This is a genomic window from Methanobacterium petrolearium (assembly GCF_017873625.1).
Classification (GTDB): domain Archaea; phylum Methanobacteriota; class Methanobacteria; order Methanobacteriales; family Methanobacteriaceae; genus Methanobacterium; species Methanobacterium petrolearium.
On record NZ_JAGGKL010000003.1, the window covers coordinates 57,672 to 173,014 of the forward strand.

The following is a 115,343-nucleotide window of genomic DNA, read 5'->3' on the forward strand; positions in this document are numbered from 1 at the left end:
TACACCACGGTGGTCAGAAATTGGGTTGCACTGTAATACCAATCAGTGCAGGGAACACTCAACGCCAAATTGAAGTGATCAAGGACTTTGAAAGTACCATCATCACCTGTACACCCAGTTACGCCATGTACATAGCCGAAGTACTGGAAAGGGAAGGAGTTCCTAAAGAAAACATTAAACTTAAAGCTGGGGTTTTAGGGGCTGAAATGTGGACTGAAGAGATGAGAAACGAAATTGAGCGAAGATTGGGAATAGATGCCCTGAATATTTATGGACTCACTGAGATCATTGGTCCTGGTGTAGCCAATGAGTGCATGGAAAAAGATGGACTGCACATATTTGATGACCATTTTTATCCTGAAATCATAGATCCCAAAAATCTGGAAACATTGCCTGAAGGCGAAAAAGGAGAGTTGGTACTGACTTCCCTTACCAGGGAGGGAATGCCAGTGCTGCGTTTCAGAACGAAGGATATTACTTCACTTAAACCTGACAAATGTGCCTGTGGAAGGACCCATGTTAAGATGGATCGTATAACCGGAAGATCTGATGATATGCTCAAGATCAGAGGAGTGATAGTGTTCCCATCCCAGATCGAACGGGCACTACTCAAAATACCTGGAATGGAACCACAATACCAGATCATTGCCAGCAGACCCCATCACATGGATGAACTGGAAGTGCAGGTCGAAGCTTCACCCAGCCTAGTTTCAGATGAAGTTAGACACATTGAAGAAGTAAAAAGATCCATAGAAAAACATATACATGATGAAATCGGCCTCAGAGTCACTGTGACGCTGGTAGAGCCGCAAAGTCTCCCCAGAAGTGAGGGGAAAGCTGTCAGAGTTATTGATAAACGAAAACTATGTTAAAAGTTTTTTACGGGATGAATGTGAATGAATGGAGATACAGGGGATAGGAAAATGAAGTTAAAACAAATATCTGTATTTTTGGAAAATAAAAAAGGAAGACTTTGGAAAGCTATGAATGTTTTATCCACTGCCGGTATTAATATCAGGGCTCTTTCCATAGCTGATACTTCTGAATTCGGTATTCTGCGAATGATTGTTCCGGATCCTCAACTGGCAAAAAAGAAACTCACTGAAGAAAACTTTGTAGTGAAAGTTAACGAAGTTATTGGTGTGGAAGTTGACGACGAACCTGGAGGATTGGACACCGTTCTTGGAATTTTAAACCAGGCTGATGTTAATGTAGAATACATTTACGCTTTTGTTGAGAAAAAAACTAACAAAGCCATTGTGGTGATCCGTACTGAGGATCTTGATGCAGGTATAAAAGTATTAGAAGATGCAGGGGTTGACATTCTCAATGCAAGGGATGTTGATCTTTTATAAAAATCTTCCATAAAAAAGAGGCTATAAAATAAAAAAAGGGATAATATGGGAATTCAATTTCCCATCTAATTATCTTCTTTAGATTTTTTAATTTAATTTTAGTATTAAATCTTTTTTAGATATTTGTTTTTGATTTTATCAAAATCTTCCTGGGTAATGGCACCTATATCCAGAAGATCTTTAGCTTTTTTGATTTTTTCCATTGGATCAACATCTTCATCAGCAGCCACATCGGATTCAGTTATCTGCTGGACCTTTGCAGACTCTGTTTTGACCGTGGCGTCTTCAACGTCGGTTTTTTCTTCGATTTTTTGGGTCTGTTGATTTTCTTCAGACTTTAATTGTTCAGGAACTTTGATTTCAGGTATCTCAGGAGTTCCCTTCACTTCCTCAGAAGGACTATTTTTTACCTCAGGAATTTCTTCTACAGTTCCTGCGGGTGTTGGCTGAACAGTTCCTTCATCAGTACCAGTGGTTTCCTTAGTTCCTTCATCAGTACCAGTGAATTCATTAATAGTTGCTGATTCTTCAAATTTATGACCGCAGACAATACAAAACTTGGCATCTGCTTTATTTTTCTGATTGCATGAAGGGCATATCTTATAATCCTCCATTTTTTGAGTTTCTGGTTGCGGTGACTCAACTTCTTCTTTAACCAGAGATGATCCGCAGCCAACACAGAATTTAGCACCAGTACTATTAGCTGTATTGCACTCCGGGCAGATAACACCTGCTTGTTCTGGTGTTTTTTCCGCATATGGATCTGAACCTCTCTTTCTAGCTTCTAATCTTCTTCTAATCTCATCGCTTGAAACCATTAACTACACCTCAATTACAAACATATTACAATTTAACTTGAATTGTTTTAACTTACTTGGATTAATGTAATTAACTACTATAAACCATTATGCTATCTGTTTCTTCACTATAATTAATTTTATCCTAATTCGAAAGATGTAGATCTATGTTAATATAGTGAATTACTCATCCCAGTACAAAGTATGTAATAAATAAATAGAATGATTACGTTGTGTTTGGGAGATTGAACGTTTTAAATTTAATGTGTATTGAATCTCCAGAATTGATTCAAAGTACCATATCTACCATGTTCAATGGCTTTTTTTGTAAAATAAGATGCCTTTCTAATAGACTCATCTAGGGAGTTTCCTTTCACCATGAAAGCCGTTACTGCTGCTGAATATGTGCATCCAGAACCATGGGTGTTGTTACTATTAAAAATTTCTCCTTCAATGATTTTAAGTGAGTCTTTATAAAAAATATCCCTCCCTTTTAAGTGCCCTCCTGTAATCACAGTTGGACAGATCTTTCCCAGGTTTTTTGCAACTTTGTAAGCATCCTTTTCGTTATTAATATCCATTTTGCTCAGTTGTTGAGCCTCATATATGTTGGGTGTGGTTAAAACTGCCCGAGGTAGAAGATATTTTTTGAATGAATCCACCAGATCTTCTTGGGATAGATTCCCTCCTGAACCAGCAACCATTACTGGATCAACCACTAGTTTTAGATCATGTTCTTTAACCTTCTCTGCAACTAATTTAACGATTTCTGGTGAATGAAGCATCCCTGTTTTGGCGTAATGGATTTTTTCTGCTTCAAGAATCATGTCTATTTGCTGTGCAACAAAATCAGGGTCAACTGGTTTGATTCTGCCGACACACTGGACATTCTGTGCAGTGAGTGCAGTGACCACAGCAGTGGGGTAAACATCCAGGGCATTGAATGTTTTAACATCTGCCAGGATCCCAGCTCCACCCGATGGATCGAGACCAGCAACAGAAAGTGCTATCATGTTCTTTCAACCCTTAAACGCTCGGTTCCATGGTTGGATTTGACCTGGAGACCTATGTTCTTGAGATATTTTTGTGTCTGGCTTCCAGAACCATGGATCATGATCTCCCCCAGATCTTCTGCAGTGTTCACATCCAGGGAAAGGTAGAATGAGTCATATATGTAACAATGCAATCCTGCCTTTTCAGCCTCTTTCAGGTGTTGGAAAAAACTGCAGTCCCCAAATTTCATTTGAATTCCCTGGGTAGGTATTAGAAGGGCATTGGTTCCACCACCCTTAGCAGGGGCGATGATCACTGGCCATTTATCTGACAGTTCAACCATTTCCTGGGTCTGGCTCTTGCGAATAAGTGGCACATCAGATGGTACAATTAACACCTGTTCTGCTTTATGGGAACACCAGTCAACTGCCTGCATCAGTGCACCGTTAAGATCGGTCTGGCCCTCCTCTTCCAGGCAAAGCACATTTAAACCATCCACAAAATCAAGAACATCCTTATCCGAACTTATAACAACAATTTCATCAACATTTCTCTTTAAAGTGTTAATAACATCTTTTAACATTGATTTAAGTAGGTTTTCTCTCTCCAGTGGTGTGAGGGTTGGGGAAAGTCTGGTTTTTGCCTGGGAAAACCTGGAAACTGGGATAATTGCATACGTTGTTTTCATGGTAATCTTTTATAATTAGTTAAGTTTCAATATCAAGGTATTAATTAAATTCAAATGGTGAGGTTTTGATTAGATTCCAATATTAGGGTTTTAATTAGATTCTAGTATTGGGGTTTTAATTAGATTCCAGTATTGGGTTTTAATTAGATTCCAATATTGAGGTTAATCCACTGTCTCAAGTCACTTAACCAAGTATCTGCACTAGTTGACTCTGCAGTGGTGGGAATGTTTTGTATGTCCTCCTCACTAGTCAGGTTAAATTGTTCCATGACTTCGTTTTTGGCTGTGGAAAGTTTTTCATTAAGCTGGTAATATTTTATCTGCTGATTTACAACCAGAGCACTGGCTTCACCAGTGTAAGGATCCACGTCACCTCCACTCTCAATAATCCATATCTGTAACTGAGAGTTGGTGGCGTTTTTAAGGTCAGATGGGTTAGAATTATCTATTATCTGCATTATTTGGTCAGAAACAACACCAGACGGGGCTAAATCTTTTCCAGGGACAGCTTGTTGTTCTGGCTCAATACAGTAACCTTGAACAGTTTCATTGGTATTGGAACTGATTTTTTTATCATCAATAATAACCAGATCCTGTGACTGTTTACTTTTGAGTATGGTTCCTTTATCCGCTACCAATGGTTGGGTGCCATTGTTGGTAATGGTTACATTATGTGGAACACTTCCAGCTGCAGTAGTTTGAACAATGTGGGTTTGGTTATTATCATAAGCCCGTTCAAGGGTTATTCCACCACCATAAAGGAAACTGAGAACTCCGCAACCCACAGAAAAAATTATTACTCCGGCTATTAATAAGACTAATCTTATGTTCATGACCTATCCTCTGCTATTATGAATTTAATACATCCTAAGGTGATGACCTTAAATAATTTCATTTTTCACTGGTTTATATATGTTTTTTTATAAATTGAATATTTCTGAATCCATGTTTTTTCGTTTTGAATCCATGTTTTTTCGAAAAATATTCTTAAATTTCCATGATCACTCTAAATATGTGATTTAAGTCTAATATGTTTTGGCAAGAAGAGCTCTGGATTTTGCTGGAGAACCACAATTAATGCATTTGCCTTCATGGACTTCTTCACTAACACCCAGAATATCAACTTTAACTATTTCCTCAATTTCCCTACCACAGGACTCATCACCACACCAGTCAAAGGAGACAATTCCTTTATCTTCCTTCAAAATGTCCAGTGCATCCTGTAATGAAGTGGCGGGTCTGATATCAGAATTAAACTTTTCCCAAGCCATGGTTTTAAGGTTTTGGGTGATTCCATTTAGGATTTTGTTCAAATCAGTGATGATCGTTTCTTCCTGGTAGTCAAAGGTTTCCTTATCCATTGTATCCCTACGCAGGAGGACGATTTTCTTATTTTCAATGTCTCGGAGCCCTATCTCCAGGCGGAGTGGTACTCCCCGCATTTCCCATTCATAGTATTTTTTCCCGGCTCTAAGGTCACGATCATCAAGATGAACACGGATCCCATTATCTTTAAGCATGTTCTTCAGGTGATTGCAAAAATCCAGAACTGTTTGAGCGCCCTTTTTGAATAGAACTGGAACGATCACCACTTGATAAGGTGCTACACTTGGAGGGAGAACTAATCCTGATGAATCTCCGTGGATACCAATGATAGATGCTATGACCCGGTCAGACAATCCATAACATGTTTGATAGACATGTTCATGTTCTCCTTCGGCTGTTTCATAGGTTATATCAAAGGTGTGGGCAAATGTCTGACCCAGATTGTGCACGGTACCTATCTGAAGGGTCTTACCATCAGGCATCAAGGTGTCGAAGGCCATGGTGTAATCGGCTCCAGGAAACTTATCCCAGTCAGGACGTCGGGTAACCACGAAAGGTATCCCTAAGTAGTCAAAAAAGTTGCTGTATAATTCTATTGCATTTTCAACCTGTTTTTGTGCACCTTCATAATCTACATGAATGGTGTGGGCCTCTTTAAATGTTGTGATCTCCCTTACACGTATAAGCGGCCGTGTGTGTTTGGTTTCGTAGCGGAAAGTGTTAACTATCTGGTATAATTTCATAGGAAGGTCTGTGTGGGACCGTACCCAGAGGTTGAACATAGGGTACATGGCAGTTTCACTGGTGGGTCTAAGGGCCAGTTTTTTATTTAGTGGGGTTAAACCTCCATGTGTTACCCAGTAAACTTCTTCTTCAAAACCTTTTACATGGATGGCCTCCTTGGCCAGTTCATCTTCAGGTATCAGTAGGGGAAAAAGCACTTCTTCATGATCTTCATCTAAAAGTTCTCTAAGTAATTTCAAGGCATATTTTCGTATTTTAAAACCCTGTGGCTGCCAGACATGCATCCCTTTAATTGGATAACGGGTGTCAATTATCTGTGCTTCCTCAAGGATGTTATGAAACCATTCGCTGAATTCTGACATTTCTTCACCAATATAATTTTAATAACAATGTGAATTCCATTTTTTTGATTTAATAATGAATCTTCTATTTACTATTGTTCCATTTTAAATATTAAATTAATTATTTATGCTATTAGATGTGTTGATAACATCTTATTAGTTTTCTTTTGATTTTATATGGCTTTAAACTTTTTATTTATAATTAATTTTTCGAGTTTAAAATTACAACAGCATTATAATTAAGTTTATTGGAGAAAGTTAAGGTTGGTTTTTTAATAAATTTTTGGGAATCTAATGTAATTTTTGGAACTTAATCTATGTTGAAAAACTTAATGTATGTTGAAAATACATATAAGGTCGTCATGAACATCATTATCCAAAAAAATCTATGTTAAATTATTGATCCTGTAAAAAATAATCAAAAACCGTGAATTAACATCATTAGATATTTATTTTCCTCACTTCACAATTATAAGATTTGTAAATTCATCCATCTGTTGTTTATCAACACTTGAATCTGGATTATTAAATCAAAAATTATTTTATCTTGCATCCTAAATATCATATGGATATTAAAAAAGGAGATATACATGGATTTTAATCGTGTTAAATTACCACGGGAAATTCACAGTGGCCCGGGAGTAATCAAGGAAACCGGATCCATTTGCAAGGATCTGAAAATCAAAAGCAAAGTATTAGTGGCTGGTGGACCCCATACCATGAAAATTGCCGGGGAAAAAGTAATAGATAGCCTTCATGAATGTGAATTCGATGTGGAGACTATAATTATTGATAAACCGTCACTGGACGCTGTTTCACAAGTTCAAAATTGTATGAGTGATGTTAATGCTGTTTTAGGAGTGGGTGGTGGAAAAGTAATCGATGTTGCTAAAATGGCATCAACTAAATCCGGAAAACACTGCATAAGCATTCCCACAGCAGCATCGCATGATGGTATTTCTTCTCCAAGGGCTTCAATTAAAAATCACGAAGGTAGTGTTTCTCTGGCGGTTGAACCACCAGTTGGAGTTATTGCCGATACCCAAATCATCAGCCAGGCACCATTTCGCTTATTAGCCTCTGGATGCGGAGATATAATTTCTAATTATACAGCAATCTTAGACTGGAAACTGGCTCACCGTTTGTTAAATGAAGATTTTAGCGATTCATCAGCAGCATTATCTCTCATAACTGCTGAAATGCTGATTAAATCCGCTGATGACATAAAAGAAGGTTTGATTGAAAGCGCAGCCATTGTGGTGAAGGCACTTATATCCAGTGGAATGGCTATCAGTATTGCCGGAAACAGCAGACCCGCCAGTGGAGCTGAACATAAATTCAGCCATGCACTAGACATTTTAGCACCTAAACCTGCCCTCCATGGCGAACAATGTGGAGTAGGGACTATTATGATGATGTATTTACATGGAGGGGATTGGAAATTCATCCGTGAAACTTTAAAAACTATTAAAGCACCTATTAATGCATCGCAACTTGGAATAGATCCTGAATATATCGTTGAAGCTTTAACTAAAGCTCATACAATTAGGAAAGAAAGGTACACCATATTAGGTGATAGGGGACTTACCGAAGAAGCTGCCGAGAAATTAGCACGTAAAACAGGAGTAATCGATTAAACATGGGAGTGGAATGTAATGATAACCCTCATTGGAACTGATTTAGCAGAGAAAGGACTTAAATTCATGCATTTTGGGGCTGCCAGCCAATGCGAAAAGTGTCGCTTTAAGGGAACCTGTATTGATTCTCTAGAAGAAGGAAGGTTGTACAGAATCAGAGAAGTAAAAAACACCGAACATCCCTGCCTGGTTCACGAGGGAGGTAAAGTAAAGGTAGTTGATGTCGAAAAAGCCACTTTTAAAACCGCTATCGACTCAAAACGTGCATTTGAAGGTTCCAATATTGTGTTTTTACCTCCGAACTGTGAAGAAAACTGTTCTATGCAAGAATTTTGTTTTCCTGAGGGCCTTTATCGAGAAGATAAGTGTAAAATAATGAAAAAAATGGGTAAACCCAAAGAAAAATGTCCTAAAGGGTTAAATCTAAGCGTTGTTCTTCTTAAACAGTTGTGAGAGGTTATGAATAAGAACTGCTTGGAATGAACTAAAAAAAAGATATAATCTTTAAAATAGTTACAAGATTTAAAAAAAAATTGCAGTATTAATTTAACAGGGAGAACACACATGCATCCGAAAAAAGAAATTGCCTGGGAAGCAGTTCAACTGGTAGATGAGGCGAAAAGGCAAGTTGCCAATGAAGCAGCGATGATGGTTAATGATGGACAGATTTTAGGATTAGGAACCGGTTCAACATCACACTACTTTATCCAAAAACTTGGAAACCGGATTATGGAAGAAGAACTGGATATTATGGGCATACCCACATCTTATCAGTCATTTTTCCTGGCAAGAGATTGTAAAATACCCATAACCACCCTAGATGAACATCTTCCTGATCTTGCTGTTGATGGTGCTGATGAAGTAGACCCTCAGTTGAATCTTATTAAAGGTGGTGGAGCTGCCCATACCCTTGAAAAAATCGTTGACTCAGCAGCTGATAAATTCTTAGTCATTGTAGATGAATCCAAAAAGGTTGAGAAACTTGGAGATTTCCCAGTCCCCCTGGAAGTCATACCATCAGCATACAGGCCAGTGACTGAACAAGTAAAAGCTGCGGGTGGTGTTCCTTCCCTTAGAATGGCTCAAATGAAAGACGGTCCTGTGATAACAGATAACAATAATTTTGTGGTGGATGTTCAGTTTAAAGAGATTCCAAATCCAAAGGAACTTGAAATAGAACTTAACAGTATTCCTGGTGTTGTGGAAAATGGTGTATTCGCAGGAATAGCTGACCAGGTTTTAATTGCCACTTCCAATGGAGTTGAATCCATTAAAAAACCATAAATTCTTAATTTTTCTTTAAAATAGAAATAAAAAAATAATAAATTTTTTCTTTTTAAAATAGTATTAATCCTTTTTAGAGTAGGCTATCCTTGCAGAAATTAGGCTTAATGCTAAAAATAATAAACCAACCTGACTTCCACTCTCTTGCATACTCACAATTCCCGCAAAAGCGGTTGTTGAGGCATCTGTAGGGTTAAATGTATTTGTAGGTTCTGTAACTGTTAATTAATCATTACAGCCGTATTATTGGAAATTAAATAAAATACTAAATAATAATCCTAAGATTCCTGTGGCAAGGTTTGCCACCAATGAGATCATAAAAGCCTTTGAATAATCAAACTTAAGCAACAATTTCAGGAAAATACCTTCTGCCAGAAAAACAACAGTTTCAGTTAAAAAAAAGTTAGGATATAAGTACAGATAACTGAATGTTGCCAGGGGTAGAGTGATAGAATTTATTAAAATAGAATAAACAAGAAGTTTTAAGGGTTCACTCTGGATAAACAACCAGATAACCAGAAATTCAACTATTACTGTTATGATCCAGTAGAAAATAAGGTTGTACATGGTCCTATTTTTCTATTCAATAAATTCAATAAATTTAATGTGCAATCTGTTTAGTTATTTGAATTATGTTAAGTGAAGTTAATTGGATCTTCTCCTAATAAGAATGAAAATTACAGCAGCCAGTGCCAGAATAGGGAGTATTATGAAATAAATGTAATCACCCCAGGATACAGGGTTGCTTGGTTCAGGGGTTTGATCTTGGTTAGTGAATGCTTTTTCCTCAGTTTGACCATTTTCATAGGAATAGATGATGCTGGTTTTTTCAATATTCAGGTCATTACCCTGAATCGAATTTATTTTAAGAGTTATCAAGGCGCTTTGGAGTGGATTACTGTCACTAACTGTTCCATAAATACCGTCCAATTGAAGGTTGGAACGTACTACTCTTGAATCGTTGTTAAGGAACTGTTCTACATGTGTTTCATTCATCTGATCTAATTTAACTGAATCAAAAACCGTTCTGGGCACAGCATATATAGAACAGGTACTTAGTTTATAAAAATTGAATTGAGATGAGTTTAAGACCTCCATGGAGGGATTGGGAGTTCCATGAAGGATGAAAACGTAATCAGGATAATCTTGGATGTTAGTAAGTTGATAGCTTAAGGAGATGGTTTTTTCACCAGGATTAACTACATCAGCTGATGATGTGCCTGTAAACGACGCTAAAATAAATAATAAAATAATGATATGGACATACTTAGATGATAACATAACATATATTTATATCTCTTTTATAATATGTTCCTTCCTTTTTAGTAGGACTAACTAATAACCATCTGATATAATGCTGATATAACCATGCTGGTAGAAAGGAAGACCTAATACTTAGATTCATTCCATGACTTTCTGAAGTAAAGATGAAATAAAAAAGCCTAAACCCAGTGTAAGTACGATGGTAGCTCCAGATGCAAGGTTGAATAAATAAGAAAGGTATAATCCTCCCGTGGTGAGTATCATTCCCAGAATCACTGCCAGTATCATCATTCTACCTATTTTATAGGTGTATTGTTTGGCAATGGCTGCAGGGATGGCTAAAAGGGCAATTACCAATATAACCCCAACTACTTTAATCATTACCACTACTGAAAGAGCCACCAAAGATAGAAGGAGAAGGTATATGGCTGTGGTGGGCATTCCAACCACGTGACTGAATTCTTCATCAAAGGAAATACCCTGAAATTCTCTCTGGAACACCACAACTGTTATTATGATTGCCACATCCAGGATGAGCATGATGAACAGATCGTTAAATGGGACAGTGAGTATGCTCCCGAAAAGATAGGTCATTAGATCTGGCACATAACCTGGTGTTAAATTGATAAATATGATACCAATGGCCATTCCTATACTCCAAAGTATTCCAATGGCAGTGTCGTCACTGATTTTAACTTTTTTGCTTGTGAACCCCATGATCAGGGCGGATACTATGCTGAATGGTATGGCTGCTAGTATGGGATTTATTCCCATGAAATATCCCAGACCTATGCCTCCGAAGGCTGCATGGGAAATTCCTCCGCTGATGAAAACTATCCTCTTTATCACCACATAAGTTCCCACTAATCCACATGCTACACTAACTAGAATGGCTGCCATGAATGCATTCTGCATGAAAGTGTATTCAAGAATTCCTGTCATGTTTTCTTTGTTCCTTCCATATTTTTCTATGATTTATCTGGAGATTAATGTTTCTTTAGGACTCTATGAGGAATCCCATGGCTCAGTAGATCAATGGGACATCTATACATTTTTTCCAGTGGTCCTGCTGCATTTTCTGCTGACCCATGATAGAAGAGTTTCTGATTCAGACAGGCTATGTTATCCACGTGGCTGGAAACTGCCCCCACATCATGACTTACCAGTACTATGGCCATTTTATCCCTTAGTCGTGACAACAGATTATAAAAGGAGTTCTGCATTTCAGGGTCTATGCTGGCCATTGGTTCATCAAGTAGTAATAATTTGGGTTCTCGTACAATTGCACGGGCAATGAATACTCTTTGCATTTGTCCTCCAGAAAGCCGGCTTATTTGACGATCCTTTTTATCCAGCATGCCCACTTCCCTCAAGGCTTTTGTAACCTTTTTTCGGTCATCATCCGAATAATTTTTTAAAAGACCGTGGTATCTTCCGGATAAAACTGTGTCAAAAACATTTATCGGGAAATCCGGGTCAAAAGAGACATGCTGTGGGAGATATCCAATGGGATTATCAGGATTACCTGGCTGGTTACCAAAAACTGTTATGTTACCATGATCCACTTTAATTAACCCTAATATTGTTTTGAGTAAGGTGCTTTTACCCCCACCATTGGGACCGATTATGGCTAAAAAATCGTTGATCTTGATGGAAAGATTTATATCCTCTAAAACGGGCTGTTCATGGAATGTTACAGATACTTCTTCAATTTCAACCGCATTTTCCATTATAATTCACCTTAGATTAGATTTAAATCTTATAATTATAGTTTCAATATTTTCAGTTGTTAAAAATAACTTTAAGTGTTGGCAAAGGCTTCTGCTACCTTCTTCATGTTGTCCAGGTAATTTTCACTGAGTGGATCCACTACTACTACCTTTCCTCCAATTTCATCGGCAATGACTTTTGCATTGCTGGAACTGAACTCTGGACTTACAAAGACAACACTGATGTTTTCCTGCTTAGCCTGGTCTATCAGGTTAGCTATACCCTGGGGAGTGGGTTCTTTTCCCTCATCCTCAATGGATATCTGGTAGAGATTGTAATCTCTGCAAAAATAGGCCCATGCTGGATGGTAAACCATTATTTTGGTATTGTTTTTTCCACTCAATATTTGTGTAATGTTTTTATCGAGTTCATCCAGTTGTTTTAGGTATTCATCCTTATTTTTGGTATAATAATCCTTATTTTGTGGGTCGATCTCAACCAGGCTTTCGTACATATTTTCCACCATGATCTTGGCGTTTCTGGGTGAAACCCATACATGTGGATCGCTGCCTTCCTCCTGCTCGGCTGTGTTGGGAATTAGTTCAATTCCCTGTGAAGTGTTTACTACTTTCATCTGGGGGTTCATTGCTGTGAGTTTATCCATCCAGGTTTGTTCGAATTCAATGTCTGATCCTACCTGAAAATATACATCAGCATCTTCAACTTCCTTCATCTGGTTGGGTAGGGGTTCATAGGTATGTGGATCAGCACCTGAGGGTACCATAACAGTAACATTAACCTTATCCCCACCGATACGTTTTGCGAACTCTTCCTGAGGTCCAATAGTAACCACCACCCCTATCTTCCCCCCGGAAAGTTTTGATTGATTATCTGCATTGGAGTAATTATTTTCTATGATGTATACAGCAGTTGCTATAAGCAGAATTAAAATTGAACATACTATAATAGCGTATAGAACTTTTCTTTCCATTGTGGCACCTGAAAAATGTATAAAACTGGAATTATATTGGTTTTATTAATATTTATAAATTTTCTTAATAAAAATTAGCAAGGTATTTATAGGGAGTTATTAAAACATCATGGCTATGACTATTATTAGTGTATCTCTTAGTGAAAAACTACTAAAAGAGATTGATGCTCTGAAAGAAGAAGCAGGTTTTTCTGGCCGTTCCGAAATAATTCGGGCCAGTACCCGTCTTTTGATCAGCGAAAATGAAGAAAAAAAAGATTTAGAAGGACATATCAATTCCATACTCATCTTAATCCATCCTCAAAGATTAGAAGATAAAGTAACCGAAGTCAAACACCATTTTGAAGACATAATTCGCACACAAATCCACAGCCACTTGCAGGATAACCAATGTCTTGAACTCTTCATCCTGGAAGGAGATGCAAGCAGGATAAGAGAGTTATCTCACCTTTTAAACCGAAATATCAAGACTGTTTACTCAAAACTTGTTTCACTACCTCATGAATGAGAAAAAAATTAAATTTTGAGTTTTAATCTTGTTTAACCAATTACCTTTTTTTGAGAATCTCAAACAACTCTTTTAGGCTATTTATGGGTGGATAACATGCTCCATCCCCACAAACATATAATGTAACCTGATTATTGACTATATTTTTATCTTCCAAATTTTCAATTAATTCATTTAAAATTTTGTTATCCAATTTTAATACAAAAACACAGTTAGGGAGGTACTTTTTCCTTAATGCATCTATGACTCCAGATACGTCTCTGTCATCTCCAACGATTATAATTTCAAATGAAGGCCCGAGTTTTAAGGTAAATCCAGAAAGGAACATGGTGAAAGCTGCTGGTGACCGCTCCATTAGAGGTGCAAAATACTTCTCCAGAACAAGAGATGCCTCTCTATTTTTGGAATTTCCAGTTAAAAGGTAGATCCTTTGAAGGTTTAACATTTGCACAGAATTTCCAGAGGGTAATGCAGAATCATAGGCATCTTTCTGCCTTACCAGCACTTCCGGAGTATAGTCTGGGGTGAAAAAAAAGGCTCCCTTTTCCTTGTCCCAGAAATGATCCATGAGTTTTTGGTTAAAGTTCATGGCCATGTTTAGATAGTCTGGTTGGAAGGTGGCCTGGTAAAGTTCCAGTAAACCCCAGATCAGGTAAGCATGGTCATCAAGATTACCATCCACAGCTGCCTGACCATCTCTCCATCGATGCATCAAGCGATCCTGAACTTGTAAATGGTTAGTTATGAAGTCCAAAGCTTCTATCGCTGCTACGATATAATTTTCCCTTTTGTAGGTCTTACCTGCCAGTGCGAGTGCAGCAATGATAAGACCATTCCAGTCAGTGAGTATTTTATCATCCTTGTGGGGGTGTATTCTCAGCTCGCGGGTATTGAATAATTTTTCCCTTGCACTCTCCATTTTCCACCAGAGTTCATCCTTTGATTTTCCTAATATTGATGAAAGTTCATCCCAAGTTTTACTCCGGTAAATTATGTTTTTACCCGTTTTTTGACCGGTTGCCTCTTCTTTGTAGTTTCCTTCTGGAGAAACATTGAACACTTGGCAAAAGATCTCTCCATCTTCTGGTCCCAGTAATTTTAAAATTTCATCCCGGGTCCACAGGTAGAACTTTCCTTCCTCCCCTTCACTGTCTGCATCTTCAGCTGAATAAAAACCCCCTTCAGGAGATTTCATGTTCCGTAAAACATATTCTAGGATTTCTTCAGCAGTTTCCCTGTATCTTGTTTTTCCAGTGGCTTGATATGCCTCGGTGTAAGCCATTACCAGAAGCGCCTGATCATATAACATCTTCTCGAAATGTGGTTGGATCCAGTGGCGATCTATGCTGTAACGATGAAAACCGAAACCCACTTGATCATACACCCCTCCCTTTACCATGGCATCTAAGGTTTTTTCCACCATGGTAAGAGCGTTCACATCATCAGTGAGTTTCCAGTAACGTAATAAGAATAATAAGTGATGTGGGGTGGGAAATTTCTGATATTCACCGAAACCTCCATATTCATCATCAAAGTTATCCAAAATGGATTGATATGCTTTTTTTAAGATGTTATCTCCATGTTCTTTACCAGTCTCAAATTGAGACAGTTGTTGCAGTGATGAAGTTAATTCTTCTGCAGATTTGACCAGATCAGTCCTACTATTCTCCCAGAGATCCTTAACATTTAAGATTAGATCCCTGAGGCCTGCACCTCTACTTCCACTCTCTTTGGGGAAATAAGTTCCTGCAAAGAAGGGTTTAAGATCCGGGGTCATGATTATGGTTAATGGCCAACCCCCGGTGCCGGTGATCATCTGACATGCAGTCATGTAAACCTTGTCAATGTCTGGCCTTTCTTCCCGATCCACTTTAACTGATACGAAGACCTGATTCATGAGTTCGCCTATTTCAGGGTCCTGAAAAGATTCTTTGGCCATAACATGGCACCAGTGACATGTTGAATAACCAATTGATAAAAAAATAGGTTTATCTTCTTTTTCAGCCTTTTGGAATGCTTCATCACCCCATGAGTACCAATCTACAGGATTATCGGCATGTTGCAGTAGATAAGGGCTTTTTTCAGTTTTCAAATGGTTTTTGTAGTTTTTAGATTTGAGGGAATCTTTTTCAGACATGTTACCGCCATGATTATTTTTTTTAGTTTAAGATAAATCTTTTTTTTCTTCAATCTTCTTTTATTATCTTAGATCTTCATTTATTATCACAGATCTTCATTTATTATCAATTTTTTAGATTTCTATTTGGTATGAGCTTTTCATTCATCCTGTTGGCGATCGCATAGTAGGATGTCGCCCACACCCACGTTTTCAGATTCAACTTCATTGATTATGATCACCATGGCGGTAACCGGAAGGTTGAACACTTCACTGGCTTTTTTGGCAAATGAACTGACAAGTTCTCTTTTCTGATCCTTGTTCATTGGTGGGGCATCTATGGTTATAACTGGCATGAAACTTCACCTCCATAATTTTTTTAAACTAACATGATTTCTCTTTGCAATACTATTATTAGTTCCATATCCATCATCTCCAAATCCATGATATCATAGATAACTAGAATACGATAACTGAATTTGGAATTTTTGAATTTGGAATTTTATCATATTTCTTTTGTTTTTGGTGATCAATAAATTTTTGGTGATCAATAAATTTATCCTTAAATTGGTAGATATGTCACTAGCAGGGTAGATTTATTTCCATAAAATTTTCCACATTTATCTTTCCAATCATTGGATATTTTTAAAATTTTGAGAAATCCATGTATCTACTAATTTTAGTATACATCTAACAGTTAATATTGAATGATTTTTAAAGTTTTTAAAAAAAGATAATTATCATTATATGGGAACAGGAATAATTGAATATAATATTTATCAAGATCTACTTGATTAAAAATGATTCTGTACTATCAATCCAACAATTATTTTGGTGTATCAATCTAACAGTGATCAAAGTCCATGAATTCATTCTATGAATAAACATTAATCAAATGAAATTCAAAAAATGAAATTCAAATTTTTTCATTCTAAAGTAGCCGCCAATTTTTAAATGATGATTGAATGATCATTCATTTATGAATCCTGTAGATTTTTAATAATATTTAATAATCAATTCCCCCCAATGACATTACAAAGGAATTCACCAAAAACCAGTAAGGCGACTTAAGTATGAAAGATAACTATACCCTAAAAAAATCGAAGGATGCAAGTTCTCCAGAGAACACCCAGTCTCATATTAAAAAGTTGGAGATGGAACTTGCCAAGAAAGAATCAGAAATTGAATTCCTTAAAGAAAAATTCAACAACAACCAGGAGATCCTTCTGGATGTTATTGAAGAGAAAAAACAATTAAAAAAACAGGTTCATGAGTTTGAAGTCAAACAGCTCGATGAAAAACTCAATAATTTTCAACAATTGCAACGAGAAAAGCATAAAATTGAGCATAGATTATTTATCACCAAAAAAAATCTCGATGAAGCACGCACTGAACTGGAATTCCGGAAAAAAATAATTGAAGACCTGGAAAATCGTGGGATAACGGATTATATCATGGGTAATTTTCCTGAAAGCCTAATCAAGTACAATAAACGATAGCCCCCGTAGATACATTTTAAACAAAAAAAAGTATGCAATCAATAAGTCATGTGCATGCCAATTTTAATTGGTGTCAACTGGTAGTTACACTCTTTTACACAACGCTGATTTAACCCAATTTTTTAAGACACTTGTTTTTAATCTCTTCAAATTGTTTTTCAGTGATGGCACCCATATCAAGTAGTTTTTTTGCCTTTTCAATTTCATCCAGAGGATCTGTTTCATGTTTAATCATAGATCCTTCAGTTGAGAGTGATTTAAGTTTCTCATGGAAAACTGTGCCCACTTTAAATAGTTTTTCCTGAACTACATCTTCGATGTATCTTCCATCTGTACTATCTACCTTGTTCATCTCAATTTCTGATTTATTTTTTAATTTAATTACCAGTTCTCCCCTTTGCACACCTTCATGGATGTTTAATAAACTTTCATGGAACTTGACACTTTCAATATCCTCATAATTAAAAAGCTGTGCATGTACACCGTTAGTATCTTCCCTATTTTTTATGGATATACCGTCACCAGAAATTGAAATTTCAACTTCGGATCGGGTTTTTCTATTATATCCCAGAAATTTAGAGGGTTTATCTGTCTTCAGGAGGGGTTTGGTTTGGGAAATTCTTTCCTGAACCCGGTCAACGAAACTGCGACCATCTCTGGACGAGAAACAGTTGATGATGAATTGAGCGCCTTCAGCATTTAACAGTATTTTCCCGGATAAAACACTCTTTTCAAATTCAATAGAGTCGATCTGGTTGTATCTGATGAAAAACAGGTCTTCTTTGATTTTGTCAAGGAAATCAACATCACAAAATCTTAATCCATTCATCTGACCGTATATCTTCACTATCCGATCTTTTAATCTTCCTTCAACTTCCAGATCAGTACTGGTAATATCGAACTGGTCTTTTAAAGGGAATATTCTTTTATAATCGTCGAATTTGTTAACACCATGTTTAAGTAGTGTTTTAAGGTTATTACGTGCGATTTCAAGTTCTCTTTCATATTCTGGTCCAGCGTTTTCCTGGAATATTTTAAAACTTTCAACTGCTTCTGTGTACTGTTTTAACTGTACCAGGGGGAATGCTTTTAGATAATAACCCATTACGTATTCCGGATCCATTCTAATAGCATGTTCTAAATCATCGAGAGAGTCTTCATAGTTTTCCAACTTGTAATTTGCCTTCCCTTTCTCCCCCCAAACTGTAACGTTATCTGGGTCATGTTTCAAAGCTTCATTGTAACATTCAATGGCTTCACTAAACTTATTTTGATTGTAATACTCCTGACCAGAAGCGATCCACTCATCAGTGGTTTTTTTCCCGCTTTCACCATCTTTCCCTTTATCACTAAACAATTTCATCCATTCCCCTCCCAAGAACAGATCCCCTAACCTCATAAGAATTTATTAATCTTCTCTATTCTGTTTGCTAGTTCTTAATATAATTCTCTTTAGTAGGATCCAGGTTAATTCAACTCAGATGTGTTCTAAAAATTAAAGTTTCCAAAAAGTAATTTAAATATAATTCCAACTACTAAAGCAACGGTGATACTAGCAAATGTCCCTAATAAATAATATTCAGCGAAATGTCTTGTATTGAGTTCCTTGAATCTTGCTATAGATTTTGCACCAAATACAATAGATATGGCTGCATATTGATTTGTCAAAACTAAAGTGAAAATAATTATCCTTTCGAATATTCCGATGTATTTACCTGCTTTATCAATACCAGAGTTTTCAACATTTGTACTGAAGGGTTTTAGGAACATTTGAATTGCAATTCCTAAAATTACCATTAATCCATATCCTAAAATTAAAATAAATAGTTCTAACAACATTCAATCACACTTTTTTCCTCAACTTTTGAACCTTATTTGGATCAATTTAGAATTTGAACCTTATTTGGATCAATTTAGAATTTGAACCTAAAGTGGATCATGGGGATCGTTTCTAGTTAACTCATTCTGTAAAACTTTTTCCCCATATTTTATCATGGAATATTTGCCAGCTTCTAAAGTCTTATAAATACTTCGATTTCCAATATTAAATTCAAAAGCGGCTTTCTCTATTGCAACTGTATTTTCATTATGGTTTCGATAAAATAATATAATTTCCTTTCTTCTATCAGTCCAACTCCACATTATATCAAATGTAAAATTGAAGATACATTCAATCAAATCATTATTCTTTAAATCACTTTTAAGAACGACCCACCTATTCTTCTTTTTGGCAGTATTCAAAGCTTTTGAAGAAAGATGAAAGGCTTCACCGTCGATTTCTTGAACATAGTTGCTTAATGGTGTAGAAATAGGCCCAGTTCCAACGCCTAAATAAAAAGGATGATTAATTGTTTGGAAAAGTGAGAAATAAATATCAATTATAATATTATATGTAGAGATCATCCCTTGAAAACCATCTCCACCAATAATTCTAAAGTCTGAAACAATATATTCATTGAAATTAGAATTAAGTTCATTAATTGCATTTTTCAGATTATCTTGGGAAAGAGATCTATTATTAATTTTTTTGGATGATTTTAAATCACCAGTGATAACTATATACATAATTTCACTTTTTGCATTACTTAACTTAACATGGCCATTTAATTTTCTTTAACGTTGTTAAAAATGCTTTTAAAAGTTTTATATTTGTTACAATGTCATATGCTTATTCCTAATCATAAATGTTTCTACTTAATATATTGGTCTTCATTATTGAATTATAGAACAACACCATGTTAATGATGTAAGCAGATTAACCCATAACCCCAACAAAATAAATAGGAAGTTTTTAGATGCGAAAATAATTTCATAATGAAAGTTAGATTACTTCGTTAAACGTTAATATTGTTAGCCACAAGTTCGTTTAAATTTTGATTCATAAAATTTAACAACCAATATTGAAAGGTCATATAACAATATATTTTAAAAAATTCCCATTGTTTTTTTCTTTAGATCTCGACCTATATCAAACCTAAATCTCGAGTAGTTAGTAAAAATTATTAACAGATAGATATTTCTGAATGGATTAAATTTATGAGGTATGATCAAACAAACATTTTTTTTAGACGTATACTGCTGAGTGTTATTATTCAATAGAAAAGAAGAAATTTGTTAAATAAAATTATGCTGTTGCTAAACCTAAACTAGCAGTTGTATTTGGTAAGTTGAGATCATTAGGAGCTTCTATTAAAATTGGCTTCTCAATGTTTTTTTGATGTACAGGTACAGTGAAAGTAAAGTCTACCAGAATAAAATCTTTATTTACCCCAATATTTCCTCTAAGCTTTTTAAGATTTTTAATTGAAAATTTATCTACACCGAGAATTTTGGATACGTCCAATATTTCAAAAGATACAATTTCTCCTTTTTTATCAAAATCTAATATGATATGATCATTAATCTCTATAGATTCCTTATACTCTATGTCACCACCTATAAACATGAATAAGGAATCATTAGGAGCATCATAATCTTTTAAAACCTTTAAATCGCTTACGTTTTTCATTTGCGTACCCTTCTATCCTTATTCTGTATATATGTAGTTATGACTTTTATATTTTTGTTTTGCTCAATACCAATCACTATAATAATATCATATTCTTTTATCTTAGGATGTTCATAAAACACTTTATATTTATTATTTTTCTTATGGTTATAACTTTGTTCTAACATCCCTTTAATTTCTAGATTTGTTAAACAATCAATGATCAGTTCTTTATCTAGAGATCTTTCTAATAATCTTTTTTTAGTATGATCAGTTATTATAATTTGATTTGCAGTAGTTTCTGATAAAATTTGCATTGCTTTTTGCTAAATTTATAGTACCACCACATTATTAGTTGAAATTTTAATAAAATGTAAAAAATACTTTATTCAAAATTATTATCTACTACATTTAAAGATTTGCTAATTGATTATAATCTTACTTTTGCTAATTGATTATAATCTTACTTCGTAATAGGCGCGTTTAACGAAGTAAATTTATTATAATTCTAATTGAATTTTAATAATAAAGCCATTACATATTACTAGAACATAACTATGGAAAAGATGAGTATTTTTATAAATTAGGGTAGATGTGAGGGTACTTTCATACTAAATTTTGAATTTTTAAGAATTTATAGAACTTATATTCTCTTAAAAAAAATATTTGAAATCGATTTGTAATTTTGAATTCTAAGCGGTTTAATGTAATACATTTATGGAAAAAAGGAAAAATAATTTTTTATTCTTCTAACCTCTAAAAAATAGATTATCCCCTATTCAATATTAATTTTCATTTGCATATTATGAGTGAGTACCCTGCCAATGTGCTTTATAAAACTTTCTATTTTCATCCAGTAGCAACTGATAACCCATAGTATGATCAATTGAAAATGGGGTTTCTAATGACTGATACTAGCATACTTCTTGCAATGGATGATTTTTCCCAGGCCAGTAAAATCAAAGAAATCCTATCTTCAGCGAATTTTAACACGATTTCTGTTTCTGAATTCGAAAAAAAAAATTGTTTATATCCTAAAGTTTATAATACCCATAATACTGAATTTAATTTTAACTATACTAACATTAATACTGTTGATCTTGTTTTAATGGATAAGTCATTCACAAAAAACCATTCGCTCCTGAATCAATTAAAAGAATTGCATAGGGAAACTTACATTCCCATTATTTATATTACTTCTAATTCAGATGAAACTCCTATTGGTAGTTTTGATTCTAATGTAATATACCTCAAGAAACCTTTTGAATCTCGAGAGCTTTTATTAACCCTGGAACTGGTTTCTATCAAGTACAAGATGGAAAATGCTCTTTATGAAAGCGAAGACAGGTATCGTCTACTAATTGAGAATGCTGATGATCCCATTGCCATCATCAACTACAATGGCGAGTTTATTATGGTAAATCCTAGTGCTGCCCGATTTTTTGGATGCAAAACAGAAAATTTCCAGGGAAAAACCATGTGGGATGTTTTCCCCAAAGAACACGCAGATTCCCAGATAGAAGACATAAGAAATGTTCTTGATAACAATGAAGGGCAGGTTTTTGAGGGGAAAACAATCATCAGAGGTAAAGAACATTATTTCCGTACAAATATCCAGCCCATGCCCATAAAAAATGGTGGAATGAAAATGGTGCAGCTTATTGCCCATGATGTAACCCCCTTAAAACAGACAGGAGAAGCCCTCCAAAAAAGTGAAGAAAAATTCCAAGAGGTTTTCAACAATGCCAATGATGGTGTCTCCCTACATAGCATTGAGGATGATGGTTTGCCTGGCAGATTTTATGAAGTGAATGATGTGGTGTGCAATAGGTTAGGTTACACCAGGGAAGAACTATTGGAAATGGGCCCTAAAGATGTTATAACTCAAGAAACATGGCAAAAAATGCCTAAATTAATGGAAAAACTAAATTCCAAGGGTAAAATAATTTTCGAAGCTGTACAGATCAGCAAGGACGGGAATGAGATAATAACCGAGATCACCAATCACCTTTTCAATTTTCAAGGGCAAAACATGATTACATCCATATCCAGGGATATTTCTGAGCGTAAAAAAGCTCAAACCAGGTTGTTACGTATTTTAGCAGGAATTGAATCTACAGAAGATGCCATAGGAATATTAAAACCCGATGGTTGTCATTTTTATCATAACCACTCTTTTAATGAACTATTTGGGTACTCAGTGGAGGAACTTAATGTACCATTAGGTCCGGTTAAGCTCTTCGTGGACAAGGATCTGGGAAATCATATTTTTCAGATAATAATGGATGGGGGAAGTTGGGACGGAGAATTGGAGATGATTAGTAAGTCTGGAAGAGTTTTTCCCGCTTTTATTAGAGCTAATGCTATTAAAAACAATGATGATCAGGTTATTGGTTTAATTGGGGTTTTGAATGATATCACAGAAAGAAAAAGAGTTGAATATGCTCTAAAAACTAGTGAAGAAAAGTTCAGGAACCTGGCTGAAACTGCAGTAGATGCCATTATAATCATTGACACCGATGAAAAGGTTGTATTTTGTAATCGTAGCCTGGAAAGAATCTTTGAGTATAGTGAAGAGGAAATATTGGGAGAATATTTTGATACTCTGATTCCTAAAAGCCATGTTGAAGATTTTCAATTGAAATTAGATTATCATCATCAGCATGATTCCGAGTCAGGAAATGTATTTGATTCCTTTGGTATGCGTAAAGATGGAAGTGAGTTTCCACTGGAGATGTCCTTAAACACATGGGAAACCGAGGGTGAAATATACACTACCTTCATTATTCGTGATATTACCCAAAGAAAATTAAATGAATTTAAAATGAAGATGCGAGAGGAAATATTCCAGTTAATGTCTGAGAACATCGATGAAGTTTTCTGGCTTATCGACCCTCTTACTGGGCAAATTCTCTACATGAGTCCATCATATCAGAAAATATGGGGTGATAGTATTGAAAATCTATATCAAAATCCCAGATCATGGATTGAGTCCATACACCCCCAAGATAAGGATGAATTCATTTCGTATATATTTGGAAAAAACGGAAGTTCACAGCACCGAGAGGGAATAGAATGTAGAGTTATTCGTCAGAATAACGATCAAATATTGATAAGGGTCAGAGCATTCCCTGTAATAAATCAGAATAAAGAGATATACCGCAGAATTGGCATAGCAACTGATATTACCGGTACAAAAAATATATAAAATAAATAAGAAAAAACAATAACTTGATGAGTTTTGTTACAATTAACTATCTTAGATTACCACATCGTTACATTCACACTGATTTAACTTTTTTTTTAATTATAGTAACCAGTATCCATCATCTCTACAATCATATGAGAAATTTATAATGCTTTTTGTGAAATTTATCACAATATGCAGTTTAAAAATATAATTGTTTGTGAATCAATTTAATAATTAGAGGTAACTATTCAGTTTCATAGACAACATTGCTCTGGACTTATACTGTGTTTCAAGCCATATCTTTAATTAATAACTGGATTTTTACCTTCACCGCCGAAATAACAAACCCCTGTCCTGATTAGGGATAATCCGCCGCCATTCCTCTTCAGGACACTCCTTATTTTAAGATTTCTCATTATTGAGTTTGTTTAATCTGGGATGATATTGGATTGCCTAAATTTTAAAATATCCAAATGATCTACTGTCTAAAATAATAATACAAATCTATTTTAATTAAAAATTACTCAGATTTTTTTAGATATAATTTTATTTAATTAAGATTAAAACATACATAAAAAAAAGTGATAACTATGATGTTTCCCGATGATAATCAGGAAATAGCAGACTTTGGTTTAATCTGCCCGGAATGTGGCACTGCAAATCCTGATAACACAGAATATTGCATATTCTGCGATAAAAATTTATCTGAAATCGTGTTATTTTTAGAAGATGATTCATTTGATTTAGAGATAACTAAAAACTGCTTAATAGAATACCGTAAAACATTCTGGGGTGACAGTAGAACTGGTAAGGTAATAAAATATCCTCTGAAGGAAATTAGCAATATTGAATTCGGATCACCCATCACCCGTTTAAAATTTGATTTTAATGGTAAAAGGCAGGTATTGCCCCTTAGGGAAGAGAATATGGAAAGTTTAAAAGCTCTACTTTCTAAAATCATAGATTGACATATTGTCTATGAAAAAGGGCGTGTTATATCTATTATAGATAATATTTATTAAAAGACAGTGCAATGTTAAAAAACAAGGGAAAATAATATTATGCTTAATAAATTAAAGTCGCATGGGCTTTCATTAATGATAATAGACGTAATTATTTTAAAATTGGGGTTTTTTAGATGAATAAAAAAATATTAATTTTAGCGTTAATTGGAATCTTTATTTTAGTGGTGGCCAGTTTCTCATTTTTACTTTTTACCTCTGAAACAAATTCCCGTGAAAGAATTAATATATTATTATTAGGCGCAGATGCTCGTACACCTCAAACACACGGATTTACCGATTCTATTGAGATTCTATCCATTGACAAAAACACTAAAGAAGTTTCCCTTCTTTCTATACCACGTGATACCCGGGTACAAATTGTGGGAAATGGTGTAAATAAAATTAACCATGCATATGCCTATGGAGATGTGAATACCACCATAAAGACTGTGGAGAATTTTTTGGATGTGAAGATTGATTATTACATACTGGTTGACTTTACTGATTTTAAAAAAATGGTGGATACCCTGGGTGGTATCACTATGAATGTAGAACCACATGTCTCTGCTGCAAGACCTGAATTACATGGAAAAACTGGAGAAAGTAGATTAACTGGTGCAGAAGCTTTAATTTATCTTCGTTTTAGGTCCGATAATGCTTCTGAGGGTGGACGAATGAAAAGACACCAGCAAGCAATAAAAGCTATTATCAATGAAGCATTAAAACCTTCTAACATACTGGAAGCTCCTACCATTTTTAATATGCTAAGAGAAAATGTGAAAACTGATATTCCTCCACTGGAAACAACGGTAATTGAGAAATTAATTACAGGTTTTGACATTGATAATGCTACAACCGGAGTTGTTACCGGAGAGTACACCCATATTAATGGAATAAATTATATGATTCCTGATATGAATAAGACTGAAGAAACAGTTATTAAATTGGGGCTAAGAAATTAATCCCATTGAAATGTACTTAAATACTAAAATAAAATTTCAATACATCAAATGAATGCAAAAGATTGATTAGATCTTTTCATGGGGACATATCAATGAGAGAAAAAAATATTTTTTTTTCCAAAACCAGAATCATAACCACAAACTTTATATAGGATTATAATACTAATAATCATTTGTGTGTGGACACTACACATCTAAACTTTCCAAGTAGAATCTTGGAACTAGATAACCCCAAAATGAGTCTATCACACATCAAACCCCTCTAGGTTTCAACCAGGATTTAACTCTATTTTTCGGTTGGAACTATACATGCTTCCAGAGAATTGAAGCCATTTTTTCCCCCTACAAACCCCCTTCTCTCTCTGGAAGCTGTATTAATATTTTCTGAATTAATCATATTATTTGGTGTGATTCATCTCCTTTTCTCATTTTCAACCTTTAATTTTAATTCAAAAATTAACGCCCATGCCTCCTCAACCTGGGGAGAAAAATTAGAGGATGACAGTTCAATAAACTTTTCTAAAGATTTGATTGCTCCTTCATAATCACCAAGGAAATTCTGAGCAGATCCTTTACCAGCCCAAGCTTGAGCATAATTCGGATTTAGATGAATAGCATGGTTAAAAGACTCTAAAGCTTCACCATATTTTCCTAAACTGAATAAAGCAGTCCCATGATTGTTCCAAACCTCATCATTATCTTTTTTAAGTTCAAGGGAATGATCAAAAGCTTTTATGGCCTCTTCGAATCGTTTTTGGGCTGCGTACAGCACTCCCAGATTAGACCAGGCCTGTGAGTTATCTGGTTCAAGATCAAGGGCCACTTCAAATGATTCAAGAGCTTCATCTTGAAGTCCCACACGAAACAAAGCCACACCACGATTATCCCATATTTTACTATTGTGTGGGTCAAGTTCCAGAGCTTCATCAAAATACAAAACAGCAGTCTTATATTTTCCTTCCTGAATGAATTTAATCCCTGTTTTAAATGAATGAATCATTTTTTCCTTTTTTTCATCTTGTTCCTGTTCATTTCTGGAATTTTCAATATCCAACTATTTCACCTGAATAGTTTATAACAATCAATGTGATTATTAATTATTGTTAAACAATAGTCTTAAAATTATATTGAGTATTTTAATTTAATCCTAAAGTTATATTGAATAATTAATAATTGATCTTAAAGTTAGAGTAAAATTCGCATTTTTAACCACCGCCTAGTACTGTCCATACTAACCATCGGCGTGGTAACATTTGGATGATCCTTTGTCGGCGTTTACAACGGAAAGAAAATCTAGCCCCTCTTTGAAGGTAAAATAATTATTAGGTGGATTAATATTAATTATGAATTGGGTTTATTAATTATGAATTGGGTTTAAAATGTTTCTGACACATTTAATTTGATCTGGTTAAATAAATTAAATTATGATAATCCCTGGAAGATTAAAATGGAAGATAAAGAAAAACTATTTAAATCTTTAAACAGGATTAATGGACGCGGATACAAGGCTTATCTTGATTTGAAAGGTAGTTATGATTTTGGATTCTTCACACTTTTCATTGACCATGTGCAGAGGGATCCCTTTGCCAGTCCCTCACTTTTCCGTGTGGAAGTCCCTGAAATTTCATTCCCTCACCATTTATATGAGAACATTGAAAGGAAGGTCGCGCTGGAAGATTATATCTCCAGGGCATTCCAGGGTGGTATTAGAAGGCATTCTGGTTACCGGACTGGTAGTGGAAAAAGTGGGATAATTCAGATTGATAGTGGCAGTCAAGAAATTCTCCAGCGTAGCTGTGTGAACATTGATAATAATTCACTTGAAATACGCTTTCAGGTTGGGTTACCAGCAAAAGGTAGGCGAATACTGGGTAAAGAAGCCCAGAAGATTATCTTGAAAGTTATACCTGAAATAGTGTCTTCCTGTTTATATGAAAATTTGGATTATGATATGATACTTCGGCATGTTAACGGCTTTGAAGATGCAGAATATATTAGAAATCAACTTAAAGAGGAGAAACTGGTTACTTTCATTGCTGATGGTTCCATTCTCCCTAGGATAAGTGGAGTTTCCGATAAACCACTCCTCAATGCTGTTGAACTCAGATCTCCCTCATCATTACAAATATCTTTAGAAACCCTCCACCAGGATACTGTAACCGGGATGGGACTTGATGAAGGTGTTAATCTTATTGTAGGTGGTGGGTATCATGGTAAATCCACCCTGCTTAGGGCAGTTGAACTGGGTGTTTACAATCACATCTTTTGGAGATGGGCGGGAGATGGTGATTACCAGGGAAGATGCAGTTAAGATACGGGCAGAGGATGGTAGGCCCATTGAAAAAGTGGATATAAGCAGTTTCATCCATGACCCTCCTGGTGTAGAGGATACTAGCTGTTTTTCAACACAAAATGCTTCAGGTTCCACTTCACAGGCATCTAATATCATCGAAGCCGTGGAGGCAGGGTCTAAACTTCTCTTATTTGATGAAGACACATCAGCAAGCAATTTCATGATAAGGGATGAAAGAATGCAACGACTTGTTCCCAAAGATAAAGAACCAATAACTCCATTCATTGACCGTGTTCAGGAACTTTACGAAGATCAAGGAGTTTCTACCATCTTAGTGATGGGAGGTTCTGGTGATTACTTCCAATTTGCTGATACTGTTATATTGATGGAAAATTACTTGCCTTACAATGTTACTGAAGATGCCAGGAAGGTTGCCAATGAAATGCCACTTAACAGGATAACAGAATCACCAGCTAAGTTCAGTTTCAAACCCCGAATAGTCCGTGGTGAATCTATTAAACCATTTAAAGGCAGGAGATTGAAACTTGACAGCCGTGGAGCTTCAACATTGCTGGTGGGTAAAGATACTGTTGATCTTTCACAGGTGGAACAATTAATTGATTCCAGTCAGACCCGAGCTATCAGCTACATTTTTTACCATTGTTCCAATAATTTCAGGGAATTTCCACAAAAAAGAAATTCTCCCGGAAAAAAAGTGTCTAACCCTTCTCAAATCACCATGAAAGATGTTCTGGACTTGGTGGATAATGTGATTTGCAAGGAAGGTCTTGATGTTCTGGCAGTTCCTGGTAGGAAAAATCCACCTAATCTTGCCAGACCACGAAGATTTGAGATTGCAGCGGCCATTAACAGGCTCAGGACAATCGTTGTTGACGATTGTGAGTAGTGAAGCATATTATGGGTTGTAAAAATTGATGTAAGCCAAATAATGAATTCAAAAATTATTCGAGTAAAGTATGATTAAGTAACCAAATTAACTATTTTTTTACTCTATTTTGAAGAAATTTTACTTTGTATTGGTATTACATCAAAATATTTAAATTAAGTAACAACCTACACAGTATTTAGTGGTTTAGTTGTAATACTCGGGGTGGGATTTTTTTTGAAAATAAAAATAGATATATGAAGGAGGTAGTTTACATTAAGTACGTCTCCTGATGAAACGGATTTTAAAATTTCTAGTTTAATCTGTCACAGAATCCCTGAAAGGACATTCAAAATTAAAGGACATTGTTTTCCAGTTTGTTCAAGATGTACAGGGTTTTACATTGGTTCTTTTTTCTATTACATCATAGCTTATTTTGTTTATGTGGAATATACAATCTTTTTAATTTTTTTGGCCATTTTAATGACTATGCCCTCATTATTAGATGGTTTCACCCAATTAATTGAGTTGAGGGAAAGTAACAATATATTAAGATTATTAACCGGTTTAATAGGGGGTGTTGGACTAGCAATATTAATTAAAGCTCTTAAATGGATGATAATAATGTTTTGAAGATTTTTTAATTATAAGTTCAAGATAGAATAAAAAAAGAGGAGATTAAATGACAAAAATTTGTCCTAAGTGTAACAAAGTAAATGCAGATTCATCACAATTCTGTGAAAACTGTGGTGAAGAATTATCAAACCCCGCCAAAAAACCAATTAAAAGCGGAGGATTCGGTGAGTGGTGGGGTAAACAAGGTTCCGGTGTTAAATCAGGTATAATAATAGCAGGAATTTGTTGTATAGGATTAATAGTAATAATTGGTCTGGTAGGAATGACCTCTCCTGATGCTTCAACAACAGATAACACAAGCACCGATACAAATACTGATACCAATAGCGATACAACAGATACAAATACTGATACAACAGCCACTGAAAACCCTACTGAAGTTACAATTAACCAATTATACGGGTCTAACATTAAAGAAGGAACACTTGTAAAGGTTACTGGAACTGTTCTACAATCAGATGGTTATAGTCTTAGGATGGAAAACACTGATGGTCAGGATATATTGGTTCAGGGATGGGATTTAAGTGCATATGAAGATCAGAGTGTTACTGTAGTTGGAACATTTATAGGTCCGACTTCATATGAAACAACAATTGGTAGTTCAAGAACCGTGCCCACTATAGACGATGCGGAAATAGCATAGATAATAAAATAATCCCATTATTTTATTTTTTTTCTAGACTATGACTAGTTTTCGATGCATATAAATTCTTTTTCTTCATCAAAGTTTCAATGAATTTTTAAGTTTTATAAGAATTAAATTCATATTTTAGATATTATAAATTGTATTGGAATATACTAATCCGATTGATTATGATAAGAATTAACTATCTTTATTGAAAATTTATCTCCTATGAGTTTGAATTAAAAAGTATTATAATCAAAAAAGACGAAAAATTCTAATATTTAAATTATCAAATAAAATAATGTAAAAGAGTTTGAATCTAATTCCAATAAAAAAAAGTCTAATATATAGGAGGTATTCTCATGGTTTACTGTCATAATTGCGGAACAAAAAATGATGATGATGCTGAGTTTTGCTCCAAATGTGGGGAGCCTTTAAAAGAGGTTAGTGACTATGGAGGACGACGCCGACCCCGACGTGATGACAGATATTATCGTGAAAGACATGAGTGTTTCGGACTTCCCCATGGTAATATTATTGGTCCGTTAATTGCAGGGGTCATTCTAATCTTATTAGGTTTGGCTTCATTCACCGGATTCAAAAACATTTGGACCTATATCTGGCCTGCAATAATCATTATTGTAGGGCTGTTAATAATAGTAGGTGCAATCTACGGTACCCAGAGAAGGAACTAAAAACTTCCTTTTTATACTTTTTAAGGTTCACTACCTTTCAAAAAAAATAGTTAGCTAAATCAGTGATATCTTTTTAATAGCTCAATTTATAACAATTTAATATCACCAAAATAGCAAATTAAATCATTCCATGATAAAAGAATAAATCTTATTTTATTAACTAAACAAAAAGTAATATCTGATTATTTTCCTATTTTAACCTTGTTTAACTTCCAATTTAGAAAACTAATCAATCTTTTCGCATCGCTTCTTTTTACATCATTTAATTCGATTTTGCCTTTATCAAGTTTAATTACCAGGGTTACTTTCCTTGGAGCAAATATATGATAACCAGTTTCTACTAAAACACCTATTCTGGATTTTTTTTGACCAGGTTCCTGTTTAACTATGACATCTTCCTTATCTTCTATATCAACAATATCTTCAAACTTAATGAACTGTCCTTCATCAGTTTCGATTCCCTTATCCATTATTTTAATGTGTTTAGTGTTTTTATCTGCTTTAATTATATATTCCCCTTTAGTTTCCAATATTTCCTGGAACTCTGTAGCCAGTTTAATTTGTTTCATTCGGGATTTATATTCCAATGTAACCTTATAATCTTCAAGGGTTTTTGATTGTTGTACTGGAAGTTCCTCTTCAGGAAGTTCCTCTTCATATAATGGAGGGTTATATTCATCATGTGAAGATTCATATTCATCGTATTGTAGGTTATTTTCATAATTTTCTTCAGTAAAATCAAGGCGTTCTGAATATATTAATTCTCCTCCACATTCACATTCATTGCTAAAATCTTCTGGTTTTTCTCCCGGTTGAAGTTCATAATAACCCCCACATTTAACACAGATCAAATAACCCATCAACAACACTCCTTTAATACAATTTATTGGATATTCATCTAAGAAGTATAATCTAAGAAGTATAATAATTTCTAATAATGCTTTCTAATATTAATTACGTTTTAATAATCCTATAATGATTATGAATTTCTATTGATTTTGAGTATGCAAGTCGCACACTAACTATTTGTACCCATATAACAGAATTAGTTTATTGTTAGAATATCACTAAAAAATTGTAAATAAGGGATTAGACACATGAAAATCAAACAATATGAATTCACGAAAAAATAACCAGTGACATTAAAATATTGTTTATTTATAGACACAAGTAGATCCATTCAAACAATCCTTGCATATCCTTTTGTGGCTGGATTCAGAAATCATCATCCTGGTTAAAATCCACAACATGATCAAAACCAGGAAATATAACTCAATAACCCAATTTGCCGTAACAATGTCCACTCCCACGAGAATCAGGAATGATCCCATAACCAGGGCCATGTTCAAAATGAATTTAAACGTTTTTCCCAGACTAAAGAATACGATAAGGAACAATGTTAAAAATACCATACATAATCCCATCCAGAATGAAATTTCCCCATAACTTGGAGGAAATCCATGAAAATAATATATCACTGTTCCTATGATGGTAATGAAAGCCCCTATCGAGAGCCCTAGACATCCTGGACAGTATTTGTTTCCTTTGATGTATAATGTGTGTGAAGTGAACTTACCGCAATCAGGATGGTGGCCTTCAAATTGTATATTGCTGTTTTTAGTAGTTTTTTCGGAATCTTCTTGAAATTTCATTAAGGTTTTACAGGTTGAAGGATAGGTAGCAGCTAAGATCCCCACTAAGCATATTATAATAAAAATGGATAGAATAGCTGTTTTCTGAAAAGAGTAGTATAACCTTGTTTGAGGAGCCCATAAATACAGTATCAGGAGAAAGAAGAGTCCCAAAAAGGAGATGGTAATAAGGAAGATGGATTGAAAGTCAGGATTGTTCTTTCTGAATCCAAAGATTAACTTCAATATAAACCCCTCAAAGCTTGCAGAAGACCTTGACCTGCCATGTAACGATAGGTTTGGCGTTTGAACTTGTTTCGTGATAGAACCCCACCGATCCTCCGCTTCATACTCCCATAAAAACTTCGGTAACACATGTACAGTTCTTCCTGCACTTCACTCCTCGTGAGGTGTTCTGTGGGCATTACTGCATGGACCATGTCATAGTTGGCCCAGTTATCATCCTCCAACCAATCATTTTTATGTGCGGTTTTGTAAAGGGCAGTTCCTGGGAAGGGAGTGAGTATCATGAAAATGGCAATATCAGGATCCACATAGTTGACATAGTCTCTTAGTTTCTGAAGGGATTCATGAGAATCTTGCCTATCTCCGGTGATGAGGGTTGCCTGGGAGAATATGTCATTTTTTTTAAGAATATCCATGGACAGTTTAGAATCAGATGCCCTGATCCCCTTGTTATAGTTATCCAGCACATTATCATCATGACGTTCCAATCCTGCCATTATCCAATAGTTACCGGCTTTCCTCATTTTAGGAAGGTTATCCTGGTGTTTAATTATATCATCACTTCTTGCCTGGAGGAACCATGTCACATCTTCAGAAATGCCCCTGTTAATTAATTCATCACAGACATTAGCAGTTCTTTTTCCCAGTCCAAAGTTATCATCAGTCAGCCATAGAAATGTGGTTCCATATTCGGAGTAAATATGTTCCATTTCATCGGCAATTCTTTTTGGAGATTTAGATCTCCATTTACCACTCCAATGTTCCCATTGGGAACAGAAAGTGCATTTATGGGGGCAACCACGAGATGCTTCAACCAGGGCATATCCTGCACCTTTATAGGCCATCATTTTGAAATTATATTTCTTCATATGTTCTTCCACAAAATGATAACCAGGGAAGGGTAGATCATCCAGGTTACTGATTAAAGGGCGAGGGGGGTTATTGATGATTTCGTCATTGTTCCGGAATGAAAGTCCCTTAACATCCAGGAGGGATGTTTCCTCATCAAGAGATTTTACCAGTTGGTATAAGGTGACTTCTCCCTCTCCTCGAACTACGAAGTCTATTTCAGGATAGTTTTTCAGGCTTTCATCAGCCAAAGCAGTGAAATGCTGACCACCTACAACAGTTTTAATATCCGGGTTCACTTTTTTGGCAATTTCAATTGTTCTGAGGATGGTGAAAGTGTTACAAGTGGCAAGTGCACTGGAAACAATTACATCAGGCATTGCTGATTCAATGTATCTTTGAAGTTTACTCCATCCAAAATTTTCTGCCTGTGAGTCCAGAACCTTTATATCCCATTCGGTATTCTTTGACTCTAAATAGGCTGCTAATTGAAGTATTCCCAGTGGTGGGGGCATATACTCTCCCATTACAAACCAAAATACCTTTGGGGGTTCTACAAATAAGATTTTCATTTACATCAACTGTTTTATCGTTAATCAATCCTTATTTACGATTTTTCGTAACTCATTTTATTTATGTTGATTTTTTTAGGAACCATAACAATGGATTCATCCATCGTTGATATATTTTTAGTACCTTAAATTTCCTTATATTTGTCTTTTAGTTATGTTTCAGAACTTTAACAGCTTAATATGGGTTACAATAGAAATTTGTGGAATAGTAAAATTGATATGTCTGTTTAAATCAATTAGTAATGTGGGTACATGGAATAAGTGAGATGTAATAATGACTTGGGTGACTTTAGCAACGTTACTGGTGATTTTGGTCGTGTTCCTGCTTTTATTTATAAGGTATTATCTCCTATATCGGAAAGGTGCACAATCATAGTTCCCATTGGCATAGATCAAATAAGTAGATTTTTATAGAGTTTAAGTTGCCTAATAGGTCCACACTGGTATTTCTTTCCATTTTGCTTTGAATGTTTTGAGGGTTTGAATTATTAAGGATGAATTGAAACGATCCACCATTAAAACTCCTTTACCTAATTTTTCGGCGTTAATTTTGCTGACAATACCTGGATATTCTTTTACTATGCGCTGCCCATTCTTTTTGTAAGTAGATATTCCACCATATAAAGCTCGGTTTAATTTATTTCTATGGTTTTGATCCATTTGAGTGGTATCATATGAGAGGATCACACGTGATTTCAAATTTAAACCTTCAGCAGATACAGTGAATGCTTTACCATGGAGAAGAACTCCTTCTCCACTCATTGCTGCCTTGAATTCCGGATTGTTTTCCAACTCATCAAGGGTGATTTGACAAATTCTAAACTTACCATCTACCAGGTTTTCTACCTCTTCTACGGAAGTTTTTGATTTATTAGAATAAATAACAATCAAGTCAACATCTTTTAATGTTTTTGAAGATGCAGCACCTGGAGAAATAATGGAAATAACACTTTTCACTTTTTTTATTTTTTTAGTAAGCTCAAAGGCTATTTTTAAGTCCATTTACTCCATCTCCTTTGAAAGAAATTAACAGATCAAATTATAAATTTGATAAAAAACTACAATCACATTTAACTGTTATATTGATACACGGAACATAAGTAGTTTTCATAAAAAATTGGTTTAAAAAAATTCAATAAAAATATTTAAAGTGAGTGAATAATGGATTTAGTCATTTTCCCTAAAAAGTGTTAAATGAAAATTGATAGAGTTTATGGACAGTCTATGTCCGCCACAAATGGTTTGATATCCAGAACTGGGCTTTCATCCAATGCATCTAATCCTTTAACAGTTAAAACATTTCCTTCTTTTTTTACCAGTTTAACTGTGCATAATGCCAGGGGATTGGGACGTATTGGTGCTCTAGTGGAAAATAAACCTGTTTTCTTTTTCTTTCCATATGGGACAACTCTCATGGATGCTGGTCCGGCACGATCCAACCAGTAAATTATTATAAGGTTTGACCAGTTTTCGATTCCATCTAAACCCTCTGAATATTCTTCAAAAATCGTTATATCGCTTATTTCTTCTGAAAATCGTCCTTGATGCGGGGAACCTTCCTTAACTTTAAAAGGAGAGTTAACTAAACCTATAGCTTTGAGTTTCATAATTCAACCACTTATTAATTATCTAGTTTCAGTTCAGTTAAATCTATGGGGACAATTTAAATTAATACAAGAAATTTAATTCAAAAACAACTCCCCATTCAGGAGTAAACAGTTCTTTAACTGAATGAAAATTTTTAGATCTAGAAAAAAAATAATTGAAAGACATATTGTATGCATGAAATATAGTTAATGGAATTATGAATATTTAACAAGAAAAAAAAGTTGTATATCAAATCAATGGAGAACCCGCAAGGGTTGTTTGAATGGGGAGTTTTGGTTGGGCCCTGCGGGTATGATTTTAGGGAGGCAATTAGTAGATATTGCTATTGCTTCTCCATTGATCGTGGTTTAATAAAGTATTTACAAATTAAACTTGGATAACATCCCTTATATAGATTGCGGAGCCCAGAAAAAAATTATATTGGAATATTAAGGAATTATAACAAAAAAATTCGTTTGAAATAATTTTTTCATCAGTTGAGATTTTTGATGAGTAATATCAAGTTAAGTGAAATTTACTTCCAATATCATGCAAAATTAATAAAATTTTGTTGTTGGGTTAAAATACTGATCAAGGTAATATTAAAGGCGTATTTCGAATTAATGGCTTGGTTCACTTTTTGATTTATCACCACTTAATATCTTTTTTATATTATGTAGTCTTTTTCCATTTTCAGAAGTTTTGGCTGATTTCCTGGGCGAATTTGTCCTAATTTTCCCAAAAATATTTTCACCCCCTTAGGCAATAATTTTTTTTCACAGAATCTTAAAGTTTAATGTGACAGCGTTCACAGAGGAAATAAACAATACTCCCAACCGATTCTCCCAGTACACTGGAGCATATAAAAACCAAAAATGTACCAGACCACTACCCTTAATTTAAACCTTCGCTGTAATGACTAGTAACAAAACAATTATCATCTTCCACTCAAACACGGTTATACCAGCTTTCATTATGGTATACTACCAATTAATATATTTTTTCAGAAATCATTGACGATTTATACAACTCAAAAATGATTTTAAATGAACGATTTTAAATAAAATCAATATGATGAATGTTAGTTATTTGTATTAATACAAATGTTTAAATACAATGCTGATATAAACTGTAATTAAATGAATTAGACTCACTATAAGGTTTGTCCAAGAGTCAATGAAACTCATGCCTTTATACCGTCTCCGAAAAAAACTTGGCATGGCAACGTCTCTGAGGCTTAAAAAACCTCAGGGACTAATTAATATGTAAACTTTTTTTTTAAAAAGCTTTTTTATAAAATCCTGAGCCCTATTATCTAATTAATACCATTACAAACATTTGACTATTTAAAGTGTATCATTACAAAATTTTTTTAAAGTGTATCATTACAAAATTTTCAAAAAATTTATCCATTACACTGTTATAAAATGAAATAGGTGATAAAATGGCAGATCCTAACAAATCAATATACACAAGTTCACTGGATGTTAAAGATAAAAATGGAGATATTCTGGGAGCGGTATGTGTTTCACCTTCAAAGGAGATTGGCAAAAGGGACATACTTTTAATGGATGAGAAAACTGGAACCCAATCTGTTAGAAGCACAACTGAACTGATTAATATGTTGTCCAAAAAGAATGTTTCTTTTGAAGATAGAAAAATTGTGTTAGATTTTCTAGCCGAAAGACTAAGAGTTTTAGAACAAGAATTGGCATTCAACACCTTGAAAACATTGAAAGAAGCTGAAAATAAGAAATAAAAACCCATTATAACGTAACATATAACCAGCTAAAATCTGAATCATTCAATATTAAAAATATCCTAAAATCATAAATATATTTTTTATCAAAAATTACAAACTCAATTTATACTGGAGATGATGATATGTCCATAATCGGTATAATCATCACAGATATGTTTGAAGATGTGGAATACACTGAACCTGCAGCTGCTTTCCAAAAAGCAGGCCATCAAATTGTTAGTATTGGGCTTGAAAAAGGGAAAACCGTTAGGGGTAAACGAAACCAAACACCAGTTAAGATAGATAAAAGTTTAGATGAAGTTACCCCCCTTGATTTTGATGCAATTTTAATACCTGGAGGCTATTCTCCTGACATCCTCCGTGGTGAAGAGAGAGCCGTCGAATTTATTAAAAATTTCTTTGAAACGGGTAAACCAATTTTTGCAATCTGTCATGGGCCACAACTCCTAATAACAGCTAAAGTTTTAAATGGTATGAAAGTTACAGGCTGGAAATCAATCATCCAGGATATAAAAAATGCCGGTGCTGAATATGTTAACCAGGAAGTAGTGGTTGATGACAACCTTATATCCAGTAGAGGGCCTGAAAACATCCCTGCATTTATAAAAACAAGTTTGGAAAGGTTGAAGTAAAAATTAGAGTAATATCCTTACCCCTAGTTTAACTTCACCATATCAATACAACTAACAGATGAAAAAAATAAACTCATTACATTAAACCATTACCCAATCAAAAGGAGGGGGTGGAGGTTACTAAAGACCATGAAGTTAATAAATTAACTAAAAAAATTAGTAATGCAGTAATTAGATGGGACTCTATTATTGATGGCTCTCCTTTCCCTCAATTTGTAATTGACAAGGATCATAATGTTATTTACTGGAACAAAGCCCTGGAAGAATACAGTAAAATCAAATCCGCAGACATAATTGATACCGAAGAGCACTGGAAAGTATTTTACAGTGAAAAAAGACCATGTCTGGTTGATTTATTAGTAGACGAAGATTTTGAAGGTATTGAGTACTGGTTTTCTGATAGTTATAAAAAATCTGAACTTGTAGATGGAGCCTACGAAGCTGAAAGTTCAGATACAATTAAAGGTAAAAAAAAATTCCTACGTTTCACTGCATCACCTATCAAAGATGATGAAGGTAATATAATAGGCGGTTTAGAATCTTTTGAAGATATTTCAAAGCGTAAAACAGCAGAAAAAAATCTTAAAAAGAGTGAAAAAAAGTTCAGAAGTCTAGTTGAAAACCTTAATGTAGGAGTGTGCCGTAACACCAATGATATAGATGGTCACTTTATTCAGGTGAATCCTGCTTTTGCCAGAATGTTCGGGTATGATTCTGTAAGTGAACTCATGCAGATTAAAGTTTCAGACCTTTATTACAATCCTCAGGAAAGAAAACAATTCGTAAAAGAGATAAATCAAAATGGTTTTGTCTTAAACAAAGAATTGCATTTAAAAAAGAAAAATAACAACACCATATATGTTTCGGTATCAGCACAAGCCCATTATAATAAAAATGGAGCTGTAGACTGGATCGATGGAATAATTGAAGACATTACCCAGCAAAAACAAGCAGAAGATGAACTTCGTCACACTAATGAATGGCTTGGATTTGCCCAAAAGGCTGCAAAAAGTGGTTTCTGGGATTGGAATATCACAAACAACACATTAACCTGGTCTTCAGAGTTTTATGAACTTTTTGGATTGGTTTCCACCGCCGAACCTTCATTTGATACTTGGTTAGAGTTATTACACCCTGATGACCGTGAAACAGCCATTGAAAAAATGAACCACGCCATAGAAAAATACGAATTCCTTGAAAATGAGTATCGTGTGATTAAACATGATGGAAATCAAATCTGGATAAGTGCATTAGGTTCTACACTTTATGATGAAAAGGGTAATGCAGAAAAAATGACTGGTATCTGTCTAGATATCACTCATCGTAAAGAAGTTGAAGATAGACTTAAAACTAAAGCGCAATTACTTAATTTAACCCATGATGCAATTTTCACCCGTGATCTAAATGATAGGATTACCTTCTGGAACTTAGCTGCCGAAAAAACATATGGCTGGACCCAAGAGGAAGCGTTAGGTGAAAAAATTCATGATCTGTTCCACACTCAATTCACAACCCCCTTAAATGAAATAAAAGCTGAAGTGTTAAAACACGGCCATTGGGATGGTGAACTAACTCACACCAAACGTGATGGATCTAAAATTATTGTTTCAAGTAGATGGTCCATCCAAAATGATGAAAATGGTAAACATATTGGGTTCATGGAAGTGAACAACGACATAACCCAACGCAAAAAAGCAGAAAATAAAATAAGTGCAGCCAAAGAGCGTTACTGTTCTATTGTCCAACATCTTAATGATGGATTTATTATTCATGATTTTAAAGGAAAAATCTTTGACTGCAATGAAAACGCAGCCCGCATGTTTGGTTCTACCAAAGAAGAAATGAAGACTTCTCATCTTAATGAATTTAGTACAGCAACCACTCCAAACTTCTCAGAACGTGTTGATCAATTAATAAAAACAGGAAATTTTGAATTTGATGGGAAATATAAGCGTGAAAATGGTAATGTATTGTATTATAATGTCAAAGCCAGCATTGTTTCTTTTGAAGATGATGGTCGGATTCAAAGCTTCATCCGGGATACAACAAAGCATACACTAGCTGAAAAAGCCTTAAAAGAAAGTGAAGAAATGGCTCAAAAACGACTTGCTGAGATTGAAGCAATTTACGATTCAGCACCTATTGGATTATGTGTATTTGATTCTGATTTATGCTATGTGCGTATAAATAATCGTCTGGCTGAGATAAATGGCATACCTATTGACGAACATATTGGAAAAACTGTGGGTGAAGTTGTACCAGATCTAGAAGACCAAGCTATTGCAGTAGCCCAAGAAATTTTTGAAACAGGAAATACTGTTCTAGGCAGGGAATTCAATGGAATAACCCCTGCCAAACCAGGTGTGATTAGAACGTGGATAGAGCAATGGTACCCTATTAAAAATTCCAATGGTCAGATTTTGGGTATCAATGTGGCAGTGCTTGAAATTACTGATATAAAAAAGGCAGAAAAAGCCCTAAGAGAGTCAGAAGAAAAATTACGTCTGGCTATTGCAGGAGCTGATGCTGGAATGTGGTTCTGGGATCTTAAAAATAATGAGTTAGAGTGTACTGATCGTTGCAATGCTATTTTTGGTATAGAAAAAGACCCCAAAATTTCATACGATCTGTTTTTAAATGCAATACATCCTAACGACAGGAAGATAGTTAATAATGCTTTTGAAAAGTCTTTAGACAATATTAACGAACTTAAATTGGAAATAAGGGTTTTATGGCCTGATGAATCACTTCACTGGGCATATTTAATTGGAAGAGTATATCCTGATAATAAAGGTAATCCTAAAGAGATGATGGGTATTGTGATTGATATCACTGACCGTAAAACCGTTGAATCAGAACTGCGAGAAACTTTAAAACAACTTAAAAGGTCTAATGCTGAATTAGAGCAGTTTGCCTATGTGGCTTCACATGACCTTCAGGAGCCCCTTAGAATGGTTATCAGTTTCTTACAACTTTTACAACGTCGTTATGACAACCAGCTCGATTCTGATGCAAATGAGTTCATACATTTCGCTGTAGACGGTGCAACTCGCATGCAGGAACTGATTAACGACCTTTTAACTTATTCTCGTTTGGGTCGTGACACAGTAAAAATTGAAGATGTGGATACTGAAGATATTATAAAACAGATCCTCATCGATTCTAAAGTTTTAATTGAAGAAACCCATACTCTCATAACTTACCAAGATCTTCCCATGATTAGAGCGGATTACACCCAGATGGTACAGGTTTTCCAGAACCTGATTGGTAATGCTATAAAATATCAAGATAACCAACAACCAAAGATCCACATATCTGCAAAAAGAAGTGGTAAAGACTGGATTTTCAAAGTAAATGATAATGGTATTGGTATTGATCCCAAACATGGAGATCGTGTATTTAGAATATTCCAACGTCTCCATGGAAGAGATGAATATGAAGGTACTGGTATTGGCCTGGCCATAGTCAAAAGGATAATTGAACAACATGGAGGTATGATCTGGTATGAATCCGCACAAGGTCAAGGATCAAAATTTTATTTCACTATACCCACAGGAGATGATTAAATGAGGATTAAAACGATCAGACCAGTGAATGTGATGTTGGTAGAAGATAATCCTGGAGATGTGCGTTTAATCCAGGAAGTTTTCAAAGAAGCCAAGATTAAAAATCTTCTACATGTGGCCCAAGATGGTGAAGAAGCCATGCAGATGTTAAATCATAATGGAAAAAACATTCTTCCCCAAATCCCTGATCTGATACTACTTGATTTGAACTTGCCTAAAAAAGATGGAAGAGATGTATTAATAGAAATAAAAAATGATGAACGGTTAAAATGTATTCCTGTTGTGATTCTAACCAGTTCCAGTAGGGAAGAGGACTTAATAGAATCATATAAAAACAATGCCAACTGTTACATACCAAAACCTGTTGAATTAGACCAATTAATCCGAGTAATCCAGAACATAGGGAATTTCTGGCTTGATATAGTTACATTACCACCCAGATAATTAATTGGTGATTATTATGAATAACAATGAAATTAAAGTCCTTCTAGTTGAGGATAACCCCGGTGATACCGCACTTATCAGGGAAATGTTTCTGGAAATCCCTAAAATTAGTTTTAACGTTTCACAAGCTGAAAATCTTAAAGATGCATTAGACGCTGCTCATCATAATCACTTTGATATTATACTTTTGGATCTTCATTTACCAGACAGTCATGGAACTAGAACCTTTACCAGTGTCCAGCAAGTTGCACCGCACATCCCCATAATAATACTCACCGGTCTTGAAGATGAGGAATTTGGAATCAAACTGGTTGGTGAGGGTGCTCAGGACTACCTGGTTAAAGGACAGGTGGACAGCCTAATACTGGCACGTTCCATCAAATACTCCATTGAAAGAAAACATATACTAAGTAAACTGAGGGAAAATGAAGAAAAATACCGATCCATGATTGAAAAAATCCATTCAGGAGTATTTTTAATTAATTTAAGAAATCAATTAAGTTACGTTAATCGGGAAATGGCCAAAATGTTAGGTTACAATGTGAAAGAGATGATCAATAAAGATATTTCCAATTTCATCAAACCGGATGGAGAATCAATATTCAATGATCATCTACATAACATTACAAAAAGAACAAAAGAAAAGGAAAATCTGGCCCAAACCTACGAACTGGAATTCATAAAAAAAGATGGAACTACGTTATGGGGTTTAGTATCCACAAACCCGGTATTCAAACCTAACAAGCAATATTTAGGTGCCATATCAATCATAACTGATATCAGCTCACGTAAAGGAATAGAAAAATCATTGATGACTGCCATGATCGAGAAAGATAGAGATTTCTTTCTTATAATGGGTAACATGGTAGAAGCCATGAAACCTTTAATTCAAGAAAACCATGATGTTATAGAATTTGAAGATAAATTCACATGATTTTTGTAAGCTATCTCCTTCTATTAAATCCTAACCCCTTTAGTGTACTATGAAAATTTAAGTAATGCTATTAAATCAAAATTTTCTTCAATAAAATGAAATGTTATAACCCATAACATAGTTGAACATACTAAGTTGAAGCAATTTCAACTAGAGCTAAAAGTTTATATACAAAACTGGACAATTAATTTTTTTAGTCCCTTGGTGTAGTGGCAATCATGTGAGACTCTGGATCTCGCGACAGCGGTTCGACTCCGCTAGGGACTATTTCTTTGGTTTTTAATACGTTTCTACTTAAAACTATTTCTACCAATTAGATTAAAAATAATCAATCTATCCATTTTTGACAATCAAACCGGTTTGTTCCTTTAATAAGTAATGTCTTTAATCAAGTAATGGCTATAGCATTTATTCAACAGCACCCATCATTGCAGTTTCTAACTCTTGTTTAGGATCACGCCTTTTAGAACTTTTTTTGGACTTTTTTATGGTTGTTTTACCTATTAATTCCGGTAAACTACCATCAAAGGTATTTAACTTGAATATTTTCACTTTTTCGCCCAATTTTTTCTTTTTAGGCATTGAACCACCACCCTATAATTATGATTTTTAGGTAGAAAATAGTTTAACTAGAGGGAAAATTTAACATGTCTTAGCAAGTGCCCCCTGCTATAAATGGCTAATGGACTTCATCAGTGAATTCTATTCAACTAAAAAAACTCATAAACTTCATTAATGAATTCTAATCTTTCATCATGAAAATCTACACAGTTTTAGTTTAGCTCTTTTTTTTAAATTATAATTTTTCCGTCTTTCATATTGGATAATTTTCCATCTTTCATCCTGGATAAAAACCATTTTAAACAAATTGGAATGACATTATGATGTGAACAATGTTAAATAAGTATTAAAATTATCCCTTCAATGTTCTAGTTTAAAAAATAAATTAACAGTCCAACAATTAATTATATATTGTACTAAGGTGGATAAGTAAATAAAAAGTATTTAGAGAACAAAAAAGGGATTCTAATGAAAAATGATGATGTTTGTGAAATTCATTGTATTAATGAAAACTCTGTAAGGGAAGTTAAATCACAAATGCTCCCAGATGAAACATTTCACCGGATCTCAAATAATTTCAAAGTACTCAGTGATCCCACTAGAGTCAAAATACTCTATGCATTAATCCAAAAAGAAATTTGTGTATGTGATCTAGCCGCTGTTCTGAATATAACTGATTCAGCAGTATCACATCAACTCAGATTATTAAGGCACCAAAACATGGTCAAATTCAGGAAAGAAGGTAAAATGGCATATTACTCAATATCAAACAATCATATAGTTGAAATGATAAAATTGGCATCAGCAAATACTGAAAAATAAACAATAAAGAAAAATAAACAATGGAATAATTATAGATTATATACAAAAACGAAAGTTTTATTATAACCAATGTATAATTGAATTTAAATAGGTTGGTCTGCAATATAGATGAATTGGATAAATTTAATATGTGAATAATGTATAATATAATTAAATAATGTAAAAAGAATATAGACAAATTTTATTTATTAATTGAATGACATAATTGCTGGTAGTTGTATCAATAGAATGATATTACTTTAAAATAAATATAGACGATTTTTAAGATTTTGGGGGGAATAGACTACTTAATATAAAAATAATACATGGCAAGCAAGACTATATAAAAAATCTAGATAAAATTAGGGGACGGCTTAAAAAACGATGTTAAAAAGAAATTAATGAATAATACATTTCCTGTAGGAGAGATAATTTAATGAAATGGTCCTTAGTTGCACTGGCAATTTTCCTTTTAATAGTAGGCTACTCATACGTTGCGACCATGGATGGTCCAATTACCCCAGAGGGCAGGCTCGCGTTTGTAAAAGTCGCCAACCCTGACATGTACCCCGGACACTTACACTCCCAACTATTAGCTAAATTTGCCAATGAAAGTGGTTCCAAATCAATTCTGGTTGTGCACTTCGCAGGTAGTTCAAATTACCGTAATTATAAGGAAGGTGATGTGGAGATACTCGAACTTGCCTTCATAGACGCCAATGGAACAGGAGCTACCGGTGATACCAACTACTGGGATTCACTTAAAATAGCAATATTCGGCGCTCCTGAAGGTCGATATAAATACAAAACAGATGGAATCGTTTTTGACAACCTCACCAGCGCCTTAAACTACCTGTATGGTATTGCAGAAGAAAATGGTCAGGAAGGCCCCATACCCATGTACTGGCATGGTACAGCCCGTAAAGACAATCCCATATTTTCTCAGGGATGCGGATTCCCCTTATACTTTGACATAACCCGACAACTGTACGGAATCATACCTGCTTGGATTTACACACTAAAAGGTATGTTAGTACCTTACTTTAAAGATCCGTATGCTAATTATGAGCTGTCGCACTATTCAGAACTTCAAAACTACTATCAACGGGGTATGATTGATTTCACTTAGGATTGATGAAAAAAGGAATATTACCCATTATTTATTATTTTTTATTCCTTAATCATTATCCTCCCATTTTTATCGGTATTTCTTCCACATTTGATCTACAGATCCTTAATTGATTTTTAAAAAAAATTTTAGGAGTGTTTATTCCTTTCCAATGATTCAAATATAAATCGAGGTTTACATCCATATTTCTTAATACATGACCTGATTTGCTCCTCATCAACATCTTTAAAGTTGTTTCTCACAATCTGCATGGTTTCGGCTTCTGTGTAGGATATTCGGATAACTTCAAAAAACCGACTAATAATGAAAACAAATATCTGCGAAAAGATATGGAAATCTGTTAAAAGATCATATTTAACGCCTCTCATTCTGAAAACAAAAGCTGTCTGAATTACAACATTTATTTTTTCAAGGTCCTTCCGATGCTTCAGAAACTCCATTAAAATACCAAAATAAAATGGAAATGTGTCAAAACCTTTATTTAAAGACCAGAGGCTAAGACCAACTTTATCTCCATCAATAAATTCAGAATCAAGAAGTTTATCAGCTAATAAAATGAGGTCATATTCCTGTACTTTCTTATAAACCTCTTCATTAGTTTTTACACTAAGATCTTCTCTGAGTGTTCTGTAAAATTCTGTGAAAACCTCAGAAGAGCTCATATCATGATTATCTAAAAAAAGTATGGGATCATAAACATTCAAATCAAGACTTTTTAAGGCAGAATAAATATTAGCTGATTTACCAGTCCCAGGACTCCCTATGATCAACACAAACATACCCTTACGGTTCTTCATGCTACGAAACATACGGTATATCTTTCTAAAGGATCGGGTATACACAAAATCCCCATTGTCCCATTCTGATTTCACCTTATAATCTGCCATGTTATTATTATAGGCTTACATATAAATCCACTTTATATTCCACAGCTTATTGGAAAAAGGAAATATTGAAATGATACTATAATGGATTTAATAAGGTATTTTGTACACAAGATTAATAATAAACTAAATTCATAATGAGTCTTATAAAAATAGGAGAAAATCAATAAAAGGATAATCAATAAATTTACACTTTATCCAAAATAATAGTTGTCGGATAAAATAACTTGTTGTTTGATTAGCTCAAATACAACAATAATCATATAATGATGGAAAAATTGTGATTGAAAATCTTTTTTAGAATATAAATAGGTGTTTTAAATGGAAACAGTTAACATTCTCATTGAAGCCTTACCCTACATCAAAAAATTCCACCATAAAAAGATCATGATTAAATACGGTGGTCACGCCATGATCGATTCTGTTGCCAAAAGCTCCACAGCCCGTGATACTGTTCTATTGAAATATGTGGGAATGAAACCCATAGTAGTACACGGAGGAGGACCTGAAATCTCCCGTTCCATGAACAAACTAGGTAAAGAACCAAAATTCATCGGCGGACTTCGTGTAACCGATCAGGAAACCATGGATATCGTGAAAATGGTCCTCGTTGGCAAGATAAGCACCGAAATCGTGTCTAACATCGGATTACATGGTGGTAAAGGAGTGGGACTTTCAGGTAAGGATAATATGCTCCTAAAAGCTCGTAAACGCTCCCCCCAGGTCGTGGTGGACCAGGAAACAGGTAAAGAACAGATGGTTGATTTGGGCCTGGTGGGGGAGATTGAATCAATAAACCCTGAAATCCTCAAAGTTATGACTGAAAATGATTACATACCAGTTATCAGCCCCATAGGAGTAGACGATAAGGGCGAAACATTAAATTTAAATGCCGACACCGTGGCCGGGGAAGTCTCCGGCGAAGTTGGGGCAGAAAAACTTATAATACTTACCGATGTCCCTGGAATTCTCAGGGAACATTCAGACCCTGATAGTCTAATTAGAAAAGTTAGCATCGAGGAAGTACTGGAACTTATTGATGATGGAACTGTCCGGGATGGTATGTTACCAAAAGTGCTGACTTGTATCAGTGCCCTGGAAAATGGAGTTAAATCAGCCCATATAATCGATGGGAGAATAAAACATAGCATACTACTTGAGATCTTCACCAAAGAAGGTATTGGAACCATGATCACCAGATAAGTTCCAACAAACTTACCACCTTTTTTTAAATATTGATATTTCCATATAACATTTTTACTGAGTTTAAAATTATTCATAAAAACTTAAAGTTATTTGAAATCTATATAAATTAACAGGAAGTTTCAAAGTGAAAATATCGATTGTAACTGATGGATCATATGGTGAACGGGCCCATGCAACTATTAAAGAAGAATTCAACTGTGATTACATCATGATGGATGCACCAACATCCACGTTTATGGATGAAATTGATCTTCCATCTGAAACCCTTGCACAACTTGAAAATGCAGACATAATTATAACCTACACTTTACATCCAGATTTAACACTAGATTTGGTTGATGCCCTGCATGATAAAGTGGAATGGATAATAGTGGGAGCTTGGAGGGGTGATGGTTTCAAAAACCAGTTAGAAAAATATGGAAATGTAACCTGCCCTGAAAACATGTGTGATCTTTCTGAAAATGGTAACCCTATCTTTGATGAATTTGTATCCAAATTTGGACAACCAATAGTCAGAGTAAACTGCCAGGGTGATAAGGTGGTTGACGTAAAAGTTTTAAGATGCTCTCCATGTGGCAGCACCAGATTTGTTGCTGAGGAGATGGTGGGGGAACCTACAGAAACCCTACCAGTTAGGGCAGGACTTCGAATACAACATTATCCATGTCGAGCACCCAAGATGAGACTTTTCGCCGATGATGAATGTAAGAAAGAACTTGCTGCTAATTTCCATAAAAAAGCCTTTGAAAATGCCCTAAAAAAGGATAACAATGCTGATTAAATATAATAGTGGAAATTACCAGCCCCTTAATCCAAATTACATGATGAAAATAATTATTTAAGGGTAATGATTTAATAGGCACTTTGCTAAAAAGTAACAATGTGAGAAATATGTTAGAAGTAGCGATTATTGGAGCCAGTGGTTACACCGGAGGAGAACTTTTAAGGTTTCTTGATGTTCACAGCAAAGTGGAAGTAGTTGCAGCCACTTCCCGACAGTATGCAGACACTCCCATAAGAAAGGTACATCCTCACCTGCATGATCTGGATTTAAATTTTTTAGATAAATCACCATCAGATTTGGATGTTGATTTGGCCTTCACCGCCACACCTCACGGCGCTTCCATGAATATTGTTCCCGAACTAGTAGAAAAAGGAATCAAAGTGGTTGATCTCAGTGGAGATTACCGATTCGATGATATTGCTATTTATGAGAAATGGTACGGTTTAAAACATAAAAAACCGCTGGAAGCTGTTTATGGATTACCCGAGATGTATCGAGAGGAAATTAAACGAGCTTATCTTGTTGCTAACCCTGGATGCTATCCCACTGGTGCCATACTAGCTGGCATTCCCCTGGTAAAAAATGGTATCACTGACACTCTAATTGCTGACTCTAAAAGTGGAGTGAGTGGTGCTGGGATCAATCCAACCCCAGTTACACATTACCCCAACATTGGTGACAATCTGGTACCATACGCAGTGACCACACACCGCCACATGCCTGAAATCCAGGAAAAACTACAAAAATACGGAAATGTTCGCGTATCATTCACTCCACATCTAATACCTGCTATTAGGGGGATTATAACCACATTACATTGTTTCCCAAATAAAGAAATTACTCCATCTGAAGTTCAGGAAATATATAAAGAGGAATATCAAAATGAACCATTCATCCGGGTGCTTGAAGAAGGTGAAATTCCAAGATTAAGTTCCGTGCGTGGATCAAATTTCTGCCATATTGGCTGCTTTGAAATTGATGAAAACGGTAGATTAGTTGTTATTTCTGCTATTGATAATCTGGTTAAGGGTGCTTCAGGTGTGGCAGTTCAAAATATGAATCTTATGTGCGGATTCCCCGAAACAATGTCCCTGGAAGCTGTGGGTTTACATCCCTAAACCTTTATAAACTTTGATCCATATAATTTATGAAAAGATCGTGAAAGAATAAAGTGAAAAACTCTTACTAATCACCGATACTCAATTTATTCTTCCTATAAACCTTTAATACTTCCAATAAGAATTATGTTGGTTGAGGTAAATATGAAAATAATTGTTTTGTTTTATTCAAGGAGTAGGAAAACGGCTCTGGTGGCCAAGATCCTAGCCAAGGAAGTGAATGGAGATACTCAGGAAATAATTGACCTGAATGATAGACAGGGCCCATTAAACTATTTAAAGGCTTCAGTGGATGCTTTTCGTGAAAATAAGACTGTAATCAAGCCAGAAACAGTAGATCTCACAAATTATGATCTAATCTACTTGGGAAGTCCCACATGGGCAGGTAAACCAGCACCAGCAATTATCACCCTCATTGACCACTGTAATTTCATTGGTAAAGATGTTATTTTATTTGCCACCATGGGTGGCTCTGGTGGTCAGAAAGTTATCAACCGCATGAAAGAAAAAATAGAACCCCGGGGAGGGCGAATGATTAAATCATTCCTGGTGAAAACTGGTGGCAAGAAAATGGAAGAATTGGTTGAAGATGTTAAAGAAATCATCCGAGATGAAGATCTCCCTATATATGGAATATAAATTTAACATATTATGACAAGGAATTAAATTTATAATAATAAATTAATCTTGAGATAAATAGTTAAAACTGGTGATTTAATTGATAAATTATGAAAGATTCTTAGAATCCTACAAACCCCTCATCGCTGTTCCAGTGGTAATCACCATTATCGCTTTGATATTAGTAGCCACTCTTGGACTTCAGCAAGGCATAGAACTTAAAGGTGGAACTACTGCCGTGGTACAACTGGAAAAACCCATTAGTCAAAATGAATTAGACACATTGATTAGTGAGGGTATGTCCACACAACAGGTTGATGTTACAATTAGTAACAATCAGGCCAATGTGGAAATCGCTGGTGATGTCAGTATTGTTAAATTAACATCTGTCCTGGAGGGAACAGGGAATATAACCAGCTATCATTCAGTTGGTCCGGTATTGGGTAAAGAATCAATGACACAAGTATACTATGCACTTGCTTTCGCATTCATCTTCATGAGTATAACTGTTTTCATAATTTTCCGAAATTTCGTGCCCAGCTTAGCAGTTATATTCGCTGCCCTCTCTGACATTATAATTGCCCTAGGTGGTATGGCCCTATTCGGAATCCCCCTTTCAGTAGCTTCAGTAGGAGCAATACTCATGTTAATTGGTTACAGTGTAGACACTGACATCCTGCTCACCACCCGAATCCTTAAAAGAAAAGAAGGCACAGTAACTGAAAGAGCTGTAGAAGCCATTAAAACAGGTTTAACCATGGCAGCCGCAGCCATTGGTTCTATGGTGGCGCTTTACCTGGTAGTGGTATTCATGATCCCTGCTGCCCAGACCTTGGCTGATATAGCTGCCGTGTTGATCATCGGTTTAACCGCAGATATTCTGGCCACCTGGCTTATGAACCTTGGAATACTTAGATGGTACGTGGAGGCACGAAAATGAAATACGATAAATTCATCAAAGACAAACGGTTCATTCTTCTTGTCGTGCTGGTCATTGGGAGTATAGCTGCTATTTCAGTTTTTGGTATCCAGCAAGGGCTGGATCTTAAAGGCGGATCAGTAATACAGCTTCAGCTTGAAAAACCAGTGGACACCACCACCATGAACACAGTTACCGCTGTTCTGGATAAAAGGCTGAACATATTTGGTGTTAAAGATGTTAAGGTATACTCCAGTGGAAATCAGAATGTAATTGTGGAAATTGCTGGTGTGGAACCAGAGGATGTTGCCAAGATCGTGGGATCTAATGGTAAATTTGAAGCCAAAATTAACAACCAAACTGCCCTGGTAGGATCTGATATCACCAGTGTACAACCATACCAGGTTACTGGAACCGAGTGGCAGGTTCCCTTTAAAGTATCTCTGGAAGGTGCCAATCGTTTTGCTGAAGTAGCTGAAGGTCAGGCTGGCACTCCTGTAGAGATGTACCTTGATGACCAACTCATAACATCACCAGAACTTTCTGCAGAACTGGCCAATGGACAACCATCCACTGAAGTGATGATCAGTGGTGCTGAAAGCACCAAAGAAGAGGCACAGACAGAAGCTAAGAGTATTCAAACATTATTACAATCTGGTGCTCTCCCTGTTAAAGTGGAAATTGTTGGTGTTAGCAGTGTTTCAGCCGAACTTGGTGATCAGTTTATAAACGGAGCAATCGTAGCTGGATTATTAGCACTGGTGGTTATTGCAGCCATTATAATTCTAAGATACCGTACACCATTACTGGTTATTCCCATTATGTTAACCAGTATCGCAGAACTCATCCTGGTATTGGGAACTGCTGCTGTAATACACTGGAACATTGACCTGGCAGCAATTGCCGGTATACTGGCAGCCATTGGTACTGGTGTAGATGACCAGATCATCATCACCGATGAAGTGCTTAAAGGATTCCAGGAGAAAAAACGCTTTTCCGGTGTTCGCAACCAGATAAAGAAAGCCTTCTTTATCATATTCGCTGCTGCAGGTACTCTCATTGCGGCAATGTTGCCTCTGGCATATATTGGTTTCAGTAGAGGAGCCACTGGAATAGGTGTTCTGTCTGGATTTGCATTCACCACTGTCCTGGGAGTGCTTGTTGGAATTTTCATCACCAGACCAGTTTATGCTAAATTTGTTGAACTAATGTTGGATAAACGATAACAAAAAAAATCTTTATCCAAACCTTTTTTAATTTTTTAAAGATTAATTTCATGCAATTCATTACTTTATACAGTTTATAGTTTGAAAATTTATGTAACTCCTTATTTTATCACTTTCTAGTTGAAGAAAGGTTTAACAGATCATAAATCATTTTTTTAACATTTACCAATCAGTTGGATTAATGGATAATCTTATAAAATATTATTTGAATAAATAATCTTATAGAACTGGTAAGGGTGAAGTATGAAAACTCCTAAGGAATTGAAGGTAAAGCCCATTAAAAATGGTACGGTTATTGATCATATAAGTGCAAATAACGCCCTTAAAGTCCTTAAAATATTGGGGCTTCCTCGCCCAGAGACTGGATTGACCCTGGCCATGAATGTCCATTCCAGTCAGATGGGAAGTAAGGACATTGTCAAGATAGAGGGAAGGGAACTTGCATCAAGAGAAGTGGATGAAATTGCCCTTATAGCCCCCCAAGCTACAATAAATATTATAAGAAATTATGAAATTGTGGGAAAAGGTAAAGTTACTCTTTTAGATGAAATTAACAGTATTTTAACTTGTTCTAATCCCAACTGTATCACCAACACCAATGAACCGGTTGAAACTCGCTTCATTGTGCTAAACAAGGAACCTTTGATCCTTCGCTGTCATTACTGTGAACGAATCATGGATCAAAGTGATGTTGAAACCCAATTCAAGTAATTTAATATCCATAGAGTTCCATGGAGTAGGATATCTAGAGACATGTTCGAGACATATTCATTGTTATAGTAGCGAAATTATTCATTAGACATAATCGTTTTTATCGAGACATAAATATTCATTTTTATTCAAATCCATCCATATCTGATTAGTAACAAACTAATCGCATTTCCATTAACCATTTATAAAAAAAGGTATTGGTGATGATTATGGAATAATATGGTAAAAAGGGGGACAATATAATGAAAAATGCACGCGAAATAATAGAAATCAGAACTTCCCAGAGGGTTGAAATATTGGATATCACCAGGGAAGTTGAAGGGATTTTGTCACAGTTTGGTGTTAAAGAGGGATTGTTAAATGTGTACAGCCGCCATTCCACATCAGGGGTAGTTATAAACGAAAATGAATCTGGTTTAATTTCTGATTTTCAGATGGCCCTGGAAAAAATCATTCCTCAAGGTGCAGGTTACCATCACGACCGTATTGATAATAATGCAGACAGTCATATCCGAGGATTCTTAATAGGGGGTAGTCAAACCGTACCTGTGGAAAATGGTACGATTATGCTGGGCACCTGGCAGAGTATTTTCTTTGTGGAACTGGACGGACCACGACAAAGAAAACTAACAGTGACAGTTATGGGTGAATGAAAACATTGGCATTAAACCAATGCTCATCAAGAAGCTCATCAAGAATGTACTTAAATATAATGAAAAACATGAATTAAAAGAAAATTAAAAAGAAAAACATGAATTAAAAGAAAATTTAAAAGAAAAACATGAATTAAAAGAAAATTAAAAAGAAAAATATGAATTAAAAAGGAATTAAAAGAATAATATGGATTATACGGGAAATAAGGGGTAAAATAAATGATTACATTGGTTACCAACATAGAAAATTCCCACTTTGAAGAGGCATTAACCAAAACCATGGCACAGAAAGTGGTTTTCATCTACGAATATCCTGCTGATAGAGATAAGTTTGAAACTCTATTTTCTGATTTGGATCTCTCAGAAGATCACGAACGTGAATATCATCATCAACCATTGGATGATCTGAAAATTGCCTCTGAGCAACTTAGGAAAATACTTTCAATTGCATTCAATGAGAGTTCAGATATTTATTTCGCCCTGAAACCAGGGGCACTGGGTTTGCAAATCCTGCAAACAGCCCAACAATTTGATATTAAAAGTATTAAAAGGATTTATGTGATCCAGGGCGATAAATTAGATGATTTCAAGGCATGTGTTTGGTAAAAGCATGATAATCAGCTATATCTCCTAAATCTAAGAAAATCCTAAAAATCTAAGAAAAATTCCAAAAAAAGTCCTAATGATCATTTAAAATTTTTAATATCTTTTCATAAAAAATTTTAAAAAAAAATTATAATTTTGTAAATTCAACTTCCATTGCCACCACTGGGTATTCCAGTTGGAAATTGGTGATGACCTCGGGATTCATCTCACCAAAGTATCCTGTGACCATAACCTCAGATGTTCCTTTTTTCACACCATTTAGCTGGGCACATCTTCCCATGATGAAGCTGGGATGATCAGAGTCTTGGATTTGCATTTCCAGGCCCAGATTATTTATGAATGAGTCAGTGATGGATTTGATCTCGGTGAAGTTTGCCTGGGAATGGGTTACCATGCATGCCATCTTTTTAACTCCAAATGTCTTTGTCTCTTTTTCTGCATCAAGGAAAACTGTTTCCCCTACTTCAAAGATTTTCTGAGGAAGTTCTTCATGCTTGTTATCCTCCAAAAATTCCAGTAGACCATTCAAGAGGCTCTGGCGGATCATGGTCCGATCCTTACTGATGGGCTGAGCAACTTCCACTCTCTCGGTCTCAGGGAGTTTCATCTTCTGGTAGTGATTTTCCTCATTGGTGAGCATGAGACTCATTACCTCTGCAAAGTCCAATCCATTCATAATTTCTCGGACATTCTGGTCGAAATCTATATAGAGATCTTCCCTGGCCACAGTAGCCACCTGAGGAAGTTCTGGAGTGATCTTACGGAAACAGTACCCTATAGCAACGTTTTCTATAATGTCCACTTCGTGAAGGATGTCCACCCGGTACGGGGGAATTAAAACCCGTACTCTATCTTTATCAATGACTTCAGCACCCAGTCGTACAGTGCGTAAAGCTTCCGCCACTTTTTCTGATGTTAATTGGATTCCAATAAGTTTTTCAGCATTTCGAACACTTACCATGCGTTCTTTTGGTGTTAAATCCGGTCTGGTGAGTGTTTCATCAGGGTATATGTTTTCCATAGTCTGGATCTGTGCACCGGCTTCTGCGAAACTGGTGGCAATTATGTTCAAAGTACGCTCCACTGCTTGCTGGTCAGTTCCAGTAACATCCACAAAAAGATTTTTAGTATCAACCGTTAGTTTGGTGAGCTCTCCGTTGATAATGGGTGGCATTGAAAGTATATTATCTTCTGAATCCATGATCAATGGGTACCGGTTATATTGATCTATAAGGTGAGCGTAGTCCTTTCCTTTCTTGTGTTGTTGTAGGATTTCCCGGAGAGTCATCTTTTCGTTCATTTCAAGGGGTACAAAGGACATTTCATCAGGATCAGCAGCCATATAACGGAATGGTCCTTTCAGAACGTCCAGATTGTGGATACCTATGGCTACCTTTTTCCTGTCCCGGCCTATGACCCAGTGAAGGTCTTCCTGAAAGTCCATGACCTGGCGGAGTTTGTTTTCATTGAGTTTTATGCCTAGTACCAGGCAGCATGCAGTGTAAGGTCGAATGTCCTTCAGTCCAGGATCAATGGTGATGCTGGTACCGGATGGTTCCATTTGATAGTGAGGCAGTCCCTTTTCTATTTCTAAAAATCCCTTAAGTTCCCTGGCAACTCCTTCCACACTCAAATAATCAGGGCGGTTAGGGAAAAACTCCACTTTGACCTGTTCATCGTCATAATTCTCAATGTCACTGGCTATCATAGGTAATAAATCAATGAGTTTTTTCTGGTCTATTTTTTGATCTAATAATTCCTCTAAATCATCGTAGGTAAATGTTATAACAGGCATATATTTTTCCTCATTTTCTACTTTATTCCATCAAGTTTAAATTCATTTAGTAAATTCAATATTATTCTAAGATTTAAACCCCAAAATAGATTTAATGAAATTAATTAATTAAATCCAATTTTACGAATTATGATACCATTAAACTCAATAATAAGCTCCGTTAAGTTTTATTATAGGCCCAAGACCATTATAAAGAATAATGATTCAATTACGAAGTGAAAAGCACGATGTTGTAGGCGGTTCATTTCCAGTCCGGCAGCCTCTTGGTACAAGTCAACAACCAGATGGATGGTTGCAGCTAAAAATCCCACCTCCAATGATAAGAAAAGAATTGATAAAAGGACAAAGTGGAAAATAGCCTCCAATACTTCATGAACTATCCACATTGCAATGTTAGAATTGGTAATTTCATGGATTAACCCTGCCAATAAGACATAGAAATCAAAAAACAGTTTCCAGAATATTTGGGTGTGCACTTCATCACTTATGGCCAGGATAACTGCAATGTAGAACCATAACATTTCCATTTCACAATCACCGTTATATTTGTCGTTAATTTAAGGATATTCCTGTTTGTTAATGTTTTTATTTTAATATTTTTATTCACCTAATTGTATACAAACTATGACTATAACTTAAACTACATCTAAGTTTAATAAAATTATATCCTAGTTTAAACTATATTCAAGTTTAATAAATTATAACCTTAGATTAAACTATATCCATTAGTTAATAAACCATAGAAATACTTAACTTGAAAGCATATATATTTAATTTATACTAATTTAGCTACTAGTTTGGCTGATTCTAGAATTATTAATGATTTACCATTTTAAAGGAGTACCTAAGATGAAGGAAGTTGAGGTTCCCAAGGAATACCATCACGATAAAGAAATAGAATGGCAAAAAACCTGGCAAAAAATAAAGTTATACCAGTTCAACACAGATGAGACCCGCCCCAGATATATAATTGATACACCACCACCATATCCTACCGGTTCCATCCATATAGGGCATGTTTTAAACTGGCTTTATATGGATGTCATTGCCCGTTGGAAGCGTATGCAGGGGTATTCAGTGTTATTCCCCCAGGGATGGGACTGTCATGGTCTGCCTACCGAGGTTAAGGTAGAGGAGATCCACAGCATCAAGAAGAATGATGTTCCCAGGGAAGAATTCCGTAAGATGTGCATTGAACTTACCAGTGAAAACATATTGGGTATGAAGACACAGATGCAGAGAATGGGTTATTCCCAGGATTGGAGTAGGGAATATGTAACCATGACTCCACAATACAAGGAAAAAACCCAGCTGAGTTTCCTGAAGATGTATCATGATGGTCTTATCTACCGTGCTGTGCACCCGGTGAACTGGTGTCCCCGTTGTGAGACAGCCATTGCTTTTGCTGAAGTTGAGTACCAGGAAAATGAAACTTTCCTCAACTACCTTCAATTTCCTGAAGCCGAAGATGAAGGAAGTGTACCCATCGCCACAACCCGACCTGAATTACTGGCTGCATGTGTAGCAGTGGTAGTTCATCCTGATGATGAACGCTATCAGCACCTTGCCAGGAAAAAAGTCACAGTACCTCTCTTCAACCGTGATGTGAAAATCATCACTGACCAGGAAGTTGACCCTGAATTCGGTACCGGGGCAGTTATGATCTGTACCTTCGGGGATAAAACCGACGTAACATGGGTTAACCGTTACAATCTGGACATAATCGAAGCAATCAATGAACAGGGAATAATGCAAGATGTCTGTGGAAAGTACAGTGGATTAACCCTGGCAGAATGTAAAAAAACCATTGTGGAAGATCTGGATAAAGAAGGATTCCTCACCAAAAAAGAGAAAGTTGACCAGAATGTGGGTCAGTGCTGGAGATGCAAAACACCCATTGAGATACTGGTTAAAAAACAATGGTTCGTGGCTGTTAAAGAACTTAACAACCAAATTGAAGATGCCGCCGAAGGTATGAATTGGATGCCAGAACATATGAAAACCCGTCTTTTAAACTGGACTGGTAGTATGGATTGGGACTGGTGCATAAGCAGACAGCGTATTTTCGCCACCCCCATACCAGTATGGTACTGTAAAGATTGTGGAGAAGTTATGATACCATCAGAAGATGAACTTCCCATTGATCCTACCCAAACTCAACCCACCAAACCGTGTAAGTGCGGAAGTACAAATTTCATTGCTGAAGAAGACGTCCTAGACACCTGGATGGATAGTTCCATAACCCCCCTGGTTATAGCTGGATGGCCATCACCAGAATACAAAAATCTTTTCCCATCAAGCATCCGCCAGCAGGGACACGACATCATCCGGACCTGGGCGTTTTACACCATTCTTCGTAGTTTAGCCCTTACCGGGAAATCACCATTTGAAAGTGTGGTTGTAAATGGTATGGTATTTGGAGAAGATGGTCATAAAATGAGTAAATCCCGGGGAAATGTAATCAAACCTGAAGAGGTAGTTAAGGAGTACGGTGCTGATGCCCTACGTTTATGGGCTGCCAACAGTGTACCTGGTTCCGATGTTCCATTCGCCTGGAAAGATGTTCAGCATGGCTATAAATTCCTGAGGAAATTCTGGAATGCATTCCGTTTTGTGAACATGCACCTGGAAAATTATGATAAAACCAGCAACGAAGAAGAAGTTATATCCACATTAAAACCCCTGGATAAATGGATCTTATCCGGGTTAAATCAACTGGTAGGAGAAGTAACCAAAGCAATGGAAGAGTACAACTTCGCCCACGCCCGTAACCGTATCCAGGCCTACATCTGGCATGACTTCTGTGATGATTACATTGAAGCAGTGAAATACCGACTTTACACTGATAATGGGGGAGAATCTAAGCAAAGTGCGCTTTACACACTGAACACCGTGATTTTAACCACTTTAAGATTATTATCTCCATTTACACCCTATTTTACTGAAGAAATTCATTACTATCTGGAAGGATATCAGGCTGAAGAAAACAAACCCGGTAGCATTCACCAGGAAAGCTGGCCTGAAGTTAACCAGGAACTGGTGGATGAATCCACTGATGAAATTGGAAAAGTTGGGGTGGAAATCATCAGCCAACTTAGAAGGTTCAAAGCCAACCGTAAAATGCCATTAAACACTCCCCTAAAATCAGTTACCATTTATTCCGTTTCAAAAGACACTTACGACCAGTTAAACATCCTTCAGGAAGATATTAAAGGCACCATGCGTATTGAAAACCTCACACTTCAGGAAGGTAAACCCGATGTCCGGGAAATAGTGGTGGAAGTCACCCCCAGGATGGATAAAATCGGACCGAAATTTAAGGGCCAGGCCCCGGTTATTGCGAAATATTTACAATCAAATGATCCCCAAATAATAACAGAAACCATTGATAAGGATGGTTTTATTGATATTGAAGGATCAAAAGTCACATCAGAGCATGTTTCCACCAGTAAAGAACTGGTGGGGCGTACTGGGGAGAAGGTTGATCTGATCCTCATGGAAGAACTGGACCTGGTAGTGGAACTGGTTATATAAGTTTCTAACTGTTTTTTTAAAAAAGGGATTTTTAAAGAAAAGGGTGATGCAAGTGGAACTACGGGTAGAACAGGCAAAAAGAATTGAAGGGAATGTTAAAGCACCTCCATCTAAAAGTTACACCCATCGAGCACTTTTACTGGCCTGTTTAGCAGAGGGTAAATCCTATCTCCGGGACCCCCTTTACTCTGCCGATACCATGGCCACCCTGGAGGCCTGCCAGGCACTGGGATGCCAGATAGATGTAGATGATGATCTGTGCAGAGTCAGGGGTACTGGTGGGAATTTTAAAACTCCTGATGATATTCTGGACCTTAAAAACAGTGGCACCACCCTGCGTTTTTTAACCACCATGGCCAGTTTGGCACCAGGACACACCATGTTGACTGGTGATGAATCCCTAAAGGGACGTCCCATGCAACAACTCCTGGACGCCCTCCAAAAACTGGGAGTAAAAGCTTTTTCAGCACATAACAACGGCTTACCCCCAATTGCAATTGAAAGTGGATTTACAGGTGGTAAAACAGATATTAAAGGTGATGTGAGTTCACAGTACATCTCTTCCATCCTGCTTTCTGCACCTTACGCCCAGAAATCTGTGGATTTAGAGGTTGTGGGTGATTTCAAGAGCCGACCCTATGTGGAGATGACCCTGGATATAATGGAGAAATTTGGAGTCAAAGTCAAGCAGGAAGGACGAGAACATTTCCACGTTGATAATCAAATTTATCATGCAGAAGATTACACCATAGAAGGTGATTATTCGTCTGCATCATACCTTATCAGCGCAGCAGCGACTTGTAATGGGAAAATTAACATTCAAAACCTGTTTTCTGACTCTAAACAGGGTGATAAGGTAATACTGGATATTGTAAAAAAAATGGGTGGTAAAATCCTGGTAGAAAAGGATCATGTCATTATCAATGGAACCATAGACCCAAATAAAGGACAATCAGGAACCATAGACCCAAATAAAGGACAATCAAGAACCATAAATACAAATAACAAACAATCCACAGGAGAACTGATTACCTGTGATCTCAGAGGGATTGATGTGAACCTGGAGAATACTCCTGACCTGCTACCCACAGTTGCTGCACTGGCATCTGTGGCCCAGGGAACCAGTCATATAACTGGGGTGGAGCATGCACGTTTTAAAGAAACAGATAGAGTGCACACCATGGCCCTTGAACTATCCAAACTGGGAGTTAAAGTTACCGAAGAAAAAGATGGTCTAACCATCCAGGGCGGAGCCCACGGTGGTGTAGTGGAAAGTCACGGTGATCATCGTCTGGTTATGGCCCTGACACTGGTTGGAATGGTGACTGGAGGCGTGTTAATTAAAGATGCTGATGCATACAGAGTATCCTTCCCTGACTTTCCCCAAGTCATGCAAGAATTAGGATGTCCTGTGAAAGTCATGTAGAACTTTAATTATTTTTTTAAATTATGATTAAGTGATTGTCTCAAGGAAAACATCTTACTATAAAAAATATAAGCAGAAAATGAGGGATAGTGAAGAACATCCTCATAAGTACCAATTCATCAAGAATATTTCCATTAAATTCCATTAAATGATGGTTGCCTTTATGGGATATCATCTAATGGTGGATGTGATTATTAGGTGATGGTTCATAGCTTATTACGAAAATACTTATATATTGGACCATGATTAATACCATAATTAATAATAAATTAACTTAACCATGTTTTTAGGTGTGCAAATCTGATAATAGGGTTTGTGAATGCGAACTGAGAAAATGGGTTTAAAGGGGAATAATTCTACTGGATCTGCAGGGGATTAGAATGAAACATAATAATGAGACCAAAATTGTAGTTATGGGTGCCTATAATTCTGGGAAGACCACTACCTTAGAACAGATCTGCCATAACAAAGCAAAGGTAGAATATAATGGAACTACTACTGGCCTGGACTATGGTAATATCATGATCAGTGGGGAAAAATTTCACTTTTTCGGAACACCAGGCCAGGAACGATTCAAGTTCATGCGCAGGATCCTTGCTGAAGGTTTGGATGGGGCCATACTGGTGGTGGACAACACTAATGGAATCACCTCCACAGACCAGGAGATCATGGAACGCCTGGACCAACATCAAATCCCCTATGTTGTTTTTGCCAATAAACAGGATTTAAACCCTGGAGATTTGGAAATTAATTATGATGCTCCCTTAATTCCCACCGTTGCCCAGAACGGAGAGGGAATAAAAGAAGGTGTGGAGATTCTCATAAAAATGATTAAATCGGGGCGATGACCATCAACCCCGATGTAATTAATATTAACAATTCTGATAAAACCATAGACACAGTTATGGAACGTCTTCAAAACCTTTATGACCTGAGGGTTTTTGAAGATGGTGATCCCTATCGCGTGCTAATCAGAACCATACTATCCCAAAGAACCAGGGATGATAACACTGACCGTGCCTCAGCACAACTCTTTTCGAAATATAAAACCATTGAAGATATTGCAAATGCTGATCCAACACATTTAGAACCTTTGATTCGACCTGCAGGTTTTTATCATGTTAAGGCCAAGCGTATTGTGGATGTTTCCAATGAATTACTGGATGACTTTAAAGGCAAGGTCCCCAATAACATTAAAGATCTCCTGAAACTTCCGGGTGTGGGAAGGAAGACTGCTAACTGTGTTCTGGTTTACGGTTTTCAAATCCCAGCCATACCTGTGGATGTGCATGTTCACCGTATAAGCAATAGATTAGGTCTGGTTAACACCAAAACACCTGAAGAAACCGAAGAAAAATTAATAAAACTGGTTCCAAAGGAATACTGGATTGAACTCAACGATTTAATGGTGCAGTTTGGACAGACCATCTGCCGCCCACAAAATCCCCTGCATGAACAGTGCCCTCTCCAGGAAATTTGTGATTTTTACCAAGATATTGCTGTTAAAATGGATATAAATAAATAAAGTTAAATCCTTTCAATTGAATCTAATCACATAACTTGAATTGTGAAGGTGTAAGGAAATATATGAAATAAAAGTAAGTAGTAACTTATATGTTGATTACCATTATATGTAATATGTAATAGAAAATAGATCGAATGCTTTTAAAAAAAAGGTAGTTTATAAACTATTTTCCACAGTAAAACAATATTATTGGGGGGGTGATTAAATCAATCAAGAATACATTGAAATTTATCAGGAAATTAAAAACCTGTTAAGATACACTTCTAGTTCTTCAACCAGGATAAAAATTTTAATTTGCCTCAGTGAGGGCATTCAAACCATGGAGGAACTGAAAAAAGAAACCGGGATTACCACTTCCACCATATCCAATAATCTGAGTAACATGGAAAAAAAGAATATAACCTCTAAGGTAGGGGAAAAATATGTTCTTTCACCAATAGGTAATATAATAACATGCAACCTGATTGAAAACATTAAAAATGCTGGTGTTATCAACAAATTCCAGAAATTTTGGTTGAAACATGATCTCTCCAGCATTCCCTCTGAATATATCAAAAAAATGGGAGATCTATATAATTCATCATTGGTTGAATCTGAGTCTGGGGCAATATACAAACCTCATGAGACATATAGTCAGTTATTATTAAAATCAAAGTATGTTAAAGGTGTTTCTCCAATTTTAAGTTCTAAATTCCTTAAATTATTTCAAAATATGATAATGAAAAATGATGATATAACTGTAGAACTTCTATTAACTCAGGATGTAATAAACCAAATCATAGAAGGTATTGATTTTGAAAAATTAAAATATCTTAACGACTCCATGTCTAAGGGTAAGGTAAAATTAGGGGTACTTGATGATGATGTTAAAATCGGTTTAACCGTTACTGATAAATATTTGTCTTTGGGTTTATTCCATGAATATGGAGAGTATGATCACACCAAAGACCTTATCAGTGATGATGGTGATGCTGTTGCCTGGGGTAACCAGTTATTTGAATATTATAAAACCAAGTCTGAAAAATTCGGATTTTAACTTTATCAACACGTCTTAATAACTTTAATAAATGGTGCATCCCACCATCACCTAGATCCCCTAAAGATTAAAAAAAACCTTTTTTTGTTAAATGATTTTAGTTAAAGTTTAATTTAATGAACAATAAAAAAAAAATTAGATAGAAAGATAGTTGATTAGATAGTGGGGTCTCTAAATTCAATACGAAATTTGGTTCCATGGTTGCGGTCCAGTTCTAGTTTTCCATTAATTTGAGATGTGAGATTATTTATCAGTAATACACCAAGGCTGTCTGTATTTTTCAGGTCAATTTCCAATGGGATTCCAATACCATCATCATATACTTCTAATAGGTATTCATTACCAAGTTTATGGAAGGTTATACCAATAACTCCATCTTCATCATCTGAAAATGCATATTTGAAGCTGTTAGTAACCATTTCATTAATTATTAATCCTAGAGGTACTGCAGTATCCACATCCACCTTCACATCATTCACATCCAGGTTAAGATGTATCTGGTTCCTTCCAGTGTAGTAAGTGTTAAAAAGGTCCCTCATAAGGGAATGGATGTAATCTGCAAAGTCTATCTTTTTCAGATCATTAGAAGCGTATAAACGCTCATGAATAAGGGCCATGGATTTGGTACGGTTCTGACTTTCCTCAAAAATTTTACGAGAATCCTCATCTTGAATATAACGTGATTGCAAATTCAGGAGACTGGATATGATCATAAGATTGTTCTTCACCCGATGGTGTACCTCTTTTATCAACATTTCTTTATCATGTACCAGCTGGTTAACCTGAACCGAAAGTTGATGGGTTTGTAATAAAACTTTAACCCTGGAGAGTAACCGCATCTTGCTGATGGGAATGGTGATAACCTCATCAAAACTATACCATATATCTTGAACCTTTTTCAAGTCAGTAGAAGATGCAACCAGAAGATAAGGAAGAAAAAGTGGTCTTTGTGCTTCTTTCTTTAATTTAAATTCTTCCTTTTTATGAAACCATGAAGCTAGATCCATAATTATAAGGCTTAAAGGTTCCTCTGAATCTTTTTCAATTTCTGATTCATCGTATATTTTTCGAAAACCAGTTCCCAATAGATCTCCTACCATTTCAGCGTTTTTGTGATTGATCATGGATATTAATATGGTTTCCATTGTACTCACTTATCCCTAAACATTCCGAACCGATTAATTCATAAACTTCCCTAATTCATTAACTGATTACTCTCTTATAACTACGGTTTTAACCAGTACACCATTAGCACCTTGCATCAAACCTTTTTTCCACATTCCTATGATATTGGGGGATGAAAACCAAGAAGAAAACTCCTGAAATTATTATTTCTTCACCTGACTTCCAGATTTCCTGGTTACATAACCCTTTTATTCTATTTCCTGGTTTTAAAAACCTTTTATTCTTTTATTTGATTTTCACTGTGCTCAGGTGTGCCACTGAGTACTCCCTTTATACTGGTCAAAGGTTGGTCCACCCGAATTCCGTACTGAGTGATACGGAACTCACGAAGGTTTTTTTCAAAGTCACTCAAGCGTTTTTTCAGGACTCCAATTGTTTTTCTAAGTTCTCCTCTCCTCTCAAAGTAACGGAGGAATATTATGTTATCTGCCAGGTAACTAATTCCAATTTCAGTTATTTTTAGGCCCCCACTCACGTCTTCCACCTCATTGATAAGGATAACAGTTACCCCAGAGCGGGTCATGTACTTAGACAGGGAGTGCAGGTGGCTGACTGGATCTTCTCCACGTAGGGAAAGTTTGTATCCGGAAGTACTATCGATCATCACGATCTTAGATTGATTTTCATCCACTTCTTTACGTACCAGTTGTGCGAATTCTTCAGGGGAATATCGTAAAGGCTCCACCTGAACTACGGAGAGCATACCTGTCTTGATCATACTCCTTACTGGTATGTTTATGGATTCACAGCGGTTGATGAGACTTTCTTCACTTTCTTCAAAGGTGTAAACCACTGAACGTTCCCCTCTACCTGCTGCTTCTTTCATGAATTGGATGCCTACAGTAGTTTTACCAACCCCACTGGGACCGCTTATGATTGTGGCTGTGCCTCTTTCGATACCTCCATGGAGGAGTTCATCTATCTCTGGAACACCGGAAGAAATGGATTCATGATCATATTCTATTCCATTGATCATAGGTCTAAGGCGTGGATAAATCATGACCCCTTTACGAGTAATTCGCATGGAATGGGCACCAAAACGAAATCCTGAACCCCTATATTTGCTGATAGATATACTTCGGCCTTCTGGAAAAAATTTGAGGTTTATTATCCCATCACACATGAACTGTAAGTCATCATCGGGGTCTTTGTCACTGAATTCAGATGTAAATAGTACTGTCGCTCCTTTATCCGTTAAAAACCTGAGGAATGAAAGGACTTGTTTTCTAAACTGGAATTCATCAGTGGAAAGATATCTGAATTGTGTGATGGGGTCTAAAAATACTCGGGTAGGCTTGATGATTTCCATTATTTCCATTATTTCCGATGTGGTTGATTCCCGTTCGACTTCTACAGGTGAAAAAATGTTATAAGCCCCCATATTTGCAAAAAAATCTTCATCTGGACTTAAATCTAAAAAATCAATTCCTTCAGTATCAAATCCCATTCCCTGGGCATTGCTAATAACCTGGTCTGTTGGTTCGCCCATGTTTATAAAAAGTACCTTTTCATTATTTTTTACCCCCTCACTGAGAAAATGCATTCCAATAGCAGTTTTTCCGGTTCCTGGCATTCCCCTGAGAAGATATGACCTGTAAGGGACGAATCCTCCCATCAAAATCTCGTCAAAACCCTTTATCCCACTAGCTAATTTTTCGTTTCGTTCTAACATGACATCCCATCCATCATACTATGTGGTTAACAATATTGTAATTTCCAAACAATTTAATTGTTTTTTTAAGATATCATTGTCTTTTGATATTATTATTACATATTCACAATAGCATAAAGATCAAAATAGTTTTAGTGAATAGTGTCACAAAACTCATGAAATAACAATAAAATTCAGAAAATAACGATTCTTAAGTTGAAAAAAAATCTCAAATGAAGGTTAAAATGAAAAATTAAGACATAAATAAAACATCAACGTGTATGAAAGGGAGATAGTTAAAAAAAAAATAAATTATAAAGACGTTATTGTATCCACTCAACTAAAATCAAAAGAAGTGACTAAGCTGTTTTAAGCCCAGCCACCTTTCCAGCGAAGTTTTGCAGTACTTTTTTAGACAGTCCTTCCACAAATTTGAGACTGCCAGCACATTCATGCCCTCCACCATCAATACCTGCTTCAGGTATCTCCTCTGCTAACTGTAGTATGATGGTGTTGAGGTTGAATCCAAACATCTCGTTAACCGCATCAGTGGCCCTTATCACACCAAAATCTGGCCCATAAGCCAGGGTGATGATGGGTGTTTCCTCACCAAGCTTCTGCACCATCTGGTCATGTACAAAGCCACATGTCTTACCAGGGGCAGGGTAAGTGAATTTATGGGCATATTTTTCCACATCCAGAACATTGAAAGTGATTCCATTGGGAAATCCCTGGGTCTTGAGGTTGGGCATGGCTGCAGCCAACTGCCACTTAACCCTTTTTTCTGATTCATTATATAACACATCCACCAGTTTAGTGTGTTTATCTCTGTTACCCAGACCCAGAATGGTGTCCATTATTCCCCGACCATTCATGAATCGCAGATAAAATGCTTCAAAATCAATGGCAGTGGCGATTTTTTCCAGATCATCCAGTTCATAACCTTTATCTTTTGCCAGATCTATGTACCATTCTGCCTCTGGTGATCGAGCGTGATCTCCCACTGCAGCAATGCCCGGTAGGTGGAGGAGACGTTCCCGGATGGAAGGGTTGATCATTTGTGCCAGCTCAACAGCCAGTGCTCCGGCTGTGACTTGACTGTCACCTCCCTCCAGGTAAGGATTAACATGCACATCCACATAGTCATCAACCGCTACTTTACCATCAACTACTTCTCCAGGGTAGTGATGATCCACTACCACCACTTCCAGATCATATATTTTGACCTTTAAAAGAGCCAGTATATCTTCCTCAGTGGAACCATTATCCAAGAGGACTATTAGGGGTAATTTTTGACCGTGGCGTTCCAGATCCTCCAGTGCAAAAGAAAGATCCTTAACCACGTCTTCAATCTCATAGAAGGGTGCTTTACTGGGTGAACGGCGGAAGTAATGCCATTCAGCATCATTAGCAGGGTTGATCTCCTGAAGTAATGGGATCACCGCTTTTTCCACTGCCACTCCTGCACAGATACCATCAGCATCAGCATGGTGACGCACCAAAATACTCCTACCATCCAAAACTGCGCGACGGATGGATTTAGCTGCTTTACGGAGCCTAGGTTGGAGTTTCCTGAGTATGGGTGCATCCTGGATTAGTTCATCATTTTCTGGTTGGGCACGTTCATCTAAGGCTTCATCAATCAGTTTCCTGACTTCTGTAGCTTCCAATCCATGTAAACGTTCAATGGATTCTGATTCAATCTGTATTTTACCACCGTGGAGTGAAACTTCCCCTAGAACCTCAACTATATTGTCAATGTTAATATTGGGGTAAACCCTTACTCCGGGTTCGTCAAAGGCTGCAGCCCAAGTTATACCTGTTTCATCAGACACGGTGAAGATGGTAGGGCCACTGGTCTGCTGGATCTGGATGACTTCCCCCACCACCCGCACGTTCCGTCCCTTCATCTTAGGAGTTATATCCACAATTCTTGTGCGTGGTACATCTTTTTTGAGTTTAACCAGTTCATAGGTTCCCTTGATAGCGGCTGGTGCCAGATCCACTTCTCCTCGGTTATGTTTGATCTCGGTAACCTGGACAAATAATTCGTCACCCACACTGTATGGAGGGTTGCGTAGGCGGAGGAGGCCGTAAAGTTTCTTGGATAAACTTACAAACACTCCGTAATCCTCAACTCTGGTGATCTTTCCCTTATAGTGTTCACCAATTTCTAGATCCCGTAGTTCAGAAGCAGGATGTAACTGGTAGACCCTGGGTTTGTCCTGTTTGTCCCGGCATTCATCACAGTAATCACCGGATTTAATAGGACGACCACATTTGCTGCACAGATTAACTTCACCTTTTCCATTACACTCCGGGCATTCTTCAGTAACTTCCACTTCCCCCTTACCATGACAGACTGAACAGGGCACTTCCTGTTCTTCATCAAGTTGAAAACGTTCTTTAGCCCCTTCTGGTAAACCTTTTAGATGATTTTTAATGTCAACTTCACCAGTTACTCCAGTACCATGACAGGCTTCGCATATTTTATAGCTTACCACGGTACGTCCTTTTCCCTTACAGTGTGAACAAGTTTTTTTCATTTTTAACCTCGTAAAAAGTAGTTATTGTCGCTCTAATCCCTTTAATAATCTTTGATTAGTTTTAATAATAAATTCCTCATGAAATTCTCTAAATATGGACTGTTAACATCTTAATATTAACTTCTTCATGAAACTCCACTGAATATAAAGCATTAAGTTTTCTAATAATAAAATTCTTCATAAACTTCACTGAATACTGGAACATTTTGATGATAGGATAATATAATATTTTAGACATGATTTTTGTTATTTCAAATGTTATAAAACTTAATTTAGTTAAATTTAGGTAATGAAAAGAACTAAAACTCAAAAAATATTACAATTACATAAATATTGAAGTTTTTCCATGTTCTTATGACTTGAATTTAGTGGGATTTTCCCTCACTATCTCCTCTCTTTGTGTCTGGTATTTGAGTGATGTCTCCATATATTGATTGGCTAAATCCACATGTTCATTGGCTGTGGTGGTATCATTATTCATGAATAGTGGTATGGCCAGTTGGAGTTCGTTGGTGGCATTGAGCTTAGCATCTACTTCCTGTAGTGTGATCTGAAGGTAGTCAATGTAAACTTCATTCTGAATGTTCTTACTGTAGATTAATGCTTCCTGGGCAGATGTTTTAGCCATGTTATACTGGGCTGTGGCATTATTGCACTGCTGCTGTGCATCATAATAACTATATTTGTTGGTGCTTAGTGCAGCTTGGTTGAAATACTTATCACCTGCATTGAGGTGTTCGTTGATTATTTCAGCTAACTGATCTATCTGGGCTACTTGTGTACTTAGACATCCTGACAGGGACACTGTCAGAATTATTAGGCTGAATAAAATGATCACTTTACGCATATGACACCAACAACATTCAGATTTGAATTGAAAAACTATTACTAAGATTATGTGTTATCAAATAATAAATTAATGGATTTCATTTAATTTAAACTATTCTTGTTCTGATAATATACCTTATTCAAATTTATGTATTGAAAAATTTAGAATAATGTTTATTTCAAATTTATTATTTTCTAAGATAAATTCCATCTTTTATATCACTGAACTTAAAATCATTCATCTGATAAAAGATTCTGTTTGAAAGAATGGATTGTAAGGAGGGATTTTTTCTTCCAATCCTTAACTAATCCTAAATCTCTCAAGACTTCCAGAGCCCATGAATATTACAGTAACTCCTGGCGTTAATTTCTTCACCCTCAATGAACTTCACAGGGAAATTAGCCTCAGGTTCATCTCCGGGCTCTAAAAAGTGGATATATGTCCCGTGATCAGTGGCAAGTTCTACCCATTGGATATAATGGTTTTCCTCCATGGGGTGGGGAACCTCTCCCATTTTAACCTTTATTCCATCATCGGAATGTTCAATTATAGGAATGTGCTTTTCTGGACCAATATCTCCCTGTTTTGCCTCTAAAAGCTCCATTGGCACTTCGCAACAAACCAGCTCTCCAGGCCCTGCACACAGTAAGGTCACTATATTTCCACAGACATCACAACGATATACCTGTCCTATTTCAGTCATTTTTTAAACCTCAATTAAAATTTAACCCCAAATAATTCGATTTGTACCTTAATTTTACTATATTCCCGTGGCAATCAATTATTTACTTGTTAATCCTCATAAAAAGATAATGAGGATTAATATTCCTCACAAAGTATGAAATAGTACTTAGTAGGATGATCACAGGCAGGACACTTTTCTGGTGGTTCTTTACCAGTGACAGTGTATCCACATTTCATACAGGTCCAGGTGACCTCTTTATCCTTTTTAAAGAGTGTGCCGGCTTCTAATTGTTCTAACAGTTGGGTGTATCTTTTCTCATGGTGGACTTCAGCCTTTCCAATGGCCAGTAATCTCTGGGCAATATCATTTAAACCTTCCTCTTTAGCTACCGCAGCAAATTCAGGATACATTTGGCTGTTTTCATAGTGTTCTCCTGCTATTGCGGCTTTAATGTTCTCCACAGTATCACCTAGAGTGAGGGGTGCATCTGCTTCCACATGGATCTCTTCAAGATCCTGACCCATCTTCTCCTTAAGCTCCTGAATGAGTCGGAACAACCATTTTGCATGTTCACGTTCGTTATCAGCAGTTTCCAGGAAAATTTCGGAAATTTTAGGGTAACCATCCTTTTTTGCCTGTTTAGCATAAAAATTGTAACGGTTTCTGGCCTGACTTTCACCAATAAAGGCCTTTGTGAGGTTTTTCAATGTTTTCTCCATTATAAACACCAAATAAATATTGAAGGTTAAAGTTTATAAATTTTCGCTCCTCCTCCTGCGAGTGTACATGGCTTTAAATAGTACATATACCCATTGTAATAAGTATAATTTCTTGTTAAGGGTTAATTGAACGAATTTTACATATTATTTGAGGTTTTTCTTAGAAACAACTCTAACTATAGTCATAACGATGTTCAACTATAATCATAATGCCTGTCTATTTTCATAATTCGTTAAGATGGTTTTTGCAATTTACATATTAAAAAATAGAAGATGATCATTTAAAATAGAATATCATTATTATTATCAATCACGGAGTAATCTATACATGAAACAGGAAGAAATTAAGCAACGTTTGATAATAGGAATTATATTAATAATTGCCCTGGCCACTCTGTGCACATATTATGCAACCCACTATGAAGAACACCTTAAATACCCGTCCTACCGTGCAATTCTGTCAGATTATCCCTTGCAAGAAGTAGTAAATGTTGGTGGGACAGTGACCAAGGTTGATGCTGATGGATTTCTGATAAAGGAAAATTATCATGGGCAAATTATCACCATGAAAATCCTCACAGATAACAGTGAATCAAATATTAATCAATCCAGATACAATTCCACATCAATAAACACTCCGGTATCAGTTAACGATAGGGTTTCAGTGGTGGGTGTTTTAGGACCCCATAACCAGATTGTAAGTGTGCAGAAGATGGAGATAACTGAGTACTGGAATTACATCTTCATCCTCCTGCGGTCTTTTCTGGCTTTATTGGTTTTAGCGTATATTTTCAACCGTTACTGGCATTTCGACCGGGAAAGCTTTGAGTTCAGGAGGCGCTGAACATATGCCAGACTGGGTGGTTCACATTGCAGTAGCCTGGATTCTCTGCCGGATCCTGCGCTTCAAATATACTCAGTTTAACCCTGGAAATACTGCCCTGGTTATGGTGGGATCAGTATTCCCTGATGCATTGAAAGTTTCCATCTTACTTGAATTTATGGGCTTGGATTGGTGGGATTATCTTTACGTACTCCACCTTCCTGTGGGATCCTTCCTACTGGCAGGGATTGTCTCCCTCTTTTTTCAGGAGAAAAAAAGCGCCTTCCTGTTTTTATCACTGGGTATTTTAACCCACTATGCCCTGGATCTACTCTTAATTCAACTGGGAAACGGGATTTACCTATTCTATCCTGTAAACTGGATGGGATTTTCTGCCGGCCTGGTACCCAATGATGATTACTACATAACCATTGTGGCCCTGGTGATAGCATTTTTAGTTTACTTAGTATCCAGATGGATAGAAAAAAAGCAAGATAGAAGTGTTGATTAATTGAATTGTTATTTGAATTAGGATTGACTATTATCAGTTGTTAATTGATCTAATTAGTCCTAATTGATAGTCCTAATTGATAGTCCTAATTATGGTATTCACAGTTTGATCAAGTTTGTATCTTTCATTTGCAAAAAATGTTGATGCATCTGATGAGATCATATCTATTAATATCTGATAATATTTCCCATTTTTCTGGAAAAAATAATATTGGACCGTTTCTCCACCGGCATCACGGCTGACCTGAATAGTTTTAACAGAGAGTCCTTCCCTTGAGGAAGTTCCAGAGGATGAAACATGCCATTCTGGTTTCTGACTCAGATCATCATAAGCCTTCTTGTAATAAGCCTGATCAGGGTATTGATCCACCATAATCATTACAACACCTTCATCTGTTGATCCATTAAACTTCAATTTGGCAGAAGATCCGTATCCTGTGGAAAAATCCTGGTACCATCCTGATTCGATCTGAAACTGGGAATCATTCACCATACCATAGCCGGGTTTAACCGGATTAACATCAGTGGGATTGGATGAACATACATACAAGTATCCGACCAAAATCAATACCAGTAAAACAGCAGCAACCACAAAAATTAACAATTTTGATCTTCTGGAAACCATTCTCATACCCCTTATCCTACAAATTCAAATCCGTGAATTTTTCTTCACTGAATATGATTTTAAAACATGTTCCATTATCCTGTTCAAGTTCTATGGTACCACCAATCTGGTCAACCAGAGTGTTCACCAGACGCATTCCCAGAGAGTTTGATTTTTTAAAGTCCAGATCCTCAGGAAATCCCACACCTGTATCAGAAACAATGAAATGGTATTGTTCACCTTCCCTGTAAAATTTAACATTAACTTCACCGGCCAGATCATTAGGAAATGCGTGTTTAAGGCTGTTTGAGACCAGTTCATTGACAATTAATCCCAGAGGCACTGCAGTGTTAATATCCAGGAGTATGTCTCCCACATCCATGTTGAGATGGATGTTGTCTCCAGTTACATAGGTTCTGAAGAGTTCCCTGGTGAGGGTTTGGATGTAATCCCCGAAGTTGATGCATTTAAGGTCTGTGGATTGGTAAAGCATTTTATGGATGAGTGCCATGGAACGTGCCCGGCGTTGACTTTCCCTGAAGACTTCCAGAACAGCTTTATCCTTTATATATCTGGATTGGAGGTTGAGAAGACTGGAAATAACATTGAGATTGTTTTTAACCCTGTGATGGATTTCTTTGAGGAGTAGTTCCTTTTCTTCCAGGGATTTGTGAAGTTGGGCCTCGTTTTCTTTCCTGCGGGTGATATCCCTGGCTATGGACAGGATCATCTTCTCCCCCCTGAGGTTGAAGATGTGGCTGTTAATCTCCACAGGTATGTGTGTTCCATCCTTGGTTACTTGGATTGATTCAAAGGTTGCTGTACCTTCAGATTGTATTGTGTTCATGAAGCTGGAAATCTGGTGGTTCTGGTCACTTTCAATATCTTCTGAGCCTATTTGCAGCAGCTCTTCCCGACAGTATCCTAAACGTTGGCAGGCCACATCGTTGATTTCAGTGAATTTGCCTGGGTTACCATCACTTTGGATTGTTTGGAGGAATATAGCATCGTTAGCATTGTTGAAGACTTCCCTGAATTTTTCCTCACTTTCCTGAATTTTCAGTTCCATTTTTTTATCATCAGTGATGTCCCTGGCTATGCTGGATGCACTGACTACCTTTCCGTTTGCATCCTTAATGGGAGAGACACTGAGGGAAATATCCGCCAGGGAGCCATCTTTACACTTATGCAAAGTCTCATAATGGGTTACTTTTTCACCACTTTTGATCCAGGCCAGAATTAGTGATAGTTCACCAGTGTTATAGGGTGGTATAAGCATGGTCACTGAGTTACCTACAGCTTCTATGGAGGTGTAGCCATAGATATTCTCTGCACCAGGATTCCAGGATAAAATAGTGCCATCCAAACCTATACTCATTATAGCATCTTCTGTGTATTCTATAATGGATTTAAGGTAACCCAGTTCATCTTCTGATTCCTGGAGTTTCTGTTCTGTTTCCAGGAGGATGTTTAAAATTTCCTGCTGGTCTAAATCTTGATGTTTCATGGTAATAACTAATAATAACTCATTGGGGTTAATAGATTAAGTTTTATCTTTAACATATTTTTTTGTTTTTATTTCTTAACCTATTATCGTTTGGTTTTTATTTCTTGATTTATTTAATTCATCAAATTAAATTAAACAATTCAATTGAAATTTTTTTAAGGTTATTTATTTGAATTAAAGATTAGAATAAATCATTATTAGTGGATTAGAGACTAGTTAATGGATTAGAGACTAGTTAGTGGATTAAAGACTAGAAAAATATTATTAAAAGATTAAGGGAATAATTTGAAAGTTTGTTGTAGGATTTAATCTGAACTCAACTGACATGTTTTTAAAAAATTTAAAATTTTATTAATATGAGTTTTTTTATATATTAACAATAATATTAATGAACCTTTAATAGTTATTTAATAGTTATTGACTTGCTCTAAAAACTTATAAGAGGTCTTATATTATGAAAGGAATTATCTTAGCCGGAGGATCCGGAACCAGACTTTACCCAATAACCAAAGCTGTTTCTAAACAATTACTGCCCATCTATGATAAACCAATGATCTATTATCCCCTATCTGTTCTCATGCTGGCAGGTATACGGGAGATACTGATCATCTCCACCCCCAGGGACCTACCACAGTACCAGGATCTGTTGGGTGATGGAAGTCAACTAGGAGTGTCTTTTTCCTACGCTGTTCAGGAGAAACCCCGCGGCCTGGCAGAGGCCTTCATTGTGGGAGAAAAATTCATTGGTGATGATAAAGTGGCACTGGTTCTGGGAGATAATATATTCCATGGCCACCGTTTTAGCGAAATACTGGAAAGAGCAGCATCCCTAGAAGAAGGAGCCATCATCTTTGGTTATTATGTCCGGGACCCCCATGCATTTGGAGTGGTGGAATTTGATGATGAAGGAAATGTACTATCTCTGGAAGAAAAACCAGAACATCCCAAATCCAACTATGCAATACCAGGACTCTATTTCTACGATAACAGTGTGGTGGATATAGCCAAACAAGTTGAACCATCTGACAGGGGCGAACTAGAGATAACTTCTGTGAATGAGGAATATCTCAAACGAAAAAAGTTGAAAGTGGAACTTTTAGGTAGAGGTATGGCCTGGCTGGATACCGGAACTCATATAGGACTCTTAGAAGCAGGTAACTATATTGAAGCACTCCAAAAAAGGCAAGGATTCTTTGTGGCTTGTCTAGAAGAGATTGCCTATAACAATGGCTGGATAGATGAAGAAACTGTGTTAAAACTTGCTGAAAGTCTTAAAAAAACTGATTATGCCAAATATTTGGTTGAACTGATTACTGGTGAGTTTTAATTCCAACAATTTATCTTTTTCCACCAAAAACAAGTTCATATACTCTTTCAGAAGATTTGTCATCCTGGTATTTATTCACGATATCATTTACTAATTTTCTTTCGTTTTCATAATAATTCGGGTTCTGGATGCAGTGATTCAGTTCTGTGAGAAAATCCTTGAATTTAAGGGCTTTGGGTCCTGGAGCCCAGAAATCATAGGGTTCAAATACAAATCCCCTGCACCGTGTGTACTCCTCCAAATCGGTTGGGATGAAAACAATTGGCTTTTTTAACAATAAAAAATCGAAATATATTGAAGAATAATCGGTTATTAGTATATCTGCAGCTCCCATGATATCGTATACATCTAAAAAGTTGTCCTGTAACATTTTTGATGTGATCAAGACCACATCGTCTTTATCATTCAAGACTTTTGAGTAATGTGATTCTTCAAATGGATGGAGTTTCACCAAGTAGAGTACCTTGTTTTCTTCTATGAATTTAGCAAACTGGGCATCGTCGTAATCGTTGAACCCCATGACATCTGGATTAGAGTTTCCATCAATTTTATCACCCCATTTTCGGAAAGTGGGAGTAAAAAGGATGATTGATTTGTATTTAGTTATATCTTTATTGAGAAGTTTGGAAAGATTATCTATGCTTTTTTCTTTTCGAAATATTTTATCATTTCGTGGTTGGCCTGTTATATGCACTTTCCTGGCGTCAACATAAAAACAGGAGCTCATGATATTTTTCATCAAATTCGAGGTACTTATTAAAACGTAATTATCATCATGACTTCTGGAAGATGTTAAATATGGGTTTTCAGAGTCTTCAGCGTATCCCATTGACTTAAGGGGCATGCCGTGCCAGAGGTTTATTAGAATCTGTCGGGATGATTTGAATTCCAAGAAAGTGTTATGGGTTGTAACGATATATTTGGATCTGAAAAATTGGTAGAATCCCATTAAACTATGTTTATTATATGTCTGGATTCTGTTAACCGAGAACTTATCCAGTAAGCTGGTATCTTCAACCATCCACACTAACTTATGACCAGAAGATGAATGTTCCATCTGGAGGTATTCGAAAAAGGCCTTGGAGTTATCAGAAAAATCAGGAGCACTGTCAAATAGTATTTGATGTTCATTTTCTGGAATAAATTTATTTATAAGCGTTACCAAGCCAGATTTAAGGGTGTCTATCATGTTAATATTCCTCACCAGAGGTTTCTCTCACTTCTTGATTAGTGTTTATGTAAAATGGAAATATCTGATAAATTTAAGATTTGAATCACTATTTTCATGTGTTTTGTTCACGATAACCTGTTTAATTTATAGTAAACCTTCGTTAGTTTATAGTGGGCTTTTTCTAGTTTAGTAGACCTTACTTAGTTTATAATGGGCTTTTTCTAGTTTAGTAGACCTTACTTAGTTTATAATGGGCTTTTTCTAGTTTAGTAAGCCTTAGTTAGTTTATGGTAATCCTATCAAAGATTTTATTAGATTTTATTATAATAGGAATTTGACGTATAACAGATTATTAAGTCGTGAATACGTCTTTAGTTATGATTGTTAGATTTTCTATTTCTATTAATTTCTGTAAGGATTTATTTTATCTATTTCTATGAATGATTATTTAACCTTAGTTAAAGTTTCCTAACGTTTTTTTATTTTAAATGATATATAACAATAGGATCATATGTTGTGTATGAGATGAACATTTTAAATTTTTAATATAACTTTATAATTGCCTTAAACTGTTAATATTTACCAGAATGGAGATAGATAATATTAAAAACAAAAAAATAGTGGTTACTGGTGGACTGGGATTCATAGGATCCCACTTAGTAGAAGAACTTCACACTGATAATGATGTTTTCATAGTAGATAACGAGTCCACCGGCAAACACGAAAATATACAAGATTTAGATATTGACAATATAAGCCTAATACTGGGTAGTATAACCCGCATTGATCTGGATGAAATCTTTGAGGGTGCTGATTTCGTGTTACACCAGGCAGCATTACCCAGTGTTCCCCGGAGCGTGAAGGATCCTTTAAGTTCCAATGAAGCAAATATTACCGGTACCCTGAGGGTGTTGATCGCTGCCAGGGATTGTGATGTTAAGAAGGTGGTTGCTGCCTCATCCTCATCAGTCTATGGTGACACACCAGTACTGCCCAAAGTGGAAACCATGCCCCTGAACCCCCAATCACCATATGCCACCACCAAAGCCACAGGAGAACTGTACTGTCAGAATTTCATTGATATCTATGGCCTGTCCACTGTTTGTCTTCGTTACTTCAATGTGTTCGGACCCAGGCAGGACCCAAAATCCCAGTACTCTGCTGTAATACCCAAATTCATAACTGCCATCCTATATGGAAAATCACCAGTCATATTTGGAGATGGCGAGCAGAGCCGGGACTTCACCTATGTGAAGAATGTAGTTCAGGCCAATATACTGGCATGTGAAACAAACATGCAGGGAGTATACAATGTAGCCTGTGGCAGGAGAACCACCCTCAATGAACTGGCAGACATAATTGGTGAAATAGTGGATTTGGATGTGAATCCAGAATACACTGATCCCAGACCAGGAGATGTTAAACATTCACTGGCAGATATTGAGAAAATAAAAAAACATGGATATGAACCCAGCAAAGACTTCAAAGAGGATTTGAAGAAGGTTGTTGATCATTTTCTGGAAGCAAAATGTTGAATTAAAAACTCTTTAATTTAAAATCCTTCTTTTTAAAAAAATGAACCATTAACCAACAAAAAAAACCATTAATAAAAAAAGTATATAAAAAAAGATTTAAGGGGATTAAAAGAATAATGGGATTTTAAAAAAATGTAGTTTAATGGGAGTTATTTACTGCTCCCACTCCACTGTAATGGAAACCCATTTTTCTTAATTCTTCTGGAGGGTAAACACGTCGGGCATCCACGATAATGGGGATCCTCATCAGTTTTTTTACTTTATCAAAGTCCAGGTTTCTGAATTCCTGGTGGGCAGTCATGAGTACCATGACATCGGCATCCTCCAGTGCATGGTAAACATCACTTTCCAGTGTGCCATATACAGAGGTCTCCTCAATGTAGGGATCAACAATGGTAACCAATCCCTGATTGTACTTTAATTCATTTATAAGTTCCTCGGATGGTGATTCCCTGTCATCTCCCACATTTTCCTTGTAGGACAGGCCAAGAACAACGATTTTGGAGTTTTTAACCGGCCGTTCGTTATCGTTGAGGGCATCAGTGATGAGTTTGAATACATGTTTAGGCATGTTATCATTGATGGTTCGACCAGCTGCTATTACTTTAGAATGATATCCTAATTCTTTAGCCTTTTTAACCAGATAATAAGGGTCTACAGGTAGGCAGTGCCCTCCGACACCACCCCCGGGGTAGTAAACATTGAAGTTCCACTTGGTACTGGCACCCTCAATAACCTCCATGACATCGATACCTATCTTTTCAAAGATCATGGCCAATTCATTTACCAATGCAATGTTCAAATCACGCTGGGTGTTTTCAATAACTTTAGCCGCTTCAGAAGTCTTAATATTCCTCAGGACCTTAATATCTTCTTCAATGATGAACTGATAGAGTTCACGGGTTATTTCAGCCCATTCAGGAGTTATACCACCAACCACCCGGGCCACTTTCTCTATGGAGTGAGCATCATCCCCGGGGTTGTACCTCTCAGGACAGTAAGCCAATCCAAAATCTTCACCTGCTTTCAAACCTGACTTTTCCAGTATTGGCTGGAGAACTTCTTCAGTCACACCAGGATACACTGTGGATTCTAAAACTACCAGTTTTCCCCTGCCAAGTCCCTTGGATACATTTTCACCAGCATCCATCACATGGGAAAGATCCGGATCTTTGGATTTGGTAACTGGTGTGGGAACAATCAGCAGGATAATATCAGATTGACGGGTTGCTTCGGGTAGGTCAAGGGTTGCCACCAATTTTTCTTTCTGAACAACCTTTAGGAGTCTTTCATCTAAACCCAGCTCTCCCAGGGGCGAAATCCCCTGATTGATCATGTTAAGTTTCTCTTCATCGATGCCTACTCCAATCACGTTAAAACCATTTTCAGCAAAGAATATTGCGGTGGGAAGACCTACATAACCCAATCCCACTACACAAATAGTTGATTCCTTGTTTTTAATCTTTTTCAGTAATTTTTGATACACTTTAACACCCATTTTATTGTAGATTTATCCTTTAAATTGAAGATTTATATGTGATATCAATAATTTGATAGACTTAGATTGAACATCAAATGATTGTGTCTTTCTGTGTTTTCTTGCTATTTTCAATAATTCTTAGTATCCCCATAAAAAAATATAAAGATTTTTGTATTTACATCTCTTTTGGATTCTTCAATAATATTAACTCATATTGGGCTGACCAAGATAAAACCCCATTGTAGTAAATTTTATTTACTCATGTGCATATTCATAAAATTAGTATCTATTCATAATTTTAGTGAAAATACCATCAACTTACTATAAAAAACGATCCTATGCTTAATATTAGAACTGGAGATTCTAAATGGATATAGAAGACTTAAAAAAACCCCAGATAAAAAAATTATTAGAGATACCCGTAGGTTCTTATAATCTTTATTACTTCTTTTTTAACTGGTTTATTTCAGAAAGGATTTTCACCAATAGCAATGAAAAAATAGTTAAAGAAAAAAGAAGTGGAAATCAATCTACAAGGTTGGAAAATCTTAAAAATCTTTTTGTGAATTATATCAATTTTTTAAAAATGTTAAAAGATAAAAAACCCATCCAAAAGGTTGATATAATCTTCTTGTCTAGATATCGAGTTAAACACTTGGGAAATATCAAAACTGATTATTTGTTTGACAACATTTTAAATTACACCGATGATAAATTTAATTCAGCTTTAATAAGCTTCAACTATGATGATCGTTATAACAGAACTCCAAATAAGAATTATAATCTTAAGGATGGAACAACATTATCTGTTGTCATTAAATCAGTTGTACTTTCCATCAATATGATGATAAGGTATAGATTAATTGAATCAAGTTTAGAAAATCCTATGAAAAATGTTTTTCAAACTTTTTTTTCATTTAGACGCATATTATATTGTTATTTAGTTGGGTTTAGCCTAAAAAATTTGTTTGAACAGTTGAAACCTGAATTGATAGTGGCCAACGATGATTTACAACTGTTAAAACCATTGGAACCTGATGTTAATTTTATAACAATTCAATCTGCCATTATTCAGGAGGAAGTAGAAAAAATTCGTAGCCAATTATACTCCATTTTTGTCAAAGAAAAAAACAAACCGGACTTATTCTGTGTTAGTGGATCGACCTTCAAGTCACTTAAAGAAAAATACCATGCTGATGCTAAAAAATATGTTATAACCGGACAAACGAGATTCGATTCCCTTCTAAATTCTGTAGAAACCCATCCACCCCTCCATTCAAATAAGAAAAATTCTGAGAAAATCAAAATTTTGTGGGCCACACAACCAGGAATACCTGAGGAAGAAATGGAAAAAAGCATTAAAGCTATGGAACAAGTCTTATTAAAACTAAATAATGTTTTTTTAACCATTAAATTACATCCAGCAGAAAATTTCAATTCAAATGCCAATGCATACAAACATCTACAAAAATATAGCAACGTTAAGATCTTAAAAGGTGACGTAGATCTGCATAGTTTGTTGTTATCATCTGACATATTATTAACCAAATATTCATCCAGTGCTATTGAAGCAGGGATAGTGGGAAAAAATATTATAATTTTAAATTTATCAGATGATAACAAAGGCAAAGAATATGTTCAAAAGGGTATTGCAATTGGCGTATACAATGAAGAGGATCTATTGGGCGCGATAAATGATTTAACAGGAAAAAAAAGCATACAAAAGTTAGAACAATACCGTGACGAATTCAAATCGAAATATAACTATCTGAATGATGGTAACGCATCTGGAAGAATTTTTGAAATTATTAAAAATTATTTATAGCCAAATACCAAATTATTATATTTTATGGTTATTAAATTATATTCCCCTCAATCGTACTCAACTAACAGAAAACCCAATAATTCATCTAGAAAACAATGGAAAAAAAACCACTTATCTTCACTATTTATAGAACTCCATGAAAAATTAAGAGATATGATTGAAAAATAGTTCAAAAAACTTAGAATAATCAATATTCACTGAAACTGGATGAAAAAATCCTACAATAAATATGGAAAAATTTCTAAAATATGATTTCAACCATTAACAGAATAGAAATTTGTTATATGATATCGACGATATTAACTATTACACAATTGATTTTTGCATAAAGGTGGAAAATTTGAGTGAATACAAAGCTTTTATCCAAAGAATAGGTCTTTATGGGATAACAACTATCCTGGGAACCTTAGCCGCGATAATACTAATCCCTATCATAACTAATAATCTTACTATCGAAGACTACGGTGCTTATATCCAGGTTACAGTCACTATCGGATTAGTATCCAACCTGACAACTTTAGGATTGCCCTTTTCCATGGTAAGATTTTTGTCACCACTTGAAGATAAAGATAAGATATCAGAAGGATTCTACACTATTCTAATAATTGTTGCTCTGTTCAGTTTATTAATAGCATTTATAATATTCCTCTTTGCAGGACCATTATCCACAGCACTTTTTAATGGAGAAATTTATGTAGCACAGTTATTATCTGCAATATGCTTTATAACCTGCATAAATACGGTATTAGTAGGTTATTTCCGTACATTTAACCAGATGAGGAGATATTCTGCGTTTACATTGACACAAACTATTTTAAGTATGGGATTAATTTCTTACGTTGCCATTTCTGGATATGGAATGTATGGGGTTATGATCAGCCTCGTGATTAGCTATTTAACAGTGTCAATAATATCATATATCCTAATTGTTAATGAAATAGGCATCTTCTTCCCAAGATTCAAGAATGTAAAAAAATATCTATCCTTTGGACTGCCAACTGTCCCTGGAAATTTATCAAAATGGATTGTTGACTCCAGTGACCGTTACATTATAGGTCTACTGTTAGGTTCAGCATACGTTGGTTACTATTCACCAGGATATACTGTGGGTAATATCGTTTTAATGCTATGGAATCCTTTTGCTTTTCTCCTACCTTCTGTTCTGCCACGCCACCATGATAAAAACGATATGGATAATGTCAACTTTTATTTAACCAACTCTATAAAAGTATTTTTATTGTTGGGGATTCCATGTGCATTCGGATTATCAATATTATCTAAACCTATTCTTCTTTTATTAACCACACCACAAATCGCAATGAACGGATATTTAGTAACACCATTTGTGGCTTTAAGTGCATTAACACTTGGGTTTTATGGGATTTTTAGTAATGTATTCATATTGAAACTTAAAACAAAAATCACCGGATTCATATGGGCTGTTGGTGCTCTAATGAATCTGGTTTTAACTATAGTATTAATTCCCATTTTAGGGATAATAGGAGCAGCAATTGCTACTTTAATAGCATACTCTACAGTTTCCGGTATTACCATATATTATTCGAAAAAATATATGAAACTAGAGTTTGATCTGGGATTTATGGCCAAAAGTATTCTGGCATCCATTGTAATGGCATTATTCATTTTCTGGATGAGTCCCAACGGACTTTTAAACATTCTAATAACTATAATGATAAGTATTATAATTTACACCATTTTAATATTCCTGTTTAAAGGATTAACCCGGAAAGAAGTAATATTTTTAAAGAATATGTTTTTTAAAGCAGATACTTGAATAAAATACCGATAAATTGGTGGTCAAAATGAAAGTATGTATGATGTCAATTGATTTTCTGCCCAATGTGGGAGGAATATCCACACATATAGTTGAGCTTTCCAAGGCATTAACTGAGTTAGGGATAGAAGTTCATATAATTACACGCAGAACTGATTTTCGTGGGAAAAAATTTGAAACAATCAACAACGTTAAAGTACACAGACTTTATCTACCAAAAATTAGGTTTGGATCTGTACTTTACATAATAAATCAGATTTACACCATCTTACGATTTAAAAAGAAAGAAAATATTGAAATATTCCATTCACACACCAAAACTGATTCCATAGCTTTCAGATTCTTAAATAAAATTGTTAAAATCGAAACTGAACATTCATCTACTTTTTTGAAAGCTGTTGAAACAGATAATAATATCAATTCCTATAAAAAGATATTTGATGCTACAGATCGTTTATTAGCACCCAGTGAAGAGTTAAAAGATACTATAATAAAAATTGGTATTGATCCAGGTAAAGTTTCTTACATTCCCAATGGAGTAGATACAACTCGATTTCATCCTAATGATGATAAAAAATTGAAGGAAAAATATAATCTTAAAAATAAAATGGTAGTTAATTGTCCCAGAAATCTAGTTATAAAAAATGGAGTTCACTACCTGATTGATGCCATCCCCCTAATAATCGAAAAATTTGATAATGTTAAATTTCTAATAATTGGGAATTCCAACAAAGAAATGTTTTCAAAATGTGAAAAAAAGGTAGCTGATCTAAAAATAGATGATTATGTAATATTCACTGACAGTATCCCCAACAGTCAAATGCCAGGTTTCTATGGAATATCTGACATCGTTGTGTTACCTTCACTGAAAGAAGCAACCAGTATTTCAGGTTTAGAGGCAATGGCCACTGGTAAACCCTTAGTCGGTACCAGAGTCGGGGGAATACCCCTGTTAATTAACAATGGACAGACCGGGATCTTGGTATCGCCTAAAGATCCCCATGCCCTGTCGGAAGCAATTATCGATTTACTAGAGAACAATGAAAAAAGAAAGACTATGGGAATTAATGCTCGCAAAAAAGTTATAAATGAATTTGATTGGAAAAAAACCATTGCCCCTAGAACCATAGAGATCTATAAGAAAATAATTGATTCTAAAAGATAATTAGAACTAAATTATTGAATAAAATAGAAACTAATTAACAAATAATGGAAGGATAAAAGATTGGAAAGATTATAGACTAATACCATTATTCAACTATTTTATCAAGAAGAATGGCAAATTTTTTAGCCATTTCCCTTTGACTGTATTTATCAATCTCCTCAGGAATTCCGCTGTATTCAATTTTTCCCCTTTCCTCAAATTCATCATAAAACATTTTAATAGCTTTTTTAACAGATTCAAATTCAGATAAATGAAATCCTGTATTAGTTGATTGGATTAAATCTTTGACTAATCCTTCCGATGGTCCTATAGATAATATCGGTCTGCCTGCATCCAAATATTCATAAATTTTACCGGGTATTATGCCTTGCTCCTGGGGGTTGTTCCATGATAAGAGCAAAAGGATCTGCGATTCTCTCTGTTTTTTAAGTACCTCCTCTCGAGGTATCATTCCATGCACATTTACCACATTCTCCAGGTGGTATTCTTCAACTTCATTCATCAACCAGTTTTCCACTGGACTATAAAAATCAATGGAAAATTTAGACAATTTTATACTTTTTTCACTATGCAACTCTCTTAATGCCTTAAAAAGGAGTTTTGGATCGCGTTTACCACGATACAAAAGTCCAGAATAGGTTAAATTCAATTTATCAGACAGTAAAATATTTTTAATAGTTTGATCCGGGTCGAAACCATTTAGAATTGGAACTACATCTTCTCTTCGGTGTAATCTTTTCAAATCGTCTGCAAAACAGGTGGTAGTGGTTGTTAAAATATCAGCATTTTTAAGAGTTTTTATTTCTAATCGCTGCTCAAAAAATTTTCTAAGGAAACTGTAATGATAGTAAGGGTTTTGAGTCCATAAATCACGAAAATCAGCGATCCAGGGAATTTTAAACCTTTTTTTTAGTTCATTAGCCACTAAATGAGATGTTACAGGTGACGATGAGCTGATAATTGCATCAAAATCTTCTTTTTCCAGTAATTTACTTCCCTGGTCAACTGCCGGTTTAAACCAGTATCTCTGCAGATCAGGGTATGCAAAAAACTCATTTCCAAGTTTAACCAGGAAATCCAAATACGATTTTCTATTTTTTGAAGTGTTGGCCTTTGAATTGCTTTTATCCTTTGGATTAGATGATTTTATCTTTTTTTCCCATCGGACCAGTAATCCATCATATTCAGCCTCAACCAGGTTATAGGGAAATTTTGAATTTTCACTCGAATTGATGGTTAAAATTGTAGGCTCCCATGACAATTCAGTTAAATATTTTGCCAGTCCCCTCAAGCGAACAGCACCTATAACATTCCTGGAAAATGGATAGGCTATAATCAACACTTTTCTCATTCATACGTCCCTCATCTTTTTAGACTAATTAACATGGGATTGTGTAAACAAATATTTTCCACTTCTGGTTTTGGATATATCCTCAACATACTCCCAGATGGTTTTACAGTTTTTCCCCATGACCAGTTTAATCTTGTGTTCTATCTCTTTTTCCTCTGAAACATTGAAACCCGGATAAGCAACTGCTTTGATTCTGACCAAATCATAATCTTCCTGTAGAACCTGGAACTTCTCAATAAGCCCTTTGTTACAGTAAACCCCGATAAGTTGTGTGAAATATTCTGCAGGCACAATTGTGCCGTTTTTCAGGACAAAACTATCCGTTATTCTCCCCACCACTTTTTCAAGGGTGGGTAATGGGTTTCCGCATTCACATTTCTTTTTTCCAAGTATGGCCATGTCACCAATCTCATATCGAATTAGGGGCATGGAATAATTTGATAAATCCGTAACCACAACTCTTCCTTCTTCACCTGTTTTCACAGGTTTATCATCCCTGTCCAATATTTCCACATAATTTTTAAAGGTAAATAAGTGCAAATTACCCTGTTCACATTCCCCGGCAATGCTACTTAACTCACGAGATCCATAAAAATCAGAAACTTTGGTTCCAAATGTTGATTCAATTGTTTCCCTCATGGGGTTGCTTAAATTTTCTGAAGTACTTTCAATGTAATTAGGAGCGTGTAACGGCATGTTCTTTTCTTCGGCAAATTTACATAATTCATATAAACAGCTGGCATATCCACGTATAAATTCAGGTTTGTAAGAGTTGATGGTGTTTATATATCTGGCCATATTCTCTTCAGTCATCAGGTAACAATTTAAAAGGAGGGTTTTGGTAACTTTCTGGAATAACCGTTTTTGGAGTGATGTTCTCTGGCCAAAAACATCCCTTTCATTTCCCCAGAGTATCACCTTTTTAACTCTGGGCTCATCAACACCCAACATCTCATTACAGTAATAAAAATGTCCGATGTTGCTCCATCTGATGGTCTGATCATCCTGCATTATCTTAAGTGGTTCACCTGTAGAGCCTCCAGATGTGACATAAAACCAGGTTCTGTTGTTGTAATCTTTAGATCTTAGTTTTTCAAAGTTTTCACGTATTATTGCCTTTGTTAATATGGGCAGGTTATGGATACTGTCAACACCAAATTCATCAGAGTTTTCAGATTCTAAAAGTGTTTTATAATATTCAACATTTTCAGATGCATGGTTGAGTAATTTTTTCACCATCATTTCTTGAAACTCTGAAAATTCTTCTGTTTTGCGAAGTTTAGAGACTTTTTTATAATCGTTATTGTATTTAATCATTAATCCACTGTATAATAACCTCTTCAATGGCAACAACATATAATTCCTCTAATTTTTTATAATAGATTTGTATAGGTTTTCAATCTTTCTAGCTACAATTGTTGAATCTAAATTTTCACTGACAAAAAATTTTCCTTTATCCCCAAATTCATTACCCCTCTTTTCATCCATTATCAGAGAACATATTCCCTCTTTCAAACTTTCTTTGTCCCATTTAACAACTAAACCCATGTTATCTTCAACCAAATCAGCTATCCCACACCGATCAGTAACAATAACTGGTGTTCGGAAAATAGCAGATTCTAACACAGTGTTTGGAAAAGTTTCATACCGTGAAGGTAATACATAAACATCCGCATCAATATATGCTTCATATTTCTTATTATCATATAAAGGGCCTGTGAAGAGTACTTTATCCTCAATTTCATAATCTTTGACCATTTTTTCCAAAAATCTTAAGCATCCATCATCAGGTCCTGCAATAACAAGTCGAACCTCATCTAATTCTGTTACTAGATCATTAAATGCTTCAACAAGTAAATCAATGCCTTTTATTTTGTGTAAACGACCCAAAAATAGAATTATCTTCTCATCATTGTTTAAGGAATAATCTTTTCTGAAATTTCCCGAGCTAACCATGTTCTGGATGGATGTGTCAATTCCATTTGGAATTATTCTTATTTTGTCAGGATCTACACCCATTTTTTCGTACTGCTGTGATTCAACCGGAGTTAACGCTAAAACCACTTTAGCATCGTTTAAAATCTCACGGCCCCATAGCTGGTCGAAAACTTTTTTCATTCGGGTTTTTGCAAAAAAAGGCATTACAGACCCTCTGGCCTGTAAAACATAAGGGACACCATACTTCTTTGCATAATGATGAATAGAAACGGAAAGAAAACTACGATACTCATGAATATGAACAACATCAAATTCTTTTAAATCTTTTTTAGCCCTAAAAGGTAAATAATAGGGATTTGATATTTTAAATTTCAGTTTTAATGAATTTGAAAGATTTTTAAGATAAAATACTTTTATACCTCCAACATCAACTGTTGTGTGGTTGTCACCTTCAAGTCTTTGAGTACAACCATCAGTGGTGTAAACTGTAACATCATGTCCCTGTTCAACTAATCGATTTGAAAGTTCGTATACAGATCTTACAACACCCCCCGAAGCAAAACAAGGATAAAATGATTGGCAAATTTGGAGAATCTTCATTATTTACCTCCAAGAAGCTTTGTTTCAAGAAGTGATAGTTTAACCATAAACCCCTGTAATGATCTTTTTGAAGATAAAACAACTTGAAAATACACGAAAATTGCTCTTAAATAGTTTTTAAAACCGGGTCTTTGTAATGGAGTTTTATACTCAGGGAGTTTTTTACCAAAAAGTCTTCGGATTAAAAGACGAACTTTAATATCCTTCTTCTTAGATTCCATCATATAACCTGATTTTTTAACCATTTCCGAGCTTAAATTACTCAGATGGATATAACCATCAGAAAGTGCTTCAGACAGGATCTTTTCTGCTTTTTTGGTCCTGCATACAACAAGAGATTGGCCTTTAGTTTCATTTTCCATTATTTCAGGTATCCATGGATCTCCAAATGACATGTCTGATAATTCTGCAGTCAAATCAGGGCAGAAAAGACATCTGTGAATGGCATTAATCCATAGAACGTGTTGAGAAAGTGCTCGTGAATATGGAATACTCTTCTTTTCACCATTTTTTAATTTAACAGTCATGTTCCCAGGCCAACCCTCTCCACGGTAATGAATTTCATGAACCTCTCCTGGTTTGATACCCCACCTATCCAGTAATGAAGTTGTTTGCCAGAAATTATCATTATGTGAACAGAAAATACCTATATTTAAAACGATTTTTTCTCTGAAAACTTTATTTATCATTTCTGCATTTTTAATACCCTGAATATGACATGGTAAACCTACGACTGCTAATTTATTATAATCAGAAGCTAATATCTCTTTTAATAATTTACAAACTGGAACTGGACAATATTTGGATTGAGAAGCTTCCATGATTTCTTCAGGAGTTTTTGCTATAAATGGTTCTGGCTCAAGAGGATTTTCTTTACTCATTCGCGTTACCAATGCCCCATCAATGATGCCTTTATCCAGAGCATATATCAAGACCCCTGTAACTAAACCTCCACTAGAAGAGTTAAATCTAACATTATCATCTGAAACATATCCCAAGTAACAGTTTAGGTAATTTCCTATGAGTACATCTGATGGCTGTTTTTTAAAAAAGAACTCATTTAACTCGTGATAATTTACACAATGGCCCGGACATACTGCATAACACAGGTTACAGTTATTGCATTTAGTTTCATCAATAACTGGAGTATATTCTTTTTTTTGATGATCAATTCGAAGTTCAATGGCATCAGTCTTGCATATCCCTTCACAGGCGCCACAATTGCAGCATAAACCATTTTCTATAACTTCAGAAATTTTAGTGATCATAATGTTAATTGCTCCTTAAAATGTCTTGAATAAGTTTCCCATTGAGTAAAACCTGCTTTTTAAGAAGTTTTTCTTTTTTCTTTAAATCAGCCGCTATTTCGAATTTATTTTGTGAAACATCAAGGATTTTAGATTTGAAATTGGCTAAAAATGTTTCATAATTAAAATTTTCATCAATATCCAGTAAATATTCATCCTGACCCATCATTTCACCCAGTATCCCATGAAACTTATTATAACTATATGAGACTAAACCAATACTTGGCACTCCCAGTGATGTGGAAGCAACCAGAGCATGGAACCTTGAACATATGAAAAAATCGCATAAACTGATTATGCTCTTTGTTTCTGAAGCACTATATTCGAAAGGTAGTGATAAAACCCTATCTTGATTATCAACAGCAGAATATATTTTTTCCTGTAGTTCCACATCCTGATAAGTGTTGGCCATAAATATCAAGTTGTAATCTGTTTCTTTTATAATAAAATTACTAATGTCCAATAGCAGTTTAACATTAATTTCTTCACTAAAGTTAGAGTTAGCCATAGCTGCAGGGGTTATTCCAATAAAAGAATCATCACAGTTTATATTTAACTTTGATGCTATCTGTTTGATGTCTTCCTTTTTAATTGGATCCATTAAAAATGCGAGATCTCCAGTCAAAACTTTTTTAGGCAACTTAACACCCAAAGCATCAACATATTTCTGACTGTATGCCTCCCTATATGTAATTAAATCTACTTTATTAAGATAATTTTTAGCTAATTTATTAAATAAATTTCCATAAGGCCCTATTGTTGCAGAACATACCACAACAGGTTTATCACAACTCAAAGTATTTTTTAAACTGAGTAAAGTAAATAAAACACCTATAAAAATCATTAAAGCAAATTTATCAACTAATTTTTCTGGTTCTATGAAATTTAAATCAACTAAAACATCATATTCGGACAATAATTTTTTTTTATTCAGAATTTTAAAAAAAAGAGCGTTAAAAATAAAATAGAATCCTGTGGTTAAAAATGAACTCCGCTCCTGAAACCAGGGATGTTCCTTGATGTTAACACGTGGATACTTAAGACCAAGCCTTTTTAAGTCAGTGTTATTCAAGTCAAAATATCTGTGGAGAACTGTTACCTGAGAGTCAGGAATGGTTTCATTTAAACATTTTATCATACCCTCAAGTCGACCCATACTACCCTTATTAGCAGATGAATTGGTGTCCATAATTGCCACTTTAATCATATTGTTAATCTCCATAGTTCCAATATTAATATTAATTTTTATTGATTTTCAGATTTTGAATACTCAATGTTAGCACAAAAAATTTTTACTAAATCAATTCTAATTAAAATATATTTCATTCAATTAAAATACATCTTTTAAACGAAAGGAAGTGCACAGAAAAGAGTGTTTTTTTAACCCTATTTCAATGATATAAATGTTCAAATTTTTATGTTAACAAATTTCCTTACTTTTTTCCAATATTAATCCCTATTTATATTAAAATATTTTGGTAAAAACACTCTCGTCTAGATTAGATACACCAATTATGAAAATTGTATTTTATTCATTCCACGAAAACCGATTTAGCATAATTGAAATCGTTTATATCATCGATTTCAGTCCATTTGAGTCCGTTGGTGTAAACGAAGTCCACTTTTGATTTTCGGCTTAACTCTACATAGGCGATGTCATAGTATTGTTGGGGATCTTCCTGGGTGAGTCTGAGGAGAATTTGGCCAAACAATTCCACATCACCACTGGCAACTTTGGATATACCTATGAATTCGCCACTGGAACTTTCAATATCGATCTGTTTTCCCATGTCCTTAATAATTGAACCCTTTATACTGATCTTGAAGGATTCCTGGTTTAATTGTTTGTAGTTGTCTATGATCATAGCGGTGGATTTGCTTTTTAAGAGATTTTCTATTATCTTCTCATCAAAGACATTGTCTCCGTTTATAATGATGAAATCCTTATTTTTTAATTTTTGCACTGCCAGGTAGGTGGAAACACCGGTGTTGGTTTTATTGTATTTTAGGTTTTCAACTATGGAGAAGGTTACATCATATTTCTGGGCTAGCTGATGACATTCTTTGGCGACTTTTTCCTGGTTATGGCCCACTACAACCAGGTATTCTTTAATTTGATTGTTGAGACAGTTTTTGACCATTCTTTCGATTATGGTGGTGTTGTTGATCTCAAGAAGTGTTTTAGGTTTGTCTCTGGTTAGGGGCATTAATCTTTCCCCCATACCCGCTGCCAGTATCACTGCAATCATTATACCATTTTCCTCCAAAGTTCTATAAAAGCTATTTCTGGTGATTTTTGATGATTTAGAACGGCATTGACAAATACTATTATGTCCATATTTATGTTGTTTTTTTTGCAAATCTCCTTTACAGCCAACACTGATTTTTTACCTTCAAATAGAATGCTGGAAGATTTTTCATCTATGCTTATCTTCTGCCCGTATAATATTCCCATGGTGTGGTTTCTGCTCTGGCTGGAAATTGAGGTTAGGGCCATGTCCCCCAGTCCGCAGTAACCATCAACTGTGCTGGGATCTCCCCCAAGTTTGGTTATTATTTCTTTGTTTTCAAGGAAAGCCTTGTTGAGAACTGCGAATCTGGCGTTCTCATTGAGGTTCATTCCCTCGCAGATACCGTAAGCAATGGCACTGATGTTTTTCAGGATGCTACACATTTCACTTCCAATCACGTCACTGGTGGTGTCAACCGCGAATTCTTCGGTTGTCAGAGCATTTTTAACTTTTTCATTAACTTTGGGTTCCTTTGAAGCTATGGTGGTGACTGTTGGCTTGTTCATGATAATTTCCGAGGCGAAGTTGGGTCCTGATAATATTACTGGGTGTTTTCCAGTCTCTTCGTATATGATCTGGCTCATGGTTTTCCCGGAAGGGTATTCAATGCCCTTGGCTGCACTCACCAGGATGGTATCAGAGCCTATCATCTTTTTAGCTTCAGAAGCAACTGTTCGTACAGCAGATGAGGGTACACAGAAGAAGATTATATCCGGATGAAGGTCTGGTTCGTATTTATATTTAGGTTCAATGTTACTGGCAAGCAGGGTGTTAGGATAGTATTGCAGGTTACGTCGGGTGTACAGAATATCTTCCACGACTTCTATTCTTTTCACATACAAATATACCTTTTCTGCATTATTTGATACAAGCTGAGCTATCGCTGTTCCCAGACTACCGGCTCCAATCACAGAAACTTTATCAATCAATTATCAGCCCTCCTTATTTAAAATACAATATAAACGTTTTAAAATAATAAATGTAATGGATTGAATCTAAATAAGTATTTATGATTTTATAACCCTTAATCTGTTACCTATGATTTTTCTATGAGTTTTTTTAATGTTTCCTCAAAGGTATCAGTAATTTTATTCCAATCATTGCCCTTCACAAACTGAAGTGCTTTTACGCCCAGTTCTTTTGTATCAATCCTGGAAGATAAGTCAACAACATCTTCTGGCCTGTCAACGTATAATATTCCTTTATCATCACCAAACTCAGCTATAACACCATTAAGTTTGGTGGTTATAACTGGTTTTTCCATGGCCATGTACTCATAGAACTTTATGGGAACTATGTCCTTCATTATGATCTCATCAGGATAGGCCGGGAGGATGCACACATCAGATGATGCTATGAATTCAGGTATCCTATCATAAGGCTGTTTACCGGTTAGTATGAGTTGGTTTTCCATCCCATATTTTTTTTGGATGTCAACCAGGTCATCGTAGGCATCTCCATCCCCTACCACCATCAATTTCATATTTTTACAGGATCCCTTTCCCAGCTGCCTGGCCACTTCCTTAACACCTGAAAAGTGGTAGATCCAGCCCATGAAAAATAGTAAGAGTTCATCATCCCCTACTCCGTATTGTTCACGGATACAGGAACCATCAACTGTTTCTGGGTTGAAGTTATCAAGATCAATACCCGCATCTATGACCATAGTTTTTTCTTTATCCGCCCCTATACTGATAGCAAATTCTGCCAGGGTTTTGTTAATGGTTATGACCATGTCTGAATTTTTAATGGTGGATTTTTTAACCTTTTTTCCAAAGGATTGGAGTGTTTTTTCAGGTATCAGGTTGTAGAGAACATCGATGAGGTAATAAACAAAGGGTATTTTATGTTTTTTGGCTGCTCTGGATGCTACGTGGGCATTGAGTAATCCAAAGGCCACTATAACATCGGGTTGGAATTCATGGATCTGCCGGTTGATCTCATGATAGTTGGTCCATACCCATGATAAATAGTTTAAAACCGTTACCTTGAGAAAGGAGGGTCTTACAACGTCAACACTGGCTTGGTCATGGATTTTATGAACACCCTTAAAGACGGTTCTTTTAGCGATTAAACCAGGGTTTTTGTTGGTTTTCCAGTTAATCTCGTAATCAATTACTCGGATTTCATGACCCCTTAAAGACATGCGTTCCATGAGGTGGTGCTGTTGATGGGGGTTTCTCTGCAGCCAGTCCGACTCCTGGACAACTAGTATTTTCATGATTATCAAAATTCGGCACTGTTTTGGATATTTTCCCAGTTTTCCACGAACCAGGAGTGTGTTTTCTTTAATCCGTCCTTGAAGGTTGTCTGTGGATTGTAGTCCAGGATTTTTTCGGCTTTTTGGATGGAGGAAAGTAGTCGGGTTTTGGCATCCCAGTTCCTGCGGGCTGCGTAGGCTATCCCTTCCATGTTACCGGTTAACTCGTTCACCATGTTGGCCATATCAATAACTCGTGTTTCGGATCCGGATCCGAGGTTTATGGCTTCCCCTATGGCTTTTTCGGCGATTCCCATGGTCATGAGGCCGTTTACTATGTCATCCACGTAGGTCCAGTCCCTGGTTTCTGAGCCATCACCAGTTATGGGTAGTGCCTGGTTGGTCATTGACCAGTACATGAAGTTGGGGATCACATTCCGGTATTTACCTGGGACCTCTCCCGGGCCAAATACGTTGAAAAATCGTGCATTGACAATGGGCAGGTCGTAAAGATTGTGGAAGTAGTTGGTGTAGAGTTCACCTATGAGTTTAGTTACCTGGTAAGGTGTATGGAGACTTATGGAGATATCGGGTTCTTCAAATGGCATTTTTGAATCCAGGCCGTAGACCCCGCATCCTGATGAGGAGTATACGAATCTTTCCACTCCCACCAGATGGGCGTACTCCAGAACCTTTAATATTCCCATTCCATTGACCATCAGGTCCAGTTCCGGGTTGTCCACACTGTTCTGGTTGGCGAAGTGAGCTGCCAGGTGAAAAATGTAGTCTGGTTTTTCCTTGAAAACCCGTTTAAGCATCTCGTCATCCAGGATGTCACCTTTAACAAAGTGTATGTTTTCAATTTCTGGAATGTTCCACTCGTAAGCAGAGTCCAGGTTGTCTAATATAATTACCTTTTCAGCATGATTGGATAACTTTCGGGTGAGATTGCTTCCCACGCACCCGGCACCGCCAGTTACTAAAACTGTTTTGTTGTTATAATTTGAGTAATCCACAGGAATACACCACCTGATCTAATTTAATTTTTAATTCAACCCCAATAAATTCCGTTACATCTGATATAATTTAAAATACTTACTGAAATCACTGATATTGGTTGTTATCTGCAGTTTTTAACTAATTCCAGTTAAGGTGATATTTGGAAAAAACTTTGATACGATCATTAGTTAACCTACATATCCTATAAAAACTATCTCATTAATCAATTAATTTCTAAACATCTCTAATAAAATTATCCCTACAAACAAAAGCCAAAACACCAAACATACCCCCCAAAACAATCAACCAACATCAATCTAATCAATATGGCCCAATGAAACCATTCAAAACCAAACTTTATTTGCAAATTTCTAAAAACTCCATCAACTCTACCATTAAATGTTAAAAAAAATTAGAAAAATAATTTTAAAAAAAAGAAGTTTATGATTAAATAACAATTGATTACTTTTTATACCCTGTAAAATTCATTTATTGGTTATTCAACTCCATAGAACTTGATTATTTAACTCTGTAAAACCATTTCATCCATTCTACGGTTTTTTTGATTCCTTCTGCTGGATCTACTTTGGGGGTATGTTTCAAGTCCTTTATTGCTTTGGAAAAGTCAATGGTCTTAACCTGGGTGGTGAATTCCTCTGCTTGTTCATAAGTTACCAGAGAGTCATCCTTACCCACAGCTTCCAGCACCAGATCAGAATATTCTTTTATGTCTTTTTCCCATTCTGTGCGACCACCCACATTGTACACTTCACCAGGGATGAAGTTATCCACTATATTGGCAAAGGTGAATGCGGTATCACCAACATAGTCGATGATGCGTTTATGGCCCTTGTACACAGTGTATGGCTGGTTGTGGAGGGCTTTGTAGATGAAGATTGGTATGAATCCTTTGTAGGGGGAATATTCTTCATGTGGTCCGTAACAGTTGACTGGGCGGACTCGTACGGTTTCGGTGCCGAACATGGTGGCTGAGTTCATGCACATCAGCTCACCTGCCCATTTGGTTATGGCGTAATCATTCATCTGGTAGGTGTCCTTGATGGGATTTTTGACCATCACATCTTCACTCATTTTCCCGGTGTAGTCACCGTAGACTTCTGCTGATGAGAAGAATATCATCCTGAAGCCCAGTTTCTCCTGCAGGCGGATCATGTGTTTGCTTCCGATAACATTGGTTTGCCAGAGATTCTCATAGTAGGCTTCTCCGTTCCATCGACCGTACTCGGCTGCCAGGTGGTAGACGTAGTCAAATTTGTCCTCATGTTCTTCAAAGAGTCTTTCTAACTGTCGGTAGTTACGCACATCGCAGCGCTGGTAGTTGTCCCGGTTATTGTGCAGGAGATCAGCGGCAAATACTTCATGTCCACGTCCTTCCAGTTCATTGACCAGGTTGGTGCCTATGAAACCTGCCCCACCAGTTACAAGAATATTTTGAGTTTCGATTTATATTCCTCCTTCAAGTTAGATTCGTTTATAATCAGTGTTAATGTATGATTGGTTCGTGATTGGTTTTGTAAATTTGTACCAGATTGGTTTAAAATTTATTAGATAGAATGTTAATTTATAGTTTTTGAAACTGTGAAGACCCTTTACTAAATCATGTAAAACAATTAAATGAAGCTAAAAGGAAAATAACAATGGAAAAATAATAATAATTTAAATCTTTTTTTATAAACCTTTATTCTAAATTATTTAAACCTACGGTGTATAAATCCTTGACTCCTACGCGTCATCTTGGTGTTTATAAAGATAAGGGGAAATTTTCCACAATAAGAAGAAATTCAAAGTTTTTTTTTGGATACTTCCAACGCAGCAGAGGGTTTTCACTTTGGGGTGGAGATAGTATGTAAAGAATATGGTCGGCCAATATCCTGTCCATCAAAAAAGACGTGGTTGGGGTTTATAAGGGGGTTTGTGGCGTTGGAAAACCTTCAATATACTGTTGAATATGATAAACGAAACCATAACCCGGAATTATACTGATCCCATACCTGGTGATGTGAACCACTCCCTGGCAGATACATGATAAAATAAAAAAAATAACCTATAAATCTATTTACAACCTACCATTCTACACTACATCTGAGGAAACTTATTATGAATTATCCAATCCCCTTAAAAAAATTGATAAATAAACTCCTGGAAAAGGATGAGAAAAGCCTGCAATCCAGATTGGTTCATGGTATTTTCTGGAATTTCATCAGTGTCCTGGCTGCACAGGGATTTCCACTGATTGCAGCCATAATAACCGCTCGTCTTCTGGGAACAGCAGGTTACGGGCAAATGGGAATGATTAACAGTACCGTGATCCTGTTTTCAACATTTGCAGGTTTGGGTTTAGGGGTGACTGCCACTAAATATATTGCTCAGTACCATCTCACTGACCCGGAACGTACCGGGCGCATCATGGGCCTTACCTATGTTTTTGGAATAGTTTCCGGACTGGTAATGTTCCTCATACTCTTTATAATGGCACCCTGGCTAGCAGCAAATACCTTAAGTGATCCTGGTCTAGCACCAGTTTTACGTATAGCATCTCTTCTTTTGATTTTTAACACCATTGTAGGAATAGAATCCGGAACAATAGCTGGTTTTGGAGCTTTCAAAGACCTGGCCAAAATTGCCATAATCCAGGGAATAATCTCTGCGTGTTTAACCTTGACCGGTGTTTATTTTTTCGGTTTAACAGGTGCGATTGTGGCCATGGTGATAAACAGTATTATAAACGTGACTCTGTACAAGGTGAGCATCAATAACCTGGTTAAAAGGTTCAAGATCAAAGTTGACTATTTAAAATCGTGGAAAGAAAGGGAAGTGATAGTGAAGTTATCATTGCCTACCATGCTATCCAGTGTAATGGTGGGACCTGTAGTGTGGATTGCCAACATAATCATAATAAATAACCCTGGAGGTTACAGTCAGTTAGGACTTTTTAACGCTGCAGATCAATGGAGGATGATGTTAGCATTCTTACCCACTGTAATCGGAGGGGTGTTACTGCCTATGGTTTCAGCAGCAGTTCATAAGGAGAATAAAAGTTTAGAAACAGTGAATGTTCTTGCCAGTTGGATTATAGTGATTATTATAGCATTGCCCCTAATTTCCTTCCCTGAAATCATTGCCCTGTTCTATGGGCAGGAATATTATTCTTCAACTATATTTTTACAGTCTATTTCAGCTATGATGCTGGTAAGCTGTATTTTAGCATATAAAGAGGGTATTGCACGGAAGTTGATTGCAAAAAACCTGATGTGGTGGGGTTTTTTAAGCAACCTGGTGTGGGGATTGATATTCATTGTTTCCATACTACTATTCCAGAACCTGGGTGCCCTGGGTTTAGCCATATCTTACATCATCTCCTACAGTTTGAATACTCTAATTTTTGTTCCATTTTATATTTCCAGGCGAGTGGTTCCTAAAAATCTATTAATATCCTGGGAAGTGATTCTGATATGGTTGGTTTTAATCATCCAAACTATCCTGGCCCTTTCCCATGTTAATCTGTGGATCAGAAGTTTAGGACTAATTATAGCCATTGGAATTATGGTATTCTCTTTTTACCGGATTTTGAAACCTACGAATTGGAGGCGATAGAATGAATGTGGTGGATGTAGTAGTAAAACATGATTACTGTATTGGTTGCGGAGTTTGCAGTGGAACTTGCCCATCTACTAATCTCTGTATGGACTGGTCCTCTAATGGAGAGTTGATCCCCTATGCTGGTGATGGTTGTAAGGAAAATTGTTCTATTTGTCTTGATGTGTGTCCCTTCTATGATCATCCCGTTAATCAGGATGATATTGCTGATTTCCTGTTTAGAAAGACTCCTGATATAAATCACCATGAATACACTGGTTATTATCTTAACTGTTATGTTGGTTTCCAGGAAGATGAGCAAAAAAGATTGAAAAGTGCCTCGGGTGGATTGGCCACTTGCTTTTTAGTTTCACTGCTAAAGGAGGGTGTGGTGGATAACATCGTGGCGGTGGGAATAGCTGAGGATAGGATGTATGATCATAAGATTTTGAAAAGTCCTGGTGAAGTGTATGAATGTGCAGGTTCTGCATATTATCCTGTGGAGATTTCACGGATTTTGAAGGTGATTTTAGAGGAAAAAGAGGATGAAAGTTATGGGATAATTGCACTTCCCTGTGTGGTTTATGGTCTGAGGTTGGCTATGCTGAGAATACCCAAACTTAAAAGGAAGATCAAAGTAATTGCTTCTTTAACCTGCGGACAACTTCAGAACCGTTACTGTACTGAGTTACTGGCCTTGGAGTCAGGGGTGAGGGTTGATGAAATTGCCAGAATGGACTTCCGTCGGAAGAAGAAGGGTAATATGGCTTCTGATTATTTGCAGGTTGCCATAGACCTGGATGGGAAGGAGGGTACTCCTCAGTCTAATCATGGATTACCATTTCATTTATGGCATTACCATTATTTCAAACAGAACTCCTGTAACTTTTGTGATGATGTGTTCGGGGAACTGGCAGATGTGACCTTTATGGATGCCTGGCTTGAAGAATATATGGATGATTATCGGGGAACATCCCTGGTTATTGTCAGGACCCCTCTGTCTGGTAGAGTGTTGGAAGGATTATCTGGACATGAAGTGGAGGGTATTGATATTCAGAAGGTAATACAAAGTCAGATGGGAGTTATTCAAAAGAAGAGGGTTTTGTTATGTGGTAAACTTTATAAAAAGGAAACCATAGATATGTGGTATCCAAAAAAACGGGTAAAACCAGATCCCCAGATCTATAAAAAAAATAAGGAATTTATTGACTTAACCGACAAAATACAAAGTTTAAGCAAGGAATTCTGGAGGGAACACCGTTTGGACCCCTCTACAAAGGGTTTCTGGGAAGATTTAGCAGATTCAGAATCCCAGATCAGGGCTTATGAAAGAAAGGCATCTTTACTAAAATTCCCTTTGAAGTTAATTGGAAAATTTAGAGAGGTATTACAATGGCCAAAAACCATTTAACAATTGGACTATACGGAATTGGTGGTGTCTATAATTATGGCTGTGAAGCAATTGTAAGGGGAACTGAAATAATCCTACACCAGAAGTGGCCAGATGCCAGGATAAAATATGCATCTTTACGCCCAGAAGATGATGCCCAGAGACTGGAAGGATGTGATGTGGAGATCGTCCCTCGTAAAATGCATCGTTTTGGTTCTATTGAACGTTTTAACTCGATTCTTGCCTATTTAACTGGTTTTCATTCTAAACGATTTTTTCCAGAGGATCTAAAATGGGTGGATGATTGTGATGTGGTGCTATCCATTGGAGGAGATCTTTACACCATTCCCCCTGGTTACCAGGATCCCAAGATAAGGTGTTATAACCCTTTAATCCATTTTGGTGACTTGGTAAAAAACCACGAAAAAAAGTTTGTGGTTTGGGGTGCCTCTGTGGGGCCCTTTGAGGATTGTCCAAGGATTAAAAAGAGGATGGTTGAGCACTTAAGACGTGTTGATCTTATCACCTCCCGGGAACCAGAAACCAGCCACTACCTGGAGTATCTGGGATTGGAAAACTTCATAGAATGTGCTGACCCTGCTTTCATGATTTCCTCACCAGAACCAGTTCAGGAGGGAGAAGGTGTTACCCTGGAAGATGATGTTAAAAGGGAAGAAAAGGTTATCCTGAATGATAGTATCAATGGGAAAAAGGAGAATAAATTACATATTGGCATAAATTTAAGCCCATTATCCTCTATTTACATGTTTAAAAAGGATATGAAACAGGTTATCAAGGATCAGGCTGATCTGGTTACTTCACTTATTGAACACTTCGATGCCAGGGTAACCTTAATTCCACATGTAGTATGTCACTTCAATGTAGATGATGATGATCTGAGATATTTGAAACAGGTTCAATCCATGATATCTGATGATGTTAAAGGCAGTGTGGAACTTTTGGATGGAGATATTGGTTTTTTGAAAACAAAAGAAGTATTATCAACCTGTGACTGTGTTATTGCCGCCAGGATGCACTGTGCCATTAACGCGGTTTCTGTGGGTGTTCCCACCATATTCCTTGCTTACAGTAAAAAAGCTTATGGAATGGTGGAATATGTTTATGGTAACCGTAAATGGGTGGTTTCCCTGAAAGATGTTAACAACACCAATATGGTGTCATTGATAAATGAGATTATGGATGCAAAACCCCACCTATTTGACCAACTGCATTCCAACTTGGAACAGTCCCAGAAAACCCGGAAAGAATTATTGGATTTTGATTACTAACTTAATTTTAGAAAAATTTTATTATATCACTAGAAAAATCGACAGTGCCATCCCCTAAAAATAAACAGTTAAGTTAATAATCAAATGTATCGACTAGAATTTTAAATTTAAATGGTATACTAAAAGAACGTCGAACAGTTTATATCTAAAATTATAAACAATGCGAAGGAAGATACAATGAATACTGTTCAAAAAATAACCAAAAATGTGAGCGTGCTCTTCATCTCACAAATGTTAAGTTATGTCCTAGGATTCTTTACATTAATATACTCTGCCAGATACTTAGGAGTTGGAGGATTTGGAACACTTTCACTTGCTCTGGCTATTACAGGTATTTTCAGTGTTTGTATAGATTTAGGCCTAAATACACTCAGCATAAGAGAAATTGCAAGAAATAAAAATCTTGCAAATGATTATATTGGAAACACGATCATATTGCGGGGAATATTATCCTTAATTACATTAGTATCTGTTCTTTTATTATCATATTTTATTGGTTATAACCCTGAAACAATTGAAGTCATTCTAATCATAACAATATATACCATTTTTAATGCTTTTTCACAAATGCTTTATTCTTTATTTCAAGCTTTTGAAAAGATGGAATATCAATCAATTGGGATTGTTTCAAGTAATATATTGTTGTTAGCAGGAATATTATTAGCAATACACTACAAAACAGATTTAATCCAATTTGCCATAGTTTATGTCATTACAAGTATCATAATTTTAATTTATTCTTTAATCATATGTTATCGGAAATTTTTGGTGCCAGATGTCAATTTTAGATCCACAAAATGGAAAGAGTTACTAAAAGAATCTTGGCCCTTTGCGATTACAGGTATATCTATTAATATATATTTATGGATCGATACCTTAATTTTATCTGTAATGAAAGGACAAGAAGCAGTAGGTTTCTACAACGCATCTTACAAATTAATATTAGTACTACTATTTATACCAATTGTTCTTAATACCGCACTATTCCCATTAATGTCTAAATATTATGCTTCTTCTATAAAAACATTGAAAATTTCTTTTGAAAAATTATTTAAAATTACAATGTTAATAGCTATACCCATCGGAATTGGAACAGTTTTAACTGCAAACAAAATTATACTACTTTTTTATGGTAGTCAATATCTCAAATCTGTTATTGCTTTACAAATTTTAATCTGGTCTACTGTTTTAATATTTGCTAGAAACCCATTCGAACGTTTATTAGCTGCAAGTGATAAACAGATTACAACCACTAAAATATTCTTAATAGGTGTTATATTCAACGTTACAACTAATTTGATAATAATACCTCATTATAGTTACATTGGGGCAGCAATAGTAATTATATTAACAGATATTCTTGTTTTAACTCTGTTTATATTATCTGCAGGGAAATTTGGATATTCTCTTTCGAAAAATAGCCAAATAAGTTTAGTTAAAGCAATATTAGCAAGCATTATTATGGGACTATTTTTAATTTGGCTTAATAAAATCAATATATTCCTATTAATTTTGATAGGATTTACAATTTATGTTATCTCTTTGTTAATTCTAAAGATATTAGATGATGATGAAATATTAATGATCAAATCAATTTTTAAAAAAAAGTTATAATATTTTACGAGGCTGTAAGTTAATGGGTGTTGAAACCGATTCCATGAAAAATACTAAAAACTTCAAATTTAGAGTTAATCATCATTTAAAACCATTAAAAAAATATTAGGTGAAAGTAGATATATTAACATGTTCAGTGAAATTATAACTACTCTCGAATCTAATATTGGTTCCATACAACTTAATCTTTTCGATTTTAGTGTGGGAAAAACCAAAATTTGAAGAAATCCTAAACGCAAGATTTCAACACCATGAAACACCTCGAAATGTCAATAAAAACCTAAAATTACTTTCAAATAATCATTTAGAATACATTAACCCAAAATACCCAATTGCAATTCAAAAAATGTGATTAAACAAGAATATCAAGAAAAACCCCATACTGGATGAATTAGGTTCTCAAACAATTTATTTACGCCGATACAAATGTAACGATTGTGTTAAAAAATTCGTGACAAGCCGAGATTTAGTTATAAAACCTCACCATAGGTATGCTAATTTTTCACAGACAAAATAGAGTCTTTTATCCGAACAGAGTATCGTTCACTGCGCAAATCAGGAGAAGACCTTCAAACATTCTTAGGAATTTCACCATCACACACAACCATAAAAAACTGGCTAACTATAGACGCCAAACCATATACAAAACATTCAAAACATTTATTCAGGTTATTACGCTTATAATGAGCAGCATATCCTGCTAAACAGACAAAAACACTACAGATTAACATTATACGATACTATACTAAATATCCCACTAGCAAAAGAAATAGTCCCTAAAAGAACAACAGAAAGCATTTATAATTTCATTGATAAATCCACATATAAACAACCATTAATTACAATAACTACTAACCATTTCCGTATATGCAAAAGAATAATGGATAAATTAAGTGTTAAACACCAATTATGCATATTCTACTTGTTTAAATGATTTGAGACAGCATTTATAAAATTTGAAGTCTAAAAAAGTCACAAGACAGGAAAAATAATTTATGCCTTTATTTCACCGAATTAAAAAATATATTCCGCACATACAACGAAGAAACAACAATACAAAGATTAAAAAGATTACTTGAGAAATTTGATAATATTCCTATGGTTTTACAACGATATCTCACTAACAAGATACTTCCAGACTTTCAACGACTCACACACTACATGAAAAGCCCATTTATAGAACGAACCTCTAACAAAGTAGAGAATTACTACAGACAAACCGATCGTAACCAAATAAAGGAAATATACAAAACCATAACAGGGATACTCGGCTATTTAAATCAAAAAATGAAAAATGGACACCAAAACACGGAAAAAATATCAACCCCCAATAACTTAATTTTAAAAACTATAATTAACAAAAAATATAAAAAAGAATATTATGTTATCTAAATTTCCCAAAAAAATAAGAATAGTAAAAAAATTTTTTGACAATTCTAATTTTAATTTTGAAGGAAAAGAAATATTAGATATTGGGGGTACTAACGATTATTGTGAGATTTTAAGATCAATATTTAAACCAGGAAAAGTTTATTTACTGAACTATGATAAATCACAATTACAAGGTGTTGAAAATTCGTTTGTTCAAGACGCAACAAATCTACAATTTGAAGATAAAAGTTGGGATATTATTACTAGTTTCGATGTTATCGAACACTTAAATAACCCTGATGATCTCTTATCAGAAAGTTATCGCGTTTTAAAAGATGAAGGATTGTTTATCATATCCAGCCCTAATCTAGCAGACTGTTTTAGTCGCATAACCTTCCTTTTCGGGTATATCCCTTTTTTTTATACACCTTGTCAACATAGAGTTGGAACCCCATTTAACAAAAAAGGACCAATTATGTACCATAAATCAGTTTTTACATGTAAAGCATTCGAAGAATTACTAAAAATTCATAATTTTTCCATCATCCAATCATTTGGCTTTTCTTATACAGATGAATTCTACTTGGATTTAGATCCTTCAAAAAAAAATCGACAAACAGCATACAAATTTAGAAAAAAGTTGGATAAAATAATGCCAAAAGATCTTTCGGAAGGATTTCTTTATATATGCAAAAAAATTAATTGATTTTTAATCACTATTAATCTGATTATTTGTAGTTATTTGATAAAATGGAATTATATGTTTCTATTCCATGCTTAAAATCATCTTGCCTATTTTATGGTTCTGTCAAAAACTTGGGGGTTGACCGTCAAAAAGCTTTTTTGGTTTCGAATATCTATATTAATGTTTATCCTCGACATTGCACTATTTTTAATCTTCATTAACCGCTTAACAATTTTGGGAAAGGTTTTCTGAAAGACATTTTCTATTATACTCGAAGTTCGCCCAATATTTCCGTCTTCTAAGAATGCAAAGGGTTCTGTCTAAAATGTTACTGATTTTTTGTTTCTTTGGATCCATAGGTATTCTGCGAATTTTAAGTGCATTGCAAGTCCTAAGTCTGTTCTGAATCTTCTTTTTAGGTATCCATGCAGTGTAATACCGAAATGTCTTTCTTTTTTGTTGTTTGTTGATGGTACATTGTCATTGGTGATGTGGTTGATGATTTTATCAAATATTTTTCTTAATTTTTGGATGAAATCTCCTATTAAAGGAGGTAAATGTTTTATACTATTAAATAATCTGCTAAATCTTATTTTGGCACTTTTCACAGTTTTAGCTTTGAATATACCAATATTCACCCTACATAACTTTCCCATTCTATTATTTCCTCCCATAGGTTTCTTATTTCTCTTTTTAGGAGTTTTAGTTGCTTAAGTTTATCTTTTTTGTTCTTTTTATATATGTTTTCTTTTTTCTGGTTTTGATTTGGCGTTTTATTTTGTTTAGATTTTTCACCAGGTCCATCATTAAGTTGTGCATTATATGGAAGGTACATTACTGGTATTTGGCATTTAATTATTCAATTATATGGTTATATCCTGTAAAACCATCCGTCACCATTGTATCGACTTTTTTATTTTTTAATGTACTTTTATGAACGTTTCGGCGATTTTAATATTGAATTCCTTAACAATTAATTGATTCAATTATACGGGAGTATTTAAGTCAAGTAAGGATAATTTAATTGTTCTCAGTTAACTTTTAAAAATTGTTCATCATAACCATAAACACCACTTAAATCATCTTCTGTATATTTTAAAGATTCTTCTATCTTATCTTTGTAACGATTTTCACATGACTCTTTCTGATGGTTTAAAACAGTCCGCCTAGATGTTTACACCCATAAATTCGGCTAATTTGTTCTGATTTCTTATTTAACAAACTATAATAAATCAATAACTGCTTAACAACTTCAAATCTTTAAGTTATGGACATAATTACAGTTTTTTAGGACAATGTTTTCAAGGTTCGTTTCATAAAATTTCTCACAATCTCATCAGAACATGCATATTTTGAATTTTAGCTGGTCTATTCTGGTTAATATAATGTATACACCTGTAATTATTCTTAAATTCACTGTTACAAAGATAAAATAAGAATCTTTCCATAAAAGACCACATTCAACGGCCTTCCAGCCAAAACTTCCAACGCAGACAAAAACTCAAAATCATTTTCACTGGAGACATAGACTTCAAAATCCTCATTTTCAAAAATTTAAATAAGTCTTCAACATATACTAAATTGCGCGATAACTGGATATTTTTCAACGATATAAGTAATAATTATCGCACTAATACTTATTAAACCTTACCAAACTCTGTAAATAAAAATTATATAAACAAATAAACCCCTATAACACAAATCACAATTATATAACTATCAAATTTAATTGTTAGACACATTCATCAGTAACATTTTAGACAGAACCATTCCACTTGTTTAAGATGATTGGAAACAATGTATACAACATATTAAAGTCGAAAAAAGTCACACGAGATGAAAAAATTATTTCTGAGCTTAAAATTGATGTTAAGGTATATCAACGGGCTATATTTTTGAAGATAGTCATGCAAAAAAAAGCCTATTTCACATGCTGCAGAATTTGTTGGTGTGACTAAAGAAACTGGATTCAATTAGTTGAAAAATATAACAAAGAAGGTTTCAATGGTTTAATTCCCAAATATAGTGGTGGAAGACCTAGTTTATTAACAAATAAGGAATTAAAAGAGCTAAAAGAAATAATAATTAACTCAGAAAAGAATTATAGTATTCGTGAGGTTCAAAAATTAATTTATGACAAATATGAAGTCAATTACTCTTATAAACAGGCTTGGGAGATATCTAAAAAGAAATTAAACTTAAATTATGGTAAACCATTCCCTATTTACAGTAAAAACCTCAAAAATGCTGAAGAAATCTTAAAAAAACCTAAAAAATAGATTTAATGAATATTTGGCTTTTTTAGATTCAGTAGGCGTTCAAAACACAACAAACTCACGCAAAACACTGTATTTACTTGGAATAAAGAACATCATTAAAAAAAATTAGAACAATTCAAATTAAATGGTACAGAATTACAAGGAGTGAATTGTAACTCTTATTTCGAGTTTTCACCTACAATCAAAGCACATGAACTTTCAAAAACAATCATAAAGATTCAAATAATGAATATGTCAATGATACTAGAATAAAATTACTAAATAAAGCTATTAATAATTTTAATTTAACAAAAAAATATTAAAATCTGTTTTAATGGAAAAACGGATGAATGAAACTAAATTTAGAGAAAAAAACTATCCGTTACCTTGATAATACAGGTTTAACTCAAAGCGAGAAAATCCAAAAAATCAGTGAACGTTGCAATAGATAAGAATTAACGAATATTCGCAAAATTGACAGAATTAAAAGAGAAAATATGCTAGAAAATATCAATAAATGAAATATAATCGATTATTTAAAGAAAGAAAAAAGATTATACATAGTTTTAGATAATTACAGGGTGCACAAAACTAAATTAGTCCAAAAAGTAGCTGAAATTTTAAACATTAATTTAATATTCTTACCACCATATTCTCCAGATTTAAACCCAATCGAGGATGTTTGGAGAAAAATAAAAGGTACAGCATCAATAAACTATTTTAAAGACTCAAAAGAACTAAAAAATGCTTTAAAGAAATATTTAAAGAAATAATAAGGGAAAAATCCTTTTATGAAAATTGGATTCAAAAATTCATATCAACAGTGCAAAATATTAAGTAATCAACTATAATTTCTGTAATTCAATTATATGAATTGACCCAAAAAATTTATTTTCTTTTCCTGGCTTAAATTTAATACCTAATTTAGGCAAAAAAGGCACTGTTTCTTTGCCTAAGTAAATATTATTTTTAACTATAAATTTATTTTGTATCATTAAATTCAAATTCCAATCGAATATAGGTGTAATATGATCATTTTCATTATAAAAATCTCCAAATAAATTAAATTGACCATATACCATAAAAATAAACTTACTAAACCAAGACTCAACATTTGGAGTAGTTAAAATAAATGTTCCATTTGGTTTTAAAAGTCTATAAACTTCACGTATGAAATTCCATGGATTTTCAAGATGTTCAATTGTTTCTACTGAAATAACAAAATCGAACGTTTTATCCACCCAAGGAAGTTCTTCATTCGCATCAACTTTTAAGCATTCAATATTCTCAGGTATAAATCTAGTTGGATCAATATCACCAGAACATACTTCAAATCCCATCTTACACAAATTGAAACTTAAATTCCCATAACCTGAGGCAATATCGAGTAACTTGCCCCTTTTTTTATTTTCCAACATGCTTAAAACTGTTTCATGAACTCCGGCAGCAGCACATCCTATTATCTCCATAAAATCACTCCAATAATTTATTATAGATAAATAAAGTATCTAAAGCTATTTTAGACCATTCTCGTTCTCTTTGAACATAATAACATCCATTTTTACCTAAATCCTTTGCCAATTTAGGATTATTTATTAGTTTAATCAAACTATCATAGATTTCGTCTGGATTTCTATCAGAAATTAGTATACCGTTAAAGTTAGGAATAATACTATCTTTAAGACCACCAACTTTAGTTGCAATTACAGGTTTTTGCATCGCCATCGCTTCAAGTGCTAAAATACAAGATGTTTCCTCTAACTCATTAATTGATACTGAAGGTATTACTACCACATCCGATGCTGCCATTAGAAGGGGCATGTCTTCATTTTCAACATTCCCTAAAAAAGATATCTTATCAAATATTTGTAATTTTTTACACAACTGAACTAAATCGTTTTTTAAGGATCCTTCACCAGCTAAAATCAAATTTGAATTAGGAAACTTATCTAATAATTTATTGAAAGCTTCAATTAAGTATATTTGACCATTATTGGGGACAAAAGATTTAGCATGAAAAATAACTAAGTCTTCTTTTAAAATTTTGAGTTTAGTTCTTGCAGTTTTTTTATCAATCCTAAAATCAAATTTTTTAGTATCCACGCCATTTGAAACAAAAAAAATATTATCTTTCTGTGCATCATAATCTTTTATTATCATTTTTCTTAATTTAGAACCGACACAAATAATTGCATCCGCTTTATCAACTTCTTTTTTTTCTAACCATCGGAGAAGTTTATAATGAATAGAATTACTTTTTAATCTTTTTTGGGCAACAGATTCTTTTGAAGAAATACCATGACATGTAATAACTTTTTTAACTTTAGTAAGAAAAAGAACATATATTAAATATGGACTTACGTTAAAGCCTTGTAGATGTATTATTTCATGATCTATCTTTCTTATCTCATATGATAATCTTAATAATGCTAAAAACGGTAAAAAGTGATATATTTTCCTTTTTTTAATAATAATAACTTTAGATCTCCCTTTTTTTATAACTTTTTTCTCATCACCAAATGAAATCATATTAAATTTTAATTCACTAAACTTGCTTAATTCATTAAATAAATTAACAGTATGTACTGAAACCCCTCCATTTATATTATTTGGCCATTTACCTAACATTAATACATTCATTTTTTAACCCGATTACTTATTTAGGTATATCTTTAAATTTCCATTATTGTAAAATTCAGTTGTATTAGTAGATAAATATTCATTGAAATCAGAATTAGGTTGGACGAGATCCATAAGTTTTTCAGGGCCATAAATTATTGTAAACCCTTTTTCAATATCATATTGCCTTACCACTAATATGCCGCTTCTATAAGAAGATGGATTTGAAGGATCAAGATAATTTTTAGAATATGGTTCTCGATTGATGAATACAATAAACTTTGAATTACCTTTTACATCGCTAATATTTGAATATTGGTATATAAAATTTGATGCATCTATTTCAGATGTAATTAATCCCGATCTAACAGCCATATCAGTTGAATATAAATTACTATTAGGATTAATAACTGGATTACTTATCAAAAGCAAAATTAAACTCGATACCATTATTATTTGTACATATTTTAATTTTTGGTTATCGGATATTTTAAAAAGAATATAAATACAAAAACCAGCCAATATAGATGAAAAAAACTCTATAAATGTAAACCATCTACTTGGAATACTTTGAGGGTATACAATCGCCAACAAATAAGGAATGGGTATAAAAATTAGAGTTATAACAGCAAGATAAAAAGCATTAGTCTTATATGATAATTTTGTATTTTTAAATTTAGCATAATTAGCCAATATGTAAAGTGATCCCATAATCGAGAGCATTATTAATAAAATAAATCCTAGATCAGAAAAAATTAAACTCCACTTATTTATATATGGAGATATAGTTGCAACTGATACTGAAGTGTAATCTGAAATTTCAAAAGCCTTTTTTATTGATAGAATAGAATAAGAAAATAAATTATTAGCACTAATATCACTTGGTTTCATCCACCAACTAACTGTTACCACTAAAAGCAATAAAATAGATGTTAAAGTTACTTTTTCTTTATTAAAATGAGTTTTTGATGTAATTAAAATTATCATCAAAGCAACAATTAATATTACTGGAGTCATTGGATGAACAAATATAAGTGCTAATAAGGATATTAAAAGGATTATTGTACGATTAACTGAACGAACTTCTTTATTAAATATTAAAAAAATTGTTAAAACAAATAGAACTATTGAGAATGTCCCTGGAAAGTAAAAATATTTGGATTGTGAAACATAAGGTGCAAATGAAATTAACAAAGTTGAAATTAAAGCAGTTTTTGAGTTGAAAATTTTTTTTGTTAATAAAAAAACAAATAATGGAACAATAATTTGAACTATTAACAAAATAAATTGAATTTCTTTAAAGCTACTGATTTTACCTAATTCAATAATATAAATAAATAATAAATGGAACACTGGATAATTAACATATTGGCCTTCTCCTACAATAAATCCTGCGTTTAAAGAATTTTTAATGAATTCGATATGATAAGGGGCATCATTTCCATAGGAATCTGGAAAAAGGAAAAGAAACGAAGAAAAGACTACAATATTTACAAATAGTATTTCGAATAAAATTATTTTTTCATTTATTATCGATAATTTGTTAATTAATAAGATTTGTGATAATATAATAACTGAAATTAAAAATACAACAATGAAAAATTCCCAGGGCAAATAATATTGTTCTAATGAGACTGAAAATATGTAGATTAACAAAACACATAAAAAAATGTATAAAATTATTGATATCTTAAGTAAATGTGACGAATTACCAATATTATTATTTTCATTATCTAATTTTATATATTTAAATTTTTGACTTAATAATAAAGACCCTAAAGCCCCAATCAAAAAAATTATTCCAACATATTCTTTATTATAATTATAAATGATTGATAAAATAGTTGCTGACAACCCCCCAATAATATAGATAGTTAAAAACAATTTAAATATCATTTTAGGATTAGTAAGAAACTTTTTCATCTTCTACGTCCTTCATTTACCTTTTAAAATATTTTATTATTTGTTTTAATCGATTTTTACCATAATATTCTCTGATTTCCTTGTCATGAAATTTTTCTTCATGTTTTAATGTGGCTAATAAAAATCCCAACAACATTGGTAAAAATTGATAGTATGGTGGAATCTTTCTAGAATTTTCGAATGCGTTTAGCATAGCAATTAAAGGATGATAACCAAGAATATACATATATCTACCTTTCAACTTTGAACCTTCCCAAACGCCAATTTTCGATCCACCCAACCGATTCTTCCTAAAATAAGTTTTATTTACTACTTTCACATTCCATCCCCTATTTAACGCTTTTATTAATAGTATTGTGTCTGGAGACGGTGCCAATGGATAACCCCCAAACTTTTCAAAAAAATCAACTCTATACAATCTTATATCATTAAAATTGCTTAAAATATTGTTATATGATTTTTTTATAATAAATTCATTACCATTTCGAACTAATTTTTGAATTCCACATGTTATTGCTAATTTTCCATCATTAATCATTTCTTTTGACAAAATTTCAAAATAATCTTCACTTAAGATAGGCGTTGCGTCAGTTTTACCAATTAACGAGTATTTAATGTTATAATCTATGCATGTCTTCTTTAATAATTCATAACCTTCATTAATAGCTTCAGAAAAATTCAAATGTCCATAACCATTCTCAAAGAAAACTTTTTGTTTAGTAACAATAATCCAATCATATTCTTTGGCCAGTTCATTCAGTAAATAAAAAGTATTATCCTCACTGCCACTATCAACAATTACCCAACATACAGGTCTTTTCGTTTGGTTAAAAACCGTCTCTTTTAAAGTATGAATATTTTTTTCTTCATCTTTAAGTGGGGTAATCAAAACATAATTCATTGAAAATCCTCTATCATTGTGAATATTTTCTTAAGCGTTGTCTCATTATATTTTTCAGGAATATTGATCTCATATAACGTAATATTTTTAAATGATTCATATAAATTATTCTCAAGATTAACCCAATATTCGGCTATATTTCCACTATTAAATATATACGAATAGGCCAATAAATAATTAGGAAAATTATTTTTGCCAACAATCGATGAAAGAGATGAATTATACATTTCTCCTTTATTATTATTTATTATACTAGTTAAAATCTGGTGATTTTCATCCTGTTTAATAGTAGGTTCCGCTTTATTCTTAAATCTCTTGAGTAAGAATCCCTTATTAAATATAAAAGATTGATTTTCCCAAAATTCGGCTGATTTTTTATACTTAAATGATTGATAAAGGAATTTAAATTTATCTGTAAAACTTAATTCTTCTCTACCAACACCCACGGTATATTCAAATAATTGAGGATAAACAGGAAAACTAAATGCCTTTTTTCTATCCAAATCTAGAATAACCTTGTCATCTCCCAAAATTCTATACCCTCTTTTAAGACCCTCTAATATGATAGTTGTCTTAAGACTTCCTTCAGTACCAAAAAATAGCTCAGAATTATTATTCATTGATATAGATCCCGCATGTGCCAAAAAATAACCTTTAAATCCTAATAGTAATTCTATCACTGGTTTTAATACAACTTCAAATGCTAAAGCATCTGCAAAAATGTATTTATAAATCCCTTTAATATTTCCATTAAAATTAATGGTAACGGGAGGTTCTTCTAAACCTTCAATTTCCAATTTCCAATTAGCAGAGTTCCCATAATCCTCAACGTACAAGTAATTTTCATTAATATGATACTTATGATCAACCAAATAATTCTCTTTAAATTTGGGTTTAAAATCACCTATATTCATACAAATATCTACATCTTTTCCAATATGATCAACTTCGAAATAAGAAAGCGGATTATTTAAAGAAGTGGCGCCAAATAATGTCCCTTTTTCATTGTTTATTTCTAAGTTAATTAAACCATGAATAGAAAAATGTTTAGTTAAATTTTGATTTTTCATGTGATCCCATCAAATAATTTCATCTATTTTTTTTAGAAGCTCATCAAAGCTGTAATGACCATCAGTTAATATTTCATAAAAATTGATGTTTTCAGATAAATTCTGGTCTAAAATTTCTAAATATAAATCCCAGTGTTTTGAAAATTTTTTTCCAGGGAAAATATAAGAATATATTTCAATATACTGATTAAAAAAAGGAAATTCCAACATTTGGTTATAAAATATTTTTTTAAGTGCCCTTTCACGTTCAATTTTTTTAATAATTAGTTGATTTTCTCCTCGTTCGATCGGTTTAATTATAAAAACTGTGCTCAGAGAAGAATGTGAAGTTAAATCACTGATTCTTTGCGGATTTATCTTTGTGAAAAATTTCGCATAGCCCCTACTCAATTTATAAACAAAATTCTTGAAAGTTATAGATAGTTTTTCGGTTTTTTTTAAGTTTTTGAGAATAATCTCCGATAAATTATATGTAAAAAGGCTTAATGAAGTTGGAAAACCGAAAATAATACCATTTTTCAGCATGAGATAATTATCGCTTAAAAAGTTATAATCATGATTTAATGACTCTAAAGCAAGTGAAGTTTTACCTCCACCTCCTCGTGCGGAAAAAATTACGGCTTTACCGTTTTTACTAATTCCCGATGCATGAATCAACGAATAAGATTTCTGTAAAAGTTTCCACTGGATTAAAAAATCGATTACATTCCCTGTAATGAAAATTCTGCCGGATGTATTGAAATCAATATTAACCGTGGTTGTTTTTTTATCCCATCCAATAACTTCAAAACTCCAATC

At 35.0% G+C, this 115,343-nt stretch carries 104 protein-coding genes and 1 tRNA gene (2 of these 105 cut by a window edge); 52 read left to right on the top strand and 53 right to left on the bottom strand.

Translation table 11 applies throughout. The features are described 5' to 3' along the window. Both J2743_RS03485 and J2743_RS03490 read left to right on the top strand, forming a co-directional pair. On the top strand, positions 1 to 872 hold the 3' portion of the coding sequence (locus J2743_RS03485; RefSeq protein WP_209625184.1) for a phenylacetate--CoA ligase family protein. It extends 430 nt beyond the left edge of the window; the window shows 872 of its 1,302 coding nt (coding positions 431-1,302); its start codon lies off the left edge, out of view; the stop codon is at positions 870 to 872. A gap of 51 nt (positions 873 to 923) precedes the next feature. Next, positions 924 to 1,355, top strand: a complete 432-nt coding sequence (locus J2743_RS03490) for an ACT domain-containing protein (protein WP_209625185.1) — start codon at positions 924 to 926, stop codon at positions 1,353 to 1,355. Positions 1,356 to 1,459: 104 nt separating this feature from the next. Here the strand turns inward: J2743_RS03490 and J2743_RS03495 are convergent, their stop codons facing one another. The 5 genes from J2743_RS03495 to proS all read right to left on the bottom strand — a co-directional run bounded on the left by J2743_RS03495 (position 1,460) and on the right by proS (position 6,265). Beyond that, a complete protein-coding gene (locus tag J2743_RS03495; protein WP_209625186.1) occupies positions 1,460 to 2,173 on the bottom strand; it encodes a zinc-ribbon domain-containing protein in 714 nt (237 codons plus the stop codon). A gap of 239 nt (positions 2,174 to 2,412) precedes the next feature. Continuing rightward, positions 2,413 to 3,165, bottom strand: a complete 753-nt coding sequence (gene thiD, locus J2743_RS03500; RefSeq protein ID WP_209625187.1) for a bifunctional hydroxymethylpyrimidine kinase/phosphomethylpyrimidine kinase — start codon at positions 3,163 to 3,165, stop codon at positions 2,413 to 2,415. Further along, positions 3,162 to 3,833, bottom strand: coding sequence for a 2-phospho-L-lactate guanylyltransferase (gene cofC / locus J2743_RS03505; RefSeq protein WP_209625188.1), 672 nt, complete (start codon positions 3,831 to 3,833; stop codon positions 3,162 to 3,164). Before cofC ends, thiD begins: the two co-directional genes overlap by 4 nt. Positions 3,834 to 3,976: 143 nt before the next feature. Next, the gene (locus tag J2743_RS03510; protein ID WP_209625189.1) at positions 3,977 to 4,666 is read right to left on the bottom strand and encodes a hypothetical protein; all 690 of its coding nucleotides are present in this window, start codon (positions 4,664 to 4,666) and stop codon (positions 3,977 to 3,979) included. 192 nt (positions 4,667 to 4,858) lie between these two features. Beyond that, complete coding sequence (gene proS / locus J2743_RS03515; RefSeq protein WP_209625190.1) at positions 4,859 to 6,265, bottom strand: proline--tRNA ligase; 1,407 nt, start codon at positions 6,263 to 6,265, stop codon at positions 4,859 to 4,861. Between the two features lie 569 nt (positions 6,266 to 6,834). Here proS and J2743_RS03520 point away from each other — a divergent pair. The 3 genes from J2743_RS03520 (at position 6,835) to rpiA (ending at position 9,165) form a co-directional block, all read left to right on the top strand. Further along, positions 6,835 to 7,881, top strand: coding sequence for an NAD(P)-dependent glycerol-1-phosphate dehydrogenase (locus J2743_RS03520; protein WP_209625191.1), 1,047 nt, complete (start codon positions 6,835 to 6,837; stop codon positions 7,879 to 7,881). 18 nt (positions 7,882 to 7,899) lie between these two features. Then, positions 7,900 to 8,334: a UPF0179 family protein gene (locus J2743_RS03525; RefSeq protein ID WP_209625192.1), complete on the top strand. Its 435-nt coding sequence runs from the start codon at positions 7,900 to 7,902 to the stop codon at positions 8,332 to 8,334. A gap of 111 nt (positions 8,335 to 8,445) precedes the next feature. Continuing rightward, a complete protein-coding gene (gene rpiA, locus J2743_RS03530) occupies positions 8,446 to 9,165 on the top strand; it encodes a ribose-5-phosphate isomerase RpiA (RefSeq protein WP_209625193.1) in 720 nt (239 codons plus the stop codon). Between the two features lie 645 nt (positions 9,166 to 9,810). On the opposite strand, the gene J2743_RS03535 is transcribed toward rpiA, so the two are convergent. The 4 genes from J2743_RS03535 to J2743_RS03550 all read right to left on the bottom strand — a co-directional run bounded on the left by J2743_RS03535 (position 9,811) and on the right by J2743_RS03550 (position 13,129). After that, a complete protein-coding gene (locus tag J2743_RS03535; RefSeq protein ID WP_209625194.1) occupies positions 9,811 to 10,446 on the bottom strand; it encodes a hypothetical protein in 636 nt (211 codons plus the stop codon). 120 nt (positions 10,447 to 10,566) lie between these two features. Beyond that, positions 10,567 to 11,370: a metal ABC transporter permease gene (locus J2743_RS03540; protein WP_209625195.1), complete on the bottom strand. Its 804-nt coding sequence runs from the start codon at positions 11,368 to 11,370 to the stop codon at positions 10,567 to 10,569. 44 nt (positions 11,371 to 11,414) lie between these two features. After that, the gene (locus tag J2743_RS03545) at positions 11,415 to 12,158 is read right to left on the bottom strand and encodes a metal ABC transporter ATP-binding protein (protein ID WP_209625196.1); all 744 of its coding nucleotides are present in this window, start codon (positions 12,156 to 12,158) and stop codon (positions 11,415 to 11,417) included. 71 nt (positions 12,159 to 12,229) lie between these two features. Next, positions 12,230 to 13,129, bottom strand: a complete 900-nt coding sequence (locus J2743_RS03550; protein WP_209625197.1) for a metal ABC transporter solute-binding protein, Zn/Mn family — start codon at positions 13,127 to 13,129, stop codon at positions 12,230 to 12,232. 109 nt (positions 13,130 to 13,238) lie between these two features. Between J2743_RS03550 and J2743_RS03555 the strand changes: the two genes are divergently transcribed. Then, complete coding sequence (locus J2743_RS03555; RefSeq protein ID WP_342451628.1) at positions 13,239 to 13,637, top strand: CopG family ribbon-helix-helix protein; 399 nt, start codon at positions 13,239 to 13,241, stop codon at positions 13,635 to 13,637. A 40-nt stretch (positions 13,638 to 13,677) separates the two neighbouring features. On the opposite strand, the gene J2743_RS03560 is transcribed toward J2743_RS03555, so the two are convergent. Continuing rightward, the gene (locus tag J2743_RS03560) at positions 13,678 to 15,774 is read right to left on the bottom strand and encodes a thioredoxin domain-containing protein (protein ID WP_209625198.1); all 2,097 of its coding nucleotides are present in this window, start codon (positions 15,772 to 15,774) and stop codon (positions 13,678 to 13,680) included. Between the two features lie 140 nt (positions 15,775 to 15,914). Beyond that, positions 15,915 to 16,109: a 4-oxalocrotonate tautomerase DmpI gene (gene dmpI, locus J2743_RS03565; RefSeq protein ID WP_209625199.1), complete on the bottom strand. Its 195-nt coding sequence runs from the start codon at positions 16,107 to 16,109 to the stop codon at positions 15,915 to 15,917. 717 nt (positions 16,110 to 16,826) lie between these two features. Here dmpI and J2743_RS03570 point away from each other — a divergent pair. After that, positions 16,827 to 17,252 (top strand): hypothetical protein, encoded by a 426-nt coding sequence (locus J2743_RS03570; protein ID WP_209625200.1) that lies wholly within the window; start codon positions 16,827 to 16,829, stop codon positions 17,250 to 17,252. A gap of 109 nt (positions 17,253 to 17,361) precedes the next feature. Here J2743_RS03570 and J2743_RS03575 read toward each other — a convergent pair whose 3' ends face one another. The 5 genes from J2743_RS03575 to J2743_RS03595 form a co-directional block, all read right to left on the bottom strand. Continuing rightward, positions 17,362 to 18,615 (bottom strand): tetratricopeptide repeat protein, encoded by a 1,254-nt coding sequence (locus J2743_RS03575; RefSeq protein ID WP_209625201.1) that lies wholly within the window; start codon positions 18,613 to 18,615, stop codon positions 17,362 to 17,364. Between the two features lie 125 nt (positions 18,616 to 18,740). Next, entirely contained in the window at positions 18,741 to 19,091 is a 351-nt protein-coding gene (locus J2743_RS03580) for a hypothetical protein (RefSeq protein ID WP_245248012.1), read from the bottom strand. An 87-nt stretch (positions 19,092 to 19,178) separates the two neighbouring features. Further along, positions 19,179 to 19,817: a SatD family protein gene (locus tag J2743_RS03585; protein WP_209625202.1), complete on the bottom strand. Its 639-nt coding sequence runs from the start codon at positions 19,815 to 19,817 to the stop codon at positions 19,179 to 19,181. A gap of 559 nt (positions 19,818 to 20,376) precedes the next feature. After that, a complete protein-coding gene (locus J2743_RS03590) occupies positions 20,377 to 20,760 on the bottom strand; it encodes a DUF2283 domain-containing protein (RefSeq protein WP_209625203.1) in 384 nt (127 codons plus the stop codon). Then, complete coding sequence (locus J2743_RS03595) at positions 20,757 to 21,056, bottom strand: DUF4258 domain-containing protein (RefSeq protein ID WP_209625204.1); 300 nt, start codon at positions 21,054 to 21,056, stop codon at positions 20,757 to 20,759. Before J2743_RS03595 ends, J2743_RS03590 begins: the two co-directional genes overlap by 4 nt. Before the next feature lie 587 nt (positions 21,057 to 21,643). Here J2743_RS03595 and J2743_RS03600 point away from each other — a divergent pair. The 3 genes from J2743_RS03600 to J2743_RS03610 all read left to right on the top strand — a co-directional run bounded on the left by J2743_RS03600 (position 21,644) and on the right by J2743_RS03610 (position 25,895). Then, a complete protein-coding gene (locus J2743_RS03600; RefSeq protein WP_209625205.1) occupies positions 21,644 to 23,947 on the top strand; it encodes a PAS domain S-box protein in 2,304 nt (767 codons plus the stop codon). Positions 23,948 to 24,519: 572 nt separating this feature from the next. Beyond that, on the top strand, positions 24,520 to 24,897 hold the full coding sequence (locus J2743_RS03605) for a hypothetical protein (protein WP_209625206.1): 378 nt from the start codon (positions 24,520 to 24,522) through the stop codon (positions 24,895 to 24,897). A 170-nt stretch (positions 24,898 to 25,067) separates the two neighbouring features. Then, on the top strand, positions 25,068 to 25,895 hold the full coding sequence (locus J2743_RS03610) for an LCP family protein (protein ID WP_209625207.1): 828 nt from the start codon (positions 25,068 to 25,070) through the stop codon (positions 25,893 to 25,895). Positions 25,896 to 26,307: 412 nt separating this feature from the next. On the opposite strand, the gene J2743_RS03615 is transcribed toward J2743_RS03610, so the two are convergent. Continuing rightward, positions 26,308 to 26,949: a tetratricopeptide repeat protein gene (locus tag J2743_RS03615; protein WP_245248014.1), complete on the bottom strand. Its 642-nt coding sequence runs from the start codon at positions 26,947 to 26,949 to the stop codon at positions 26,308 to 26,310. A 393-nt stretch (positions 26,950 to 27,342) separates the two neighbouring features. On the opposite strand from J2743_RS03615, the gene J2743_RS12130 reads away from it, so the two are divergent. From J2743_RS12130 to J2743_RS03635, 5 genes are all read left to right on the top strand, one after another. After that, a complete protein-coding gene (locus J2743_RS12130; RefSeq protein ID WP_280904270.1) occupies positions 27,343 to 28,206 on the top strand; it encodes an ABC-ATPase domain-containing protein in 864 nt (287 codons plus the stop codon). Then, positions 28,106 to 29,095 carry a P-loop domain-containing protein gene (locus J2743_RS12135; protein WP_280904272.1) on the top strand — a complete coding sequence of 330 codons (990 nt, stop codon included), beginning with the start codon at positions 28,106 to 28,108 and terminating at the stop codon, positions 29,093 to 29,095. Before J2743_RS12130 ends, J2743_RS12135 begins: the two co-directional genes overlap by 101 nt. A 288-nt stretch (positions 29,096 to 29,383) precedes the next feature. Beyond that, a complete protein-coding gene (locus J2743_RS03625; RefSeq protein ID WP_209625347.1) occupies positions 29,384 to 29,707 on the top strand; it encodes a DUF2085 domain-containing protein in 324 nt (107 codons plus the stop codon). A 49-nt stretch (positions 29,708 to 29,756) separates the two neighbouring features. Further along, entirely contained in the window at positions 29,757 to 30,353 is a 597-nt protein-coding gene (locus J2743_RS03630) for a zinc ribbon domain-containing protein (protein ID WP_209625208.1), read from the top strand. A gap of 344 nt (positions 30,354 to 30,697) precedes the next feature. Next, positions 30,698 to 31,030: a zinc-ribbon domain-containing protein gene (locus tag J2743_RS03635; protein ID WP_209625209.1), complete on the top strand. Its 333-nt coding sequence runs from the start codon at positions 30,698 to 30,700 to the stop codon at positions 31,028 to 31,030. A 182-nt stretch (positions 31,031 to 31,212) separates the two neighbouring features. Here the strand turns inward: J2743_RS03635 and J2743_RS03640 are convergent, their stop codons facing one another. From J2743_RS03640 to tsaA, 5 genes are all read right to left on the bottom strand, one after another. Beyond that, positions 31,213 to 31,890, bottom strand: coding sequence for a hypothetical protein (locus tag J2743_RS03640; protein ID WP_209625210.1), 678 nt, complete (start codon positions 31,888 to 31,890; stop codon positions 31,213 to 31,215). Between the two features lie 294 nt (positions 31,891 to 32,184). Continuing rightward, a complete protein-coding gene (locus J2743_RS03645) occupies positions 32,185 to 32,907 on the bottom strand; it encodes a restriction endonuclease (protein WP_245248016.1) in 723 nt (240 codons plus the stop codon). Beyond that, the gene (locus J2743_RS03650) at positions 32,904 to 34,271 is read right to left on the bottom strand and encodes a B12-binding domain-containing radical SAM protein (protein WP_245248018.1); all 1,368 of its coding nucleotides are present in this window, start codon (positions 34,269 to 34,271) and stop codon (positions 32,904 to 32,906) included. Before J2743_RS03650 ends, J2743_RS03645 begins: the two co-directional genes overlap by 4 nt. A 483-nt stretch (positions 34,272 to 34,754) precedes the next feature. Beyond that, positions 34,755 to 35,330 carry a hypothetical protein gene (locus J2743_RS03655; RefSeq protein WP_209625212.1) on the bottom strand — a complete coding sequence of 192 codons (576 nt, stop codon included), beginning with the start codon at positions 35,328 to 35,330 and terminating at the stop codon, positions 34,755 to 34,757. 209 nt (positions 35,331 to 35,539) lie between these two features. Then, positions 35,540 to 35,935 (bottom strand): tRNA (N6-threonylcarbamoyladenosine(37)-N6)-methyltransferase TrmO, encoded by a 396-nt coding sequence (tsaA, locus tag J2743_RS03660; protein WP_209625213.1) that lies wholly within the window; start codon positions 35,933 to 35,935, stop codon positions 35,540 to 35,542. A gap of 1,424 nt (positions 35,936 to 37,359) precedes the next feature. On the opposite strand from tsaA, the gene J2743_RS03665 reads away from it, so the two are divergent. The 6 genes from J2743_RS03665 to J2743_RS03690 all read left to right on the top strand — a co-directional run bounded on the left by J2743_RS03665 (position 37,360) and on the right by J2743_RS03690 (position 43,520). After that, positions 37,360 to 37,674, top strand: a complete 315-nt coding sequence (locus J2743_RS03665) for a hypothetical protein (RefSeq protein ID WP_209625214.1) — start codon at positions 37,360 to 37,362, stop codon at positions 37,672 to 37,674. A gap of 125 nt (positions 37,675 to 37,799) precedes the next feature. Next, positions 37,800 to 38,309 (top strand): type 1 glutamine amidotransferase domain-containing protein, encoded by a 510-nt coding sequence (locus J2743_RS03670; RefSeq protein WP_209625215.1) that lies wholly within the window; start codon positions 37,800 to 37,802, stop codon positions 38,307 to 38,309. Between the two features lie 110 nt (positions 38,310 to 38,419). Then, on the top strand, positions 38,420 to 41,875 hold the full coding sequence (locus J2743_RS03675) for a PAS domain S-box protein (protein WP_209625216.1): 3,456 nt from the start codon (positions 38,420 to 38,422) through the stop codon (positions 41,873 to 41,875). Further along, a complete protein-coding gene (locus J2743_RS03680) occupies positions 41,876 to 42,319 on the top strand; it encodes a response regulator (RefSeq protein WP_209625217.1) in 444 nt (147 codons plus the stop codon). 16 nt (positions 42,320 to 42,335) lie between these two features. Then, positions 42,336 to 43,253, top strand: a complete 918-nt coding sequence (locus J2743_RS03685) for a PAS domain-containing response regulator (protein WP_209625218.1) — start codon at positions 42,336 to 42,338, stop codon at positions 43,251 to 43,253. A 195-nt stretch (positions 43,254 to 43,448) separates the two neighbouring features. Then, positions 43,449 to 43,520, top strand: a tRNA-Gln gene (locus J2743_RS03690). A 141-nt stretch (positions 43,521 to 43,661) separates the two neighbouring features. Here J2743_RS03690 and J2743_RS03695 read toward each other — a convergent pair. After that, a complete protein-coding gene (locus tag J2743_RS03695) occupies positions 43,662 to 43,835 on the bottom strand; it encodes a hypothetical protein (RefSeq protein ID WP_209625219.1) in 174 nt (57 codons plus the stop codon). Positions 43,836 to 44,282: 447 nt separating this feature from the next. Between J2743_RS03695 and J2743_RS03700 the strand changes: the two genes are divergently transcribed. Together J2743_RS03700 and J2743_RS03705 are read left to right on the top strand one after the other, a co-directional pair. After that, positions 44,283 to 44,636, top strand: a complete 354-nt coding sequence (locus J2743_RS03700; protein ID WP_209625220.1) for an ArsR/SmtB family transcription factor — start codon at positions 44,283 to 44,285, stop codon at positions 44,634 to 44,636. 415 nt (positions 44,637 to 45,051) lie between these two features. After that, positions 45,052 to 45,744 (top strand): hypothetical protein, encoded by a 693-nt coding sequence (locus J2743_RS03705; protein ID WP_209625221.1) that lies wholly within the window; start codon positions 45,052 to 45,054, stop codon positions 45,742 to 45,744. Between the two features lie 128 nt (positions 45,745 to 45,872). Here J2743_RS03705 and J2743_RS03710 read toward each other — a convergent pair whose 3' ends face one another. Next, positions 45,873 to 46,586: a hypothetical protein gene (locus J2743_RS03710; protein ID WP_337972109.1), complete on the bottom strand. Its 714-nt coding sequence runs from the start codon at positions 46,584 to 46,586 to the stop codon at positions 45,873 to 45,875. A 363-nt stretch (positions 46,587 to 46,949) separates the two neighbouring features. Between J2743_RS03710 and argB the strand changes: the two genes are divergently transcribed. The 9 genes from argB to J2743_RS03755 all read left to right on the top strand — a co-directional run bounded on the left by argB (position 46,950) and on the right by J2743_RS03755 (position 54,469). Beyond that, positions 46,950 to 47,831, top strand: a complete 882-nt coding sequence (gene argB / locus J2743_RS03715) for an acetylglutamate kinase (protein WP_209625223.1) — start codon at positions 46,950 to 46,952, stop codon at positions 47,829 to 47,831. Between the two features lie 127 nt (positions 47,832 to 47,958). Beyond that, complete coding sequence (locus J2743_RS03720; RefSeq protein WP_209625224.1) at positions 47,959 to 48,615, top strand: DUF166 domain-containing protein; 657 nt, start codon at positions 47,959 to 47,961, stop codon at positions 48,613 to 48,615. Between the two features lie 110 nt (positions 48,616 to 48,725). Continuing rightward, on the top strand, positions 48,726 to 49,736 hold the full coding sequence (argC, locus tag J2743_RS03725; protein WP_209625225.1) for an N-acetyl-gamma-glutamyl-phosphate reductase: 1,011 nt from the start codon (positions 48,726 to 48,728) through the stop codon (positions 49,734 to 49,736). 144 nt (positions 49,737 to 49,880) lie between these two features. Next, complete coding sequence (locus J2743_RS03730) at positions 49,881 to 50,375, top strand: flavodoxin family protein (RefSeq protein WP_209625226.1); 495 nt, start codon at positions 49,881 to 49,883, stop codon at positions 50,373 to 50,375. A gap of 79 nt (positions 50,376 to 50,454) precedes the next feature. Continuing rightward, entirely contained in the window at positions 50,455 to 51,294 is an 840-nt protein-coding gene (locus tag J2743_RS03735; RefSeq protein ID WP_209625227.1) for a protein translocase subunit SecF, read from the top strand. Beyond that, the gene (locus J2743_RS03740; protein ID WP_209625228.1) at positions 51,291 to 52,499 is read left to right on the top strand and encodes a preprotein translocase subunit SecD; all 1,209 of its coding nucleotides are present in this window, start codon (positions 51,291 to 51,293) and stop codon (positions 52,497 to 52,499) included. The genes J2743_RS03735 and J2743_RS03740 overlap by 4 nt, the downstream gene beginning before the upstream one ends. A 243-nt stretch (positions 52,500 to 52,742) precedes the next feature. Continuing rightward, on the top strand, positions 52,743 to 53,210 hold the full coding sequence (pyrI, locus tag J2743_RS03745) for an aspartate carbamoyltransferase regulatory subunit (RefSeq protein ID WP_209625229.1): 468 nt from the start codon (positions 52,743 to 52,745) through the stop codon (positions 53,208 to 53,210). A gap of 242 nt (positions 53,211 to 53,452) precedes the next feature. Continuing rightward, positions 53,453 to 53,863, top strand: a complete 411-nt coding sequence (locus tag J2743_RS03750; RefSeq protein WP_209625230.1) for a secondary thiamine-phosphate synthase enzyme YjbQ — start codon at positions 53,453 to 53,455, stop codon at positions 53,861 to 53,863. A 219-nt stretch (positions 53,864 to 54,082) separates the two neighbouring features. Beyond that, positions 54,083 to 54,469, top strand: a complete 387-nt coding sequence (locus J2743_RS03755) for a hypothetical protein (RefSeq protein WP_209625231.1) — start codon at positions 54,083 to 54,085, stop codon at positions 54,467 to 54,469. Between the two features lie 127 nt (positions 54,470 to 54,596). On the opposite strand, the gene pheT is transcribed toward J2743_RS03755, so the two are convergent. Then, positions 54,597 to 56,264 carry a phenylalanine--tRNA ligase subunit beta gene (pheT, locus tag J2743_RS03760; RefSeq protein ID WP_209625232.1) on the bottom strand — a complete coding sequence of 556 codons (1,668 nt, stop codon included), beginning with the start codon at positions 56,262 to 56,264 and terminating at the stop codon, positions 54,597 to 54,599. Between the two features lie 170 nt (positions 56,265 to 56,434). Further along, entirely contained in the window at positions 56,435 to 56,791 is a 357-nt protein-coding gene (locus J2743_RS03765) for a hypothetical protein (RefSeq protein WP_209625233.1), read from the bottom strand. A 322-nt stretch (positions 56,792 to 57,113) separates the two neighbouring features. Between J2743_RS03765 and J2743_RS03770 the strand changes: the two genes are divergently transcribed. The 5 genes from J2743_RS03770 (at position 57,114) to J2743_RS03790 (ending at position 63,785) form a co-directional block, all read left to right on the top strand. After that, positions 57,114 to 59,798 (top strand): valine--tRNA ligase, encoded by a 2,685-nt coding sequence (locus tag J2743_RS03770; protein WP_209625234.1) that lies wholly within the window; start codon positions 57,114 to 57,116, stop codon positions 59,796 to 59,798. Positions 59,799 to 59,850: 52 nt separating this feature from the next. Further along, the gene (aroA, locus tag J2743_RS03775; protein ID WP_209625235.1) at positions 59,851 to 61,224 is read left to right on the top strand and encodes a 3-phosphoshikimate 1-carboxyvinyltransferase; all 1,374 of its coding nucleotides are present in this window, start codon (positions 59,851 to 59,853) and stop codon (positions 61,222 to 61,224) included. A gap of 380 nt (positions 61,225 to 61,604) precedes the next feature. Beyond that, entirely contained in the window at positions 61,605 to 62,072 is a 468-nt protein-coding gene (locus J2743_RS03780) for a GTP-binding protein (protein WP_209625236.1), read from the top strand. Continuing rightward, positions 62,069 to 62,749, top strand: a complete 681-nt coding sequence (locus J2743_RS03785; RefSeq protein ID WP_209625237.1) for an endonuclease III domain-containing protein — start codon at positions 62,069 to 62,071, stop codon at positions 62,747 to 62,749. The genes J2743_RS03780 and J2743_RS03785 overlap by 4 nt, the downstream gene beginning before the upstream one ends. A 247-nt stretch (positions 62,750 to 62,996) precedes the next feature. Further along, a complete protein-coding gene (locus J2743_RS03790; RefSeq protein WP_280904331.1) occupies positions 62,997 to 63,785 on the top strand; it encodes a helix-turn-helix transcriptional regulator in 789 nt (262 codons plus the stop codon). Between the two features lie 155 nt (positions 63,786 to 63,940). On the opposite strand, the gene J2743_RS03795 is transcribed toward J2743_RS03790, so the two are convergent. The 6 genes from J2743_RS03795 to rbr all read right to left on the bottom strand — a co-directional run bounded on the left by J2743_RS03795 (position 63,941) and on the right by rbr (position 71,400). After that, complete coding sequence (locus J2743_RS03795) at positions 63,941 to 64,930, bottom strand: sensor histidine kinase (RefSeq protein WP_209625238.1); 990 nt, start codon at positions 64,928 to 64,930, stop codon at positions 63,941 to 63,943. A gap of 257 nt (positions 64,931 to 65,187) precedes the next feature. Then, on the bottom strand, positions 65,188 to 66,642 hold the full coding sequence (locus J2743_RS03800; RefSeq protein ID WP_209625239.1) for an ATPase domain-containing protein: 1,455 nt from the start codon (positions 66,640 to 66,642) through the stop codon (positions 65,188 to 65,190). Between the two features lie 338 nt (positions 66,643 to 66,980). Next, positions 66,981 to 69,167 (bottom strand): DHH family phosphoesterase, encoded by a 2,187-nt coding sequence (locus tag J2743_RS03805; protein ID WP_209625240.1) that lies wholly within the window; start codon positions 69,165 to 69,167, stop codon positions 66,981 to 66,983. Between the two features lie 352 nt (positions 69,168 to 69,519). Continuing rightward, positions 69,520 to 70,014 carry a hypothetical protein gene (locus J2743_RS03810; protein ID WP_209625241.1) on the bottom strand — a complete coding sequence of 165 codons (495 nt, stop codon included), beginning with the start codon at positions 70,012 to 70,014 and terminating at the stop codon, positions 69,520 to 69,522. 301 nt (positions 70,015 to 70,315) lie between these two features. Continuing rightward, positions 70,316 to 70,699, bottom strand: coding sequence for a desulfoferrodoxin (locus J2743_RS03815; protein ID WP_209625242.1), 384 nt, complete (start codon positions 70,697 to 70,699; stop codon positions 70,316 to 70,318). 116 nt (positions 70,700 to 70,815) lie between these two features. After that, on the bottom strand, positions 70,816 to 71,400 hold the full coding sequence (gene rbr / locus J2743_RS03820) for a rubrerythrin (protein ID WP_209625243.1): 585 nt from the start codon (positions 71,398 to 71,400) through the stop codon (positions 70,816 to 70,818). 328 nt (positions 71,401 to 71,728) lie between these two features. Between rbr and J2743_RS03825 the strand changes: the two genes are divergently transcribed. Together J2743_RS03825 and J2743_RS03830 are read left to right on the top strand one after the other, a co-directional pair. Next, positions 71,729 to 72,244 (top strand): OB-like fold-containing membrane protein, encoded by a 516-nt coding sequence (locus J2743_RS03825; RefSeq protein WP_209625244.1) that lies wholly within the window; start codon positions 71,729 to 71,731, stop codon positions 72,242 to 72,244. Continuing rightward, positions 72,225 to 72,734, top strand: coding sequence for a metal-dependent hydrolase (locus J2743_RS03830; RefSeq protein WP_245248023.1), 510 nt, complete (start codon positions 72,225 to 72,227; stop codon positions 72,732 to 72,734). The genes J2743_RS03825 and J2743_RS03830 overlap by 20 nt, the downstream gene beginning before the upstream one ends. A 72-nt stretch (positions 72,735 to 72,806) precedes the next feature. Here J2743_RS03830 and J2743_RS03835 read toward each other — a convergent pair whose 3' ends face one another. Together J2743_RS03835 and J2743_RS03840 are read right to left on the bottom strand one after the other, a co-directional pair. Continuing rightward, entirely contained in the window at positions 72,807 to 73,358 is a 552-nt protein-coding gene (locus J2743_RS03835; protein ID WP_209625245.1) for a hypothetical protein, read from the bottom strand. A gap of 16 nt (positions 73,359 to 73,374) precedes the next feature. Then, positions 73,375 to 74,844: a sensor histidine kinase gene (locus J2743_RS03840; protein WP_209625246.1), complete on the bottom strand. Its 1,470-nt coding sequence runs from the start codon at positions 74,842 to 74,844 to the stop codon at positions 73,375 to 73,377. Positions 74,845 to 75,298: 454 nt separating this feature from the next. On the opposite strand from J2743_RS03840, the gene rfbA reads away from it, so the two are divergent. After that, positions 75,299 to 76,171, top strand: a complete 873-nt coding sequence (gene rfbA, locus J2743_RS03845; protein ID WP_209625247.1) for a glucose-1-phosphate thymidylyltransferase RfbA — start codon at positions 75,299 to 75,301, stop codon at positions 76,169 to 76,171. A 10-nt stretch (positions 76,172 to 76,181) separates the two neighbouring features. Here the strand turns inward: rfbA and J2743_RS03850 are convergent, their stop codons facing one another. Beyond that, on the bottom strand, positions 76,182 to 77,360 hold the full coding sequence (locus J2743_RS03850) for a CDP-glycerol glycerophosphotransferase family protein (RefSeq protein WP_209625248.1): 1,179 nt from the start codon (positions 77,358 to 77,360) through the stop codon (positions 76,182 to 76,184). Positions 77,361 to 77,929: 569 nt separating this feature from the next. Between J2743_RS03850 and J2743_RS03855 the strand changes: the two genes are divergently transcribed. Continuing rightward, positions 77,930 to 78,877 (top strand): SDR family oxidoreductase, encoded by a 948-nt coding sequence (locus J2743_RS03855; protein WP_209625249.1) that lies wholly within the window; start codon positions 77,930 to 77,932, stop codon positions 78,875 to 78,877. A gap of 139 nt (positions 78,878 to 79,016) precedes the next feature. Here J2743_RS03855 and J2743_RS03860 read toward each other — a convergent pair whose 3' ends face one another. Continuing rightward, a complete protein-coding gene (locus tag J2743_RS03860) occupies positions 79,017 to 80,363 on the bottom strand; it encodes a nucleotide sugar dehydrogenase (RefSeq protein ID WP_209625250.1) in 1,347 nt (448 codons plus the stop codon). Positions 80,364 to 80,724: 361 nt separating this feature from the next. On the opposite strand from J2743_RS03860, the gene J2743_RS03865 reads away from it, so the two are divergent. The 3 genes from J2743_RS03865 (at position 80,725) to J2743_RS03875 (ending at position 85,142) form a co-directional block, all read left to right on the top strand. Beyond that, positions 80,725 to 82,182, top strand: a complete 1,458-nt coding sequence (locus tag J2743_RS03865; RefSeq protein WP_209625251.1) for a CDP-glycerol glycerophosphotransferase family protein — start codon at positions 80,725 to 80,727, stop codon at positions 82,180 to 82,182. 340 nt (positions 82,183 to 82,522) lie between these two features. After that, positions 82,523 to 83,977: an oligosaccharide flippase family protein gene (locus J2743_RS03870; RefSeq protein WP_209625252.1), complete on the top strand. Its 1,455-nt coding sequence runs from the start codon at positions 82,523 to 82,525 to the stop codon at positions 83,975 to 83,977. 28 nt (positions 83,978 to 84,005) lie between these two features. Next, entirely contained in the window at positions 84,006 to 85,142 is a 1,137-nt protein-coding gene (locus J2743_RS03875) for a glycosyltransferase family 4 protein (RefSeq protein WP_209625253.1), read from the top strand. An 85-nt stretch (positions 85,143 to 85,227) separates the two neighbouring features. On the opposite strand, the gene J2743_RS03880 is transcribed toward J2743_RS03875, so the two are convergent. The 10 genes from J2743_RS03880 to J2743_RS03925 form a co-directional block, all read right to left on the bottom strand. Then, entirely contained in the window at positions 85,228 to 86,493 is a 1,266-nt protein-coding gene (locus J2743_RS03880; protein WP_209625254.1) for a glycosyltransferase, read from the bottom strand. Positions 86,494 to 86,517: 24 nt separating this feature from the next. Next, positions 86,518 to 87,810 carry a phenylacetate--CoA ligase family protein gene (locus J2743_RS03885; protein WP_209625255.1) on the bottom strand — a complete coding sequence of 431 codons (1,293 nt, stop codon included), beginning with the start codon at positions 87,808 to 87,810 and terminating at the stop codon, positions 86,518 to 86,520. A gap of 48 nt (positions 87,811 to 87,858) precedes the next feature. Continuing rightward, positions 87,859 to 89,031: a glycosyltransferase gene (locus tag J2743_RS03890; RefSeq protein ID WP_209625256.1), complete on the bottom strand. Its 1,173-nt coding sequence runs from the start codon at positions 89,029 to 89,031 to the stop codon at positions 87,859 to 87,861. Continuing rightward, positions 89,031 to 90,299: a Coenzyme F420 hydrogenase/dehydrogenase, beta subunit C-terminal domain gene (locus J2743_RS03895; protein WP_209625257.1), complete on the bottom strand. Its 1,269-nt coding sequence runs from the start codon at positions 90,297 to 90,299 to the stop codon at positions 89,031 to 89,033. Before J2743_RS03895 ends, J2743_RS03890 begins: the two co-directional genes overlap by 1 nt. A gap of 4 nt (positions 90,300 to 90,303) precedes the next feature. Next, positions 90,304 to 91,476, bottom strand: a complete 1,173-nt coding sequence (locus J2743_RS03900) for a polysaccharide pyruvyl transferase family protein (RefSeq protein WP_209625258.1) — start codon at positions 91,474 to 91,476, stop codon at positions 90,304 to 90,306. Between the two features lie 394 nt (positions 91,477 to 91,870). After that, positions 91,871 to 92,587 carry a phosphocholine cytidylyltransferase family protein gene (locus J2743_RS03905; protein ID WP_209625259.1) on the bottom strand — a complete coding sequence of 239 codons (717 nt, stop codon included), beginning with the start codon at positions 92,585 to 92,587 and terminating at the stop codon, positions 91,871 to 91,873. After that, positions 92,587 to 93,558, bottom strand: coding sequence for an NAD(P)H-dependent glycerol-3-phosphate dehydrogenase (locus J2743_RS03910; protein ID WP_209625260.1), 972 nt, complete (start codon positions 93,556 to 93,558; stop codon positions 92,587 to 92,589). The genes J2743_RS03905 and J2743_RS03910 overlap by 1 nt, the downstream gene beginning before the upstream one ends. 107 nt (positions 93,559 to 93,665) lie before the next feature. Then, a complete protein-coding gene (locus tag J2743_RS03915; protein ID WP_209625261.1) occupies positions 93,666 to 94,850 on the bottom strand; it encodes a glycosyltransferase in 1,185 nt (394 codons plus the stop codon). 5 nt (positions 94,851 to 94,855) lie between these two features. Further along, entirely contained in the window at positions 94,856 to 95,845 is a 990-nt protein-coding gene (locus J2743_RS03920) for an NAD-dependent epimerase/dehydratase family protein (protein WP_209625262.1), read from the bottom strand. Between the two features lie 502 nt (positions 95,846 to 96,347). Beyond that, positions 96,348 to 97,250: an NAD-dependent epimerase/dehydratase family protein gene (locus tag J2743_RS03925; RefSeq protein WP_337972284.1), complete on the bottom strand. Its 903-nt coding sequence runs from the start codon at positions 97,248 to 97,250 to the stop codon at positions 96,348 to 96,350. Here J2743_RS03925 and J2743_RS12030 point away from each other — a divergent pair. The 6 genes from J2743_RS12030 (at position 97,182) to J2743_RS03950 (ending at position 105,795) form a co-directional block, all read left to right on the top strand. Beyond that, positions 97,182 to 97,343: a hypothetical protein gene (locus tag J2743_RS12030; RefSeq protein WP_245248025.1), complete on the top strand. Its 162-nt coding sequence runs from the start codon at positions 97,182 to 97,184 to the stop codon at positions 97,341 to 97,343. The genes J2743_RS03925 and J2743_RS12030 overlap by 69 nt on opposite strands. 603 nt (positions 97,344 to 97,946) lie before the next feature. Beyond that, on the top strand, positions 97,947 to 99,443 hold the full coding sequence (locus J2743_RS03930) for an oligosaccharide flippase family protein (RefSeq protein WP_209625263.1): 1,497 nt from the start codon (positions 97,947 to 97,949) through the stop codon (positions 99,441 to 99,443). A 1-nt stretch (position 99,444) separates the two neighbouring features. After that, on the top strand, positions 99,445 to 100,836 hold the full coding sequence (locus J2743_RS03935) for a Coenzyme F420 hydrogenase/dehydrogenase, beta subunit C-terminal domain (RefSeq protein WP_209625264.1): 1,392 nt from the start codon (positions 99,445 to 99,447) through the stop codon (positions 100,834 to 100,836). Then, positions 100,818 to 102,104: a polysaccharide pyruvyl transferase family protein gene (locus tag J2743_RS03940; protein WP_209625265.1), complete on the top strand. Its 1,287-nt coding sequence runs from the start codon at positions 100,818 to 100,820 to the stop codon at positions 102,102 to 102,104. Before J2743_RS03935 ends, J2743_RS03940 begins: the two co-directional genes overlap by 19 nt. 177 nt (positions 102,105 to 102,281) lie before the next feature. Further along, positions 102,282 to 103,718, top strand: a complete 1,437-nt coding sequence (locus tag J2743_RS03945; RefSeq protein ID WP_209625266.1) for a flippase — start codon at positions 102,282 to 102,284, stop codon at positions 103,716 to 103,718. Between the two features lie 1,381 nt (positions 103,719 to 105,099). Then, complete coding sequence (locus J2743_RS03950; protein ID WP_209625267.1) at positions 105,100 to 105,795, top strand: class I SAM-dependent methyltransferase; 696 nt, start codon at positions 105,100 to 105,102, stop codon at positions 105,793 to 105,795. Positions 105,796 to 106,094: 299 nt separating this feature from the next. Here J2743_RS03950 and J2743_RS03955 read toward each other — a convergent pair whose 3' ends face one another. Further along, positions 106,095 to 106,430 (bottom strand): hypothetical protein, encoded by a 336-nt coding sequence (locus J2743_RS03955; RefSeq protein ID WP_209625268.1) that lies wholly within the window; start codon positions 106,428 to 106,430, stop codon positions 106,095 to 106,097. A 1,311-nt stretch (positions 106,431 to 107,741) separates the two neighbouring features. Here J2743_RS03955 and J2743_RS12270 point away from each other — a divergent pair. Beyond that, positions 107,742 to 108,053, top strand: coding sequence for a helix-turn-helix domain-containing protein (locus J2743_RS12270; protein ID WP_425342794.1), 312 nt, complete (start codon positions 107,742 to 107,744; stop codon positions 108,051 to 108,053). Positions 108,054 to 108,559: 506 nt separating this feature from the next. Continuing rightward, entirely contained in the window at positions 108,560 to 108,805 is a 246-nt protein-coding gene (locus tag J2743_RS03960) for a transposase (RefSeq protein WP_337972285.1), read from the top strand. 72 nt (positions 108,806 to 108,877) lie between these two features. Here the strand turns inward: J2743_RS03960 and J2743_RS03965 are convergent, their stop codons facing one another. The 6 genes from J2743_RS03965 to J2743_RS03990 form a co-directional block, all read right to left on the bottom strand. Beyond that, complete coding sequence (locus J2743_RS03965) at positions 108,878 to 109,501, bottom strand: class I SAM-dependent methyltransferase (protein ID WP_209625270.1); 624 nt, start codon at positions 109,499 to 109,501, stop codon at positions 108,878 to 108,880. A gap of 4 nt (positions 109,502 to 109,505) precedes the next feature. Continuing rightward, complete coding sequence (locus J2743_RS03970; RefSeq protein ID WP_209625271.1) at positions 109,506 to 110,672, bottom strand: glycosyltransferase family 4 protein; 1,167 nt, start codon at positions 110,670 to 110,672, stop codon at positions 109,506 to 109,508. 12 nt (positions 110,673 to 110,684) lie between these two features. Beyond that, the gene (locus J2743_RS03975) at positions 110,685 to 112,505 is read right to left on the bottom strand and encodes a glycosyltransferase family 39 protein (RefSeq protein WP_209625272.1); all 1,821 of its coding nucleotides are present in this window, start codon (positions 112,503 to 112,505) and stop codon (positions 110,685 to 110,687) included. 85 nt (positions 112,506 to 112,590) lie between these two features. Continuing rightward, on the bottom strand, positions 112,591 to 113,475 hold the full coding sequence (locus J2743_RS03980; RefSeq protein ID WP_209625273.1) for a glycosyltransferase family 2 protein: 885 nt from the start codon (positions 113,473 to 113,475) through the stop codon (positions 112,591 to 112,593). Further along, on the bottom strand, positions 113,472 to 114,545 hold the full coding sequence (locus J2743_RS03985) for a hypothetical protein (protein WP_209625274.1): 1,074 nt from the start codon (positions 114,543 to 114,545) through the stop codon (positions 113,472 to 113,474). The genes J2743_RS03980 and J2743_RS03985 overlap by 4 nt, the downstream gene beginning before the upstream one ends. A 9-nt stretch (positions 114,546 to 114,554) precedes the next feature. Further along, positions 114,555 to 115,343: the 3' portion of a hypothetical protein gene (locus tag J2743_RS03990; protein WP_209625275.1), read on the bottom strand. Its footprint extends 258 nt past the window's final position; 789 of the gene's 1,047 nt are visible here — the last part of the coding sequence; the start codon falls outside the window, past its right edge; its stop codon occupies positions 114,555 to 114,557.

Coding starts and splice junctions, on each gene's coding strand:
- J2743_RS03585 (WP_209625202.1), bottom strand. CDS start 19,817: ATGTATATAGTTATCACTGGTGATTTAAAATCATCCAAAAAAATTAAT.
- J2743_RS03650 (WP_245248018.1), bottom strand. CDS start 34,271: ATGCCCCCACCACTGGGAATACTTCAATTAGCAGCCTATTTAGAGTCA.
- J2743_RS03780 (WP_209625236.1), top strand. CDS start 61,605: ATGAAACATAATAATGAGACCAAAATTGTAGTTATGGGTGCCTATAAT.
- J2743_RS03680 (WP_209625217.1), top strand. CDS start 41,876: ATGAGGATTAAAACGATCAGACCAGTGAATGTGATGTTGGTAGAAGAT.
- J2743_RS03890 (WP_209625256.1), bottom strand. CDS start 89,031: ATGAAGATTCTCCAAATTTGCCAATCATTTTATCCTTGTTTTGCTTCG.
- J2743_RS03590 (WP_209625203.1), bottom strand. CDS start 20,760: ATGAAAAACGTAAGCGATTTAAAGGTTTTAAAAGATTATGATGCTCCT.
- J2743_RS03785 (WP_209625237.1), top strand. CDS start 62,069: ATGACCATCAACCCCGATGTAATTAATATTAACAATTCTGATAAAACC.
- J2743_RS03855 (WP_209625249.1), top strand. CDS start 77,930: ATGGAGATAGATAATATTAAAAACAAAAAAATAGTGGTTACTGGTGGA.
- J2743_RS03730 (WP_209625226.1), top strand. CDS start 49,881: ATGAAAATAATTGTTTTGTTTTATTCAAGGAGTAGGAAAACGGCTCTG.
- J2743_RS03900 (WP_209625258.1), bottom strand. CDS start 91,476: ATGATAAAATGTTTAAATGAAACCATTCCTGACTCTCAGGTAACAGTT.
- J2743_RS12130 (WP_280904270.1), top strand. CDS start 27,343: ATGGAAGATAAAGAAAAACTATTTAAATCTTTAAACAGGATTAATGGA.
- J2743_RS03490 (WP_209625185.1), top strand. CDS start 924: ATGAAGTTAAAACAAATATCTGTATTTTTGGAAAATAAAAAAGGAAGA.
- J2743_RS03905 (WP_209625259.1), bottom strand. CDS start 92,587: ATGATTGCAGTGATACTGGCAGCGGGTATGGGGGAAAGATTAATGCCC.
- J2743_RS03635 (WP_209625209.1), top strand. CDS start 30,698: ATGGTTTACTGTCATAATTGCGGAACAAAAAATGATGATGATGCTGAG.
- J2743_RS03665 (WP_209625214.1), top strand. CDS start 37,360: ATGGCAGATCCTAACAAATCAATATACACAAGTTCACTGGATGTTAAA.
- J2743_RS03610 (WP_209625207.1), top strand. CDS start 25,068: ATGAATAAAAAAATATTAATTTTAGCGTTAATTGGAATCTTTATTTTA.
- J2743_RS03795 (WP_209625238.1), bottom strand. CDS start 64,930: ATGGAAACCATATTAATATCCATGATCAATCACAAAAACGCTGAAATG.
- J2743_RS03840 (WP_209625246.1), bottom strand. CDS start 74,844: ATGAAACATCAAGATTTAGACCAGCAGGAAATTTTAAACATCCTCCTG.
- J2743_RS03950 (WP_209625267.1), top strand. CDS start 105,100: ATGTTATCTAAATTTCCCAAAAAAATAAGAATAGTAAAAAAATTTTTT.
- J2743_RS03595 (WP_209625204.1), bottom strand. CDS start 21,056: ATGCAAATTTTATCAGAAACTACTGCAAATCAAATTATAATAACTGAT.
- J2743_RS03600 (WP_209625205.1), top strand. CDS start 21,644: ATGACTGATACTAGCATACTTCTTGCAATGGATGATTTTTCCCAGGCC.
- J2743_RS03850 (WP_209625248.1), bottom strand. CDS start 77,360: ATGATAGACACCCTTAAATCTGGCTTGGTAACGCTTATAAATAAATTT.
- J2743_RS03550 (WP_209625197.1), bottom strand. CDS start 13,129: ATGGAAAGAAAAGTTCTATACGCTATTATAGTATGTTCAATTTTAATT.
- J2743_RS03545 (WP_209625196.1), bottom strand. CDS start 12,158: ATGGAAAATGCGGTTGAAATTGAAGAAGTATCTGTAACATTCCATGAA.
- J2743_RS03495 (WP_209625186.1), bottom strand. CDS start 2,173: ATGGTTTCAAGCGATGAGATTAGAAGAAGATTAGAAGCTAGAAAGAGA.
- J2743_RS03970 (WP_209625271.1), bottom strand. CDS start 110,672: ATGAATGTATTAATGTTAGGTAAATGGCCAAATAATATAAATGGAGGG.
- J2743_RS03955 (WP_209625268.1), bottom strand. CDS start 106,430: ATGGGAAAGTTATGTAGGGTGAATATTGGTATATTCAAAGCTAAAACT.
- J2743_RS03510 (WP_209625189.1), bottom strand. CDS start 4,666: ATGAACATAAGATTAGTCTTATTAATAGCCGGAGTAATAATTTTTTCT.
- thiD (WP_209625187.1), bottom strand. CDS start 3,165: ATGATAGCACTTTCTGTTGCTGGTCTCGATCCATCGGGTGGAGCTGGG.
- J2743_RS03575 (WP_209625201.1), bottom strand. CDS start 18,615: ATGAAATTGTTTAGTGATAAAGGGAAAGATGGTGAAAGCGGGAAAAAA.
- J2743_RS03570 (WP_209625200.1), top strand. CDS start 16,827: ATGAAAGATAACTATACCCTAAAAAAATCGAAGGATGCAAGTTCTCCA.
- rpiA (WP_209625193.1), top strand. CDS start 8,446: ATGCATCCGAAAAAAGAAATTGCCTGGGAAGCAGTTCAACTGGTAGAT.
- J2743_RS03865 (WP_209625251.1), top strand. CDS start 80,725: ATGGATATAGAAGACTTAAAAAAACCCCAGATAAAAAAATTATTAGAG.
- J2743_RS03685 (WP_209625218.1), top strand. CDS start 42,336: ATGAATAACAATGAAATTAAAGTCCTTCTAGTTGAGGATAACCCCGGT.
- J2743_RS03815 (WP_209625242.1), bottom strand. CDS start 70,699: ATGACTGAAATAGGACAGGTATATCGTTGTGATGTCTGTGGAAATATA.
- J2743_RS03885 (WP_209625255.1), bottom strand. CDS start 87,810: ATGATTAAATACAATAACGATTATAAAAAAGTCTCTAAACTTCGCAAA.
- J2743_RS03825 (WP_209625244.1), top strand. CDS start 71,729: ATGAAACAGGAAGAAATTAAGCAACGTTTGATAATAGGAATTATATTA.
- J2743_RS03555 (WP_342451628.1), top strand. CDS start 13,239: ATGGCTATGACTATTATTAGTGTATCTCTTAGTGAAAAACTACTAAAA.
- J2743_RS03805 (WP_209625240.1), bottom strand. CDS start 69,167: ATGAAAAAAACTTGTTCACACTGTAAGGGAAAAGGACGTACCGTGGTA.
- rfbA (WP_209625247.1), top strand. CDS start 75,299: ATGAAAGGAATTATCTTAGCCGGAGGATCCGGAACCAGACTTTACCCA.
- dmpI (WP_209625199.1), bottom strand. CDS start 16,109: ATGCCAGTTATAACCATAGATGCCCCACCAATGAACAAGGATCAGAAA.
- J2743_RS03965 (WP_209625270.1), bottom strand. CDS start 109,501: ATGGAGATAATAGGATGTGCTGCTGCCGGAGTTCATGAAACAGTTTTA.
- rbr (WP_209625243.1), bottom strand. CDS start 71,400: ATGGAGAAAACATTGAAAAACCTCACAAAGGCCTTTATTGGTGAAAGT.
- J2743_RS03670 (WP_209625215.1), top strand. CDS start 37,800: ATGTCCATAATCGGTATAATCATCACAGATATGTTTGAAGATGTGGAA.
- J2743_RS12135 (WP_280904272.1), top strand. CDS start 28,106: ATGGTAAATCCACCCTGCTTAGGGCAGTTGAACTGGGTGTTTACAATC.
- J2743_RS03695 (WP_209625219.1), bottom strand. CDS start 43,835: ATGCCTAAAAAGAAAAAATTGGGCGAAAAAGTGAAAATATTCAAGTTA.
- J2743_RS03740 (WP_209625228.1), top strand. CDS start 51,291: ATGAAATACGATAAATTCATCAAAGACAAACGGTTCATTCTTCTTGTC.
- J2743_RS03770 (WP_209625234.1), top strand. CDS start 57,114: ATGAAGGAAGTTGAGGTTCCCAAGGAATACCATCACGATAAAGAAATA.
- J2743_RS03875 (WP_209625253.1), top strand. CDS start 84,006: ATGAAAGTATGTATGATGTCAATTGATTTTCTGCCCAATGTGGGAGGA.
- J2743_RS03930 (WP_209625263.1), top strand. CDS start 97,947: ATGAATTATCCAATCCCCTTAAAAAAATTGATAAATAAACTCCTGGAA.
- J2743_RS03525 (WP_209625192.1), top strand. CDS start 7,900: ATGATAACCCTCATTGGAACTGATTTAGCAGAGAAAGGACTTAAATTC.
- J2743_RS03520 (WP_209625191.1), top strand. CDS start 6,835: ATGGATTTTAATCGTGTTAAATTACCACGGGAAATTCACAGTGGCCCG.
- J2743_RS03810 (WP_209625241.1), bottom strand. CDS start 70,014: ATGCGTAAAGTGATCATTTTATTCAGCCTAATAATTCTGACAGTGTCC.
- J2743_RS03655 (WP_209625212.1), bottom strand. CDS start 35,330: ATGGACTTAAAAATAGCCTTTGAGCTTACTAAAAAAATAAAAAAAGTG.
- J2743_RS03935 (WP_209625264.1), top strand. CDS start 99,445: ATGAATGTGGTGGATGTAGTAGTAAAACATGATTACTGTATTGGTTGC.
- cofC (WP_209625188.1), bottom strand. CDS start 3,833: ATGAAAACAACGTATGCAATTATCCCAGTTTCCAGGTTTTCCCAGGCA.
- argC (WP_209625225.1), top strand. CDS start 48,726: ATGTTAGAAGTAGCGATTATTGGAGCCAGTGGTTACACCGGAGGAGAA.
- J2743_RS03540 (WP_209625195.1), bottom strand. CDS start 11,370: ATGACAGGAATTCTTGAATACACTTTCATGCAGAATGCATTCATGGCA.
- J2743_RS03755 (WP_209625231.1), top strand. CDS start 54,083: ATGATTACATTGGTTACCAACATAGAAAATTCCCACTTTGAAGAGGCA.
- J2743_RS03560 (WP_209625198.1), bottom strand. CDS start 15,774: ATGTCTGAAAAAGATTCCCTCAAATCTAAAAACTACAAAAACCATTTG.
- J2743_RS03535 (WP_209625194.1), bottom strand. CDS start 10,446: ATGTTATCATCTAAGTATGTCCATATCATTATTTTATTATTTATTTTA.
- J2743_RS03605 (WP_209625206.1), top strand. CDS start 24,520: ATGATGTTTCCCGATGATAATCAGGAAATAGCAGACTTTGGTTTAATC.
- J2743_RS03835 (WP_209625245.1), bottom strand. CDS start 73,358: ATGGTTTCCAGAAGATCAAAATTGTTAATTTTTGTGGTTGCTGCTGTT.
- J2743_RS03945 (WP_209625266.1), top strand. CDS start 102,282: ATGAATACTGTTCAAAAAATAACCAAAAATGTGAGCGTGCTCTTCATC.
- J2743_RS03580 (WP_245248012.1), bottom strand. CDS start 19,091: ATGTTGTTAGAACTATTTATTTTAATTTTAGGATATGGATTAATGGTA.
- J2743_RS03640 (WP_209625210.1), bottom strand. CDS start 31,890: ATGGGTTATTTGATCTGTGTTAAATGTGGGGGTTATTATGAACTTCAA.
- argB (WP_209625223.1), top strand. CDS start 46,950: ATGGAAACAGTTAACATTCTCATTGAAGCCTTACCCTACATCAAAAAA.
- J2743_RS03985 (WP_209625274.1), bottom strand. CDS start 114,545: ATGAAAAATCAAAATTTAACTAAACATTTTTCTATTCATGGTTTAATT.
- J2743_RS03880 (WP_209625254.1), bottom strand. CDS start 86,493: ATGAGAAAAGTGTTGATTATAGCCTATCCATTTTCCAGGAATGTTATA.
- J2743_RS03750 (WP_209625230.1), top strand. CDS start 53,453: ATGAAAAATGCACGCGAAATAATAGAAATCAGAACTTCCCAGAGGGTT.
- J2743_RS03980 (WP_209625273.1), bottom strand. CDS start 113,475: ATGAATTATGTTTTGATTACCCCACTTAAAGATGAAGAAAAAAATATT.
- tsaA (WP_209625213.1), bottom strand. CDS start 35,935: ATGAAACTCAAAGCTATAGGTTTAGTTAACTCTCCTTTTAAAGTTAAG.
- J2743_RS03700 (WP_209625220.1), top strand. CDS start 44,283: ATGAAAAATGATGATGTTTGTGAAATTCATTGTATTAATGAAAACTCT.
- J2743_RS03705 (WP_209625221.1), top strand. CDS start 45,052: ATGAAATGGTCCTTAGTTGCACTGGCAATTTTCCTTTTAATAGTAGGC.
- J2743_RS03915 (WP_209625261.1), bottom strand. CDS start 94,850: ATGAAAATACTAGTTGTCCAGGAGTCGGACTGGCTGCAGAGAAACCCC.
- pheT (WP_209625232.1), bottom strand. CDS start 56,264: ATGCCTGTTATAACATTTACCTACGATGATTTAGAGGAATTATTAGAT.
- J2743_RS03765 (WP_209625233.1), bottom strand. CDS start 56,791: ATGGAAATGTTATGGTTCTACATTGCAGTTATCCTGGCCATAAGTGAT.
- J2743_RS03800 (WP_209625239.1), bottom strand. CDS start 66,642: ATGTTAGAACGAAACGAAAAATTAGCTAGTGGGATAAAGGGTTTTGAC.
- pyrI (WP_209625229.1), top strand. CDS start 52,743: ATGAAAACTCCTAAGGAATTGAAGGTAAAGCCCATTAAAAATGGTACG.
- J2743_RS03630 (WP_209625208.1), top strand. CDS start 29,757: ATGACAAAAATTTGTCCTAAGTGTAACAAAGTAAATGCAGATTCATCA.
- J2743_RS03940 (WP_209625265.1), top strand. CDS start 100,818: ATGGCCAAAAACCATTTAACAATTGGACTATACGGAATTGGTGGTGTC.
- J2743_RS03895 (WP_209625257.1), bottom strand. CDS start 90,299: ATGATCACTAAAATTTCTGAAGTTATAGAAAATGGTTTATGCTGCAAT.
- proS (WP_209625190.1), bottom strand. CDS start 6,265: ATGTCAGAATTCAGCGAATGGTTTCATAACATCCTTGAGGAAGCACAG.